The sequence below is a fragment of the Hymenobacter lutimineralis genome, from assembly GCF_008271285.1.
Taxonomy (GTDB): domain Bacteria; phylum Bacteroidota; class Bacteroidia; order Cytophagales; family Hymenobacteraceae; genus Hymenobacter; species Hymenobacter lutimineralis.
This window is the reverse complement of record NZ_VTHL01000011.1, coordinates 1-115343: the sequence shown is the minus strand read 5'-3', so window position 1 is coordinate 115343 and position 115343 is coordinate 1. Positions and strand designations below refer to the sequence as shown.

Annotated in this window: 96 protein-coding genes, 1 tRNA gene and 1 pseudogene (1 of these 98 running past the window's edge); 54 read left to right on the top strand and 44 right to left on the bottom strand. The window is 60.1% G+C overall.

Annotated features, from left to right (window positions below):
• Positions 1-299 carry the start of a hypothetical protein gene (locus FY528_RS11925; RefSeq protein WP_149071241.1) on the bottom strand. It extends 514 nt beyond the left edge of the window, so 299 of the gene's 813 nt are visible here — the first part of the coding sequence; it begins with the start codon at positions 297-299; the stop codon falls past the left edge of the window.
• A 92-nt stretch (positions 300-391) separates the two neighbouring features.
• On the opposite strand from FY528_RS11925, the gene FY528_RS11920 reads away from it, so the two are divergent.
• The gene (locus tag FY528_RS11920) at positions 392-799 is read left to right on the top strand and encodes an OsmC family protein (protein ID WP_149071240.1); all 408 of its coding nucleotides are present in this window, start codon (positions 392-394) and stop codon (positions 797-799) included.
• 103 nt (positions 800-902) lie between these two features.
• Here the strand turns inward: FY528_RS11920 and ytxJ are convergent, their stop codons facing one another.
• From ytxJ to FY528_RS11900, 4 genes are all read right to left on the bottom strand, one after another.
• The gene (gene ytxJ, locus FY528_RS11915; protein ID WP_149071239.1) at positions 903-1247 is read right to left on the bottom strand and encodes a bacillithiol system redox-active protein YtxJ; all 345 of its coding nucleotides are present in this window, start codon (positions 1245-1247) and stop codon (positions 903-905) included.
• Positions 1244-1594: a hypothetical protein gene (locus FY528_RS11910; RefSeq protein WP_149071238.1), complete on the bottom strand. Its 351-nt coding sequence runs from the start codon at positions 1592-1594 to the stop codon at positions 1244-1246. Before FY528_RS11910 ends, ytxJ begins: the two co-directional genes overlap by 4 nt.
• Positions 1595-1684: 90 nt before the next feature.
• Positions 1685-1996, bottom strand: a complete 312-nt coding sequence (locus FY528_RS11905; protein WP_149071237.1) for a hypothetical protein — start codon at positions 1994-1996, stop codon at positions 1685-1687.
• Between the two features lie 141 nt (positions 1997-2137).
• A complete protein-coding gene (locus FY528_RS11900) occupies positions 2138-4126 on the bottom strand; it encodes an alpha-ketoacid dehydrogenase subunit alpha/beta (protein WP_149071236.1) in 1989 nt (662 codons plus the stop codon).
• Positions 4127-4270: 144 nt separating this feature from the next.
• Between FY528_RS11900 and FY528_RS11895 the strand changes: the two genes are divergently transcribed.
• From FY528_RS11895 to FY528_RS11880, 4 genes are all read left to right on the top strand, one after another.
• A complete protein-coding gene (locus tag FY528_RS11895) occupies positions 4271-4693 on the top strand; it encodes a hypothetical protein (protein WP_149071235.1) in 423 nt (140 codons plus the stop codon).
• Positions 4694-4854: 161 nt separating this feature from the next.
• A complete protein-coding gene (locus FY528_RS11890) occupies positions 4855-6132 on the top strand; it encodes a M16 family metallopeptidase (protein ID WP_149071234.1) in 1278 nt (425 codons plus the stop codon).
• Positions 6133-6345: 213 nt separating this feature from the next.
• The gene (locus FY528_RS11885) at positions 6346-6612 is read left to right on the top strand and encodes a hypothetical protein (protein WP_149071233.1); all 267 of its coding nucleotides are present in this window, start codon (positions 6346-6348) and stop codon (positions 6610-6612) included.
• A 348-nt stretch (positions 6613-6960) separates the two neighbouring features.
• On the top strand, positions 6961-7185 hold the full coding sequence (locus tag FY528_RS11880; protein WP_149071232.1) for a hypothetical protein: 225 nt from the start codon (positions 6961-6963) through the stop codon (positions 7183-7185).
• Between the two features lie 179 nt (positions 7186-7364).
• On the opposite strand, the gene FY528_RS11875 is transcribed toward FY528_RS11880, so the two are convergent.
• Both FY528_RS11875 and FY528_RS11870 read right to left on the bottom strand, forming a co-directional pair.
• A complete protein-coding gene (locus FY528_RS11875; RefSeq protein WP_149071231.1) occupies positions 7365-8801 on the bottom strand; it encodes a CehA/McbA family metallohydrolase in 1437 nt (478 codons plus the stop codon).
• 364 nt (positions 8802-9165) lie between these two features.
• Entirely contained in the window at positions 9166-9585 is a 420-nt protein-coding gene (locus FY528_RS11870) for a carboxypeptidase regulatory-like domain-containing protein (RefSeq protein WP_149071230.1), read from the bottom strand.
• 701 nt (positions 9586-10286) lie between these two features.
• Between FY528_RS11870 and FY528_RS11865 the strand changes: the two genes are divergently transcribed.
• The 4 genes from FY528_RS11865 to FY528_RS11850 all read left to right on the top strand — a co-directional run bounded on the left by FY528_RS11865 (position 10287) and on the right by FY528_RS11850 (position 13125).
• On the top strand, positions 10287-11018 hold the full coding sequence (locus FY528_RS11865) for a hypothetical protein (RefSeq protein WP_149071229.1): 732 nt from the start codon (positions 10287-10289) through the stop codon (positions 11016-11018).
• A gap of 210 nt (positions 11019-11228) precedes the next feature.
• A complete protein-coding gene (locus FY528_RS11860) occupies positions 11229-11711 on the top strand; it encodes a hypothetical protein (RefSeq protein ID WP_149071228.1) in 483 nt (160 codons plus the stop codon).
• Between the two features lie 99 nt (positions 11712-11810).
• Entirely contained in the window at positions 11811-12860 is a 1050-nt protein-coding gene (locus tag FY528_RS11855) for a hypothetical protein (protein WP_222931812.1), read from the top strand.
• 13 nt (positions 12861-12873) lie between these two features.
• Positions 12874-13125, top strand: a complete 252-nt coding sequence (locus FY528_RS11850) for a hypothetical protein (protein ID WP_149071226.1) — start codon at positions 12874-12876, stop codon at positions 13123-13125.
• Positions 13126-13238: 113 nt separating this feature from the next.
• Here the strand turns inward: FY528_RS11850 and asnS are convergent, their stop codons facing one another.
• Positions 13239-14642 (bottom strand): asparagine--tRNA ligase, encoded by a 1404-nt coding sequence (gene asnS, locus FY528_RS11845; protein WP_149071225.1) that lies wholly within the window; start codon positions 14640-14642, stop codon positions 13239-13241.
• Positions 14643-14928: 286 nt separating this feature from the next.
• Between asnS and rpoN the strand changes: the two genes are divergently transcribed.
• The 3 genes from rpoN to FY528_RS11830 all read left to right on the top strand — a co-directional run bounded on the left by rpoN (position 14929) and on the right by FY528_RS11830 (position 17762).
• A complete protein-coding gene (gene rpoN / locus FY528_RS11840) occupies positions 14929-16503 on the top strand; it encodes an RNA polymerase factor sigma-54 (RefSeq protein ID WP_149071224.1) in 1575 nt (524 codons plus the stop codon).
• Between the two features lie 80 nt (positions 16504-16583).
• On the top strand, positions 16584-17207 hold the full coding sequence (locus FY528_RS11835; protein ID WP_149071223.1) for a hypothetical protein: 624 nt from the start codon (positions 16584-16586) through the stop codon (positions 17205-17207).
• Positions 17208-17402: 195 nt separating this feature from the next.
• Complete coding sequence (locus tag FY528_RS11830; RefSeq protein WP_149071222.1) at positions 17403-17762, top strand: hypothetical protein; 360 nt, start codon at positions 17403-17405, stop codon at positions 17760-17762.
• A gap of 65 nt (positions 17763-17827) precedes the next feature.
• Here the strand turns inward: FY528_RS11830 and FY528_RS11825 are convergent, their stop codons facing one another.
• The gene (locus tag FY528_RS11825; protein ID WP_149071221.1) at positions 17828-19201 is read right to left on the bottom strand and encodes an FAD-dependent oxidoreductase; all 1374 of its coding nucleotides are present in this window, start codon (positions 19199-19201) and stop codon (positions 17828-17830) included.
• A gap of 385 nt (positions 19202-19586) precedes the next feature.
• Here FY528_RS11825 and FY528_RS11820 point away from each other — a divergent pair, with 385 nt between their 5' ends.
• Positions 19587-22271, top strand: a complete 2685-nt coding sequence (locus FY528_RS11820; RefSeq protein WP_149071220.1) for a TonB-dependent receptor — start codon at positions 19587-19589, stop codon at positions 22269-22271.
• A 78-nt stretch (positions 22272-22349) separates the two neighbouring features.
• Here FY528_RS11820 and FY528_RS11815 read toward each other — a convergent pair whose 3' ends face one another.
• From FY528_RS11815 to FY528_RS11770, 10 genes are all read right to left on the bottom strand, one after another.
• Positions 22350-22955 (bottom strand): alpha-ketoglutarate-dependent dioxygenase AlkB family protein, encoded by a 606-nt coding sequence (locus FY528_RS11815; RefSeq protein ID WP_149071219.1) that lies wholly within the window; start codon positions 22953-22955, stop codon positions 22350-22352.
• A 3-nt stretch (positions 22956-22958) separates the two neighbouring features.
• Entirely contained in the window at positions 22959-23597 is a 639-nt protein-coding gene (locus FY528_RS11810; RefSeq protein WP_149071218.1) for a hypothetical protein, read from the bottom strand.
• 113 nt (positions 23598-23710) lie between these two features.
• Complete coding sequence (gene kynU, locus FY528_RS11805; RefSeq protein ID WP_149071217.1) at positions 23711-24988, bottom strand: kynureninase; 1278 nt, start codon at positions 24986-24988, stop codon at positions 23711-23713.
• 39 nt (positions 24989-25027) lie between these two features.
• Positions 25028-26359: a hypothetical protein gene (locus FY528_RS11800; RefSeq protein ID WP_149071216.1), complete on the bottom strand. Its 1332-nt coding sequence runs from the start codon at positions 26357-26359 to the stop codon at positions 25028-25030.
• Positions 26359-26895, bottom strand: coding sequence for a hypothetical protein (locus tag FY528_RS11795; RefSeq protein ID WP_149071215.1), 537 nt, complete (start codon positions 26893-26895; stop codon positions 26359-26361). Before FY528_RS11795 ends, FY528_RS11800 begins: the two co-directional genes overlap by 1 nt.
• Before the next feature lie 50 nt (positions 26896-26945).
• Positions 26946-28250 (bottom strand): hypothetical protein, encoded by a 1305-nt coding sequence (locus tag FY528_RS11790; RefSeq protein ID WP_149071214.1) that lies wholly within the window; start codon positions 28248-28250, stop codon positions 26946-26948.
• Positions 28251-28302: 52 nt separating this feature from the next.
• Complete coding sequence (locus FY528_RS11785) at positions 28303-28875, bottom strand: hypothetical protein (protein ID WP_149071213.1); 573 nt, start codon at positions 28873-28875, stop codon at positions 28303-28305.
• A gap of 91 nt (positions 28876-28966) precedes the next feature.
• Complete coding sequence (locus FY528_RS11780) at positions 28967-30001, bottom strand: amidohydrolase family protein (protein WP_149071212.1); 1035 nt, start codon at positions 29999-30001, stop codon at positions 28967-28969.
• 129 nt (positions 30002-30130) lie between these two features.
• On the bottom strand, positions 30131-30520 hold the full coding sequence (locus tag FY528_RS11775) for a GxxExxY protein (RefSeq protein ID WP_149071211.1): 390 nt from the start codon (positions 30518-30520) through the stop codon (positions 30131-30133).
• Between the two features lie 74 nt (positions 30521-30594).
• Positions 30595-31152: a 3-hydroxyanthranilate 3,4-dioxygenase gene (locus tag FY528_RS11770; protein ID WP_149071210.1), complete on the bottom strand. Its 558-nt coding sequence runs from the start codon at positions 31150-31152 to the stop codon at positions 30595-30597.
• Between the two features lie 154 nt (positions 31153-31306).
• Here FY528_RS11770 and FY528_RS11765 point away from each other — a divergent pair, with 154 nt between their 5' ends.
• From FY528_RS11765 to FY528_RS11740, 6 genes are all read left to right on the top strand, one after another.
• Entirely contained in the window at positions 31307-32098 is a 792-nt protein-coding gene (locus FY528_RS11765) for an SDR family oxidoreductase (protein ID WP_149071209.1), read from the top strand.
• A gap of 152 nt (positions 32099-32250) precedes the next feature.
• Positions 32251-32976 carry a glycosyltransferase family 2 protein gene (locus FY528_RS11760; RefSeq protein ID WP_262383978.1) on the top strand — a complete coding sequence of 242 codons (726 nt, stop codon included), beginning with the start codon at positions 32251-32253 and terminating at the stop codon, positions 32974-32976.
• Positions 32977-33004: 28 nt separating this feature from the next.
• On the top strand, positions 33005-35347 hold the full coding sequence (locus FY528_RS11755) for a DUF6311 domain-containing protein (RefSeq protein ID WP_149071207.1): 2343 nt from the start codon (positions 33005-33007) through the stop codon (positions 35345-35347).
• A gap of 37 nt (positions 35348-35384) precedes the next feature.
• The gene (locus FY528_RS11750; RefSeq protein WP_149071206.1) at positions 35385-36134 is read left to right on the top strand and encodes a class I SAM-dependent methyltransferase; all 750 of its coding nucleotides are present in this window, start codon (positions 35385-35387) and stop codon (positions 36132-36134) included.
• 26 nt (positions 36135-36160) lie between these two features.
• Positions 36161-37108 (top strand): glycosyltransferase family 2 protein, encoded by a 948-nt coding sequence (locus tag FY528_RS11745; RefSeq protein ID WP_149071205.1) that lies wholly within the window; start codon positions 36161-36163, stop codon positions 37106-37108.
• Positions 37109-37141: 33 nt separating this feature from the next.
• Complete coding sequence (locus FY528_RS11740; RefSeq protein WP_149071204.1) at positions 37142-38584, top strand: aldehyde dehydrogenase; 1443 nt, start codon at positions 37142-37144, stop codon at positions 38582-38584.
• Positions 38585-38821: 237 nt separating this feature from the next.
• On the opposite strand, the gene FY528_RS11735 is transcribed toward FY528_RS11740, so the two are convergent.
• Entirely contained in the window at positions 38822-41113 is a 2292-nt protein-coding gene (locus FY528_RS11735) for a S9 family peptidase (RefSeq protein ID WP_149071203.1), read from the bottom strand.
• Between the two features lie 143 nt (positions 41114-41256).
• Here FY528_RS11735 and FY528_RS11730 point away from each other — a divergent pair, with 143 nt between their 5' ends.
• Positions 41257-42192 (top strand): hypothetical protein, encoded by a 936-nt coding sequence (locus FY528_RS11730; RefSeq protein ID WP_149071202.1) that lies wholly within the window; start codon positions 41257-41259, stop codon positions 42190-42192.
• 82 nt (positions 42193-42274) lie between these two features.
• Here FY528_RS11730 and FY528_RS11725 read toward each other — a convergent pair whose 3' ends face one another.
• Both FY528_RS11725 and FY528_RS11720 read right to left on the bottom strand, forming a co-directional pair.
• Positions 42275-43798 (bottom strand): OmpP1/FadL family transporter, encoded by a 1524-nt coding sequence (locus FY528_RS11725; protein WP_149071201.1) that lies wholly within the window; start codon positions 43796-43798, stop codon positions 42275-42277.
• A gap of 51 nt (positions 43799-43849) precedes the next feature.
• A complete protein-coding gene (locus FY528_RS11720) occupies positions 43850-45094 on the bottom strand; it encodes a hypothetical protein (protein ID WP_149071200.1) in 1245 nt (414 codons plus the stop codon).
• Positions 45095-45290: 196 nt separating this feature from the next.
• Here FY528_RS11720 and proS point away from each other — a divergent pair, with 196 nt between their 5' ends.
• Positions 45291-46766 (top strand): proline--tRNA ligase, encoded by a 1476-nt coding sequence (proS, locus tag FY528_RS11715; protein WP_149071199.1) that lies wholly within the window; start codon positions 45291-45293, stop codon positions 46764-46766.
• Positions 46767-46870: 104 nt separating this feature from the next.
• Here proS and FY528_RS11710 read toward each other — a convergent pair whose 3' ends face one another.
• Together FY528_RS11710 and FY528_RS11705 are read right to left on the bottom strand one after the other, a co-directional pair.
• Positions 46871-47455, bottom strand: a complete 585-nt coding sequence (locus FY528_RS11710; protein WP_149071198.1) for a DinB family protein — start codon at positions 47453-47455, stop codon at positions 46871-46873.
• A gap of 90 nt (positions 47456-47545) precedes the next feature.
• Positions 47546-48142: a Crp/Fnr family transcriptional regulator gene (locus FY528_RS11705; protein ID WP_149071197.1), complete on the bottom strand. Its 597-nt coding sequence runs from the start codon at positions 48140-48142 to the stop codon at positions 47546-47548.
• A gap of 113 nt (positions 48143-48255) precedes the next feature.
• Between FY528_RS11705 and FY528_RS11700 the strand changes: the two genes are divergently transcribed.
• Positions 48256-48720 (top strand): NfeD family protein, encoded by a 465-nt coding sequence (locus FY528_RS11700; protein ID WP_149071196.1) that lies wholly within the window; start codon positions 48256-48258, stop codon positions 48718-48720.
• Positions 48721-48930: 210 nt separating this feature from the next.
• Complete coding sequence (floA, locus tag FY528_RS11695; protein WP_187632098.1) at positions 48931-49932, top strand: flotillin-like protein FloA; 1002 nt, start codon at positions 48931-48933, stop codon at positions 49930-49932.
• Between the two features lie 266 nt (positions 49933-50198).
• Here the strand turns inward: floA and FY528_RS11690 are convergent, their stop codons facing one another.
• Positions 50199-52250 carry an OmpA family protein gene (locus FY528_RS11690; protein ID WP_149071195.1) on the bottom strand — a complete coding sequence of 684 codons (2052 nt, stop codon included), beginning with the start codon at positions 52248-52250 and terminating at the stop codon, positions 50199-50201.
• 288 nt (positions 52251-52538) lie between these two features.
• The gene (locus tag FY528_RS11685) at positions 52539-53363 is read right to left on the bottom strand and encodes a hypothetical protein (RefSeq protein ID WP_149071194.1); all 825 of its coding nucleotides are present in this window, start codon (positions 53361-53363) and stop codon (positions 52539-52541) included.
• A 142-nt stretch (positions 53364-53505) separates the two neighbouring features.
• On the opposite strand from FY528_RS11685, the gene FY528_RS11680 reads away from it, so the two are divergent.
• Together FY528_RS11680 and chrA are read left to right on the top strand one after the other, a co-directional pair.
• Positions 53506-54483 (top strand): isopenicillin N synthase family dioxygenase, encoded by a 978-nt coding sequence (locus FY528_RS11680; protein WP_149071193.1) that lies wholly within the window; start codon positions 53506-53508, stop codon positions 54481-54483.
• Between the two features lie 137 nt (positions 54484-54620).
• On the top strand, positions 54621-55838 hold the full coding sequence (gene chrA, locus FY528_RS11675; RefSeq protein ID WP_149071192.1) for a chromate efflux transporter: 1218 nt from the start codon (positions 54621-54623) through the stop codon (positions 55836-55838).
• 167 nt (positions 55839-56005) lie between these two features.
• Here chrA and rfbA read toward each other — a convergent pair whose 3' ends face one another.
• The 7 genes from rfbA to prmC form a co-directional block, all read right to left on the bottom strand.
• Positions 56006-56893 (bottom strand): glucose-1-phosphate thymidylyltransferase RfbA, encoded by an 888-nt coding sequence (rfbA, locus tag FY528_RS11670; RefSeq protein WP_149071191.1) that lies wholly within the window; start codon positions 56891-56893, stop codon positions 56006-56008.
• Positions 56894-56986: 93 nt separating this feature from the next.
• The gene (locus tag FY528_RS11665) at positions 56987-57994 is read right to left on the bottom strand and encodes an SDR family oxidoreductase (protein WP_149071190.1); all 1008 of its coding nucleotides are present in this window, start codon (positions 57992-57994) and stop codon (positions 56987-56989) included.
• A 101-nt stretch (positions 57995-58095) separates the two neighbouring features.
• Entirely contained in the window at positions 58096-59151 is a 1056-nt protein-coding gene (gene rfbB, locus FY528_RS11660; protein ID WP_149071189.1) for a dTDP-glucose 4,6-dehydratase, read from the bottom strand.
• Positions 59152-59237: 86 nt separating this feature from the next.
• Complete coding sequence (gene galE / locus FY528_RS11655) at positions 59238-60263, bottom strand: UDP-glucose 4-epimerase GalE (protein ID WP_149071188.1); 1026 nt, start codon at positions 60261-60263, stop codon at positions 59238-59240.
• Positions 60264-60351: 88 nt separating this feature from the next.
• Complete coding sequence (locus FY528_RS11650; protein WP_149071187.1) at positions 60352-61647, bottom strand: nucleotide sugar dehydrogenase; 1296 nt, start codon at positions 61645-61647, stop codon at positions 60352-60354.
• Positions 61648-61658: 11 nt separating this feature from the next.
• Positions 61659-62300: an acyltransferase gene (locus FY528_RS11645; protein ID WP_149071186.1), complete on the bottom strand. Its 642-nt coding sequence runs from the start codon at positions 62298-62300 to the stop codon at positions 61659-61661.
• Between the two features lie 166 nt (positions 62301-62466).
• Positions 62467-63327 (bottom strand): peptide chain release factor N(5)-glutamine methyltransferase, encoded by an 861-nt coding sequence (gene prmC, locus FY528_RS11640; RefSeq protein WP_149071185.1) that lies wholly within the window; start codon positions 63325-63327, stop codon positions 62467-62469.
• 68 nt (positions 63328-63395) lie between these two features.
• On the opposite strand from prmC, the gene ribD reads away from it, so the two are divergent.
• From ribD to FY528_RS11615, 5 genes are all read left to right on the top strand, one after another.
• Positions 63396-64436 (top strand): bifunctional diaminohydroxyphosphoribosylaminopyrimidine deaminase/5-amino-6-(5-phosphoribosylamino)uracil reductase RibD, encoded by a 1041-nt coding sequence (gene ribD / locus FY528_RS11635; RefSeq protein ID WP_149071184.1) that lies wholly within the window; start codon positions 63396-63398, stop codon positions 64434-64436.
• Between the two features lie 79 nt (positions 64437-64515).
• The gene (msrC, locus tag FY528_RS11630) at positions 64516-64998 is read left to right on the top strand and encodes a free L-methionine (R)-S-oxide reductase MsrC (RefSeq protein WP_149071183.1); all 483 of its coding nucleotides are present in this window, start codon (positions 64516-64518) and stop codon (positions 64996-64998) included.
• An 80-nt stretch (positions 64999-65078) separates the two neighbouring features.
• On the top strand, positions 65079-65765 hold the full coding sequence (locus tag FY528_RS11625; RefSeq protein ID WP_149071182.1) for a Cj0371 family chemotaxis-regulating polar lipoprotein: 687 nt from the start codon (positions 65079-65081) through the stop codon (positions 65763-65765).
• A gap of 121 nt (positions 65766-65886) precedes the next feature.
• Complete coding sequence (locus tag FY528_RS11620; protein ID WP_149071181.1) at positions 65887-67062, top strand: glutathionylspermidine synthase family protein; 1176 nt, start codon at positions 65887-65889, stop codon at positions 67060-67062.
• A gap of 25 nt (positions 67063-67087) precedes the next feature.
• The gene (locus FY528_RS11615; RefSeq protein ID WP_149071180.1) at positions 67088-67606 is read left to right on the top strand and encodes a dihydrofolate reductase family protein; all 519 of its coding nucleotides are present in this window, start codon (positions 67088-67090) and stop codon (positions 67604-67606) included.
• A 74-nt stretch (positions 67607-67680) separates the two neighbouring features.
• On the opposite strand, the gene FY528_RS11610 is transcribed toward FY528_RS11615, so the two are convergent.
• The 4 genes from FY528_RS11610 to FY528_RS11595 all read right to left on the bottom strand — a co-directional run bounded on the left by FY528_RS11610 (position 67681) and on the right by FY528_RS11595 (position 72087).
• Positions 67681-68361 carry a phosphatidylserine decarboxylase family protein gene (locus tag FY528_RS11610; protein WP_149071179.1) on the bottom strand — a complete coding sequence of 227 codons (681 nt, stop codon included), beginning with the start codon at positions 68359-68361 and terminating at the stop codon, positions 67681-67683.
• Positions 68362-68547: 186 nt separating this feature from the next.
• Positions 68548-69837, bottom strand: coding sequence for a Glu/Leu/Phe/Val family dehydrogenase (locus FY528_RS11605; RefSeq protein WP_149071178.1), 1290 nt, complete (start codon positions 69835-69837; stop codon positions 68548-68550).
• Between the two features lie 208 nt (positions 69838-70045).
• A complete protein-coding gene (locus tag FY528_RS11600) occupies positions 70046-70999 on the bottom strand; it encodes a phosphatidate cytidylyltransferase (RefSeq protein WP_149071177.1) in 954 nt (317 codons plus the stop codon).
• A 41-nt stretch (positions 71000-71040) separates the two neighbouring features.
• Entirely contained in the window at positions 71041-72087 is a 1047-nt protein-coding gene (locus tag FY528_RS11595; RefSeq protein ID WP_149071176.1) for a CPBP family intramembrane glutamic endopeptidase, read from the bottom strand.
• A gap of 135 nt (positions 72088-72222) precedes the next feature.
• On the opposite strand from FY528_RS11595, the gene dusB reads away from it, so the two are divergent.
• Positions 72223-73212 (top strand): tRNA dihydrouridine synthase DusB, encoded by a 990-nt coding sequence (gene dusB, locus FY528_RS11590; protein ID WP_149071175.1) that lies wholly within the window; start codon positions 72223-72225, stop codon positions 73210-73212.
• Between the two features lie 144 nt (positions 73213-73356).
• Positions 73357-74319 carry a DMT family transporter gene (locus FY528_RS11585; RefSeq protein WP_149071174.1) on the top strand — a complete coding sequence of 321 codons (963 nt, stop codon included), beginning with the start codon at positions 73357-73359 and terminating at the stop codon, positions 74317-74319.
• Positions 74320-74394: 75 nt separating this feature from the next.
• On the opposite strand, the gene FY528_RS11580 is transcribed toward FY528_RS11585, so the two are convergent.
• The 4 genes from FY528_RS11580 to FY528_RS11565 all read right to left on the bottom strand — a co-directional run bounded on the left by FY528_RS11580 (position 74395) and on the right by FY528_RS11565 (position 82663).
• A complete protein-coding gene (locus FY528_RS11580; protein ID WP_149071173.1) occupies positions 74395-75396 on the bottom strand; it encodes a lipid A deacylase LpxR family protein in 1002 nt (333 codons plus the stop codon).
• Positions 75397-75461: 65 nt separating this feature from the next.
• Positions 75462-76058 carry a hypothetical protein gene (locus FY528_RS11575; protein ID WP_149071172.1) on the bottom strand — a complete coding sequence of 199 codons (597 nt, stop codon included), beginning with the start codon at positions 76056-76058 and terminating at the stop codon, positions 75462-75464.
• A gap of 101 nt (positions 76059-76159) precedes the next feature.
• Complete coding sequence (locus FY528_RS11570; RefSeq protein WP_149071171.1) at positions 76160-80812, bottom strand: PDDEXK-like endonuclease domain-containing protein; 4653 nt, start codon at positions 80810-80812, stop codon at positions 76160-76162.
• Between the two features lie 72 nt (positions 80813-80884).
• Positions 80885-82663, bottom strand: coding sequence for an amino acid permease (locus tag FY528_RS11565; RefSeq protein ID WP_373281616.1), 1779 nt, complete (start codon positions 82661-82663; stop codon positions 80885-80887).
• 248 nt (positions 82664-82911) lie between these two features.
• Here FY528_RS11565 and FY528_RS11560 point away from each other — a divergent pair, with 248 nt between their 5' ends.
• The 4 genes from FY528_RS11560 to FY528_RS11545 all read left to right on the top strand — a co-directional run bounded on the left by FY528_RS11560 (position 82912) and on the right by FY528_RS11545 (position 86274).
• Positions 82912-83577, top strand: coding sequence for a carboxypeptidase-like regulatory domain-containing protein (locus FY528_RS11560; protein ID WP_187632097.1), 666 nt, complete (start codon positions 82912-82914; stop codon positions 83575-83577).
• Between the two features lie 72 nt (positions 83578-83649).
• The gene (locus FY528_RS11555) at positions 83650-84369 is read left to right on the top strand and encodes a carboxypeptidase-like regulatory domain-containing protein (RefSeq protein WP_149071169.1); all 720 of its coding nucleotides are present in this window, start codon (positions 83650-83652) and stop codon (positions 84367-84369) included.
• A 67-nt stretch (positions 84370-84436) separates the two neighbouring features.
• On the top strand, positions 84437-85159 hold the full coding sequence (locus FY528_RS11550) for a peptidase associated/transthyretin-like domain-containing protein (RefSeq protein ID WP_187632096.1): 723 nt from the start codon (positions 84437-84439) through the stop codon (positions 85157-85159).
• Positions 85160-85206: 47 nt separating this feature from the next.
• A complete protein-coding gene (locus FY528_RS11545) occupies positions 85207-86274 on the top strand; it encodes a lipocalin-like domain-containing protein (protein WP_149071167.1) in 1068 nt (355 codons plus the stop codon).
• Between the two features lie 123 nt (positions 86275-86397).
• Here the strand turns inward: FY528_RS11545 and FY528_RS11540 are convergent, their stop codons facing one another.
• Positions 86398-87588, bottom strand: coding sequence for a sensor histidine kinase (locus tag FY528_RS11540; RefSeq protein ID WP_187632095.1), 1191 nt, complete (start codon positions 87586-87588; stop codon positions 86398-86400).
• A gap of 308 nt (positions 87589-87896) precedes the next feature.
• On the opposite strand from FY528_RS11540, the gene hemA reads away from it, so the two are divergent.
• Positions 87897-89174, top strand: a complete 1278-nt coding sequence (gene hemA, locus FY528_RS11535; protein ID WP_149071166.1) for a glutamyl-tRNA reductase — start codon at positions 87897-87899, stop codon at positions 89172-89174.
• Between the two features lie 129 nt (positions 89175-89303).
• Here hemA and FY528_RS11530 read toward each other — a convergent pair whose 3' ends face one another.
• Positions 89304-89612, bottom strand: coding sequence for an ArsR/SmtB family transcription factor (locus FY528_RS11530; protein ID WP_149071165.1), 309 nt, complete (start codon positions 89610-89612; stop codon positions 89304-89306).
• Positions 89613-89863: 251 nt separating this feature from the next.
• On the opposite strand from FY528_RS11530, the gene FY528_RS11525 reads away from it, so the two are divergent.
• Both FY528_RS11525 and FY528_RS11520 read left to right on the top strand, forming a co-directional pair.
• Entirely contained in the window at positions 89864-91090 is a 1227-nt protein-coding gene (locus tag FY528_RS11525; protein ID WP_149071164.1) for a Glu/Leu/Phe/Val dehydrogenase dimerization domain-containing protein, read from the top strand.
• Positions 91091-91192: 102 nt separating this feature from the next.
• A complete protein-coding gene (locus FY528_RS11520) occupies positions 91193-92338 on the top strand; it encodes a mechanosensitive ion channel family protein (protein ID WP_149071163.1) in 1146 nt (381 codons plus the stop codon).
• 82 nt (positions 92339-92420) lie between these two features.
• On the opposite strand, the gene FY528_RS11515 is transcribed toward FY528_RS11520, so the two are convergent.
• Complete coding sequence (locus FY528_RS11515; RefSeq protein WP_149071162.1) at positions 92421-93329, bottom strand: TerB family tellurite resistance protein; 909 nt, start codon at positions 93327-93329, stop codon at positions 92421-92423.
• A 423-nt stretch (positions 93330-93752) separates the two neighbouring features.
• Here FY528_RS11515 and FY528_RS11510 point away from each other — a divergent pair.
• The 15 genes and pseudogenes from FY528_RS11510 to FY528_RS11440 form a co-directional block, all read left to right on the top strand.
• Positions 93753-93830, top strand: a tRNA-Val gene (locus tag FY528_RS11510).
• Positions 93831-94267: 437 nt separating this feature from the next.
• The gene (locus FY528_RS11505) at positions 94268-94495 is read left to right on the top strand and encodes a hypothetical protein (protein WP_149071161.1); all 228 of its coding nucleotides are present in this window, start codon (positions 94268-94270) and stop codon (positions 94493-94495) included.
• A gap of 65 nt (positions 94496-94560) precedes the next feature.
• Positions 94561-95862 carry a PAS domain-containing protein gene (locus FY528_RS11500; protein WP_149071160.1) on the top strand — a complete coding sequence of 434 codons (1302 nt, stop codon included), beginning with the start codon at positions 94561-94563 and terminating at the stop codon, positions 95860-95862.
• Between the two features lie 41 nt (positions 95863-95903).
• Positions 95904-96260 carry a hypothetical protein gene (locus FY528_RS11495; RefSeq protein ID WP_149071159.1) on the top strand — a complete coding sequence of 119 codons (357 nt, stop codon included), beginning with the start codon at positions 95904-95906 and terminating at the stop codon, positions 96258-96260.
• 362 nt (positions 96261-96622) lie between these two features.
• Entirely contained in the window at positions 96623-99427 is a 2805-nt protein-coding gene (locus FY528_RS11490) for a substrate-binding domain-containing protein (protein ID WP_262383977.1), read from the top strand.
• Positions 99428-99610: 183 nt separating this feature from the next.
• Positions 99611-100522, top strand: coding sequence for a PfkB family carbohydrate kinase (locus FY528_RS11485; RefSeq protein ID WP_262383976.1), 912 nt, complete (start codon positions 99611-99613; stop codon positions 100520-100522).
• Positions 100523-100588: 66 nt separating this feature from the next.
• Entirely contained in the window at positions 100589-103795 is a 3207-nt protein-coding gene (locus FY528_RS11480) for a SusC/RagA family TonB-linked outer membrane protein (RefSeq protein ID WP_149071157.1), read from the top strand.
• Between the two features lie 12 nt (positions 103796-103807).
• Complete coding sequence (locus FY528_RS11475) at positions 103808-105256, top strand: RagB/SusD family nutrient uptake outer membrane protein (RefSeq protein WP_149071156.1); 1449 nt, start codon at positions 103808-103810, stop codon at positions 105254-105256.
• Positions 105257-105485: 229 nt separating this feature from the next.
• The gene (locus FY528_RS11470) at positions 105486-106901 is read left to right on the top strand and encodes a glycoside hydrolase family 30 protein (protein WP_149071155.1); all 1416 of its coding nucleotides are present in this window, start codon (positions 105486-105488) and stop codon (positions 106899-106901) included.
• A gap of 52 nt (positions 106902-106953) precedes the next feature.
• On the top strand, positions 106954-108054 hold the full coding sequence (locus FY528_RS11465) for a T9SS type A sorting domain-containing protein (protein WP_149071154.1): 1101 nt from the start codon (positions 106954-106956) through the stop codon (positions 108052-108054).
• A gap of 68 nt (positions 108055-108122) precedes the next feature.
• The gene (locus FY528_RS11460; protein ID WP_262383975.1) at positions 108123-109580 is read left to right on the top strand and encodes a glycoside hydrolase family 30 protein; all 1458 of its coding nucleotides are present in this window, start codon (positions 108123-108125) and stop codon (positions 109578-109580) included.
• Between the two features lie 82 nt (positions 109581-109662).
• Complete coding sequence (locus FY528_RS11455; RefSeq protein ID WP_149071153.1) at positions 109663-111213, top strand: carboxylesterase/lipase family protein; 1551 nt, start codon at positions 109663-109665, stop codon at positions 111211-111213.
• A gap of 114 nt (positions 111214-111327) precedes the next feature.
• Positions 111328-113460 (top strand): RICIN domain-containing protein, encoded by a 2133-nt coding sequence (locus FY528_RS11450; RefSeq protein ID WP_149071152.1) that lies wholly within the window; start codon positions 111328-111330, stop codon positions 113458-113460.
• Between the two features lie 101 nt (positions 113461-113561).
• Positions 113562-115037, top strand: a complete 1476-nt coding sequence (locus FY528_RS11445) for a glycoside hydrolase family 30 protein (RefSeq protein WP_149071151.1) — start codon at positions 113562-113564, stop codon at positions 115035-115037.
• A gap of 33 nt (positions 115038-115070) precedes the next feature.
• Positions 115071-115343 (top strand): annotated as a pseudogene (locus tag FY528_RS11440) (sugar MFS transporter); the annotation flags it as partial.

Sequence of the window (115343 nt, the reverse complement as noted above, 5' to 3'; positions counted from 1 at the left end):
ATGCCGCCGGAATAGTAGTTCTGCACCCGCTGTTCCTTGGGGTGTTTTACTTCCACGACCTCCAGCATCCAGAACCGCGACCAATCGGCCGACAGCGACCGGGTGGAGCGGAACATGGCGCCGCCAATCATGCCCCCGTTGGTGTTGAAGTTGATGCCGTACGTCAGCTCCCGCTGGTAGGTGGGGGCGTCAGCGGCCGCGCCGCTACCCGAGCGACGCGCCTGACCTAGTGCCGTTTGGCTCCCCAGAGCCGCCAGCCCGGTTAGACCCAGTAAGATTCGGAAACGCAAAGCGCCCATAGTACAGCGAAAATCACTCATCGGATGACGGCTGCCGGGCAGCCCTTGTCGAAAGTACGTAAATTTACCACCTTTCAGCTAGCCTTTTTCCTATGCCCACTGCTTCCGTCCGGTACGCCGGCCATCTGCGCACCGAAGCTACCCACGTAGCCTCCGGTACCACCATTCTGACCGATGCCCCCCTCGATAACCACGGCCGCGGGGAGGCCTTCTCCCCTACCGACCTGGTAAGTGCCGCCCTGGGCTCCTGCATGATGACCATTATGGGCATCGTAGCCGAGCGGCACGGGCTGGAACTGGCCGGCACCACGTTTGAGGTGGCCAAGCACATGGTGGCCGAACCCCGCCGTATTGCCCAGATTGACGTGCAGTTTCACCTGCCTGCCGCCCTGGGTGCCAAAGAACGCGTGATGCTGGAAAACGCGGCCCGAACTTGTCCGGTAGCGCTAAGTCTCAACCCGGAAGTACGGCAGGAGGTTCAGTTTATTTACGACCTATAAGACCTTAGCTACCCAGCGGGTTCAGGTACCACACACCGCCGCCGCGCCGCCGACCTTTGTCAGCAACGCGGCGGCGGTGGATTGTGTGCGAAAATGGGACGCGCTAGCCGATGGCCTGCTGCACGTCGCTGAGGCGGATGCCCATGTGGGAGGCGTGGTAGCGGCACTCCCCCTGCTGAATGAGCAGCAGCTGGGGTGACTCGTGCTGGACGCGAAACTTCTGCGCGATTTCGGCGGAAATAGGCCGAAAGCGTAGTAAATCGAGGTAGTAGAACTTGGCGTTGGCCGGAGCAGCATCAGCCCACTGCCGCTCCAGGCGGCTCTTGGCCGTGGCGCTGATGGAGCAGGTAGTGCTGTGCTTGAAAATCAGTACCGGCTGCTCTTCCGATTCGCGGACGATGTCGGTGAGCTGTTCGGGTGTGGTAAGCGGAATCCAGGAAGCAATCATAAAGCAGGAGTAGCAGGTTGTTTTTTGGGGGCGCGTCGGATGGGCCGCAGCTTCGGAATCATGTTTTGCGCCGTAGGCAGTACGCGCGGAACGCCTTCGTGGTCGTACTTGTACTTGTTACGGCCGTCCTTTTTGCGGGGCTGGTTGGTGCTGTTGCCTGCTCGCAGCGACTGGCGCGTGACGCCCAGGTGGGAATCCTGGTACTGGTTTTTCTGCTTTTCCGCGTCCTTCAGGGCCTTACGGTTGGCGGCCCGCTGCTGGGCTGGGCTGGAGTATTCCGTTTGGGCCCGCAGGGGGCCGGCCAGCCACAGCACGGCAAGCAGTGCGAAAATAACCCGAAACATCATCTCCTTATTTGTAGAAAACCCAGCCAAGTGCGTGCAGAAAAAACGGTTGGTTCCCTGGGGCACCTCAACCGTAACCATAACGCCCGTGGCTTAAAAAACAATTCCAAATATTTTCCGCTGCCCCACTTTGCGCGTCAGCTTGCGGCGTTCGTATTTCTTTTGCTTGAGCAAGCCCTGCTTGTCGTAGCTTTTCTTGTCGGTTTTCAGCGACGACACGGCTTCCGACATCCCGGAACCGTTGCTATCGGCTTTGCCCAGCTTCACTTTGGGCTGGGGCGGCCCTTTGGGGTCGGGAATGCGGTAGCGGTGGCAACCCGTGCTCAAGGCCAGACACCCAACCAACGCCAGGGTGCTCACCGAAGAAAAAAACGTACGCGGGAATCCCAGCATCAGACTACGCATTGCGCCGCGGGGCGGCATTCAGACAGGGAAGATAAGTATTAGTTGTCAGTTGCCCGTTTTCAGTTACCAGTTGCGGAGGTAGACTACACGTGCTTTATAGTCTTGCGCTAGTAACTGAAAACGGGCAGCTGACGACTGAAGTTAATAGGCCAGCAGCTTTTCTACGGCCGTGCGCAGGCGCTGCTGGGGCAGGAACTGCTTTTCCAGGGAAGGCGCGAAGGGAATGGCCGTATCCAGGGAAGCCACGCGCTGAATGGGCGCATCGAGGGCAGTAAAGCAGTTTTCGGCAATCCAGGCGGCAATTTCTCCCCCGATGCCGCCCGTGAGCGTGTCTTCGTGGAGGATGAGCACGCGGCCGTTCTTCTCCACAGTCCGACGCACGGCTTCCTCGTCCCAAGGCAGCAAGGTGCGTAAGTCCAGGATGTCGGCGTCGAGGCTCAACTCTTCGGCTAGTTGAGTAGCCCAGTGCACGCCCATGCCGTAGGTGATGATGCTGAGCGTGTCGCCTTCCCGCGCCAGGGCTGCCTTGCCAATGGGCGTGGTGTAGTAGCCATCCGGCACGGGCCCGCTGATGCTGCGGTAGAGCATCTTGTGCTCGAAGTAGATAACCGGGTTGGGGTCTTCAAAGGCGGCGCAGAGCAGGCCCTTGGCATCGACAGGGTTACTGGGGTACACCACTTTCAGGCCGGGCGTGTGGGTAAACCAGGCCTCGTTGCTCTGCGAGTGGAAGGGGCCGGCCGCCGAGCCCGCCCCGGTGGGCATGCGCACCACCACGTCGGCATTCTGCCCCCAGCGGTAGTGGCTTTTGGCCAGGTTATTCACAATCTGGTTGAAGCCGCAGGTCACGAAATCGGCGAACTGCATTTCCACCATAGCCTTTTTGCCTTTGATGCTGAGGCCCAGGCCCGCGCCTACAATGGCCGACTCGCACAGGGGCGTGTTGCGCACCCGCTCCTTGCCAAACTGCGCCACGAAGCCTTCCGTCACCTTAAATACCCCGCCGTAGTCGGCAATGTCCTGGCCCATAAGCACCAGCTCGGGGTAGCGCTCCATGCTCTGCCGCAACCCGTCGGAAATGGCATCGACGAAACGCTTATCAGTGGCCGGTTGCGAGTTGCCGGTTTCCAGTTGCAGGGCAGTATCCGGCTCGAAGGGCCGGTACATGTCGGCTACTTCCTCTTCGAGGCTGGGCGTGGGCATGGGCACGGCGTCGGCCACGCGCAGGCCTTCTTCGATTTCGGCCTTGATTTGCTCCCGGAACTGGTGGCGCAGGGTTTCGCTGAGCACGCCCTCGTCCAGCAGCCACTTTTCGTAGTTGACTACCGGGTCTTTCTGGGCCCACTCCTCAAATAGCTCCTGGGGCACGTACTTGGTGCCGCTGGCTTCCTCGTGCCCGCGCATGCGGAAAGTGAGGGCCTCGAGCAGCACGGGGCGCGGGTTCTGGCGCAAGTCCTCGGCCAGGCGCTTTACCGTGTCGTACACTTCCAGTACGTTGTTGCCATCCACCTGCACGGCTTCCATGCCGTAGGCAGGGCCTTTGTCGATGAAGTAGCGGAAGCGGAACTGCTCCCGCGAGGGCGTGCTCAGGCCGTAGCCGTTATTCTCGATGATGAAGATGACGGGCAGCTGCCACACGGCCGCCACGTTCAGGGCCTCGTGAAAGTCGCCCTCGGAGGCGCCGCCGTCGCCGCTGTAGGTCACGGTTACCTTGTGGCGCTTTTCCAGCACGTCGGCTAGGGCAATGCCGCCAGCCACGGCCAGCTGCGGGCCCAGGTGCGAAATCATGCCCACGATGTGGTGCTCGTTGGTGCCGAAGTGGAAGCTCCGGTCGCGGCCTTTGGTGTAGCCGGTGGTTTTGCCCTGCCACTGCGCGAAGAGGCGGTCCAGCGGAATGTGGCGGCCCGTGAATACACCCAGGTTGCGGTGCAGGGGCAGGATGTACTCGTCCTCGTGCAGCGCCAGCGTGGAGCCCACCGAAATGGCCTCCTGCCCAATGCCCGAAAACCACTTGCTGACCTTGCCCTGGCGGAGCAGAATCAGCATTTTCTCTTCAATCAGGCGGGGTTTCAGCAGCCCTTTGTACAGGTGCAGCAGCTCGTCGTTGGCGTAGTCCTTGCGGTCGAAATTCATGGGATTCAGGCGGGTGGGAAGGTGTTGGGGGCCAAAAGTACGGGTTTGGGCTGGAAGGAAAATTATGCGCTTTCCTTTATGCAATTGGGGCAGCACCGGCATCTATCTTCGCAGCCAATCAGCCCAGTACTATCCTATTCCTGTATGACCCGATTGTTACTCCTGGGCTTTTTGGCCTGCCCCGCGTTGGCGCTGGCTCAGCAGACTAATCTACTGGAAAGCCGCCGCGCAACGCCGCAGCTAGCTTCGTCAGTTAACTTTCAGGCTCTTGCTGATACAGCAGCGCCACAACATCATACGTTCGGCTGCCCAGCTATTGCAGAAGCTATTATAACAATACCCCGCCCGATTAAGCCTTATCTCTCCCTGCAGGAAAACCTGCGCCAGGTAGCCGGGATTCAGGTAACGCCCTATTCCGGTGCACACAACCTGCTGGTGCTGTCCAAATACCGCGGCTACGACCCCAACATCAGCAGTGCCGGCGCCGACGCCAAGCAAGCCGGCCTCGACCACGCCACCTACCCCACCGCCCGCACCATCCTGCTGGGCGTGCAAGCCACTTTATAAGCGGACAGCAATTTTGGTTGGCCGCTACTCTTAAGCGTTTCGCGGCTGTCGCGCCACCTGATATAGCCAGCCTGTTCGACGGCGCGAAACTTCCCCTTCGCTTCCGAAGTTTTATCTTCACCCCGACGGGCCCGGTTTACTGCCGGCCACTTCATTTCTTTATGATTCAATTCGAAGAATTCACCCTCGCCAACGGCCTGCGCTGCATCGTCCACGAAGACCACAGCACGCCGATGGCCGTGCTCAACTTGCTCTACAACGTGGGCTCCCGCGACGAAGACCCGGCGCACACGGGCTTCGCGCACCTGTTCGAGCACCTGATGTTTTCGGGCTCCGTCAACATCCCCAGCTACGACGAGCCCCTGCAACGCGTGGGCGGCGAAAACAATGCCTTCACCTCTCCCGACATCACCAACTACTACCTTACCCTGCCGGCGGCTAATATTGAGACCGGCTTCTGGCTGGAATCGGACCGGATGCTGAGTTTGGCTTTCTCCGAAAACGGGCTGGAAGTGCAGCGCAAGGTGGTGGTGGAAGAGTTTAAGCAGAACTACCTCAACCAACCCTACGGCGACGTGTGGCTGAAGCTGCGCCCCCTCGCCTACCAGACGCACCCCTATAGCTGGGCCACCATCGGCAAGGAAATCAGCCACATCGAAAATGCGGTAATGGACGATGTGCGCGCTTTCTTCCAAAAGCACTATGCGCCCGCCAACGCTATCCTGGTCGTAGCTGGCGCCGTAACCCGGGCTGAGGCCCAGCGCCTGGCTGAAAAATGGTTTGGCCCCATTCCCGGTGGCACCCGCTACGAGCGCAGCCTTCCCCAGGAGCCCCGCCAAACGGCCCCCCGCTTCCTCGACGTTACGGCCGACGTGCCGGTATCGGCTTTCTACCAGGTATACCACATGCCCGCCCGCGCCGATGCCACTTACCACACCGTAGATTTGCTGAGCGATGTGCTGGGCCGGGGCAAGTCGAGCCGCCTTTACCAACGGCTGGTGAAAGAGCAGCCGCTCTTTAATTCTATTTCTGCCTCAGTATCCGGCTCCCTGGAGCCTGGCCTGCTGGTAGTGAGCGGCAAGCTCAACGCGGGCGTAACGCCGGAAGCCGCCGATGCAGCTGTTCGGCAGGTTATAGAAGAGCTGCGTACTACCCTTGTGCCGGCTGAGGAGCTGGAAAAGGTTAAAAACCAGGCCGAAGCCAGCATTGTGTTCAGCGAAATAGAGCTGCTGAACCGGGCCATGAACCTGGCTTACTGCAAGCTGCTGGGCAACGCCAATCTGGTAAACGAGGAAAGCGCCCGGGTGCAGGAAGTATCGGCCGAAGCCCTGCTTACAGCCGCGCAGGAAGTGCTGCGCCCCGAAAACAGCAGCACGCTGTATTACCGCGCCCGCGCTACGGTAGCGGTGCCGGAGCAGTTAGCGCCATCGGAAGTATAGGCAGCCTGCTTCTGCCGCACTCAGCGCTGGGCACAAGCAGCGAAGCCGTCTGCCGGATACCACCTCTCTGTCCTGGCTTGGACAAGGAGTTGGGGCAGGCGGCCCGCTTTTCTTGCGCGGGCAGGCAGGCAAGGTGGGCTTTCGTGCCAGGCCACTGCAACCCGTACCCGCGCGCTCCGTATTTCCTGAACGTCTTTCTTACTCACCTACACTATGAGCACTGAACTAACCCAGGATCTGGAAAAAATAATGCCCGAGGATATTGCCCGCACTTTTGAAAGTGCCTACCACGTCTTCCAGGGCAATACCGAACACGTAGAAGAGCTTCTCAAGCACGGGGGTGTGCTGTTGCGCAAGGCTACGCAGCGTTTCACACCTACCCAGGTAATTTTGGGTATTGCCGTGCTGGCAGCCGGTGCCGTGCTGTTAGCCAACCGGGCCGCCGCTCATCAGGACGATGAGCAGGACCAGCCAGCTTAACTAGCTTGTTGTTTTTGCCAGGGCCGCCCAGCTGAACTCAGCTGGGCGGCCTTATGCTGTACTGCCCACCCTTTGCATCGTTGGTCTTGTCCAGCAACGTATCTGTAGAGCACCAGCCAGCGTTGGCCGACAAACTGCGAAAAACCTACCCGCAAAGTACCGTAACAGATTTAGGATGGAGCTCAATAGTAGAAATCTACTATTGATCAAAATAACGAATTGATAAACAATTAATTATGATTTATTTAGCTCTTATCACACAATTATGTGAGGTCATTTTTTAGCACTTATGCAACAACGACCGTACAATTGCATCAGCAAAGTATCAACTAAAATTACTTAAGTACCATGAAAAATTTATCCGCATTTCTGCTCATCGGTGCTTTTGCTTTCGCCCTGCCCTTCGAAGCGGCCTGTGAAACCGTAGGGGCTCCCGAATCAAGCAAACCCCTAACCCGACTCAGCACTGATCTACACCCCGGGAAGCTGTTTTCCTCCCTCAACAAGCGGAAGAAGCAAAATAAGCGGCACAAAGCGGCAAAGCGCCGGACCCGCTGGGCCGTCAATGGCTAGCGGCACGGCCAGCATAGATGGAGCGTAGTTGACTCAGGCCTTGGATAGGGCCCTGGAATGCGCTTCTCCGCCACAGGAGTAGGTTATTTCCCGCTATGGAAGTTGGCCAGCAGCAAAAGACCTCCGGGCTGTATACTGTGGAGTATACGGCCCCGGAGGTCTTTTGCTGCTGACGGAGGCTATTGCAGCACGACTAAGCGCCGGTACGTAGCAACCCCATTCTGAACCAGCCGAACCGTATAGATGCCCGCAGGCAGGCGGGCAACCTGTGGACTGATTTGCACCGTATGCGGGCCAGCCGCCTGCCGGCTGTCGGCGGCCAGCTGGTGCACGGGGCGTCCTACTCCGTCCAGCACGTCCAGCGTTACCTGGGCCGGTACCGGGAGAAAGTACGACACCGAGAGCGGGCCGTTGGCCGGGTTAGGGTAGACATCGAGCTGAGCGGAAGCCAACCGGGCCGTTTGGCCAGCAGTAACTACGGCGCGGGTGTACCAAATGGGCGACGTTACCATCCGGTCGCCGTCGGCTTGCACGATTACTGCGTAGTAGTACGCCGTCTCACCGGGAGCAAGGGCGGTTTCGGTATAGCTGAGGGCATTGCCCAAGTTGGGAGCGGTAGCCACTACCGTGGCCAGAGTGCCACTGCCTGGCGTGCCACGCAGCAACGTCAGGCTCTTTATAGCTTCCCCGTCACTATCCGTCACTGCTACGCTAACTGCGGGGGCCTGCTCTCCCTCGGCTACACTGCCCATCGGGTGTTCATTGACTTGGAAGTGCACCTCGGCATTCCAGTCGTCGGAGGCGTAAAAATGTCGGGCACGCAGGGCTTCGAGCAGGTGCTGGCGGGTCAGTTCCGGCGCCAGCACCACGAGGCGACCCGCCGTACTCCGGCCAAAGGTGGTGTAGTGGTTGTCGTGGTCGAGGGATATGCCTACGTGGTAGCCCTTGGCCAGCAGCCGCTGATAAGTGCCCTCGTAGTTGCTGCGGGAAGGGTCGAGGTAGCTTATGTTGGTAGACATAGCCGGACCAGAGCGCATCACCGTCCCCACAACCGCGCTATCGGCCCGGGCGCTAAAGGGCGCCGTGCCGGCCAGGTTGCCATAGTCGCCGGAGCTGGGGTGCGCCAGCGTAGCAAAGGCCCCGGGGCGCTTGTTGATTTGTCGGAACAGGGCCTGATAGTCGTTTTTGGGCACGTACACATCGTAGTTCCCCGACTCCCAGTTCAGCAACTGATCCACCCCATATACCAGCACGTGGCCGCCGCCCGAAATGGTGCCCCACTCCATGCCGTAGAGTGCGACGAAGCTGCCAGCCACCGTCACACTATCGGCCTGGCGCAGGCCGCGGGCATAGTTGGCCCGCTGCATCCCAGCCGTGGCGTGGTTGTGCTCCGAAATACCCAGGAAGTCGAAATGCTCGGAGGCGGAAGCAAAGCCAAAATTTTGCCCGGGTGTACTGTACTTGGTGGTTCCGGCGTCCTTGTTGCCATCGGAATAGGCCGAGTGAGCGTGCAGGTTTCCGTAGTAGTGATGCACGGCCTGCGTTTGGGGCTGCTGGGCCCATGCAAGACCCGACCAGCAGCAGGCTGCCAGGAAAAGAGTACAAGTTTTTTTCACAAAGAAGCAATAGGAATGAGGCAACAGAAGCGCTGAGCAAAGCTACGCAATAGGCTGCATTCGTGGTTGATTCGTCTGCCCCCACCGGCCCAATTATTTACAGAGCCAGCGGTATTATCCAAAAACCAGTCCGAATACCTGTTTTTACTTCCTGTGCGTCCAGCCAGCCGTGAGGCGGGCAACGCGGCTGTGCTATCCGGGGCCCCGACAACGCGCCCAGTCATGGGGCAACCGAAGTCTCCTCCCAGAAACTGTACGCATAAAAGTCAGTTCCGGGAAACAGTAAAAAAGCCGGCGGCAGAAGTAATGCTTCTGCCGCCGGCTTACCCCAAACAAATGACGTTATCGTATCGAACCTGACTGCCTACCAGATCTTACCGGTAGAGGACGTTTTCTTGATGCGTCCATCCCGCTTAAAGCGGGTACCGGGCAGGGTATGAAGCGCTACGCTGGTAGCTTCACAGTTTACGAGGACCAGTTCCTGGGCCTCGTAGCCGCCCGCACTCACTTGCAAGCGGGCATTGCGCGGCAGCGGCGTTTTGGTCATGATGATATACCGCCCTTCGGAGTTGGTGATAAAGGCATCTTTGATACCTGGCACCTCCACCGTGGCTCCGGTCAACGGGTTGTTCGACTCATCGGTAACGGTGCCCGTCACGATGGCGCATCCCAACGCTTGCGCCGGAGCCGCCGTCGGCTCGGCGACGGTAGTCTGGGCAAACAGGGATGCCGGCGTCAGCAGAAACAGGCCAAGCCCAAAAAAGAAAGTAAAAGCGCGGTGCATAGGGCAAACAGAGAAAGGCAAGCTACAATATTTCCGGCAACTCCGGAGGGAATACCAAGGGCTGGGTGCCCAGCGTTGGCAAACACTGTACCAATACTGTGCATGCGGTTGCCCACGGCGGTGGTACAGGCCCGCCACTCAGGTCTCAAGGAACGACTACATCCACGCGGCCGGAAATGTTCGCCCTACGTTAAAAAGATACCGCTCCCAGCCTCGCTCCATTTTGCAGCCTGACGTAATGGGGCTGGACTACCCCACGATCTGCGAGCTACCGTCCCATGGTAGCCAGGGAGATGGGGCAGCTTAGCCAACCAGTTGCTTGGCGTCTGGCCGGGCCAAGAAGATAACGGGTTTATTTTCAATGGGATGACCGGCATCTGCTTCACTTTTTCACCTCAGCAAAGGCTGCTTTCGTTTTTGCGGGGTGCTATCTTGCCTGGCAACGCTATCCTGGGCGCTGGCACTGTGCACGGCGTGTGATAGTTCAGAGTTGGCAATGCTTGCTGAGCACCAGCACCAGCACCTCGCTGGTGCTGGTGCTCAGCAGGTCATTTACCCTAACCCACTATCAACCAGAACCCAGCCTCCGTTTTCGTGGCAGCTCGACTTCTTTTAAACCTTCCTGCCTATTTTGGTCTAAGGGCCAAATTATGGTGCGGCTTTTGCCTTAGCTTCAGCCTACCTCCTTTTCCCCTTATTCCATGAAAACGCTGCTGAAATCGGGCTTGTTATTGGCACTGGCGCTACTGCTGCACGGCACCCGCGCGCAGGCCCAGGTACACATTGATATGAGTGCCCCGTATTGGGGTCCTAGCGTAGGCCCGGATGTGCAGTACTACTACATCCCGGAAATAGATGGCTACTATGATCTGTATAACGAGCTGTACCTGGTTTTTGACCCGGTTTACGGGGCGTGGGTGAGTTCTCCGTACCTGCCCCGTGCCTACGCCGCCTACGACCCGCGCTTTTTTCACCCGGTCGTGATTCAGTACGTGGGCCGGCGGCCCTGGGGCTACCACCGGGAGCACCGCGCCTACTGCGACCGGTGGGGCGTACGGCCCGGCCGCTATTATGGAGCCCGCTGGCCCGGTCGCAACTACGTGGCCTACCCCCAGGACCGCTATGAACCAGGTTATTACGCCAGCCGCCCCCAAAACCAAGGCGGCTATACCCGCAATGACAACCGATACTCCCAGGAAAACCGTGGCACCTATGGTTCCCGCAGTGATAATCGTCGCGAAGAGCGTGCTGATGAGGGCCGCAACGGCAGCCGGAGCGAAAACCGCGGCGGCTACGCACAGCCCAATCCTTACGAGCGGGGTACCAGCCGGGGCAGCTACTCGGCTCCGGAAAGGCCGCAGAACTCAGGTGGCCCGGGCCGGCCTACTTCCCCCAACTCACATGGGGAAGGTCGGGGCCGGGGCCGCATGTAATATGCTGAACGTCGCTTCAGGAAAAGCCTCCGGCCTGCCGGGGGCTTTTCAGTATCTGCTCCGGACCTTTTCACGTACCCCAGTAACAGCCTAGCCGCACAGCGGCCTACGACTCATAAGATCATGTCTTCGGCTTGAGCCAGATAGCACTTGGCCTTATTCTTGTGAACTGCCGCGCATCCCCTTCCTTCTTTTAACCCACCTCTCCGTATGAAACTGCTTTCGAAACTGGCCCTTACGGGCGCATTCGCTTTATTGCTGGCAGGCGCTGCTAACACGGCCCAGGCCCAGATCAACATCAACATCAACACACCCTCGTGGGGCCCGGCGGCACCCAGGGGTACGCAGTACTATTATATTCCCGAAATAGGGGGCTATTATGATCTGCCAGCCCAGCGGTACATTGTTTACCGCAACAACTCCTGGACGCGGGTAGCCTCCGTCCGGGGCTATAACCCCGTAAATTTTCACCCGGTTATTCTTGATTACCGGGGAGGCCAGCCCTGGGTTCTGATTCGGGAGCACCGCGTGAAGTACCCCAAGGGGGGGCATCCGCACGGCATGCCTCCCGGGCAGGCCAAGAAAATGCGGGCCGTAGCGCCAGCCGGCCGCCCAGTGTATGTAGTGCAAGGCCAGGGCCGGGGCAACAATGGCAACGGCCATGGCAAGGGTCACGGCAAAGGCAAGCACTAATTCCTGATCTACATTCTCAAGAAACCTTTCCGGCTACCTGGAAAGGTTTTTTGCGTTATTGCGGGGCATGCTTACTTCGTTGGCAGCGTACCTTTCGATATGGTCTTTTCCTCTGCTGCCCAGCTTGGCCGTGCGCGCCACGAGGCGCCAGTAATCTTCCTGCTTGCTTTAGCCATGCTTACCAGCACCGGGTATGTGCTGCTGGTCAACCACGACGCCCATTTCGCGCCCGATGAGCTCAGCTACCTCCAACTGGCGCAGGGTGAGTTTACCAACATCCCCGCCATTCACCGCTACCGCGTTGTAATGCCTTGCCTGGCCCGGCTGGCGGCCGAGGCTGCTGTAGCCCTCCCCCGGCTCCTAGGCTCCGCCAGGCCCCTGCCGCTTGGCGCCAGCTTCTACCTGGTGAATAGTGCGGCGCTGGCCGGCGCGGCTACGCTGAGCTACCTGGCATCCCGGGCGCTGGGGGCCCGCCCGCTCCCTTCTGTGCTGGGCCTGGCTGCCGTGCTTACCAGTGGCATGGCCAGCTACCTTACAGGTCTGGCCCTGGTCGACAGCGGATTTATTGCCATAATTAGTTTGCTCTGGTTTGCGTGCTCTACCCGCACGCGCTGGCCCTTGCTGCTGGCCCTGGCACTAGGGCCGGTGCTCAAGGAAACCTTCGTTTTCTTTCTGCCAATGGCCCTGCTCTACGGGCGCTTTGCTCCTTTCTGGCAACGCCTCGCGGCGGCCAGCGGCGGTCTGGCGCTTTGCTGGGCTGTTCGTGTACTGGTAGAGTACCTGACACCTGGCGCCAGCGCCACTGTGCCCCTGGCCACGCTAGCCGTCGAGCACCTGGCGGCCAGCCAGGCAAACGTGTCGGCTTTATTCTCGGGGGCCGGGCTAGTGGCGCTGGCAAGCGTGTTCGGGCTCTGGAACGGCGTGGTGCTGCTGGGTTTTCGTAGCCGGGCTGTGGTGCAGAGCTGGGGGCCACTCCTGCCTTCGGGCACCGGCCTTTTCTTACTGGCGGTTTGCCTGCACCTTATCCTTTCGGGCGACGCGGCACGTATGCTCTACCTCACCTTCCCGGTGTTTGCCAGCACGGTTTCCCTGGTGTTGAACAGCCAGCCCTGGGTTGCCCGCTTGTTTAATCCTCCTACTGTTGCATAACTACTTGCTTCCTATGGCCACTCCCTCCTACACGCCCATCAGCTGCTCATTCTACGATGAGCTGGAAGCCCGCGCCACCACTGGCCAGCCCTGCACCCTCACCTACCGCACCGAGCCCGATACGCCGCCCACCACCTACCAGGGCATCATCCAGAACCTGTTCATCCAGGACAAGGTGGAATATCTGCGGCTGCAGGATGGCTTCGAGCTGCGCCTCGATGCGCTGGTAGCCGTGGATGACAAGGAATTGCGGAATTACTGCTGAAACCCTCGATTAATTCATTCGCACACAACAAAGGCCGCCCTTGGGCGGCCTTTGTTGTGTGCGAATGAATTGTCCTCAAAATCCGGGCGAATCCGTGGGTCAGAACCCGCGGGCTAAAACTCTGCGCTCTTGGGGAAGCGGGGGAAGGGAATAACGTCGCGGATGTTGGCCATGCCGGTGATGAACAGGATGAGCCGCTCGAAGCCCAGGCCGAAGCCGGCGTGCGGGGCCGAGCCAAAGCGGCGGGTATCAAGGTACCACCAGAGGTCCTCCTCCGGCACGTGCATTTCCTGCATGCGCTGCTGCAGCTTCTGCAAATCATCCTCACGCTGGGAGCCGCCGATGATTTCGCCGATGCCGGGGAACAGTACGTCCATGGCGCGCACGGTGCGGCCGTCCTCGTCCAGCTTCATGTAGAAGGCCTTAATGTCCTTGGGGTAGTTGGTGAGGATAACCGGCTTCTTGAAGTGTTTCTCCACCAAATACCGCTCGTGCTCCGACTGCAGGTCGGTGCCCCAGTCCACGGGGAATTCGAACTTTTGCTTCGCGCCTTTCAGGATTTCTACGGCCTCGGTGTAGGTAAGACGCTGGAAGTCGTTGTCCACCACAAAGCGCAAACGGCTGAGCAGCTCCTTGTCGTACTGGTCGTTGAGGAACTGCAGGTCGTCGGGGCAGTGCTCCAGGGCGTACCGCACCAGGCTCTTGAGAAAGTCCTCGGCCAGGTCCATGTTGTCCTGCAAGTCGAAGAAGGCCACTTCCGGCTCAATCATCCAGAACTCGGCCAGGTGACGGGCCGTGTTGGAGTTTTCAGCCCGGAAGGTAGGCCCGAAGGTGTAGACCTTGCCCAGGGCCATAGCTGCCACTTCGCCTTCGAGCTGCCCCGATACGGTGAGGTTGGTGGCCTTGCCGAAGAAATCCTGGCTATAGTCCACCGCGCCCGCCTCGTTCAGGGGCGGCTTGGTGTCGGAGAGCGTGGTGACGCGGAACATCTGGCCGGCCCCCTCAGCATCGGAGCCGGTGATGATGGGCGTGTGGATGTAGAAGTAGCCGTGGCTGTTGAAGTACTGGTGCACCGCAAACGACATGGCGTGCCGAATGCGCAGCACGGCCCCGAACGTGTTGGTGCGGGGGCGCAGGTGGGCAATTTCCCGCAGGAACTCCAGGGAGTGGCCTTTCTTCTGCAATGGGTATACGGCCGGGTCGGCCGAGCCGTACACCGTGATTTCCTCGGCCTGAATTTCAACCGTCTGGCCTTTGCCCTGGCTGGCTACCAGCTTACCGCGTACGGCAATTGCCGCTCCATTTTCCACGCCGTCGGCCTTCAGCTTTTCCTCCGGGAACAACTCGGCATTGGCAACTACCTGAATAGAATTAAAGCCGGAGCCGTCGTTCACGGCAATAAACTGCACGTATTTGTTGCCGCGGCGGGTGCGTACCCAGCCTTTTACCAGCACTTCGCGGTCCAGCTCGGTGCTGCGGAGCAAATCCTGCACGCTGGTTCTTCGGAGGTCGGACATGGGAAAATATGGTCTGCTAAAGAATGGAATGGCCGCAAAGGTAGGAGATTTGCGAGGCGGATTTTGCACCTCCTATCATCCTGGGCGAAGCGAGGCACCTTCTCGCATTAGCACGGCCAGCACATCAAAGGCTCCTGCTGACGTGAGAAGCTCATTCGCTCCTCGGGCGACAGATGGGGGATGATGGGCAAATCCCAACATTTTCCCCCGAACCGCAGTACAGAAAGGGCTATATTTGGCCTAACCACCCCGTTTTATCACCGGCGGGGCGTACGCACTTTGGAGTATGCAACGACTGGACATGAAGCAGCTTCTCCAGCAGAAGCTCTCCCCCCAACAAATACAATTCATTAAGCTGCTGCAGATTCCGACGGCAGAGCTGGAAGCGCGCATCAAAGAAGAGCTGGAAGTAAACCCAGCCCTGGAGGAAGGCGACGACCAGGACGAGGAGTTTGAGGAGCAGGACCGCGACGACGAAGACTTCGACAACGACCCCGATGCCGAGTTCGACAGCGACAACAGCACCCTGGACGAAGACTTTGACGAGCCCCGCGATGAGCAGCCCGAGGTAGAGCTGCCCGTGGCCGAAGTGCCGGAACCCGAGGAGCGCCAGCAGGACAACGACGACCTGGACCTGAGCGACTACCTCAACGACGACGAAATAGCCGGCTACAAGATGCAGGGCGACGGCCCCGGCGAGGACGAAGACGACCGGGAAATGCCCCTGGCCGATACCAGCGGCTCCCTGATTGACTCCCTGCTCGACCAGCTGGGCTTTGCCAGCCTCGATGAAAAGCAGGAAGCCATTGGCCGCCAGTTGATCGGCTCCATTGATGGCGACGGGTACATCCGCCGCGACTTGTCGGCCATTGCCAATGACTTGGCTTTCTCGCAGAACCTGGAAACCTCGGTGCCGGAGATTGAGGCCGTGCTGCGCGTGATTCAGAGCTTCGACCCGGCCGGTATTGGCGCGCGTGACCTGCAGGAGTGCCTGCTGCTCCAGTTGGAGCGCCGCCACCAAGACGACCCCGACGTGGAGCATGCTGAGCGCATCATCACCGATACGTTCGAAGAATTTACCAAGAAGCACTACTCCCGCATCCAGCAGCGCCTGGACCTGGAAGACGATGAGCTGAAAGACGCCATTGCCCTGATTCTGAAGCTGAACCCCAAGCCCGGCGGCACCGGTCCCGTGGGCATGGGCAAGGTGCAGTACATCATCCCCGACTTTATCCTGACCAACGACAACGGCCAGCTGAACCTGACCCTGAACGCCCGCAACGCCCCGGAGCTGCGCGTGAGCCCCGCGTACACGGAAATGTTTCAGGCCTACGACAAGGCGTCGAAGAAAGACGCCAAGATGAAGGAGGCTGTGACCTTCGTGAAGCAGAAGCTGGACTCGGCCAAGTGGTTTATCGACGCCATTCGGCAGCGCCAGAATACGCTCCTGCGCACCATGGACTCCATTGTGAGGTACCAGCACGACTTCTTCCTGGAAGGTGATGAAAGCAAGCTGCGCCCCATGATCCTGAAGGACATTGCCCAGGAAATCGGGATGGATATTTCAACGGTGAGCCGGGTGGCCAACTCCAAAGCCGTGCAGACGGAGTTTGGCATTTACCCGCTTAAGTACTTCTTTTCCGAAGGCATTGCCACCGACTCGGGCGAGGATGCGTCGAGCCGGGAAGTCAAGCATATTCTCAAGGAAATCATTGAGGGCGAAAGCAAGTCCCGCCCCCTCTCCGACGACAAGCTGGAGAAAATGCTGAACGCCCGTGGCTACAACATTGCCCGCCGCACGGTAGCCAAGTATCGGGAGCAACTCAACATTCCGGTAGCGCGTCTTCGCAAAGAGCTCTAAGAAAAAAGCCGGCAGCTGCCGGCTTTTTTCTGGCCTCCCGCCGGGGGTGTATCTTGCGCAGTCTGCTTACTCTGCCTTCTTTGAAGCACGCTGCTGCTACCTTCTTTTCCGTTGTATTTCACCCGCTGCTGGTACCCACCTACTTGGCGGCTCTGGTCGTTATTGGCTCAACGCCAACCCAGTCTTCGGGGAGCCTGACCCTAGGGGTAGTAGCCGGATGCACGTTTGGGCTGCCGGCTCTAGGCACCGGGCTGCTTTACTACCGGGGGCGGCTGGAGTCATTCATGTTGCAGGAGCGGCGCCAGCGGTACGGGCCACTGCTGCTCACAGCCTGCTGCTTTGGGCTGGCAACCTACTTGGTTACGAATTCCCCCGGCGTGCCTCGCCTGCTACCGCTGCTGCTCGGGGGCATGACGGTAGCCGTGCTGCTTACTTTTCTGATTACGTTCTGGTGGAAGATCAGTGCCCACGGCGTGGGGATGGGCGGTGCTTTGGCAACCTTGCTAATGCTGGGGTGGCCCTCGTGGGGGTGGGCGGCCCTGTTTGGCTTGGCGTTAGGGCTTACTGCCGCCGCCGCCGTGGCCTGGGCTAGGCTTGCTCTACAGGCGCACACGCGTGCCCAAGTATGGGCAGGACTACTGCTGGGGCTAACTACCGGGCTTGCGGTAATACTATTCGGCGGTGCTTTTTCGTTTGGCTCCTAGACTGGTCCTTGCGCTACTCAGCAAAGACACACAGAGAGAATTACGGAAGAATAGCCTAAAAACCCGGGCTGATCCAAACAAAACATTAACTTTGTAAAGTGCAAGGGAAGTTCTCTTGTTGCTCCTTCAACTGCTGCTATGCCTTTGCTTCGCTCATTTTCCTTGCTTTTGCTGGTTTTGGGGAGCCTGTTACCCATGGCAAGCCGGGCCCAGACTGTTGGGCCGCCCACATTCGTCAATCAGCCAGATGCCGCGCCCCAACCGGGTATTTCGCGGCAGCGGGCTCATCAGCTGGCCGCCTACTTGGCCGATGCGCTTGATTTAAGCGCTGAGCAGCGCCGACAAGTGGAACGCTGCACCTACGTGCACCTGCGCCAGCAGCAGCGCACCGCCCACCACTTACTAGACCGGCTACCGGGTGCCCAGCGCCGCGCCGAGCGCCGCTATCTGGCTTCGCTGGGTCGGGTACTGCGCCCCAGCCAACTGGCTACCTACTTCTGGCTGGCCGATCAGCAGCCAATGGCCGTGGTGCGGCTTAGCTCCCCCCGATTCTAAGCATTTTCGCTACAAAGCAGCTTTTGCGGCCCGGTTGGCAATGCGCCAGCCGGGCCGTACCTCTTTTACTGCATAGCAGCCATCTCCCGGGCAATGAGTTGCTGCACCTCCGGGCGGTCATAATCTTCCTCCGCCTGAATGTGCGGCATCAGGCGGGCCATGATGCGGTCCTGACGCTGGCCACTGGTCCAGGCTTCGGCGTAGGGTGTGTGCGAGAACGTGACCTGCGGATACAAGGGCACCCATTGGTCGGGGTACTGCGCCGATAGTTTACTTTCGATTTTCTTCTGCAGCAGAAACCGGGGGTCGGCCACCCGGTCGCGCATCTCCTCAAAGTTGTAGATGGCCATTTCGGCCATGGCGTCGGTGTTGGGCTTGCGCTGCTGCTCAAAGGCCTTGAATACGGCCGCCCAGTCGGGGCCCAGCTGGCCGAGCAGCTCGTTGAGTACAGTGCAGTCCTCGAAGCCGGCATTCATGCCCTGGCCATAGAACGGCACAATGGCGTGAGCAGCATCGCCCAGCAGCAGCACGGAGTCCTGGTACGACCAGGGAAAGCAGCGCACCGTTACCAGGGAACCCGTGGGGTTCTGAAAAAAGTCTTCCACCAGCTCCGGCATCAGGGGTGTGGCATCGGGGAATACTTCTTCGAAGAAAGCCCGCACCTGCTCTTCGGTTTGCAGAGCGGCAAACGAGTGGGGCCCTTCATAGGGAAAGAACAGCGTGCAGGTGAAGGTCCCGTCGAGGTTGGGCAGCGCAATCATCATGTACTGCCCCCGGGGCCAGATGTGCAGGGCGTGCTTTTCCAACTGCCAGGTGCCCCCGGGGCCAGCCGCAATGTTCAGCTCCTTGTAGCCATACTCCAGGTAGCTCTGGGAGTAATCGAACCGGTCGGTTTTCTGCAGGGCACCACGCACGGCGGAGTAGGCCCCATCCACCCCAAACAGGCGGGCATACGGCTGTTCCGCAACGGTGCCGGTAGCACCGTCGCGCACTTCCAGCAGTTGGTTGCGCACGTCTACGCTCAGGCACTGCTGCTCGAAGCGCACCTGCACGCCCGCCTCCTGCTCTACCAGGTCCAGCAGCGTCCGGTTGAGTCCGGCCCGGGAAACGGAGTAGATAGCCTGATCCTGCTTGCCGTAGGCCTGGGACGTGAGGCGGCCCTGCTGGTCGTGCATCACGCGGCCGTACATGGGAATGCCCACCTGCCGGATCTGCTCAGCAATGCCCACGCCCTCCAGGGCCCGCCACCCCCGGTCCGACAAAGCCAGGTTGATGGAGCGTCCTTCCTGGGCCCCGGCCAGCCGCGGGTCGGGGCGCCGCTCCAGCATGTTTACAGTGTGCCCGTGCCGGGCCAGGTATAAGGAAAGCAACGAGCCAACGAGGCCGCCACCAAGAATGGTAACGGCCGCGGGAGCAGCAGGGTGGGCAATAGCAGGCATAGCGCGAGGCAAAAGTCGGAAACGCAATCTAAGACGAACCACAGGAACTTACGAGGTCCGAGCTACAACGGCCAGCCTGAGTGCCGAAAAGCATTCAAGTGCCGGAAGTATAATATTCGTTTCTAGCAGTTTTTTAATATATTTCTAGGCAGACCGACCGCAGCAGCTTTCCATAAGAGAAAGCAAACTTTTTCCTAGAAAGGTCCATATCAAGGAAATACCGGCATGCTCCCGGGGGGGTGCTAAGCGAAAAACACCGACGGCAACTCCAGGTAGAAATATAACGAAAGCAACAAGTCAAAACTCCTCAAGCCTTCCGTGCTGCGGTATGTTCCCTTATCTTTGACCTCCCATTCCGGACGCACACCCACTTAACATCGTTGATATGAGGAAAATTTATTCCATCTGGCTGTTTTTACTTCTTCTGGGCGTGGCCCAAACAGCCCTGGCGCAGCAGGATGCCATTGTAAGCGGTTTGGTACAAACCGAAGTTGGTGAGCCACTGCCCGGGGCCACTGTGTTCCTAAAGGGTACCTTTGTAGGTACCAGCACCGACCGGGACGGCCGCTTTGAGCTTCGCGCCGATTTCGGGGGCGGGCCGGTGGTTCTGTCCGTTTCGTTTATCGGCTACGAAACCAAGGAAGTTTCCCTCACCAGCCCCGATGCTAACCTCGCCGTAGGCCTGACGCCCACCGTGGCCTTCACCAATGAAGTAGTAGTTGCCGCTTCCCGCGTGGAGGAAGGCATTCTGCAGGCGCCGGTGACCATTGAAAAGCTGAACAGCCAGCAGATCGAGCGGATTCCGACGGCCGACATCCAGGCCGGGCTCAACCACTACAAAGGCATTGATGTAAACAGCGCCAGCTTGTTGATGACCAGCGTGAGTACGCGCGGCTTCAACTCGGCTAAGTCGGAGCGCATCATTCAGCTCACCGACTACTTCGATACGCAGAGCCCCAGCCTGAACGTGAATGCCGGCAACCTGACGGGCGTGCCCGAGCTGGACATTGAAAGCATCGAAATCATCCACGGGCCGGCTTCGGCGCTATACGGGGCCAACGCCTTCAACGGCGTGCTGCTGCTCAACACCAAAGACCCTTTTGCCTCCGAAGGCCTGAGCGTACGTTTGCGGGGCGGCCAGCGCAGCTATTTCGACGGCCAGCTGCGCTTTGCCAAGAAGCTCGGCGAGAAGTTTGCCTTTAAAGTAGTCGGCTCCTACCTGACAGCCGATGACTGGCTGGCCGAGAATTTCGCTGCTACCAGCACCAAAGTGGAGAGCCGAAACAACCCTGTTGGCTCGCCGCAGGGTTATGACGCCGTAAACCGCTATGGAGACGTGGGCCTCACGTTTTCACCGGCACAGAACCGCCCTGGCTACACTGTGGCCCCGGAACTGTATGGACGGACGGTCTTTATTCCAGGTTTTGACGAGAAAACCTTGGTTGGTGACGACAACAAAGCCAAGTCGCGGAAGCTACAGCCTACTATTTCCTACCTTCTGAACAGCAACACAAAAATGACCGTGGGGGCCAGCTTCGCCCGCGGTACTGCCAGCTACCAGAGTAGCAGTCGTTACCGCCTGCGGGACTTCGGCACCAATCAGTACCACGGCGAAATTAAAGGCAAAAACTGGTTTCTGCGCGGTCAGTCGGTACAGGACTATGGCGCCAACTCCTACGACCTGAACTTTCTGGGCAGCTATCTGCAGGCCGCTCCTTCATCCTTGCTACCTGGCACCAGCAATGGCCAAGCCTATTTTGGCACATACAACGAAGTATTTAAACAAGCTCGGGCTTTGAATGTGCCCATAGAGCAGGCCTTGGCGGCCGCTAAACAAAAGGCCGATGCCACCCAGCCTGACCCCGCTAGTGAGCAGTTTCAAACGCTGCGAAGCCAAATCATAGCCAATGCTACGCCCGGTAAAGGTGCCCAGCTTAATCCCAGTTCTTTGCTGAACGAAGGTAACGCCCAGTACAACTTTAAGTTTGGCGATGCGACGGATTTGATTGTAGGTGGGGCTTACCGCAAGTTTCGCTTGGGCTCGAACGGCAATCTATTTTCGGATAACGACGGCCGCATTCAGAACCATGAGTTAGGGGGATATACTCAACTCACACACAAATTGCTGGATGAGCGTCTGAAGTTGGCCGCTGCCGTGCGCATAGATGCTTTCAAGAACTTTGATCCTGCAGTGTCGCCGCGGGCCTCGGTGGTATATTCGGCTGGGGACCGAAAGCAGCACAACTTCCGTGCCTCCTACGGCCGGGCTTTCCGCTCGCCTACCCAGCTCGACCAATATATCCTACTTGATCTGGGTCAAGTACGTTTACAAGGCAATATTGGGGCGGGCTACCAAGGCTACAGCCTCAACTCCAGCTTCAGCCCCGTGGACCTAGCCGCCCTCAAACTGGAACGCCTGAACACGGTAGAAGTTGGCTATAAAGGCATTCTGCTGGAAAAACTCTATCTGGATGTAAATTACTACCGTAGCCAATACAACGACTTTATTGGCGCGCAACGCTTTATTGGTAACACCAACGGTAGCCGTCCAGCCCAGCAGCCTACGCAAGCCGACCTCCTGGCAGGCGTGTATCAGAATTCCGCTTCTAGCACCCGCATTCTGCAGGTGTGGACCAACGCAAGCCAGCAGGTGAACACGCAGGGCACCTCGCTGGGCCTCACGTATTACTTTAACCGCGCCCTGAACCTGACCACCAACTACTCGCTCAACATCCTGGAAGACGAGGACCTTCCCGAGAACTTCCAGACGTTCTTCAACACGCCTAAGCACAAATACAACGTGGGTGTGAACGGCATTGTAGTGAACAACCTGAACTACGCCGTAAACTACCGCTGGGCTCAGGGCCACCTCTACGAAATGCCCTTCGCCGTAGGCCAGCTTGAGGACTACAGCAGCCTCGACGCTTCGGTGGGCTACACATTGTCTAAGCTGGGTACGACGCTGCAGCTAGGCGGCTCCAACCTCCTGGATCAGAATAACACCCAGGTGTACGGCGGTCCGAATATCGGCCGTCTGGCTTACGTAGGCTTGCTGGTGAACATAAAGTAGCCTTACGCCTTTCGCACAAAAAAGCCCGGTTGCCTACAGAGGCAACCGGGCTTTTTTGTGCTTCACCTATAGTTGGTGTTAGAGCCTACCCTGCACGCTACGGAAGGTAAGGTTGAGGCGCGGGCCCACGGCGCGGGCAGTTTTGGGAATGGCGTGCTGCCAGGTGTGCTGAGTGGCACCCTGCATGAGCAGCAGGCTACCGGCGGGCAGGTCCAAACCAAACGGCGCTGCATCTGGCAGCAAGCTCAAGCGAGGCCGGAACCGCATGCGCCGGGTGGCTCCCAGGCTCACGGAGGCAATGACGGGGTTCGGGCCCAGCTCGGGCTCATCGTCGGCGTGCCAGCCCATACTGTCCTGGCCCGTGCGGTAGAGGTTGAGCAGAACGCTGTTGAAGGGCTGCCCGGTGGCTTCTGCTACTTGGCGGCGCAGACGCTGCAGGGGCTCCGTCCAGGGTTGGGGCCTGAGGTACAGACCCGAGTAGCTGTAGGCCGCGTGTTCGTCGCCGTACCAGGCCGTGAGGCGGGGCTGCGGCACTTGTTTCCCAAATAGCTGAATGGAGTCCTGCCGCCACGCTACCGTAGCCGTCAACTCACTAAACAGCGCCGTCGCTTCAGGAATGGGTAGAAAGGCCGGCTGGAAATACACCTCGGCCTGCGCCAAGGGCAGCAACGTCAGAGCAGCCATGCACTACTTTGCCATGTCGACCATGTAAGGAGCGGCCAGCTTCACCAAACCGTATATCACGACCAGGCAAATTAGCAGGGCTGGCAGCCACTGCCGGCTCACGTAGGGCCGGGCGCCCACGTAGCGGGGCCAGAAGTACAACAGATAAACCAATACCGCCACAAAGTTCACCCCCACGGTGCTAAAGAGCTGCATCTCCGGGCCATACATACCCGTCAGCCACCGAAGGCCAAAGTACTGGCCAGCCAGCACTGCCACCAAGAACAGGATTAGGCGAACTGCCTTACCCGATTCCTTGAGCCGGAACATGTTGATCACAAACAGAATGCCTCCCACAAAAAAGGAGAACAGCATGGAGAACAGCACAATAGTACCGGGCGAGTACAGGGCGGGCCCTTCGGCATCGGCCGGGGCATAGGGCGTAGGCACTGCCGGCTCGGCGGTGGTGCGGGCGGCCGCCTGCCGCTTTTCTTCGTGCTGCTGCGCTACAATGGGTAACAGCTCTGTACGAATGGCGGCAGCTTCGGCCGGTTCTTCCCCACGCCGGGCCAGCTCGTCGAGGGCAGCCAGCACGGCATCTTCACGGTATTCCTGACGCTTGTGCACGTACAGGTACAGCTCGGGCAGGGATTTGCGGCTCATTTTGTCCGCATACTCTTCATACATGGCGCGTTAGCTCAGATGGAGGTTGCCCTCCCGGGTTTCAATTCTATCAACGTAAAACCACGGGCAAGCGGTGAAAGTTGCCCGGAATGTTACACGCCTGCCCAGTCGGCCAGCACTTGTCCCACGCGCTGCACATCCTGAAAGGAGTTGTACAAGGGCACCGGCGCCAGGCGGATGACGTTCGGCTCGCGCCAGTCGCCGATGATGCCGGCGGCCACCAGATGGTCGAATAACGCGCGCCCGCCCTCGTGCACCAGAATGGACAGCTGGCAGCCGCGCTGGGCTGGGTCGGTGGGGGTAATGATTTCGAGGCGGGAGGCGGGCAAATTCAGGCGCTTGATCAGGAACTCCAGGTAGGCCGTGAGCAACTCACTTTTCTGCCGCAGCGCCGGAATGCCCCCGGCTTCATCCACCACGGCCAGAGCCGCCCGGTGCAGGGCCATCGGAAAAACCTGGGAGTTGGACAGCTGCCAACCCGCTGCCCCCGGCATGGGCCGGAAGCCTTTTTTCATTTGAAACCGCTCGGAGGCATCGTGGCCCCACCAGCCGGCCAGCCGGGGCAGCTCGGGGCTATGGGCAAACCGCTCGTGCACAAACACCCCACTGGTACCGCCGGGCCCGGAGTTCAGGTACTTATAAGAGCACCAGCAGGCAAAATCCACGTCCCAGTCGTGCAGGTGCAGCTCAATGTTGCCGGCGGCGTGGGCCAGGTCGAAGCCCACAGTAGCTCCCACGGCGTGGCCCGCGCGGGTAATGGCCGCCATATCGAACACCTGCCCAGTGTAGTAATTGATACCGCCGAGGATGATGGTAGCCAGGGAATCACCCAGCTCCCGAATGGTGGCTTCAATATCCTCGGTGCGCAGGGTATGCTCGCCGGGGCGGGGCACCAGTTCCACAATTGCGTCGTTCGGGTCGAGGCCATGCAGCGTTACCTGGCTTTCCAGCGCGTACTGATCGGAAGGAAAAGCGCCCCCTTCCATGAGCACCTTGTAGCGGGTGGCCGTGGGCCGGTAAAACGTGAGCAGCAGCAGGTGCAGATTCACCGTGAGGTTGTTCATTACCACTACTTCTAGGGGCTTGGCGCCCACTACCCGGCCAGTAGCTTCGGCCAGAGTTTCGTGGTAGTGCATCCACGGGTCGTTGCCGAGGAAGTGACCTTCCACCGCCCGTTTTTCCCAGGAGGCAAACTGCTCTTCGGCGGCGGCCCGGGCCGTGCGGGGCTGCAAACCCAGGGAGTTGCCGCAGAAGTACACAGCTTCCTGGCCTTCCGGGGTAAGGGGAATATGAAAGCGGGAACGGAATAAACGGAGCGGGTCCTGCGCGTCGAGGTGGGCCGCAAACTCGAGGGTGGGTTCGAAGGTCATTGGGCAAATATAGCCAGCCCAGCCGAGGGAAAAGCTGATCTAGCCAATCCAGCTGAATTCCAGAAACAAATCCAGTAAATGAGCCAGCATGACCAAGTTGAGTATGTACAGTCCGGTGGCTATTTCGCGGTACCAGGGGCTGGTTTCTTTGACTACGAAAAGAAAGGCCAGCACATAAGCCGCATATAGACCAAAGTACCAGGTGGCCTCGTAAGGCAGGAAGTTTTCGAAGCGAAACGGAAACCCCAGCGCCAGGGCAACAGCCAAGCTCCCCACGGCGCCAACAAACACCGCCCGCCAACGCGCAGTGGGCACCAGTTGCCACAGCTGCCACAGCAGCACTCCCGCAAATGGAGTGGCCAGTATGTACCGGTTGCTGTTGGCAAGGTCGCCGCCCTGGTACAGTAGCAGGTAGGCACCCGTGCCGGCCGCGTAGCCCAGGGAAAACAGCACCGCCTTCGACAGCGCGGGCGGCGCGGTCCGGACTATGCCCAGCAGCCGCACCAGCCACCAACTGCCCAGCAGCAGGCAGGCCACCGTGGAAAGCCAGGCTATCAGCAACGCCACGGCATCAAGCCACAGCACATCGATACCTGCGGTACTATGCAGGGGGAAAACGGGCAGGCGCATAATATGCTCCCACTGCGCCTGCACATGATAAAAAGCCAGGGCGTCGCCTGTTTGGGTGTGCAGGACCAGCATTACGAGGGCCATGGCGGCAGCCATGGTAAGCAAGCCCCCCCATAGGCTCAGCCACTTCCGCGTGCCACCCTGGTTCCAGGTCAGTAGCTCAGCAAACAGGTAGGCCGGCACAAACAGCGTGGCGGCAGCACGCGTAAGGCAGCACAGCAGTAGAGCCACCAGGGTAAGGGACAGGTTGCGACGGTGCATGCCGCAGAGCAGCAGCGCCGCCCACAGGTAAAACAGCCCTTCACTGTACGGCACCAGGGTAAATACCATAGCCGGTGCCGAAACCAGCAGCATGGTCTGGCGGCCCGTTAGCCGAAACGTGCGGGCCAGCACGGCTGCCCCCAACAGCGCACAGCCCGCCAGAAAAAGGCTCATGCCAACCGGCCCCAGGTGGAGAACACGCCACAAATAGGGATATAGGGGAAAGAAGGCACTTTTCCCCTGCGTGGGGTCATCGTACCCGGCGGCCGCTACCCGCTGGTAAATGCCCGCGTCCCAGCTGAGCAGCCGATCGGGAGTGGGCAGGTGATGAACAAACCCAAAGCAGTAGAGCCCGGCATACACGCCTACCAGCAACAGCACGTGAACTATCAGCGGGAAAAGCTGGGCTTGCTGTGCCCGGGCGTACCAGGCTGAGTTGGGGCCGGCAGCCAAGGCAAGCCGAATCTGGGAAAGTGCCATCAAGGAGCTACTTTTTCAATGGTCCAGTCGTCGACATACAGGATTTGTCGCTCCCCCGCCTGCCACAGGTATACTTTGATTGTATCGTCGGGGCCCATGTCGCGCGGGAGCACAAAGGTCTTCCAAACCAGCTCCCACTGGTGAAAGCGTTTCACTACCTCGTTGACGCTGAGCGTGCGCCAGTACCGGGTAGCGCCGTTGCGCGACACTTCCACGACAACGGCCGTTTTCTGTCGGTTGCCGGGCAGGTTCAGCCAGGCTTTCACGCGCAACTTCTTTGGCTGCCCGGCCGCGTCCCAGGTAGCCTGCCAGCTGGGGCCATAGGCGGAGGCCAGCGCCACTTTGTAGGAGAAGGAGCCGGAATGCGCGCTTTCCGAGCTGATTTCCGGGGGCCGGGGTACGGCCGCTCCCGCCTGCTCAAAATCATCCTGCAGGATGACCGTGCCTGGCACCGGCTCGCACGCTACCAGTCCCAGCAGCACGGAAACCAACACGTTACGGCACAGCCCGAAATAAGACCAAGGTTTCAGGAGCATTTCAACGGAGCGCCTCAACTGTATCAAACTGTATATCAACAGAAAAAGAGCTACTGCACTACGTAGTACTGCAGCCAGCCTTCCAGCATGTGTAAAAGCATTACCAGGTTGAAAACGTACAGCAGCATGGTGATTTCGCGCTGCCACCGCAGCTGCCGCCACGCCAGGTACGCTACCAAATAAGCCGTGACGAGGCCAAAGTACCAGATGGCTTGCCCCGTGCTAAAGGTGTCGAAGTTAAGGGAATAGATACCGAATACCTGCCAGAAGAGCATGGTGCCCAGGGCAATAAGCAGGTAGCGGCGCCAGGGCCAAGCCGGCAGGGACGCCTGGTACGCCACCAGCACCACAAAGAAGGGCGTGGCAAATATGTAGCGGCCGATGTTCCAAAGGCTGCCGCCCTGGTAAGACAAAATGAACAGTGTAACGCCCACGCAGTAGCCCAGCGCGAAGATTACCTCGGGAGCCAGTATCGGGAAGGCTCGTTGTTGCCGCCACTGCAGCAGCCAGCGCCAGGCCAGCCAGGTGCAGAGCCCCGCGGCGGCTACCCCCAGCCACAGGGCCTGGGCATCCAGCCAGAGCACGTCAATGCCGGATGGGTCGCTGAAGGGGAAGTTGAGCGCGCGCAGGGTGTGGCCCCAGTGTTTCTGGGCCCGGATAAACCCGAGTGGCTCCCCCGTCTGGTACCACTGCGTGGTGGCTACCAGGCCTATCGAAAGCAGCAAAGCTCCCAATCCCGAAGCGCCCCAGACTATGGCTGTTTTGCGCTGACCGGGCTGCATGGCCCACATGAGGACCATAAACACCAATGCCGGGGTAAACATGGTGCTGGCCGAGCGTGTGAGTCCGCACCCCAGCAGCCCGAGCAGCCACCACCAGAGTCGCCGCCGCCGTAGGCCCAGCACCAGCAGCGTACTGAACACAAAGAAGAGGGCCTCCGTGTACGGCACCACCATGAACAGCAACGAGGGCGTGGAAAGCAACAGCAGCTGCAGGCGGGGCGGCAAGCGCAGCTGGTGCGCCAGCCAGGCCGAGGCGGCCAGAAACAAGCTGGCATTCAGGAGGCTCATGCCCAGCAGCCACAGCCCCGAAAGCCGCCACACGTAGGGCAGCATTGGGAAGAAGGCCGCGTTGCTCATCTGCGTCTCGGAATAGACGTAGCCCCCCTCCCGGATCTGGTTGTACCAGATGACGTCCCAGCGAAACAGGGTGTCGTTGGAAGGCAGGTAGCGGATAATGCCGAAAGCGTACAGCGCCGAGGTAAGGCAAGCCAGCAGCAGCACGTGCAGCCCTACTACCCACACATTGCGGTAGCGGGCAATAAAACCAGGAAGCGGCGCTACAGAATCGGGCACAGGACTATACATAAGCGGCAGCCAGGCTGCGTTTTACTCCTCATATAATGGGCTACCGCCACCCTTCCACTTTCAGGTCGTCGAACAGGATAATTTCCCCGTTGGGGTCGGCGTGCCACACGTACACTTTCAGCTCGTCGGAGGCGTTCAGGTCTTCGGGCAGGCGAATGTATTTCTCCACCGATTCCCAGGTTTGGTAGCGCTTCACTTTCTCGGAAAGCTCCAGGCCCTCCCACACATCGGGGCGGCGGCCGTGGCACAGCACCTGCACCACCAGCACGGTAGACCGGATACGCCCGTTGGGCAGGTATACCCAACCACTCAGGCGCAGCCGGCGCGGCACGGTGGCGCATTTCCCGAGCGTAGTCACGTAGTTCCCGCCATACTCAGCACCCTGCGGCAGCCGAAAGGAATAGTGGCCGGAATGTGCCTGCTCCTTCGTGAGGAAAGGCGGAATGGGGGCACCCCAGGCCTCAAACTGCTCAAAATCAGCATCGAGCAGTACACAACGCTCCTGCTCCAGGGGCTGGCAGGCACTCAACAGCACGAGCAGGCTACCCACGTAAGCTAGTTGACGCAGCAGGTACCGATAGAAAGCAGGGGCGTCGTTCACGTAAGGATTCAATATAGCAGGTAAGGGTATCGGCGTGGTACTACGCGGGTGCAAGCTACTTCCCCCTTTCCTTCCTTCCTAGCCTACGCCACCACCTCCTGCATTACCGACATAGATGGCCGTGAGCGGGTGAAGCAAAGTGCGTGCTTGGCAAACCCAGCCAGTCCAGGGCGTTCTGGCCCAGCATCCGGGCCTTTACCTCGTCGGAGAAAGGCATGGAGTTAATCAGCTGCCCGGGCACCTGTTCGCCCAGGGGAAAGGGGTAATCGGTGCCCAGCGTAATTTTATCGGCGCCCAGGGTTTTCACCAGGTAGTCCAGCATCAGCGGGTCGTGCACCAAGGAATCTACCCAGAACCGGCCCAGGTACTCACGCGGGTTCACTGGGTTATCGACGGCGCAGAGGTCGGGGCGTACCTGCCAGCCGTGCTCGATGCGGCCAATGGTGCTGGCGAAGGTTCCGCCGCCGTGGGCCACTGCCACGCGCAGGCGCGGCAGCCGCTCCAGCACCCCGCCAAACACTAACGAGCAGAGTGCCAGGGTGCTTTCGGCAGGCATGCCTACCAGCCAGGGCAACCAATACTTAGGCATTTTCTGCTGGCCCATCATGTCCCAGGGGTGGATGAACACGCAGGCGCCCAGCTCCTCGGCCGCCGCAAACACCTCGAATAGCTGGGGCGCATCCAGGTTCCAGTCGTTGATGTGGGAGCCGATCTGCACACCGGCCAGGCCCAGCTCCTTCACACAGCGCTCCAACTCCCGCACCGCCAGATCAGGGGCCTGCATAGGTAAAGTGCCCAACCCCACAAAGCGCGTGGGGTAGCGCCGCACCACGTCGGCAATGTGGTCGTTGAGCAGGCAGCTCAGGTCCAGGGTATCGAGCGGCTTAGCCCAGTAGCTGAACATAACAGGCACGGTGCTGAGCACCTGTACCTGCACGCCCAACTGGTCGTACTCGCGCATCCGCACCTGAGGGTCCCAGCAGTTGTCCTGAATTTCGCGGAAGAACTTGTCGTCCTGCATCATGCGGGCGCAGCAGGGCTTGTGATGCTCGAGCCGCACGAAGCCGCCATAGCCGTACCGCTCCCGCAAGTTGGGCCAGGTTTCGGGCAGAATGTGGGTATGAATATCGATGACCACAGATGTTGACGGATGGGGAGACGGATGAAACAGACCGCGGATCAAACGGATGAAAGGATGGATGAAACGGACCGTGGATGGAACAGATATGAGACGGATCAAACGGATGGGGTCGGCGGCAGCTGGAAGCTAGGGGATTGGCGTATTTTTGAGCAGGCGCTTGTATTCCAGGCGGATAGCTCCAAAGTTCAGGAGCAGCCCTACCTGAATCCGGAAGGCTTCAAGGTAGCCTAATAGCTGTGCTTGGTGGGCACTGGTAAGAGCCGCAACAGCTTTCAGCTCAACCAACACCCGACTATCTACCAGAAAATCGGCGCGGCGTGCCCCTACTTTCTCGCCCTGATAATAGACAGACAATTCCACCTCCCGCTCACTAGCAATGCCCTGTTTCTGCAGTTCAATCTGTAATGCCCGCTGATAGATAACCTCCGGAAAACCACTACTCATTGTCCGCTGCACGCGCATAGCACACCCGATAATCTGATGCGTAAGCGCATCATAATCCGCCAGATTGATCATGCTAGTGACAAGGTTGTTGCTCCAACTCTAAAGCGCCTCTTGCTTATCCGTCTCCATCCGTCCTTTCATCCGTTTCATCCACGGTCCGTTCCATCCGTCCTTTCATCCGTCACAATCTGTGGTCTTTCCATGACGGTACCACAGTTCTGGCAGGTGCGCTTTTGCTCATCCTGCCAGAAGCGGTTCATAATAGGCGGCAGCTGGGCCACGATGTCCGTGATTTCGGCGTACTCCTCGTAGAGCTTGTGTCCGCAGTTTTCGCAGTACCACTGGAAGCCATCCAGCTCACCCGCGGAGCGGTACCGCTCCAGCACGAGGCCTACCGTGCCGGCCGGGCGGCGCGGGGAGTGGGGCACGCCGGGCGGCAGCAGAAACATGCTCCCCGCTTTTATCTCGATATCAACCGGCTTGCCGTCTTCGATGATCTTCACCACTATGTCACCTTCCAGCTGCAGGAACAACTCTTCGCCTTCGTCTACGTGGTAGTCCTTGCGGGCATTGGGGCCACCCACCACCATCACAATGAAGTCTTTGTTGTCTTTAAATACCTGCTGATTGCCCACCGGGGGCTTCAGTAAGTGACGGTGCTCTTCAATCCACTGCTGAAAGTTGAACGGGCGGGCGACGGGCATAGCGGCAACGGTAGAGGGTACAATGGGGGCGGCTACCGGCAGCTACCCCAGCCTGCGGTACGTCCGCTGGCCGGTCTAAGTACGGAATTGCCCCGGCAATTTTCTGCCTACGGCCTTAAGTTTCTACCTTTCGGTTCGCTTAGCTCTTGTTTCCGTGAATCTTTCTCTCACTTCGCAGTATGCCCTGGTGGGCGGTAGTACCCAAGGCATTGGGCAGGCCGTGGCCGAAGAGCTGGCCCGCCTGGGGGCCACCGTAGTGCTGCTGGCCCGCAACGAAGCCCGGCTGCAGGAGGTAGCGGCGGCGCTGCCCACGCCCGTCGGCCAGACCCACACCTACCTCGTGGCCGACTACACCCAGCCGGTGCAGGTGCAGCAGCGCGTGGCCGCTTACCTGGCCGCCAACCCCGCTGGCATCGATGTTCTGGTAAATAACACCGGCGGGCCGGCGGGTGGCCCTTTGCTGGAGGCTTCGGCAGATGCGCTGCGGGCGGCATTTGAGCAACACGTGGTGTGCAACCAGCTGTTGGCGCAAGCCGTGGTACCCGGGATGCAACAGCGCGGGCGGGGCCGCATCATCAATATTATCAGCACCTCCGTGAAGCAGCCTTTGCCGGGGCTGGGCGTGAGCAACACCATTCGGGGGGCCGTGGGCAACTGGGCTAAAACGCTGGCCAATGAGCTGGGCCCGGCCGGCATTACGGTAAACAACGTGCTGCCCGGCGCTACGCTTACTCAGCGGCATACCTCCCTCATCGAGAAAAAGACTGCCCAAACTGGCCAAACCACCGAGCAGGTGGAAGCTGGCATGCTGCGACTGATACCGGCCGGGCGGTTCGGGCTGGCTGCTGAAGTAGGCGCTGCCGTGGCGTTTCTGGCTTCCCCGGCCGCCGCCTACATCAATGGCATCAACGTGCCGGTAGACGGCGGGCGCACCAGTAGTCTGTAACTGCCTTTCCGGTAGGCACACCGGTTAGAAAAGTGCTGGGATCAGCAGGTGCAAGCGGGCTTTGCCGGATGCCCGACTGCCGGATCATACAACCGTTCCGCCTCCCAGCGGCTCTAGCCTTACAGCCATTTACTCATTTACTCGCTCATTCATTGGTTAAGTTCGATACCCTTTCCATAGTCGTCCCCGTGTACAACGAGGCGCGCACCATTCACCAGATTCTGGACCGGCTGCGCGTGCTGGAGTTGATTCAGGGCATTCGGAAGGAAATTATTCTCGTCAACGACTGCTCCACGGATGCTTCGGCGGAAGCTCTGGCCAACTACGTGGCCCAGTACCCCGAGCTCAACCTGCGCATCCTGCACCACGCCGTGAACCAGGGCAAGGGTGCGGCCCTGCACACCGGCATCCGGGAAGCTACCGGCGACTACGTCATCATCCAAGATGCCGACCTGGAATACGACCCCGAGGAATACAACATCATGTTCAAGCCCATTTTGAAAGGCTTTGCCGATGTAGTGTTCGGGTCGCGCTTCATGGGCGGCAACCCCCACCGCATCCTGTTTTTCTGGCACAGCATCGGCAACAAGGTCCTCACCTTCCTTTCCAACATGTTCACCGACCTGAACCTGACGGACATGGAAACATGCTACAAGCTTTTCCGGCGCGACATTATTCAGGGCCTGGCCCTGGAGGAAAAGCGCTTTGGCTTTGAGCCGGAGGTGACGGCCAAAGTAGCCCGGATTCCCGGCATCCGCATCTACGAGGTGGGCATCAGCTACTACGGCCGCACCTACGCCGAGGGCAAGAAAATAGGCTGGCGCGACGGGTTCCGGGCCATCTACTGCATTCTGCGCTACGGACTGCTGGGCAAATAATCTGCATCGTATTTTAAGCATTACCCGCGTGAAGTCCCCCCTGTTTTCGACGGATAAAGGCGTCCGCGTCCTGCTGTTGGCGGCCAGTGCCCTGGTGCTGGCCCTGAGCTTCGGCCGCGTGGTCTGGCACCCAAACGAGTATTTCTTCGGCAATGCCGGCGACGCTATCCGGGCCTATTACATCATCCTGTACTACGTCAAGTACAACGTAGGGCTGCGCTTTACGGGCATGAACTACCCCTACGGGGAGCATATCAACTTCCCTGATATGCAGCCTCTGCTGGCGTACCCGCTCAGTTGGCTCCAGCACCATGGCGTGCCCGTGGAAGGCCACGTCATTGGCATTCTGAACTGCTTTACGCTGCTGCTGCTCTGGCTTACGCCCCTGATGCTGTTTGCCATTGCGCGCCGCCTGGGGCTGCCCCGGCTCTACGCGGCGGCGGTGGCCTTGTGCATTGCCTACATGGCTCCCCAGCTGGAGCGCCTGGACTCGCACGGCTCTATGGGCTACACGGTGCTGGTGCCCTTGCTGTGGTACTTGCTGCTGCGGATGCAGGCGGCCCCGCGCCGCTGGCTGTGGCCGGTGCTCTACGGCGTAGTGAGCTTGCTAGGCGGGCTGCTGCACACCTACTTCCTGCTGGTGGGCGCACTGTTTCTGCTGGCCTACGCCCTGGTGTGGGCCCTGCAGGAACGGCAGCGGCAGCCCGTTTGGCCCACCGCTATTCGTTGGGCCGTTACGGCCCTGCTCCCGCTGCTGCTGTTTCGGGGGTGGCTCTGGCTGACGGACGCCCTCACCGACCGGCCCGAAAATCCCTATGGCTTTTTTGTGTACACAGCTAGCCCCTTCACGGTCTTCCTGCCCACGGTCAGCCCTCTGCGGGAAGCCATTCGGGCTGTGCTGCACACCCCGGAGCCTACCTGGGAAGGATTTGCCTACGTAGGGCTGGTGGCTACCGTCGTAGCCCTGCTGCTCCTGATTCGCACGGGGCGCCTGCTCGGTAAAGGGAGGTGGCGGCAAGTGCTGCGGCCTATTGCCCCCGTAGCGTTTCGCACCAGTCTGTGGGCAGCCATTCTGCTGCTGCTGCTGTCTATGGCGCTGCCTTTTCGTCTGCCGGGTGGCGAATGGCTGTTGGAGCGCCTCGGGCCGCTCAAGCAGTTCCGCTCCTTGGGTCGGTTTGCATGGGTATTCTACTACGTTTTCTCGCTTTACACCGCGTATTTCGGGTACCAGCTGTACCGCTATCTAGCCCAGCGTGGGGCCGCGGGCGTGGGGCGCACCATCCTCGGGGTGATGCTTTTGTTCTGGGGCCTGGAAGCCGGCATTCAGATTTCCACGAAAGGGCAGCAGATCCAGCAGATGCGCGGGGTGTCGGACTTTGTATCAGAAACTGGTAGCTACCGGGACAAGCTGTTGAGTGTGGGCCGCCGCGCCGAGGAGTTCCAGGCCATTCTGCCCCTGCCCTACTTCAACATCGGCACCGACAAGCTCTCCTTCGCCAACAGCGCCAACGCCCAGTACGAAAGCGAAAAGGCCTCCTTCAATACCCAACTTCCCCTGCTCGCCAGCCATATGGCCCGGGCTTCCGTGGGGCATACGCTACAGCTGGTGCAGCTGGTCAGCACCAACTTTGTCGATAAGCCGCTAGTCCGCCTGCTGCCCTCCCGCAAGCCGGTGCTGCTCGTCACCAGCCACGACGCCCTGCAATACAACGAGCAGCAGCTCGTAAACCGGGCCCGCAAGCTCTACGAAGACACCTACGCCGTGCTCTATGAGCTGCCCCTCGACTCCTTGGCCGCGACGGTGCATGCGCGGCAGCTGCGTTTGTTTGCCCAGCGGCGACCCACGCTGCTGCCCGGTCCGGCGGGCACCCTGCGCACGACTCGCAAACCAGTCATTCGCGCTTCCTTTGCGGGCCGCGCAGCTACGCGGGCGTTCCTCTCCCCCGGCGCCTTCATCTCCCCCGATGGGTTTGCCCAGCTGTACCGGGGGCCGCTTACAGCCTCGCCGGCTGATACGGGGCGCTACGAGGTATCGGTGTGGATAAACGCCCGAACGGAGTATGGGCTGGGCAACCTGCAGGTGAAGCAGTACAACGCTAAAGGTGAGCAGATTGACCACCAGGTGACGGACACCAGCCACAGCACGGAGATTGTGGGCGACTGGGTGCGCGCTACCGTGCACCTGCAGGTGCGTGACCCACAGGCCGAGGTAGAGGTGCTCTACGAAAACCGCGACCTGGTCGCCGACGACCTACTCATCCGCCCGCTCGACACCGACGTGTATTTCTACCGGGCTACGGCTCCCACCCGGCAGGTGGTGCTCAACAACTACCCCTTGGGCCCGGAGGCAGCTTCTGGCATTCGGCCTTAGGTAGGCACCGCCCCATTCTTGTATCTTTAGGCCGCTTATGGATATTACTTACGAAGCCCGGTATCATCAGCTGGAAGAGCAGCACTGGTGGTTTGCCGGCCGGCGACACATCGTATTTGAGCAGATTCAGCAGCTGCAGCTTCCGCCCACGGCCGACATCCTGGAAATCGGGTGCTCGGGCGGCCCCTTGCTGCTTGCGCTGAAGGCCGCCGGCTACCAGCACCTCACGGGCATTGACGTAAGCGACAAAGCCATTGCCGTAGCCCAGGCCCGTGGCTTTGAGCAGGTGATGGTGATGGACGGGGCCCGCCTGGATTTCGCCGATAACTCCTTTGACCTGGTGGTGGCCTCCGATGTGCTGGAGCACATTGAAGACGAAGAAGCCGCGCTGCGCGAATGGTGCCGCGTGCTACGGCCCGGCGGCCGCATTATTGTGTTTGTGCCGGCTTACCAGTTTCTGTGGAGCCGCCACGACGAAGTAAACCACCATTTCCGCCGCTACACCCTGGCGGGCCTACGCCAGGTGATGCAGCGCACCGGCTGGCAGATAGAGCGGGCCTCTTACTGGAACTTTCTCCTGTTCTTTCCTACCGCCGTGCTGCGCCGCTTGCAGCGCACCCTGCACGCCGCCGGCCTGGCCAGTGCGGGGGCCGGCGACCTGCGGCAGCTGTCTGCCCCGGCTAACAAAGCCCTGTTTAACCTGCTGAAAGCTGAGAACCGCTGGCTGCGGAAGCTCAGCTTTCCGCTGGGCGTCAGCACGTTTGCCGTAGCCCGCAAACCCGCCTAATCTTCTCCGACTCTATCTTTCGCGCCGTGGATCTGTCCGTCATTATTCCCATCTACAACGAGGAAGTCAACATTCCTACCCTCTACGCGCGCCTGCGCTCGGTGCTGGATGCCATGCACCTGCGCTGCGAGTACATTTTCATTAATGACGGCTCGCGGGACCGGTCGCTGGAGCTCATTCAGGACCTGGCGGCCCGCGAAACCGATGTGCGCTACATCAACTTCAGCCGCAACTTTGGGCATCAGATTGCCGTCACGGCGGGCCTCGACTTGTCGACGGGGGAGGCCGTGGTTATCATTGATGCTGACTTGCAGGACCCGCCGGAGCTCATTCCGCAGCTCTACCACAAGTTGCAGCAGGGCTTTGAGGTAGTGTACGCCAAGCGCCGTTCCCGGCAGGGAGAAAGCGCGGCGAAGAAGTTTACCGCCAAGCTGTTCTACCGTATCTTGGCCAGCATCACGCACATTTCCATTCCCGTCGACACCGGCGACTTCCGCATCGTGTCGCGCAAGGTGGTAGATGCCCTCAAGCAGATGCCGGAGCAGAACAAGTTCATCCGCGGCCAGATTTCGTGGATTGGCTACCGGCAAACCTACGTGGAGTACGACCGCGCCGAACGGGCCGGCGGCGAAACTGGTTATACCTACCGCAAAATGATTCGGCTGGCGCTGGATGGCATCACGGGCTTTTCCGACGTGCCCCTGAAAGTAGCTACCGTCAGCGGGTTTGTGGTCTCGGGGTTGGCCTTTCTGGTCATGCTCTACACGCTGTATGCCCGGTTCGTTGCGGGCGACTACCAACCTGGCTGGGCTTCGCTGATGGTGAGCATCCTGTTTCTGGGCGGCGTGCAGCTGATTGCCATTGGCATTATTGGGGAATACCTCGCCCGCCTGAGTGCCAACGTGCGCCGCCGTCCGCTCTACATCATTTCCGACACGAACATTCCCGTGCCGGAACTGACGCGGGTACCGTAACTTCCGGCTCTTTCAGCCGCCATTTCGCACCGTATGCTACAGCTCCAGAACTACATCCAGGGTCAGCTGGTGCCGCCGACGGCTGGCCGTTACCTGCCCAACATAGAGCCGGCTACCGGGCAGGTGTTCAGCCAGATTCCCGACTCGGATGCTCAGGATGTGGCCCTGGCCGTGCAGGCTGCGGAAACAGCCTTGCCCGCGTGGCGGCAACTACCAGCCGAAGAGCGGGGGCAGCTGCTGGTGCGCATTTCGGAGCTTATTACCCGCGACCTAGAGCCATTGGCCCAGGCCGAAAGCCAGGACAACGGCAAGCCCGTAAGCCTGGCCCGCACCGTGGACATTCCGCGCGCGGCCAGCAACTTCGCCTTTTTCGGTACGGCGGCCCAACATTTCGCCTCCGAAACCCACTTCCAGGAAGGGGTAGCCCTCAATTACACCGTGCGGCACCCAGTGGGTGTAGTGGGCTGCATTTCGCCCTGGAACCTGCCGCTGTATTTGTTTACCTGGAAAATTGCCCCGGCCCTGGCGGCGGGCTGCTGCGTGGTGGCTAAGCCATCGGAAATTACTCCGTACACGGCTTTTCTGCTCAGCAAACTGTGTATCGAGGCCGGGCTGCCGGCGGGGGTACTCAACATCGTGCACGGAACGGGGCCCGCAGCCGGGCAGGCCATCATCGAGCACCCGACCATCAAAGCCATCAGCTTTACGGGCGGCACCAAAACCGGGGAGCATATTGCCCGCACGGCCGCGCCCCTATTCAAGAAGCTTTCCCTGGAGCTGGGCGGCAAAAACCCCAATATCATCTTCGCCGACTGCGACCTGGCCGAGGCCGTGCGCACCAGCTTGCGTAGCTCCTTTGCCAACCAGGGCCAGATTTGCCTGTGCGGGTCGCGCATTTTTGTGGAGCGGCCCATCTATGAGCAGTTCAAGCAAGAGTTTCTGGCGGGCGTAGCCAGCCTCACCGTCGGCGACCCGCAGGAGGAAGCCAGCCGCCAGGGGGCTTTGGTAAGCGAAGCGCACCTACAGAAAGTCCTGAGCTATATCGAGCTGGCCCACCAGGAAGGCGGCAGGCTGCTGGCAGGTGGGCAGCGCGTGCAGGTGCCGGGCCGCTGCGCCGGGGGCTACTTCCTGCAGCCCACCGTGTTTGAGGGCCTCGCCCCCGACTGCCGCGTCAACCGGGAGGAAATCTTCGGCCCCGTGGTCACGCTCACCCCATTCGACAGCGAGGAAGAAATGCTAACCTGGGCCAATGGCACCGAGTACGGCCTGGCTGCCACCATCTGGACGCGCGACCTGAACCGGGCCCACCGCGTGGCCCACGCCCTGCACAGCGGCATTGTGTGGGTAAACACCTGGCTGCACCGCGACCTGCGCACGCCCTTCGGGGGCATGAAAAACTCCGGCGTAGGCCGCGAAGGCGGCCTGGAAGCCCTGCGCTTCTTCACCGAGCCGCAGAGCATTACGGTGAAGCTGTAGGACCACGCGTTTACCTGTTCCACCGCTGGCCTAGTCCTTGCGCAAACTTCGCCGGCAAAAAACCGGCGTTGGTGAGGCCTACGTGGTTTTAAGAGAGTAGCCAAACCGGCCCGGAATCAGGCAGCCCAGCAGAACCAGGTATGACGCAGGTGGAAGCCCGGGGCCAAAACGAAACGCCCGGCGGCAGCCAAAGGTAGCTACCACCGGGCGTTCAGCCGGCCAGTCAGGCCGGGGCGCTTACAGGTTCTGCAGCACGAAGTTGGTCATCTGGCGGTAGAGGTGCAGGCGCGTATTGCCGCCCCCAATGCCGTGGTTACGATTGGGGTAGTAGAGCGTCTGGAAGTCCTTGTTGGCTTTCACCAGCGCATCCACAAAGGCAGTGGAGTTTTGAAAGTGCACGTTATCGTCGCCGGTGCCGTGCACCAGCAGCAGCTTGCCGCGCAGCTTGTCGGCGTGCTGCACGGGGGAGTTGTCGTCGTAGCCCTGGGGGTTTTCCTGCGGCGTTTTCAGGAACCGCTCGGTGTACACCGTGTCGTAGTAGCGCCAGTTGGTGACGGGGGCCACCGAAATGCCCATCTTAAACACGTCGGCGTTTTTGGTGAGGGCCAGGGCCGTCATGTACCCCCCGAAGCTCCAGCCCCAGATGCCGATGCGGCTCTTATCCACGAAGGGAAACTGTCCCAGAAAGCGGGCCGCGGCGGCCTGGTCCTCGGTTTCTAGCTTGCCCAGGTTGGCGTAGGTGCTTTTCTTAAAAGCCGCGCCCCGGGCCCCAGTGCCCCGGTTATCCACCGACACAATGATGTAGCCCTGCTGAGCCAGCAACTGATGCCAGAGGTAGTTGGTGAAGGCTATGCCCCCGCCCGCGTCGTCCTTCACCGTTTGGGAGCCGGGGCCGCCGTATACGTACATCAGCACCGGGTACTTCTTGCTCGGGTCGAAGTTGGCGGGCTTGAGGATGGAAGCCACCAGCAGCTGGTCGCCACCTACGGCGCCGTTCAGGCCTATTTTCATGAACTCCAGCTTGCTGAGGGTATACTCGCTGAGCTTCTGGCGGAGCTTGGCGTTGTCTTCCAGCACCTTCACCAGCTTGCCATCCTGGCCGTTGCGCAAGCTCACCACCTGTGGGTCGCCGGCCTCGGAATGGTAGTTGAGATAGTAGCGGCAGTCGGGGCTCATGTTCACTACGTCGGTGCCCCGCGTAGCGTCGCTCAGCCGGGTTTTCTCTTTGCCTTTTAGGTTTATACGATATAGATGGCGCTCCAAAGGCCGGTTTTGGACCAGTCCCATATGGACATCTGAGTAGGTGCCGTGAAGCAGCAAGGCATTTTCGGTACTGGTGTAGTACACGAAACCCTGCTTCTCGTCAACCCCCTCGATGCTGGTAATTTCCCAGCCACCTTTGGTGAGCTGGCGCACCAGCTTGCCGTTCATATCGTAGAGATACAGATGGCGGTAGCCGTCTTTTTCACTCGTAAACAGGAACTGCTTGCCCCCTGCCAGGTAGCGCAAATCGTCGGTCAGCTCCACGTAAGCCTTGTCGGTATCGGTGAGCACCACGCGGGCTTTGCCAGTGGCTGCGTCGGCGTGCAGTATTTCCAGCTTGTTTTGGAGGCGGTTGAGGCGGCGGATGCTGAGCAGGTTAGGCGTCTGCGTCCAGCTTACCCGCGGCAGGTACTGGTCAGTTTCGGTGCCCACGTCCAGCTTTGTGGTGCGGGCCGCCGCTACGTCGTACACGGCCGCCGTCACCACCGAATTTTTTTCGCCGGCTTTGGGGTACTTATAGCGGTAGTCGGCGGGGTAGAGCGGGCCCCACTTCTGCATGTTGTACTCCGGCACCTGGCTTTCGTCAAAGCGCAGGTAGGCCAGCTGGCGGGAGTCGGGCGACCAGCTAAATGCCTGCGACATGTCAAATTCTTCCTCGTACACCCAGTCGGCCCCGCCGTTGAGGATGCGGTTTTCGACCCCGTCGGTCGTCACAGCCGTTTCCTGCATGGTCGCCAGGTCGGTTACAAACAGGTTGTTGGCCCGCACAAAGGCCACGCGCTTACCATCGGGCGAAAACGTGGCGTACAGCTGCTTGCCCGGCGCCTGGCTCAACGGGGTCAGCTTTTTGGTGGCGCGGTCGTACACGAAGAAGTACGACTGGCTGCTACGCCGGTAAATTGGCTCGGTATCGGTGCTGAACAGAATTTTCTGCTCGTCGGCGTTGAAGCTGTAGCCATCCACCGGCAAGGGCTGGCTTTGGCCGGGTAGCTTCAGGTCCTGGGCCGCCACTAAAGTTTGCACGGGCTGGCCGGTGGTCACGTCGTTCTGCACCAGGTTGCCTTGGCTGAGCGAGGAGTAGTAGCGGCCGTCCCGCATCCAGTTGAAGCCCGGCACCGATTTGGCCGCGAAGGTGCCTTTCTGCCAGATGTCTTCGAGGGTAATGGTTTGTTTTTGCTGGGCTACGGCCGCAGGGGCCAGAGCAGGCACCAGCGCTGGGCTAGCCGTGGTGAGGAGCACGGCTAAGCCGAGAAGGCGAAAATTCATGCGGTGGGAGGTAAAATGTCGGCGGGAGTGGGCGCGTTAAAGGTAGCGGGGCGCGTGCCAAAGTCGCACAGGACAACGGGGCGTTGCGCCGACGCGTAAGTTTTCACGGCAGTTTCTCTTCTTCCTGCCACCTTTGCAGCACTATGCTTAGTCGTTTTTGTTTTTATGGGCTCCTGCTGAGTGGGTTGCTGGCTTCCTGCGCACCCGAGCCGGAATCTGGTCCGCGCATTGAGTTTATCGGGGCCACGGGCCTTACTTCCAACGACCGGGTGTTGAATACCCCCGGCGACTCCCTGGTGACACGCTTGGTGGCCGATACCCGCGACGGGAAAAGTGCCTCACTCAGCCGCTTCACCATCACCGTTGACTATACGCCCTTCGACGCTGATACGGCCCGCAGCAACACCCCAGAAATTCTCTACTTCGACCAATCCCTGAATGGTAGTGACGCTTTCTACTACCAGCACCGCTTCAGTGCCCGCACGCTTTCGGGGCGGGAGCGGTGGACGTTCAAGATAGTAGACACAGAAGGTAAAACTTCCAGCCGCGGGTACCTACTCACGGTAAATAATCCAGACTCCCTCCGCACCTACCACCCGTACCAAGTCCCCCTTTTTGCGGCCCGTAATGCCACCAGCCGCAGCTCCCTGGCTGCCCGCGACGGATTGGTGTTCCCAGCGTTTCCGCTTAAAGCCAACCCGGGCTTGCAGGCTTCTGTTGATTTAGTCTTGCTACCAGCCGCGGGCGGCGCCGTGACCCTGGCCTCACCCACGGATGCCAGCGTACTAGCCGCCGCCGACGCCGTGGGTGCCGGCAGCTGGGTTACACGCAACGCCACTGCCCTGAAAACGACTAGCCTCAGCCCCACCCAGTTCGACCAGCTTACCACCAGCGCCCGCATCACCGCTGTATTCGACACAGTTTCTGCTCCCGCAGTAACGGCTACGGAGGCGCTTAGCAAAGATCAGGTGCTGGCTTTCCGCACGGCTAACAACCGCACTGGGCTGCTGCACGTGAAAACCCTGTTCGGCACCACCGCCACGCCGGCGGCTATCGTGCGGGTGAAAGTCAATGAATAAAGTAGTACACCGACACGAACAGGGCCCACCGGAAATCCGGTGGGCCCTGTTCGTGTCGGTGTACTGTACTAAAACGCTTAGATCAGAATAGGAAACCGGCCGTAATCGACGTGGTAAAGCGGCTGCTTTCCAGGTTCACGATGGGCGTGCGGTCGGTATCAAGATTGCCGGCGGCATCGGAGAAGCTGTAGGGGCTGTAGTACTGGCGGGTGGTGTTGTATACGCCGGCGGCATCCAGGAAAAAGTTCTTCTGGCGCAGGCCTACCCCACCCGTAATATAATCCTGGGTACGAGACCCGTTGTCTACCTTGTATGGGTCACCATACCGGGCGAAGCCAGCCCGCAGCCGGAAAATGTCCACCCGCGCTTCCCCGCCAATGCGCAGGTTCACGGCCTGCTGGTAGCCGGTCCGCACGGCATCGTTGGCGTAGCTGAAGTCTGTCCCCGCCGTGGTTCCTTCGTTTTCACTGGTGTTGCTCAGCCGGGCCTGCCCGTAGTTCACGTACTCTACGTCACCGGTCAGGAAGCCAAACTTCCCGATAATCACGGCCAGCCCACCCGAAGCCCGAAAGGGCGACACCAGCGCGTAGTCGTATTCGCCTTCATTGCCAGCACTGGCCTCGCTGTACGTCTTCCCGTCCACGGTAATGGGCCGGTCAAACGTCGTGTTCATGGTGGAGCTGTAGCTCTCCGACAGCTGCATGTACGTAGGCGTCTGAATGGAGGCGCCCAGGCGCACGGCATCGGTGGGCTGGTATATAGCTCCTACCCGCAGGTTTACCCCCGTGCCTCGCACCTTCAAGGTTTCGCGGTATTCCAGCGTGCTAAAGGAAGTGCCTTCAGTGCTCGGGTCAGCTGGCGAGGGGTCGGTAGCCCCCAGCGTTTTGGTGGAGTTGAAACGCGTACTCAGAATGCCTATCGAGCCACCCAGATATAGCTTGTCCCGGTAGCTGGCCCCGTAGCCAAAGTCAAACTGAGTTTGCGAACCAGTGTTTAGTACCGTCTCCGTCTGCGTGAGCGGACCGGTTTTGTCGTAATCAGCCGGCACGTAGATGCCCGCCGCGTCCTTCTCCGTCAGGAAAGCCTCATAGGCCAGATCGTCAAAATCGGTCTGCTGATCTATGCCAGGGTTCCGGTTTAGATAGGAAAGCAGATCCTGACTTTCCGCGGGCGTATGCCGGTAATGGAACCGGGAATTCAGGTCGTTTACCCGCGTAATGCTAAACGCCGCAGCGCCTCCGCGCCACGCATTCTGGTCAGTATCCGGTTTACGGTTGGCAAATACCAGCCCCAGGTTGGCAATGTGCAGACTATTGCGACTATCGGTTGCCGTAACCCCTTCAATCCGACTATCCGTGTTGCCGATGCCTAACCCCGGCGTGAACGTAAATTCGGAGCTACGGAAAAGACCCAGGCCAGCCGGGTTGGTGGCAATACTGCCGGCATCGGCCCCCAGAGCTACGCTGGCACCGCCTATACCGAGCGTGCGAGCAGTGCCGACCGGCTGGGTGCGGGAGTAACGTAAGGCATCAACTTCATTTTGGGCAAAGCTGTGGCTGGCAAGGCCCAAAAGAGCCATGCCCAGCCAATATTTTCGTTGTTTCATAGTGAGGGAGGAAGAGAGGGGAACGGTTTGGGAGTGGGGGCGCACACAGGGTTAGTTGCGGCCCCGGCCCCGGCCGCCACCAGAGTTGCTGGGAGCAGGTGCTGACGAGCGGGAAGGCGTGCTGCTGGGCTCGTAGGAGCGTGAGGGCCGCTCGTAGGAACGGGCTGGTTGCTCGGTACTAGCCGGTGCTGCTTCCCGGGTACGCGGGCGCCGTGGCTGGTCATCGCCGCTAGCTTCACCCAGGTCAAGCATCCGGCGACGGGGCCGGGCCTCGGGTTGCTGACTGGGAACATTTTCTGCGGGGCGTGCGCCAGTTGCGTCGGTCGTAGAGGCGGGCACTGCTTCGGTGGCGCGCTCGGTGCGGGTGGTAGCCGGCGTGCCTTCGTTGAAGCGGGTAGTGGCCTCGGTGCTTCGGCCGCGGGGATTGGCAGCATCCGGACGGCCCCGTCCGGAGGAAGGCTGCGCGGGTGCTGTGCTACCGCCCACCAGGCCGCCGTTGCCGGGAGGCGTAGTGGGCTGGGAGCCCCGCCCACCCGACGTACTCGTGCGGGTGCCATCCAGCCGGTCGCGCCCGATACCGGAGCCCGCCGTCACATTGGAGCTACGGTCGCGGCGCGGGCCGTAATTTATGCGGCGGCCCGAGCCACCATTGGCCCACCCGCCATTGCCCCAGTTGCCGCCACCGTAGTAGGGGTTGTCGTAGTAGCCATTGTAGTAGCCGTTGTAATACCCGGTGCGGTAGCCCCAGCCGTAGCCACCCCAGCCACCCCACGGGCGGTAGCCCCAACCCGTACCAATGTTGATGCTCACGTAAGGCCCACCATATCCAAAGCCGTACGGGTCGTAGCCGTAACGGTAGGCCCAGGGAGAGTAAGCATAGGGGTTATAGCCCCAGGGGTCCCAGGAGTTGGTGTAGGCGTAAGAGTAATAGCTGGGTGCGAAGCTCCAGTAGCTGGGCTGATGAAAACGCCGGATACGCGCCGCGTAGTCATAATCGTACGCGTCATAGTAGGCATCATCCGTGTACACTGTCGTACCGCTGGATGAATACGTACCGCCCTGGTCGTACTGCGTTTCCGGGGAAGAGGCCGGCGCGGTGGTAGACGACTGTTGATCCGCCACATCCGGCTGCCGGTTCTGCACCACAGCGGTGTAAGCCGGGTTTTCCGTCGTTCGGTCCTTGGAGGAATAGTATACGCCGTCGGTTTCCGTGGAAGTGACGGCCGGAATGCTTGCACAGCCGCCCAACGCCAGTAGCGCTACCGCTGATAAGCAGGAAGTAAGATACGTTTTCATAGTCTGCCTACGCAAAAAGTGAGTGGGTCAAAGAGTAGATGCCCGCCGAATGGTAACCGTTGCATGCCCAGGCTAGCCAACCGCACATTGCTCCGGTTTAATAACGTAATTTCGCCCCGAAACGGTGCCCTTTTTGGTAGTCAAATCTTGTACCAGATTCGGGAACTTTTCCTCCTTATTCAAATATACGCCCAACATGAGCAAAAGCCTACCGAAGCGGAGCGAAGATTACTCGCTGTGGTACAATGAATTGGTAAAGCGCGCCGGCCTGGCTGAAAACTCGGCTGTGCGCGGCTGCATGGTGATAAAACCCTATGGCTATGCTATTTGGGAGAAAATGCAGCGTACGCTCGACGACATGTTCAAGCGCACCGGTCACCAGAATGCCTACTTCCCGCTGTTCGTGCCCAAGAGCCTGTTTGAGGCCGAGGAGAAAAACGCCGAAGGCTTTGCCAAGGAATGCGCCGTAGTCACGCACTACCGCCTCCAAACCGACCCCGACAAGCCCGGCAAGCTGCGCGTGGACCCCAACGCCAAGCTGGAAGAAGAACTGGTAGTGCGGCCCACCTCGGAAGCCATTATCTGGAGCACCTACAAGGGCTGGATCCAGAGCTACCGCGACTTGCCTTTGCTCATCAACCAGTGGGCCAACGTTGTGCGCTGGGAAATGCGCACCCGTCTGTTTCTGCGCACGGCCGAGTTCCTGTGGCAGGAAGGCCACACGGCGCACGCCACGGCCGAAGAAGCCCTGGCCGAAACCCGCCAGATGCTGGACGTGTACGCTGAATTCGCCGAAGAGCACTTGGCCCTGCCTGTAGTGAAAGGCGTGAAAACCGAGAACGAGCGGTTTGCAGGTGCCGTGGAAACCTACTGCATCGAAGGCATGATGCAGGATGGCAAGGCCCTGCAGGCCGGCACCTCCCACTTCCTGGGGCAGAACTTCGCCAAGGCATTTGACGTGCAGTTTCAAACCAAGGAAGGCAGTCTGGAACACGTATGGGGCACGAGCTGGGGCGTGAGCACCCGCCTGATGGGCGCGTTGGTCATGGCCCACTCCGACGACGAAGGCCTGGTGCTGCCGCCTAAGCTGGCGCCCATTCAGGTAGTCATCGTGCCCATCTACAAAACCGGCCAGCTCGACGAGCTGCTGGAGCGCATCCGCCCCATTCAGCTGGGCCTGATTGCGCGGGGAATTTCCGTCAAGATTGATGACCGCGACACGGAGCGCCCCGGCTACAAGTTTGCCGAATGGGAGCTGAAAGGCGTGCCCGTACGCCTGGCCGTGGGCATGCGCGACCTGGATGCCGGTACTGTGGAAGTAGCCCGCCGCGACACCAAGGAGAAAATGAACCTGCCCCTGACCGATATCGTGGCCAGCATCGACCAACTGCTGCAGGATATCCAGGCCAACATCTACCGTAAAGCCCTGGAGTTCCGCAACACGCACACCACCCGCGTGGAGAGCTACGAGGAGTTTAAGCAGGTGCTCGATGGCAAAGGCGGCTTCGTGGTAGCCCACTACGATGGCACCTCTGAAACCGAGGAGCGCATCAAGGAAGAAACCAAGGCCACCATCCGCTGCCTCGCCCTAAACGAGCCCGATGAAGACGGCGTCTGCATCCTGACGGGCAAGCCCAGCGTACGGCGCGCCTACTTCGCCCGGGCATACTAACCAACGAATTCACGCGAATTTCGCGGATTTTGTGGTCAGCTTTCAGAAAAAAAACGGCGCTGCTTTCCTTGGAAAGCAGCGCCGTTTGCGTTATCAAGCTAGCTTCAAATCACCAAACGTGGGGCCGTTTCGCGCTGGGCAACGTACTGCTGCAAAGCGCGTTGAGCCTGCTGCACGTGGCGTTCCTGGTGCGCTACCACGAAGAGTAAGGCTTCCCCGACCCGTAGCTTCAGCAACCGAAAGAATTCTACCGGTACGCCTTTGCGGTTCAGATCGGCGTTTTCCGCCTGACGCAGAAGCTCCAGCAACGTTTCCTGGTGCTGCCGGAACTCCGTTAGAACTGCCTTCGGGTTTAGCGCGCTCTGGCTTGGGTTCATGTGCTTCAGGGTTTTCTGCAGCTTGCGGTTCTCGGGCCGCACCATTTCGTACGACTTGCGCCCAAGCCAGCTGAAGCCTACCTCTGCGTGAGTGGCTGAGCTAGGTTTCACGGCCAGAGCTTTGCGCAACGCGGGGTTGTAGAATCGGCTGTAGCGGTTCAGGTGTTCCAGGCACTCCAGCACGCTCCAGCTGGCCGGGGTAGCCTTAAACTGCAGCGCAGCCGCTGCCCGGGGCTCAATTTCGGTGGATAATACCTGCAGTAAGTCACTAACCTGGGTGCAAAGCTGCTGTAGAAGCTCGGAAGAAGTCATGGTTTAGAAGAGCTGGAATTGAGGAGAAATAACAGCTCAAAAGTCTGTCCCCTGAAAGTGAGAAATCTTGATTTCACGCAAGATTTTCCCTTAGCGCAGGCGGCTCAGCGTCTCGGGCGTCATGCGCAGGTAGGAGGCAATGTACTTACGCGGCACCAGCTGAAACAAGTGCGGGCTCCGGGCCCGTAGCCGGTCGAGGCGGCGCTGGGGCTCGGGTAGCAGCAGGTCTATTTCCCGCTCGATGCGGCCCACCACCGCCCGCTCCATCTCTGTGCGCCAGAAGCGCCCGATGTTGGGGTGTCGCTCCACCAAATCCAGCAAGTCGGCGCGGGTAATGGCCAGCAGCTGACTGGCTTTCAGAGTTTGGATACTGTAGGAGGAAGGTCGCCCTTCCACAAACGAGGGAAAAGAGCAGATCAGGGTGCTGGCGTAGCCAAAGCCCACGCAGATTTCCTCCTGCTGCGTGGGTAGAAAGATGCGCAGCACGCCTTCGTCGATGAAATACAGGTAATGGTCGGTTTGCCCGGCCTGAATCAGAAAGTCGCCGCGGCGCAGCTGCACCGGGCGCTGCCAGCAGCTAACCAACGCATCAACATCGGCAGCCAGCAAGCCTGGTACGCGGCCTAACAGCTCACGAAGGCGCTGCGCCGAAGCGCCGGCAGAAGGACGAAGGGTAGAGGCTGTCATAAATCAGGCAATAGCGCGGCGGAAGGGTTGCTGCGGTAAAATACGACCGGCAGCGCATTAGCCGGTGCTTTCTGCGTATCTTCCCCTTCCCTACCGCATTTCCCTTCTCTATCATGGACTGGCTCACGATTGCCCTGCTGTTGTTATTCGGTCTGCTGTTCGTAGCGGCGGAAGTCATTTTTATTCCCGGCACCACCATCGTAGGTATAGTGGGCCTCGGCCTGCTGATTGCGGGCATCTGGCTGGGCTACCGCGACTTGGGCACGCCCTGGGGGCATTATATGCTGGCAGGCTCGGCCGTGGTCATCGGCATTCTGGTGTACGTGGGCCTGCGGCCCAGCAACCTTTCCCGCGTGGCCCTCACCAGCGTCAACAGCGCTACCGTGCAGGACATCCGGCGGCCCGATGTGGCTCCCGGCACCGTAGGGCGTACCCTATCGGCGCTACGCCCGGCCGGTACGGCCCTGTTCCAGGAAGTGCGCCGCGAGGTTGTTACCCGGGGTGAGTTTGTGCCCGCCGGCGCCGAAATCCGCGTGCTGCGCATCGAACAAAACCGCATTCTGGTAGAAGCAGCGTAGGCACGCCTGTCTTTATTGCCGTGCGGTTCTGTCCTGTTTCTTTGCTCTATAAAGTAGCAGAGCTGAACGGCAAGAATAGCCTTCCCCCGTTTTCGCGGCTGAGTATGCACGCCCAGGCTTTCGCCCAGGGCACAGGTGCTTCATATCTCGTTTTTTAGTTGTTAGTTGCCGCCTCCAATCGGCAACTCCTCCACTTCCAACATCTACTCAATGGACCTTCCCTTTTTGCCCCTGATTGTGGGGGCCGTGGCCCTGCTGGTGCTGCTGTATTTCTTTCCCATCAGCCTCTGGATTACTGCCCTGTTCTCCGGGGTACGGGTCAGCCTGTTTCAGCTGGCGTTCATGCGGGTGCGCAAGGTGCCGCCGTCCCTGATTGTGAATTCGCTGATTACCTCTACCAAAGCCGGACTGGAACTGACCGCCAACGACCTGGAAACCCACTACCTGGCCGGCGGCAACATACCCAGTGTTATCAAGGCGTTGATTTCGGCCGATAAAGCCAACATTCCGCTCACCTTCAAGCAGGCTACGGCCATTGACCTGGCGGGCCGCGACGTATTCGAGGCCGTAACCACCAGTGTAAACCCCAAGGTGATTAATACCCCCAACGTGGCCGCCGTGGCGCAGGACGGTATTCAGCTGATTGCCAAAGCCCGCATTACGGTACGCGCCAACATCACGCAGCTGGTGGGCGGGGCCGGCGAAGAAACCATTCTGGCCCGCGTGGGCGAGGGTATTGTCACCAGCATCGGCTCTTCCAAATCGCACAAAGAAGTACTCGAAAACCCCGATAAAATCTCGAAGCTGGTGCTCAGCAAAGGCCTTGATGCGGGCACGGCGTTCGAAATCCTCTCCATCGACATTGCCGACATCGACATCGGAGAAAACATCGGGGCCAAGCTGCAGATCGACCAGGCTACTGCCGACCTGAAAGTGGCCGAAGCCAAAGCCGAGGAGCGCCGCGCCATGGCCGTGGCCATCGAGCAGGAAAACCGCGCCAAAACCCAGGAAGCCAAAGCCCGCGTGGTAGAGGCCGAAGCCGAAATCCCCAAAGCCATAGCCGAAGCCTTCCGCAATGGCAACCTGGGCGTGATGGACTACTACAAGATGCGCAACGTGCAGGCCGACACCGACATGCGCGACTCCATTGCCAACCCCGGCGGCCAGAGCGGCAGCACCCGGCCCGGCCGCGACGAGCAGCGGCTAAGCTAATGTGGTTGAATGTGCTTCGCTAAGGTGGAGGATGTGCTGATGTGCTGATGGTGGGAATGTGCCATTGCGAGGAGGCACGACGGAGCAATCCGTCCTGAGCAACGCGCGAGGCATCAAACCCGAAATGCGAAAAGCCCTTTTCCGTGTGCACGGAAAAGGGCTTTTCGCATTTCGGGTTTGATGCCTCGCGCAATAACGCTGGCCGATCAGCGCATTCTCCCATCAGCACATCCTCCACCTTAGCGAAGCGGAGCACATTAAATCCCTTATTTCTTTGTCACGGTAAATTCTACGCGGCGGTTGAGCTTGCGGGTCTCCTCTTGCTCGTTGCTGGCAATGGGCTGGGTGCCACCGTAGCCCTGCACGGCAATACGGAAACCGTTGATACCCTTAGAAATCAAGTATTTACGCACTTCGTTTACCCGATCAAGGCTGAGTTTCAGGTTCAGGGCCGGGTCGCCCTGGTTGTCGGTGTGGCCCTCCAGCTTGATTTCTACCGTGGGGTAGGCCTTCAGGATCTTGATCAGGCGCTGCAGCTCGGGATAAGAGTTTTCGCGCAGGTAGTACTTGCTTTGGGCAAAGAAGATGTTGTTGAGCTTGATTTTCTGGCCGACCGCAAACGGCACCAGAAACAAGTCCTGCGTTATTTCCGAGTAATTTTCCCGGTCCGTCACGTCCAGGTTGGCGCTTTCGGAAAGGTAGTCGCGCGCCTCAGCGCGGTAGCCGTACTGTACGCCCGAGGGCAGCACAATGGTGTAGGAGCCATCCACCGGGTTGGTTTCGGTGACGCCCAGTTCTTCGCCCGTGAGCAGGTTTTCGTAGTGAATCACCGACTGAATGGGCTTCTGATTGGAGGCATCCAGCACCTTGCCCCGCACCAGCGTTACGGCCTCGGGCTTGAACTGGGGCGTGAGGCCGATGCGGAAGATGTCGCGCGAGTTATCGATGCCATTGCGTGATGACACCAGAAAGGCCTCGTCGCCCGCTGCCGACAGCGTGAAGTAGCCGTCGAAGTCGGGTGAGTTGATGCTGGGCCCCATGTTGCGCGGCGTGGTCCAGTTCGTCCAGGAGTTATCGAGGCGCTTGCTGTAGAAAATGTCGCTCTTACCATAGCCACCCAGGCCGTATGAGGCAAAGTACAGGGTCTTGCCATCGGCCGCCAGGAAGGGAGCAAACTCCGCTTTTTTGGTGTTGATGGTTGGCCCCAGATTCAGCGGGCGAGTCCAGGATTTGCTGTTCGCCTTCATAAAGCTCACGTAGATATCCTGTTCGCCCTGGCCATCCTTGCGGTCCACGGCCATCAGCAGGAATTTGCCGGAAGTAGCCAGGTAATAGTCTACGTGCTCAGCGTCGTCGTTGTAGAAGTCCTCGATGTCAATTTTCTCGGGTTTGGTCCAGCCCGTTTTCGTGCGCTTGGTAATGCTGGCACCTTTGGGATTCAGGGTGCCATCGGGGTTGTACACGTTGATGAGCAGGGCCATATTGCCATCGGAGGAAACTGAGGCCAGTCCGTTGGGGCCCGTGGTATTGATGGGGCTGCTGATGTTCTTGGCTTCGTTCCAGATTTTGGCTCCGGTGGTGGAGCGCGCCAGGGTGCTGTACCATACGTCCTGGGGGTCGTTGGCCCCCCCCGTATTCCGCGGATCTTCCTGCCGGGCAAAAAACAGGGTACGGCCATCCGGGGATATCACCGGGTGCGTATCCATGTACTTGGAATTCACCTTGGGACCCAGGCTCACCATGCTTGAGTCGACCGTCACGGCCTTGGTATCCTGCTTAAACTCCTGCTTTACCATCAGTTCGGCTACGTCGGCAATGCCAATGGCGTCGATCTGGTTTACTCCGTTCACCGCCTTGGTGTTCATGGTCACCCCCACTCCAATGGTGCGGTAGTTGCTGGGTGAAAACGTGATAGTCAGCGTCCGGAAAGCTTCTGGGATAGGGCCCGGGTTGCGGTTCTCGTACACTTGGTGCCGGCCCCCGCGGGTATCGATAAGTTCAATTTTCGTGACGGAGCCCGGGTTGAAGTTTTCAATCACCGTTACCTGCTTGGCCACCAGGGAGCGGCCAAATTTTACTTCAATGTACTCGGCCGGCCCTTCCTTTTTCGGAATCCAGGCTTCGTTGCTGATCTGCCCGAGTGGCAGGGCATCCGGCTCACCCAGCACCTTTTCGGGGGAAAAGGCTTCCTTGCCTTCTGCCTTCTGCGACGATACATCCACAAGCTTGCTGGCCCACACGGCGTGCTGAGCCTGCACGGAGGCCACGCCAGCGCCCCAAACAGCAAAAAAGGTCAGGTAGTATTTAAGATGCCGCATACACGGAGCAGATAAAGTGAGGCGTAAGCAAAGACATAGTCTGTTGCGGAACAAGAAAGAAGCTACGGACAGATAATACCCCTCAGACGTAGAGCCCCGGTTGGATGTTGCACGGTGGTGGTTTCAGCCCAACGCCCGGCAAGGCCAGCCAATGCTTTCATCCAATCATTGAATAGTTCTATACCAGCCGGGCCTTTTTTCAAAGGTAGGCTAGATACAGAAAAAAAAGTGCCAGAACCAACTTCAAGTTCGAAGTTGGTTCTGGCACCTGCTCTCCCGCGCCAGCCGTTATTGCTGAAGCGTGAACGTACGGGTAACTGAGTTGAACGGACCGGGAATGAGCGTACCGCTGGCATCCACGAGTTCCAGCTTAATCGTATTCTGCCCGTTGGGCAGGCCTTCCATCATGTAAGGCGCCCACTGCTCCAGCATAAACTCCGTGCCATTGATGGTAGCCCGCACCCGGTTGCCCTCGGGCGACAAGGTGGTGTTCACCAGGTAGAAATCCAGCATTACCTTTTGCGCATCCTTGCCGGTGTAGGTATCCTTGGGCCGGCTGTAGAACAGGTGCGGCGCTTTCAGATCTACATTCAGGGACTTGGCCGTGGTGCTACCTACATTGATAATGCGCAGGTCGTGCGCGCCGGGGTGCTTCAAACTTTCGTGGTAGGAGCGCGACAGGAACGAAAGCACCACGTGCTGACCATCGGCCAGGGGCTTGGTGAACTCCGTGGTATAGTGGGCCGTGTAGGGCTCATTGTCCACGATGTTGTGGATGTGCTGGCCTTTTTCCGAGTTAGCCATTTCACCGGCGTGCATGCCACCGGTCATTTTGGTCAGCTGAAAGTTGCTCAGGTCGTAGTCGAAGGCTACCGAACCCGAAGGCACGGTCGAGCCGCTTACGGGGGACTTCAATTGTAGCAGAGCCTCCGGGTTTTTCGGCGAGTCGGTGAAGGGCGTCAGGCGGATGCCATTCTTTTCCATGTTCTCGGCCACGGGCGTGTTCACCTGTTCGGCCGTCGCAGCGCTGTTATCATTCTGCCGACGAGCCGAGTCGCAGGCGCCCAGGCCCAGCAATAGGGTGCCACCAAGTAGTAAAGCAGGTACTTTCATAGTAGAGAGGTCGAAGTAATGTGGCAAAAAGGGAGTGTGTAGCAGCGTTTTTTTACGGGAACGGGCCCGGTAAGTATGCGCTATTTTTTGAGTACCTTGCGCAATACGTAAGGTTTGCCCAAAAGTATATTGATTTTTCACTATGGAGGAAAAATTGCTGGAAGAAATTCCATCCCTCGACCTCGCCGACTTCCGTTCCGGCGACCCGGAGCGCAAAGCCCGCTTTGTACAGCAGCTCGGCGAAGCCTACCAGAACATTGGTTTTGTTGCCCTGAAAAACCACGGCTTGTCTGATGAGCAGACAACGAAGCTGTATTCCGACGTGAAGGCGTTCTTTAGCTTGCCCGACGATGTAAAGCAGCAGTATGAGAAGCCCGAACTGGCCGGTCAGCGCGGCTACGTAAGCAAGGGTAAGGAGCACGCCAAGGGCCGCAACACCGGCGACCTGAAGGAGTTCTACCACGTGGGCCAGGAGGTAGACGATGCCAACGACCCCATCAAAGCCGAATACCCCGACAACATCTGGCCTTCGGAAGTAAACAGCTTCCAGGACACCTCGTTGGTGACGTACAAAACCCTGGAAGCGGCCGGCAAAGACGTACTGCGCGCTATTGCTCTTTACCTGCATTTGCCGGAAAACTACTTCGACGATAAGGTGCGCAACGGCAACAGCATTCTGCGGCCCATCCACTACTACCCCATCGAAAGCCCCGACAGCGTACCGGCCGATGCCGTACGCGCGGCCGAGCACGGCGACATTAACCTGATTACGCTGCTAATGGGGGCTTCGGCCGACGGTTTGCAAGTGAAGCGCCGCGACGGGAAATGGATTCCTATCACGGCCCTCCCCGACCAGATTGTGGTGAACGTGGGCGACATGCTACAGCGCCTCACGAATGGGGTGCTTAAGAGCACTATTCACCGCGTGGTAAACCCGCCCCGGGAGAAAATGAACACTTCCCGCTACAGCATTCCTTTCTTTATGCACCCACGCTCCGAAATGAGCCTGGCCGCCCTGGAAAGCTGCGTAACGCCCGACAACCCCAAGAAGGAAGCCGACATTACGGCGGGTGAATTCCTCAATGAGCGCCTGATTGAGCTGGGCCTGAAAAAGAAATAAAGCGCGGCTTTCGTTAGACAGGCCCACCGGTTGTTGTCAGTACCGCCCACAAGTACGGGGGAAGCTGCCAACAACCGGTTTTATTTTGTTAGGTTGCCGGCCCTTCCCTGCCTGACCGGCCACCTCTACCTGTGGTAATGGAAAGCCCACTGCTTACATCTGTGCCTCGTGGCCGCCGTACCCGCCGGGTGCGCGGCATTATCTTTCTGAAAGATGTAGCCATCCTGGGACTTACCGCCTTTGGGGGCCCGCAGGCACACACCGCCATGATGCTGCGCTTACTCGTGGACAAGCGCCGCTACCTGACCTCGGCGGAGCTGCTGGAGCTGATGGCCCTGTGCCAGGTACTGCCCGGACCAACGTCCACGCAAACCATTACCGCCATCGGGTTTCGGCTGGGTGGGCCCAACCTCGCCTACCTCACCCTGCTGGTCTGGATGCTGCCTGCCGTGATACTCATGACAGTGGCGGGCCTGTCCATGAGCTACCTCGACAAAGACACCGTGGCGCGCCTCGTGCGCTTCGTGCAGCCGGTAGCGGTGGGCTTCGTGGCCTATTCCGCGTATAAAATTGCGGAGAAGGTAATTCACACCAAAACGTCGGTGGCACTGCTGGTGACGTCGGCGCTGGTGGCGTATTTCTTCCAGCTACCGTGGGTGTTGCCGCTGCTGCTGCTGGGCGGCGGCCTGGTTACCACTTTCCGCTATAGCAAGCTACCCCGCATCGAGCACAAGGTGCCCTTGCAGATTGAGTGGTCCAACTTCGTGCTCTGGCTGGGGGTGTTTCTCACGGCGGCGCTGGTGGGCCAATACACTCGCTTACTGCCGGTGCGGCTATTCGAAAACTTCTACCGCAACGGCTCCTTGGTATTTGGGGGTGGCCAGGTGCTGGCCCCGCTGTTCTACGCTGAGTTCGTAGAGTTTAAGCATTACTTATCGGGGCCAGAGTTTCTCTCGGGCTATGGGCTTACCCAGGCGCTGCCGGGTCCTAACTTCTCCTTTGCCTCGTACGTGGGGACGCTGGCCATGCGCGAGCATGGCCTGGGCGGGCAGCTGCTGGGGGCCCTGGTAGGAGCCGTGGGAATTTTCATGCCGGGCACCCTGCTCATCTTCTTTCTGATTCGTTTCTGGGACCAGCTCAAGCAATACCGCATTGTGAAAGCCTCCCTGGAAGGCATCAACGCGGTATCGGCCGGGCTGGTGGTGGCGGCCACGTTTCTGCTCTACCACCCCCTACCCGACACGCCGATAAACCTGGCGCTGGTGGCCGCTACGTTTCTGCTTCTCCTGTGGGAAAAGGTGCCATCCTATGTAATGGTGCTGGCGGCGCTGCTGGCCGGAGCGGTGCTGGCGTAACCCGAAGTACCCACCCCGGATTTCGGTTTAAGCTGTTGGGGAAATCAGGTTAATAACATTCACCGGTCATCCTGAGCACAGCGAAGGACCTGCTCATGTGAGAACAAGTCGTTCAGACGTGAGCAGGTCCTTCGCTGTGCTCAGGATGACGCTTTCAAACAGCTTTATTAGCTCTTCGCGCTTCTGGAGCCTTGCTGTTCGGGCAGGCGTAGCAGGTAGTCGCCGTAGCCGCTTTTGCGGAGAGGCTCGGCAATCTGGCGCAACTGCTCTCCAGTAATAAAACCCTGGCGGTAAGCCATTTCCTCAATAGAGCCGATCTTCAGTCCCTGCCGCTGCTCAATCACGCGCACAAACTCGCCGGCCTGCATCAGGCTTTCAAACGTGCCGGTATCCAGCCAGGCCGTGCCCCGGCCCAGAATACCCACTTTCAGCTTGCCGCGCCGCAGGTACTCCTGGTTGATATCGGTTATTTCGTACTCGCCGCGGGCTGAGGGCTTCAGGTTGCGGGCAATGGTTACGACCTCGTTGTCGTAGAAGTAGAGGCCCGGCACGGCGTAATTGCTTTTGGGCTGGGCGGGTTTTTCCTCAATGCTTAGGGCGTTGTAGTGCGCATCAAATTCCACTACGCCGTACCGCTCGGGGTCATGCACGTGGTAGGCAAATACCACCCCGCCATCTGGGTCGCTGTTTTGCTTGAGCAGCGGCTCCAAGTAAGAGCCATAGAAGATATTATCGCCCAGGACCAAGGCCACTTTATCGTCGCCAATGAAGTCGGCACCCAGCACAAAGGCCTGCGCCAGCCCATTGGGCACTTCCTGAATGGTGTACTGGAAGTTACAGCCCAGGCTACGCCCATCGCCCAGCAGCTTCTTGAACTGGGCCTGGTCGTGGGGCGTGGTGATGATGAGGATATCCTTGATGCCGGCCATCATCAGAATAGACAGCGGATAATAAATCATCGGCTTGTCGTAGACGGGCATGAGCTGCTTGGACACTGCTAACGTGAGCGGGTGCAGGCGCGTGCCGGAGCCGCCGGCCAGGATAATTCCTTTCATCGGTTGAATGGTTAACTTGTTAAAAGGTTAAGTGGCTGATGATTCAGAAGTAAGTGAACCACCAGCCATTCGACTATTCAGCCATTTGGCAAATTAATTTCTTTCGGCAATAAATGCTTGGTGGGTTTTAAACCACTCCAGGGTTTTCTGCAGCCCTTCCCGAATACGGATTTGGGGGTTATAGCCCAGCAGCGTCTGCGCCTTGCTGATATCCGCGAGGGAGTCGCGAATGTCGCCGGCACGGTCGGGGCCATACTCGGGGGTGATATCGGAGCCCGCCTCTTCTTTGAGGATGTTAAACAGGTCGTTGAGCGACGTGCGGTCGGCCACGGCCACGTTGTACACCTGGTTTACCGCCTCCGGATTTTGCGTCAGCGCGGCTTTGATGTTGGCCTGCACGCAGTTTTCCACGAAGGTGAAGTCGCGCGTCTGGCCCCCGTCGCCGTTCATGCGGGGACGCTTGCCCTCCAGCACCGCATCGATAAAGAGCGGAATCACGGCTGCGTAGGCACCATTGGGGTCCTGGCGCGGACCGAAGATGTTGAAGTAGCGCAGCCCGATGATTTCCATGCCGTAGGTTTTGCCGAATACGTCGGCGTACAGCTCATTGGCGTACTTGGTCACGGCGTAGGGCGAGAGGGGCTTGCCAATCCGGTCCTCTACTTTAGGCAGGGCCTTATGGTCGCCGTAGGTAGAGCTGGATGCCGCGTACACGAAGCGCTTCACGCCGGCTTCCTTGGCGCCTACCAGCATGTTCACGAAGCCCCCCACGTTCACGTCGTTGCTGGTGATGGGGTCGTTGATGGAGCGCGGTACGGAGCCCAGCGCCGCCTGATGTAATACCACATCAATGCCCTGGCACGCATCGATGCAGGTTTGCCGGTCGCGGATGTCGCCCTCAATCACGCGCAAAGCCGGATTATCGGCAAACAGCTGCACGTTTTTGCGGAAGCCGTTTGAGTAGTTATCCAGCACGCGCACTTCTTTGGCGCCGTACTTAAGCAGGTATTCTACCAAGTTGGAGCCGATGAAGCCCGCGCCGCCGGTTACCAGAAAAGCGAGATTATCGAGTGGCTGGTCGTGAAAAGGGGTTTCGTACATCTGTTAATGTGCTAGTGTGCTAATGTGTTTGAATGTGCTAATGCGCTGATGCTGCCTGGTTAGTAGAACTTAGCACATCAGCACATTTCCGTATTAGCACATTAACGTGCAGCGTACTGCTTCTGGTAGTAATCCTGGTAGGCGCCGCTGGTCACGTGGTCGAGCCACTCCTGGTTTTCCAGGTACCAGTCGACGGTTTGCGACAAGCCTTCCTCGAAGGTGACGGACGGCTTCCAGCCCAGCTCGTTCATGATTTTGCTGGAGTCGATGGCGTAGCGCAGGTCGTGGCCGGCCCGGTCCGTTACAAACTTGATCAGCTGGCGCGAGGTGCCCTGGGGCTTGCCGGTTTTTTGGTCCAGCGTGTCGCAGAGCAAATGAATCAGCTCGATGTTGGCCCATTCGTTTACGCCCCCGATGTTGTAGGTGTCGCCTAGCTTGCCGCGGTGGAATACGGCATCAATAGCCGTAGCGTGGTCCTTCACAAACAACCAGTCGCGCACGTTTTCGCCCTTGCCATACACCGGAATGGGCTGCCCGTGCTGAATGCGGTGAATAGCCAGCGGAATCAGCTTCTCAGGGAAGTGGTTGGGGCCGTAGTTGTTGGAGCAGTTGCTCAGCTTCACCGGCAGGCCATAGGTGTGGTGCCAGGCCCGCACAAAGTGGTCCGACGAAGCCTTCGAGGCGGAGTAGGGTGAGCGAGGGTCGTAGGCAGTGTCTTCCGTGAACATTTCCGGGCCGAAGTCCAGGGAGCCGTACACTTCATCGGTGCTCACGTGGTAGAAGGTTTTGCCTTCGTAGCCCAGGGGCTTCCACAGGTTCTTGGCCGCGTTCAGCAGGTGTACTGTGCCCAGCACGTTCGTTTTCACGAAAGCCAGCGGATCGGTAATGCTCCGGTCAACGTGGCTTTCGGCCGCCAGGTGAATAACGGCGTCCGGCTCCTCCGTGGCGAAGAGCTGATCAACGAAAGCCTGGTCGGTAATATCCCCTTTCACCAGCCGGTAGTTCGGGGCGTTTTCGATATCCCGGAGGTTTTCGAGGTTACCGGCGTACGTCAGCGCGTCCAGGTTCAGAATCTGGTACTCCGGGTATTTCGTCACGAACAGGCGCACCACATGCGACCCAATGAACCCAGCCCCGCCGGTAATGATGATTTTCATCTGATGAATTGTTGAATGATGTACTAGTTAAATGATGGCTGCTCACTCAAAGCCTCAAGCCGAGCAGGCAGCCAGGTAACAGTTCGTTACTTTTTCAAAGTCCGCTGCCACTTCCAGGCGCTGGCCAGTGCCTCTTCCAGGGTCGAAGTGGTCTGGAAGCCCAGCTCTTCGCGGGCTTTGGTGACGTCGGCGTAGATGGCGGGCACGTCGCCAGCACGGGCGGCTCCAATCACGTAGTTGAGCTTCTGGCCGGTAGCCTGCTCAAAGGCGTGCACTACTTCCAGCACGGAGTCGCCGCGGCCGGTGCCCACATTGAAGGTTTCCACGACTGCGCCCGTACCATCGAGCAAACGCTGCACGGCTATGACGTGCGCTTTGGCCAGGTCCACCACGTGTATGTAGTCGCGGATGTTGGTGCCATCGGGCGTGTCGTAGGTGTTGCCGTAGATAGTGAGCTTTTCGCGGATGCCAGCGGCCGTTTGCGTTACAAAGGGAATCAGGTTCTGGGGCACGCCCAGGGGCAGCTCCCCAATCTTCGCCGAAGGATGCGCGCCGATGGGGTTGAAGTAGCGCAGCAGAATGCCCCGCACGGTGCTACCCGGGGCGTGCACCACGTCGGTGATGATGTCCTCGCAAATCTTCTTGGTGTTGCCGTAGGGCGAGTTAGCCGGCTTAGTCGGCGTCTGCTCCGTTACGGGCAGGGCATCGGGAATGCCATACACGGTGCACGAGGACGAAAACACCAGGTTCGGCACGCCAAACTCCTGCATCACGGTCAGCAGGGTAAGCAGGGAGCCCACGTTGTTCTGGTAATAGGCCAAGGGCTTCTGCACCGATTCGCCCACGGCTTTGAAGGCAGCAAAGTGAATGACGCCCCGCAGACTGCCTTCCTCCGCAAATACGGCGCGTAAGGCTTCCACGTCGCCGCAGTCGATGCGGTGGCAGGCAATGCGCGTATTCAGAATGGCCTCGATGCCCTGGATAGACGACTCCTGGGAGTTGCTAAAGTCGTCGACAATCACGGGCTGAAAACCTGCCTCATACAGCTCTACTACCGCGTGGGAGCCGATGTAGCCCGCGCCGCCGGTTACCAGAATTTTCGTTCGTTCCATTTCTGACAATGAGTAAATGAGTAAATGGGTGAATGAGTGAATGACGTTCCGATTCGCTCATTCACCCATTCACTCATTCACTCATTGATTAAAGGCTCCAGTAAGCCAGCTCCTGAATTTTGTTGCGGAACAGGCCTTTGATGTCAACTACCACGGCCGGCTGGTTGGTGATGGACTTGAAGTAGGCCTCATCCAGCTGGGTGTAGGGTGTATGGCTCACAGCCACGACAATACCGTCATAGTCGTTCCGGATTTCACTTTCGGGCGTGAGCCGGAAACCGTACTCGTGGTGCAGCTCGTCACTATCAGCGTGGGGGTCGATGATGTCCACGTTCACGGAGAAGTTCTTGAGCTCCTGAATCACGTCGGCCACCTTGGAGTTGCGGATGTCTTCCACGTTCTCCTTGAAGGTAGCGCCCATCACCAGCACCCGGCTTTTGGCCACGTCCTTGCCCTGCTTGATCATCGTCTGCACCGTTTTGCGCGCGATGTAAGCACCCATGTTGTCGTTGGTGGTGCGGCCGCTTAAAATCACCTTGGCATCGTAGCCCAACTCCTTGGCCTTGTAGGTAAGGTAATAGGGGTCCACGCCGATGCAGTGGCCGCCCACCAGGCCCGGGGAGAACTTCAGGAAGTTCCACTTGGTACCAGCGGCTTCCAGTACTTCGTAGGTGTTGATGTTCATGCGGTCGAAAATCATCGACAGCTCATTCATCAATGCAATGTTCACGTCGCGCTGGGTGTTTTCGATAATCTTGGCGGCCTCGGCCACTTTGATGGACGAAGCGCGGTGCACACCGGCCTTCACCACCAGCTCGTAGGTTTTGGCAATTTCCTCCAGCGACTCAGCATCGCAGCCCGACACTACCTTTACGATGCTGCTGAGCGTGTGCTCTTTGTCACCGGGATTGATGCGCTCGGGCGAGTAGCCTACTTTGAAATCCTCGGGGAACTTCAGGCCCGACAACTCTTCCATCACCGGAATGCAGTCTTCTTCGGTGCAGCCCGGGTACACGGTGCTTTCGAACACCACGTAGTCACCTTTCTTCAGCACTTTGCCTACCGAGCGCGAGGCACCTAGCAGGGGCTTCAGGTCGGGCATGGCGTGCTCGTCGATGGGGGTAGGCACGGCCACCACGAAGAAAGTGGCTTCGCGCAACACGTCCAGCGAGTCGGTGAAGGTGATATCGCAGCCTTCGAAGTCTTTGGCTTCCAGCTCCCCGCTTGGGTCGATGTTGTTGCGCATCAGCTCCACTCGCTTGGCATTGATGTCGAACCCAATGACGCTGATTTTGCGCGCAAACTCGAGGGCAATAGGCAGGCCTACATACCCGAGGCCGATGACGGCCAGCTTGGCCTGTTTTTGAAGAAGTTGCTCGTACACGATATCGGAACTTAGAAACTTGAAAACTTGGTAGAACCCGAGTGGTCGGCAGCGCTTTGCCCGGGGCTGATACGGCAAACCCGGCCGTCGGTTAACTCATACTGTTCCTGGCTTTCGGGGCAGGTGGCCCGGCCCGTGGCGTCAAAGGTAAGCCGGTGACCGTAGGCACTCAACCATCCCCGCTGCCGGGCCGGATTACCGTACACCAGGGCGTAGGGCAGCACGTCTTTCGTGACCACGGAGCCCGCGCCCACAAAGGCGTACTCGCCCAGGCTGATACCGCACACCAGCGTGCTGTTGGCCCCGATGCTGACGCCTTTTCCCAGCCGCGTAGGCAGGTAGTGGCCTTCGCCCCGGCGGGGCACGGCGGAACGCGGGTTCAGCACATTGGTAAACACCACGGAAGGCCCCAGAAATACGTCGTCTTGGCACTCAACCCCGCTGTAGAGGCTCACGTTATTTTGCACCTTCACGTTGCGGCCCAGCTTCACGCCATCGGCCACAAACACGTTCTGGCCCAGGCTGCAGCCTTCTCCCAACTCGGCCCCCGCGCTAACGTGGGTGAAATGCCAGATCCGGCAACCGTCGCCAATGCGGCAGCCCTCATCGAGGACGGCGGTGGCGTGGGCGTAGTAACCGGAAACATCGGGCATATAGGAGAAACGGCGAATAGAATTTGAGCCCGCAAAGGTAAGAACTTTGACGCTTTAAGACTTTAGATAAGTATGCGTTTCCTACCAAGCCCGACAGCTACAGATTTCCGGGCCTGGTTTCAAGCAGATGAAAAGTGCATGAGAAGCCCGCTCGGCGGCTCATTTATTAGCCCGGCCAGGTAGCCTTCACCATGCGTTCCTTATCGAATATATCGACCTGGGCTGCCGCATCAGCATACCCTAACTGCTGCAGGAGGGCTACCGTGTCGCGGGCAAACTGCTCGTTGATTTCAAAGTAGATGCGGCCACCCGCGCGAAGCAAGGCGGTTCCCAGCTGAGCAATACGTCGGTAGAAAAGCAGTGGGTCGTGGTCGGGCACAAATAAGGCAGTGGCGGGCTCATAGGCCAGCACGTTGGGCCGCATCAGGGGCCGCTCGTTTTCCAGCACGTAAGGCGGGTTGCTGACCAGCACGTCCAGCGGCCCGGCCAATGTCGGCTCGGCGGTCAGGATATCCAGCTGCTGAAAGTCCACGGCCGCCCCATGCGTGCAGGCGTTGCGCCGGGCCACGTCCAGGGCCTCAGCGGAAATATCAACGGCCGTGAGGTAGCTTTCCGGCAGGGCCTGCGCCAGGGCCAGCGGAATGCACCCCGAGCCCGTGCCTACATCCAGGATGTGCAGGCCAGCGCGGCCGCGCTGTTCCTGGGCAATAAGCGCAACCAGCTCCTCCGTTTCGGGGCGGGGAATGAGCGTGGCCGGGGTAACTTCCAGCTCCAGACCCGCAAAGTGCGCCACGCCCAGCACGTACTGCAGGGGCTCGTGGCGGAGCAGGCGCTCCTGCAGGGCCGGCAGGGCCGCCAGCAGCGCCTCGGGGGCTGCGTCCTGGCTGCGCATGTGCCGTTGCAGCGGGGTGAGGCCCAGTTGGTGCTCAGCTAGCTGGCTGGCTATGGCGCTGGCCTCGTCGGGGGGGTATACGGCCTGCAGCGCGGTGGCGAGGTCAGTAGTGAGCTGGCGGAGCGTGGTAGGCATGGGGCAAAGGTAGCAGCCGAAACCGCCGCGCCGCGTATCTTCACCGTCCCAACCCACGCCGCCCTGCTATGCCCTTTTCTGATTTCGATGAGCTGATGATGCGCCGGGCGCTGGACCTGGCCCGACTGGGCGCCGGCTACACGCGCCCCAACCCCCTGGTGGGGTGCGTCATTACCCATGCCGGACGCATTATCGGGGAAGGCTGGCACCGGCAGTACGGGGGCGCCCACGCCGAAGTCAACGCGGTGGCCTCCGTCACGGAGAAGCATTTGCTACCCCAAAGCCGGGTGTACGTCACGCTGGAGCCGTGCGCCCATTTCGGCAAAACCCCACCCTGCGCCGACCTGCTGGTGGAAAAGCGCGTGACCGAGGTGGTCGTCTGCAACCTCGACCCTAATCCGCTGGTGGCCGGCCAGGGCCTGCAAAAGCTGCGCGACGCCGGCATACCGGTAGAAACCGGATTGCTGGAAATCGAAGGTCGCCGCCTGAACCGGCGCTTCTTCACCTTTCAGGAGCAGCACCGGCCCTACGTAGTGCTGAAGTGGGCCGAAACCGCCGACGGCTACCTGGCCGGTCCTTATTACCAGCCCGTGCCCATCAGTGGCGAGCTGGCCCGGCTGGCCGTACACCAGTGGCGGGCGGAGGAACACGCCATCCTGGTGGGCACGCGCACGGCCCTGCACGACAACCCACGCCTGAACGTGCGGGAGTGGCCGGGGCAAGACCCCATTCGCCTGGTTATTGATAAAAACCTGAGCTTACCCCCCACGCATAACCTGTTCGACGGCAGCCAGCCCACAGTCGTGTACACCTACCGCCACCGGGCCACCACCGACAATGTAGGTTACGTTACGCTTTCAGAGGCCGAGGATTTGTTTCCCCAGATTCTGGCTAACCTCCACCAGCGGCAGGTACAGTCGGTGTTGGTGGAAGGCGGGCCTACGGTGCTCAACTCCCTGCTTAAAGATGGGCTTTGGGACGAAATCCGCATCATCCGCAGTCCCAAGCACCTGGGGGGCGGGGTCGCAGCTCCCCATCTAGGCCTCACGGGCTTGCAGGAGCAGTTCGCGCTGGGCGACGACCAGGTGTTTATTTACCGGAAAGGGTAATGACGTTGCGGAACGCTCTGGTCGCACTGCCACGCTTCATCACAGCTACCATTTCATTTTAACCTTCATTTTACTCCTCATGGCAGAAGAACTGCACCTCGATACCACGCTCACCAAAACCGAGCAATACCGGCAGCTCCTGCCCCAGATAGAGGCCCTGACAACCGGCGAGCCGGACCTAGTAGCGAACCTGGCCAATACCGTGGCCGCCCTGCGGCAGGCCTTCAACTTTTTCTGGGTGGGCTTTTACCTGGTGAAAGGCGACGAACTGGTGCTGGGGCCGTTTCAAGGGCCTATAGCTTGTACCCGCATCCGGCACGGCAAGGGCGTGTGCGGTAGCAGTTGGGCCCAGGCCGCTACCCTGCTGGTGCCCGACGTAGAGCAGTTTCCCGGGCACATTGCCTGCAGCTCCGAGTCGAAGTCTGAAATAGTGGTGCCGGTGCTGAAAGACGGGCAGGTGGTAGCCGTGCTGGACGTCGACAGCGACCAACTCGACGACTTCGACCAGGATGACCAGCAGGCGCTGGAACAGCTTATGCAGCTGGCCGCCCGCTGGTTTTAGCGCCGACGGGCACCAGCTTCTTTCGGCACACGCAGACCTTCTCTTTTTCTCAAGTCTCTTTTTGCAAGGAAACTACTGCTATGAACAAGCCTTTTTACTGCTTGGGCGACTGGCGCCGCAACGTGGTGCTGATGGCCGCGGCGGCCAGCCTGGGCCTGGGCGTGCTGCCCGCCTGCTCCTCCGACAACCGCGCCGACACCGAAACTGCCACCGGCGACTGGAGCGGCGAAACCTACAGCCAGGGTGTCATCACGGAAATGACCGAAGTAAAGCCCGGAGAGTGGAAAATCACGGCCGAGCAGCCCGCTGGCAAAGAGGAAGTAGCCGCTATTCTCCACCACTTCGACGGCAAAGTAGATACCCTGCAGGGTGCGGCCCTACAAAAGCAGATGCAGGACTACAGCCGCCAGTACCCCGAAAACCGGGTAGCTGGCACCGGCATGATGGACGTGCTCATGTGGAGCGGTATCGGGTACATGGCCGGGCGCTTTCTCACCCCCAACCCCGGCTACTACGCCAACCCCGGCCTGTTCCAGCGCAACACGGGGTGGCGCCAGGGTATTACCCGGGAACGGGAAAACGAGGGTCGGGGCTTTTTCGGCCGGGGCTTTACGGGGGCCCGCAGTTCCCGTTCAGCCGGCGTGCAGGAAAGTCCTACGTTCCGACGCTCAGCCTACCGCACCGGCACCTTCCGCAGCTCGGCCCCACGCATGAGCCGGAGCAGTGGCTTCGGCAGCCGCAGCAGTGGCCGGGGCTGGGGCGGGTAGTTTTTTGAATGTGCTGAGGTGAGGAATGTGCTGAGGTGCTGATAAGAAAACAGCCATTAGCACCTCAGCACATTCCTCACCTCAGCACATTAAGCACATCACCTTAGCACATTCAACTATAATGATATCCTTGCTGCCACTTTCCGGCGACGTGACGCCGGCCGTGCGGGCCCTGGGCTGGGACTGGGCCGTGGAAGACGCCTGCGCGGCCTACGTGGCCCGCGAAGCCGTGCAGGTGCCCGAAGATGAGGCCGAAGCCCTGCTGGAGGCCGCCGACACGCTCTACGAAATGCTGGTCCAGGCTATTCCCGACCCTATCCCCGACGACCTGCTGCAACTACTGGCCATTCCCACCAATTTGTGGGCCGCCGTGCGCCACTCCTGGAACGACGAGCGGCACTGGCACCTCTACGGGCGCTTCGACCTGGCCCACACGCCCGACGGCATCAAGCTCCTGGAGTTCAACGCCGATACAGCTACCAGCCTGCCCGAAACAGCCGTGGTGCAGTGGGCCAGCCTCGTTGCTGCCGGCCAGGCCGACGAAGAGCGCCAGGCCAACGGCTTATTTGAGGGCCTGCAAAGCCAGCTGGAAGAGTGGCGCCACCTCAACCCCGACCTCGACCCTACCCTGCTGCTGGTGCATTTGCCCGACAGTGCCGAGGACGAAACCAATTGCGCCATCCTGGCCGAAGCGGCGCGGGCGGCGGGCTTCACCACGGCGCACGTGTGCTCCGTCGATGCCATGCAGGTGTCGGTAGCCGGGGAAGAGCGGGGCGTGTGGGGCCAGGTGGGGCCGGAGCAGTGGCAGCGGTTTGGCTTTTTATTCAAGCTGGTGCCTTGGGAAATCCTAGCCGAGGAAGAACCCGAGCTAACCGCCGACCTGGCGCAGCTGCTGCTCACCCGCGACGTTATCATTGCCAACCCCGCCTATTCATTGCTGTTCCAAAGCAAGGGTCTGCTGGCTTGGCTGTGGAAGGTGTTTCCGCACCACCCGCTGCTACTGGAAGCTTCGCTGCAGCCCTTGGCTGGCCACTACGTGAGCAAGCCCCTGCTGGGCCGCGAAGGCCAGAATGTGGTGGAAGTACAGTCTAATGGCCAGCCCGGCGCCGCTAGCGAAGGCGAGTTCGGCGAGCAGCCCCAGGTGTACCAGCGGTGGGCCGAGCTACCCCAGGACGCACAGCAGCGCCGTTACCAGGCCGGTGTATTCTGGGCCGGTGAGGCCTGTGCCCTCGGCTTCCGCCGCGACGCGGGCTTTATCACTAACCTCTCGGAGTTTGTGCCGCACCTGCTGACGTAACCATCTTACTTATGTCTTTTCTGCTATGCGCAAGGTCGTATTCTACATTGCTGCCAGCCTCGATGGGTACATTGCTTCGCCCGATGGGTCGGTTGACTGGCTGCCCGCGCCCCCGCCCGGCGAAGACTATGGCTACGCTGATTTTCTGGCTACCGTAGATGCCACGCTGCAAGGCCGCACCACCTATGAGCAGGTGCTTACCTTCGGCGAGTGGCCCTACCCCACGCTCACCAACTACGTATTCAGTCGGCAGCTCGCGCAAAGCCCGGTTCCTTCGGTTCAGCTTGTAGCCGACGATCCTGTGCAGTACGTAACGGCGCTCAAGCAGCACCCGGGCGGTACCATCTGGCTTATTGGCGGCAGTTCCCTGGCTGCCCCGCTGCTGGCAGCCGGGCTGGTAGATGAGCTCATGCTGTTTGTGGTGCCCCAGGTGTTGGGCGCGGGCATTCCGCTCTGGCAGCCGGGCCTCCGCCTGCAGCCAACCAGGCTGCTACACACGCGCACCTGGCCCGATGGCATGGCCTTGCTGCACTACCAACTCTAGCGGGCCCTGCTTTAAAACAACCCGGCCACTCCTTAGTAGGAGTGGCCGGGTTGTTTTAAAGCCTATCTGAAAGCTTAGAACAAGCTGGGGGCGTTGGTTTTCAGTTGGGCAATGATGGTTTGCCCGCCTTTTACCTTTTCGCCGATCTGTACTTTCACCTCGGTATCCAGAGGAACGAAAATATCCACGCGGGAGCCAAACTTGATAAAGCCGAACTCTTCGCCCTGGCTTACTTCATCGCCCTCATTCACGTACCACACAATACGGCGGGCCATAGCGCCGGCAATCTGCCGGAACAGCACAAACGGACCGGCTTCCGATTCTACCACCACCGTGGTCCGCTCATTCTTGGTACTGCTTTTGGGGTGCCAGGCTACGAGGTAATTGCCGGGGTGGTACTTGAAATAGCGCACGATGCCCGAAATAGGATTGCGGGTGATGTGCACGTTGATGGGCGACATGAAGATGCTGATCTGCTTGCGCACATCGTCGAAATACTCGGGCTCGTGTACGTCCTCAATCACCACCACTTTCCCATCCGCCGGCGCTATTACCAGATCTTCGTGGGTAAACAGCCGCCGGGCCGGACTGCGGAAAAACTGCAGCAGGATCAAAAACACCAGCACGGAGATGACGGCGAATACCTTGTTGAATCCGTCGTTTTGCGCATTGTAGCGGAATAGCAGCAGATTCACGGCCAGCAAAGCCAGCAGGGTAAAGAACAGAATACGTCGTCCTTCTTTATGGATCTTCATAGAGCGTTGATTTGCGCCGGGCCCGCTTCGTGCGGCGCGTCGGTCGTCAATTCAGGAAACGGGGCAAGTCCTGCCGAGGTTGGGTGTACGGGGTAATTCCGGGTTTAGCTTACCGCAGCGTACAAATATAGCCCGAGCCATGGGGCCCGGGCTATACACAAAGAAATTTATCGGTACCGGAGCTGCTTAGAAGCCGCCGCGGTACTTGTAGGTCTGGGCTACTTTGTCAATGGCTACTACGTAGGCAGCAATGCGCATCGGAATCTTATACTTCTGGCTGGTCTGGTACACCTTCTCGAAGGCGTCAGACATGATCCGGTCGGCCCGCTCGGTTACCATTTCTTCCGTCCACTTGAAGCCCTGGCGGTTTTGCACCCATTCGAAATAGGATACCGTTACCCCACCCGAGTTAGCCAGAATATCAGGCACCACCATGATACCCTTCTCATTGATGATAGGGTCGGCCGAAGCTGAGGTAGGCCCGTTGGCGCCTTCTACAATCAGGCGGGCCTTGATGTCGTGGGCATTGTGCTCCGTAATTACGTCTTCCACGGCGGCGGGCACCAGCACGTCTACGTCGGCCAGCAGCAGGTCGTCGGCGTTTTCCATCAGCGTGGCGCCGGTGTAGCCATCAAGCCGGCCTTTGTGGGCATTCTTGTAGGCAATGGCCTCGTCGATGTTGATGCCTTTATCGTTCCAGTAGGCCCCGCTCACGTCGGATACCGCCTTTATTTTCACGCCCTGCTCGCAGAGCAGCTTAGCCGCCCAGGAGCCTACGTTACCGAAGCCCTGCACAGCGGCCGAAGCCGTTTTAGGGTCCATGCCCAGCTTCTTCATGGCGGCCAGCGCCGATACCATCACGCCGCGGCCGGTAGCCTCGGTGCGGCCCAAAGAGCCCCCCATTACCAGGGGTTTGCCCGTCACCACGGCGGGCGAGGTAGCGCCTACCGTTTTGGAGAATTCGTCCATCAGCCACGCCATTTCACGCGGACCGGTGCCCATGTCGGGAGCCGGAATGTCGCGGTCGGGGCCAAAGACGTCTTTCATCGCCAGGGTATAGCCCCGCGTCATTCGTTCAATTTCCCCCGCACTCATGGTGGTTGGGTCGCAGATGATGCCGCCCTTCGCACCACCGTAGGGAATGTCTACCACGGCGCACTTCCACGTCATCCAGGCCGCCAGGGCCTTCACCTCGTCGAGGTGTACGTTTTTATCGTAGCGGATACCGCCTTTCGAGGGGCCCAGAATGGTGTTGTGCACCACACGGTAGCCTTCAAATACGCGCACCTTGCCGTTGTCCATCGTCACAGGAATGTGCACGATTACCTGCTTGTCGGGTGCTTTCAGGACGTTGTAGGTTTCTTCGTCGAGGCCCAGGATTTCCGTGGCCACGTTGAAGCGCGACATCATGGATTCCAGCGGGTTTTCGGCATCGACGCGGGGGGCGGGTTCTTTGTACACCGTGGTGGCAGCCATACGGGTAAGAAATAAGGGTGAGGGTGGGTAGAAATGGCGCTGCAGCGGCAAGGGTGGAAGTTTGCCCGGCAACGCCAACGGAATTTAAGACGCCAAAGGTAGCAGTTTATGCCATACGCGGACCGCTACCGCTTGGATGTGACGCCCGCCGCTTTTGCCCGGTATCCAGCTATGCCGAAGCCGCCTCAGTAACTACGGCCGCGCCTTGCTACCCCAGCAGCAACTGCAGCAAAGCCAGTACCGGCAGAATAAACAGGAAGGCGTCGAACCGGTCGAGCAGGCCGCCGTGGCCGGGCAGGATGCGGCCCGAGTCTTTTACGCCCACGCTACGCTTAAGCATGGACTCTGCCAGATCACCAATGGGCCCAAACACGGCCACCACGCCGGCAACGACCAGCCGGTAGGTAAGTGGCAACTCGGGCAATAGGTAGCCCAATGCCCAGCCCGTAGCTAGGGTAATGAGGAAGCCGCCCACGGCCCCTTCCCAGGTTTTGCCGGGCGAAATCTTAGGCGCCAGCTTGTGCCGCCCGAAGGTTTTGCCCGCCGCGTACGCCCCAATGTCCGACGACCAGACCAGGAACAGCAGCGCGAAAATGCGGCGGTAGTCGTAGCCGTGCGCATCGAAGGCCAGCACGCTCAGCAGGCTCATGGGTAGGCTCACGTACAGCAGCCCCAGCAAGGCCACGCCCACGTTGGCAAACGGGGCCAGCTGCTGATTTTCCCGTGGCCAGGCCAGCATTTCCCGCAGGATGAGGATGGTGGGCAGCAGCAACCCTATTCCATACAAAACCCCTTTTGCAATGGGCAACGCATCAAACCAGACCTCAGCGGCACCCATCGGGTAGATGGTTCCAGCCCGCTCAACCCCAGCATAGTGGTAAACACTGTTTACGTAATGAATGGCCCCAAAAAGCCCCAGACTTAAGGCTCCTCCCAGCAGCGCGGCTGGCTTGTAGCCGACTTCCCGCATCATGCGGTAGAACTCCCAGAGCATCCGCATCTGCACTAGGCCGAAAAACAAGGCAAACGTCCAGGCGCTGTACCAGATGCAGAACAGCAGCACAATGGCACCCAGCACCCCATAGAGCAGGCGCTGCGCCAGGTTGGACATGGGCTTTTTCTCGGAAGCAGCAGAAGGGGCGGGAGCGGGAGAGTCGGGCAAGCGGGAGCGAGGTGTAGAGGCGGAAACAGAAAAAGCAGGCGCTAAAGCGGTGCCTGGGGCCGGGGCGCTGGCTCCACCCCGTGGCTGGTGAGGGTGTGGCCCAGGGGGGGCGTACTGCCGCCCACCAGCAAGCCTTCACCCGTGAGCGTATGGCTCACCACGGGCGCCCCGGTATAGCCAAACTTCTGGTAGGCCAGCCGCAGCAAGCCCAGCGTGAGTACGGCGGAGAGCAGCATCCAGGGCCAGGGCAAAGCCTCCGTCGAGTCGGGGTCCAGCGTGGCGCTCAGGGTGCCGCGCTGCTGGGCGTAGAGGAGCAGAATCTGCACGGCGTTCTGGGCAAAGTGCGCGGCCATGGGCACCAGAATGTTGCCGCTCCAGGCGAAGAGGTAGCCCAGCACCACGCCCAGCACCAGGCGCGGCACAAAGCCAAAGAACTGCATGTGAATGGCACTGAACAGAAAGGCCGACAGCCACACGCCCGCGTGGTAGGAGCCAAACAAGCGAATAATTTGCTTTTGCACCACGCCCCGAAATACCAACTCCTCACTGATGGCCGGCACCACCGCAATAACCAGCAGGCCCACCAGCAGCCGGCCCGTAGAGGTAAACTGGGTGAGGTACTGCGTCAGGTCCTGGGCCTGGGTTTCCTTGTCGCGGGCCCACACCTCAAACTCGTGCATGAACGCGGGGAACTGCGCATTGGCGTTCCAGGCAATCAGCCCCGACATGGCCGGCAAACTCAGCACAATGATGGCGGCTGCCAATAGCAGCCACCACGCGGGCACCGGGCGGCGCGGCGCAAAGTAGCTGGCCCAGCTACGCCCCTGAATAGACGCCAGTGCCAGCGCTGCCCCGGCAAAGCCCACAAACAGCAGCAGGCCTTGCGACAACATCAGCACGCTCCAGCCGTGGGGGTTATTACCGGGGTTTTGCGTTACGGCACCCAGTTCAAACACACTGATGTGAAAGAAAATACTGGCCACCACGGCAATCAGAAACGTGGCCAGGCACACGGCCGCCAGCATCAGCCCCACCAGCAGCAGCAGGGCGAGCAAGGGGTGTAGCCGGCTGGAAACGAAACCTTTCATATGTGTTCGGGGTCTTGGAGGCTTAGGATTCTGGGGGCCGGGATGCCGTGCAACGTCTTTACGCAAGAACGTCAGCCAAGACCCTAAGACCCTGATATAGTCGTAAATTTGCGCAAAATACTAGAATAGCCTGCCGTGGTACACATCCGCAACATTGCCCTGCCCGATTTCCCGCTTTTGCTCGCCCCCATGGAGGACGTGTCCGACCCCCCATTCCGGGCCGTGTGCAAGCAGGGCGGTGCCGATTTGATGTACACCGAATTCATTTCTTCGGAAGGCTTGATTCGGGCCGCGGCCAAAAGCCGACAGAAGCTCGACGTGTTCGACTACGAACGGCCCATCGGCATTCAACTGTTTGGCTCCGACGTGGACACCATGGGCGAGTGTGCCCGTATCAGCACTGAAGCTGGCCCCGACCTCATCGACATCAACTATGGCTGCCCGGTGAAGCAGGTAGCCTGCCGCGGCGCTGGCGCGGCCCTGCTGCGCGACATTCCCAAGATGGTGCAGATGACGGAGGCCGTGGTGAAAGCCACCCACCTGCCCGTGACGGTAAAAACCCGCCTGGGCTGGGATGAGGCGACCAAAAACGTGGAGGAAGTAGCCGAACGCCTGCAGGATATCGGCATTGAGGCCCTCACGGTGCACGGCCGCACCCGCGTGCAGATGTACAAGGGCGAGGCCGACTGGCGCCTGATTGCGGCCATCAAGAACAACCCCCGCATCCGGATTCCCATCTTCGGCAACGGCGACATCGACTCGCCCCAGAAAGCCGTGGAGTATAAGAACCGCTACGGCGTGGATGGCGTCATGATTGGGCGCGCCGCCATTGGCTACCCTTGGATTTTCCGGGAAGTAAAGCACTACGTGGCCACCGGCGAGCTGCTGCCCCCGCCCACCGTGGAAGAGCGGGTGCAGGCCTGCCGCTTTCACTTCGACAAGAGCCTGGAATGGAAGGGCCCGCGGGCCGGTGTGTTTGAGATGCGCCGCCATTACGCTCAGTATTTCCGTGGCCTGGAAGGTGCCCGCCAGTGGCGCACCCGCCTGGTAGACAGCAACGACCCCACGGAAATCCACGCCATCATGGACGAAATCATTGCTGCCGAGCCGATGCTGGTGGGGTAACCTTAAAGTCTCTTTATCCATTTGTCATCCTGAGCAAAGCGAAGGACCTTATCGCGTTAGAACAATTTGTGTTCAGGCGTAATGAGGTCCTTCGCTCTGCTCAGGATGACAGGCGTTTTGCCTCTCCTGCTTTCTACTGCCGCTATGCCTATTGATACCCCCGCGCCGGCCGTTTCCGTTGCGCCCGAAAATACGCCCGTAGCCTCTCCCCCACCCCACCGCGTGCCGGCCTCGGCCTGGGGGCTGCTTATCTTATTGGCCGGTATCTGGAGCACGTCCTTTATCCTCATGAAAAAAGGCTTGGTAGTGTTTTCGGCCCTGGAGCTGGGCGCCACCCGCGTGACGGTAGCTGCCCTTATTCTGCTGCCGTTTGCCCTGCGCCACGTGCGGCAAGTGGAGCGCAGTCGGTTCAAGTGGCTGCTGCTGAGCGGCGTAATTGGCACGCTATTACCGGCCTTCCTGTTTGCCTACGCCGAAACCAAAATGGCCTCGGGCCTAGCTGGCGTGCTCAACGCCCTCACCGTGGCTTTCACTTTGCTAATGGGCGCCCTGTTTTTCGGGCAGCGCATAACAGGGCTGCGGCTGGCGGGTATTGGGGTGGGCTTGCTGGGCACCGTCGTGCTTATTGCGCTGGGCGGCAGTGGCGGCACGGCCACGCCCACTGGCGAGGGCAATGCCTGGTACGGCCTCTATATTGTGCTGGCCACCGTGGGCTACGGGGTGAGTATCAACATGATCAAGCACCACTTCCACGGCATTCCGGCGGTGGCTGTCACGGCGCTACTGCTCATGCTCATCGGGGGCCCGGCGGTGCTGTATCTACTGCTGGGCACCCAGTTCCTGTACAAGCTCCAGCACGTGCCCGGCGCCTGGACGGCCTTCGGCTACATCGCCTTGCTGGCTACCATGAGTACCGCCGTGGCTATGATCTTATTCAACAAGCTCATTCAGCAGTCTACGGCCCTGTTTGCTTCGTCCAACACCTACCTGGTGCCCGTGATGGCGCTGGCCTGGGGCGTACTTGATGGCGAAACCATCAACGGCTGGCACCTGCTGGGCATGGCCATTATCCTGCTCAGCGTATTCATCATCAACCGAGCGAAGTGAGAATCGGAGAGTAATGAAGAATGAGTACGCGGCTTGGCTTGGCGCGGGCTGTACCAATTTCTCTTTCTTCATTCCCTAAAACCCCACCAACAAGCTGAACTGCGTCCATTTATGGGAGCGGGCTCCTGCAAACTCCGGGGAAATCCAGAAGGCGGAGGTTTCCAGCCGCACACCGGCGTAGCCCAAGCCTAGGGTACCGGTGCCAATGGCCACCGTGCGGCTGATGGCTTGGGCAGGCAGCTCGTAGGGGTTATCACGGCGGAGCAGGCCACCTTGCAGGGTAGCATCATAGCCTACGACGCGGCCTTCAAGACGCGCTTCAGTGTATAGCTGAACGCGGCGCAGCTGCTGACGATTTGCGCGGCTGCTCACGCCCAGGTTCGCGAAATAAGGATTGAGCAAGCCTACACGAAGGCGGGCATCGGCGCCAGCATAGGTACGCAGGGTACCAAGGCTGGCGGTGGCACCACCGATGAGCTCCACAGCCCGGCCTACATGAGCCAGCCGTCCTTCGAGGCGACCCATATAGCCCAGCACCAGGTCGTTTTGAATCTGGTAGTCCCAGCCGCGCGGCGTGGGAGCACCTAGCCATTTGTGCAGCTTGGTTTGAAATCCTTTGGCTCCGGCAGCTGGCCCAATCACGCCCAATTGCAGCCCGGTAGTCAGGCGCAGGTGGCGGGTGGGCCGGTTGAGAGTTCGAAAGAAATCGGCGTAGAGGTAAGAAGCGTAGGGCCGGTCGCCCACCCGAATAAAGGCATCCTGAATGCGCAGGGGCGTAAATCCATCGTAATGCACCCGCACACCGAAATACTCAGTGCCCTTGGCCCGCCCCAGACGCAGCAGGTGGTGGGTGGGCAACCGGGCCAGGGCGGGGTGTATCGAGGTGCCCGTCATGCCCTGGGTGAAGTAGTAGTCCGTGCGGAAATAGGCGTCGTTGGCGAAGGTGTAGCCGATGAGCCGGTCGGAGCCGAGGCGCAGGGAATCGGGAGGAACCGGAGCAGCCCGGGTCACAGCGTTTACCGGGCCCAAACCCAGCAGGCTGACTGCCGCTGCCCCCAGTAATTGAACGTTTAGCATCAGCCGTACATACGCGGTGCCTGGGGGTAGCGGGTTGGCGGGTGCCTTCTACTAGCTGCCTGTGCTTACAGCGCGGCATCATACATGTAGGGCCAGTTGTGGCAGCGGGCCGGCAAGTGGAGGCGCGTGGGGTGAGCCAGCAAGTACTGCCGAATGCGGGCCAGCTCAAGGCCGTTCAGCACGGGCAGCACGTGGAAGCCCGTTTGCCAGAAATCGGCTTCGGGCGGAAGCTGGCCGCGCAGCAGGCGGCGGGCCTGGGCAGTGGTGCGCTGGTGCAGCAGTTCCAGGGCTTTGTAGAGGGACAGGTTCGAGCTGGCCGGCAGATGCAGCACCGCATGGACGTGGTTGGTGGTTTGCACCAGGCACGGCACCCGCAGGCCCTGCTCCTCCAGCATCAGCAGCTCCCCGGCCACGGCTTCGGCAATTTTCTCCTTTTCCAGGTAGATGCCGCCCACTGTGGCTGCATCCAGAAGCGCGTCGAAGTCGGCGAAGAAGCGTTTGTCGGCGCGGCGGGTGGTAGCCTGAGCGGCTTCGGGGGTGGCAGCCGTGCGGGCGGCTTCCTGGGCGGCTATGCGCTGCTGCTGCAACTCACGGCCGGCGCGGGCCGGAATGGAGCCAGCCAGGCGCAGGGTAAGCAGGATGGTTTCGCCGGGTGGAAGCATAATTTTGTCGGCTATGGAGGGCGCAGCAGATTTTAAATAGGAGGCTCGTGTGTAGCCCCGTTCAGGGGCAGAATTCACCTGCAGATTTAGGGCAATGAAAGTCAGTTTTCGAAGAGCGGTGGAAAGGTCAAGGGCAACTGGCGGGGCGGGGTCTCGGCTGCCAGCGAAACCGCGGGTGGTGCCTGCAGTAAATCTGGGAATGCCACGTAACGACGAGCCAGAACGTGGCTGCTAGGGGCACTCCCTTTCGTTGTGGGCCTTATTCCCAGCTCAGCCAAGTGCAGCAGCAGGCTCTGTTCCGTTTCTGACCGCCAACGCACCCAGGCAGAGGCAAAACAGCGCCAAAAGCGCCAGCCGGCCCGCTCTAACACCCGCTGCCGCCGTAAGTCATCGAACCACCGGTCAGGACCATGGTATTGGTCTCCGTCGCACTCCACGGCCAGCCGCTGGTCGTTTTCACCTTCTACTACCAAGTCGATACGGTATTGTCCTACCCTCACCTGAGGCTGTACCCGGTAGCCCCGCTCCGTCAGGAAATCATACACCTCCCGCTCAAACTCCGATTCACACTGCGTGCGCAAACTGCCTACCTGATGCTCGTCCTGGGTATAGGGACTCACAAAATGAGCCAGCAGCTTACGCCGCAGCTGGTCAGCGGGGCTCAGGTCCTCAACGTCTACGCTCCGTACCAGGTACATTCGGTCCCGGGCCCGTGATGCGGCCACGTTGAAGCGCCGCTCGTCGTCTTTATGCCCCAGCGCCTTCGGCTTCCCCGACACCACCAACGACAGAAATATAATATCGCGCTCCTTGCCCTGAAAGGTGTGTGCGTCGCCGCAGGCCACTTGGTGATGCAACATGGCTTCCAAACCAATTTCTCGTTCCAGCTCCACCCAGATCAGTTGCGCCTGCTTGTCGGCCAGCAGCGAAATCACCCCGATGGAGCGCCCGGCAAACAACGGGTCTGCTACCAGCGCTTTAATTTCGGCCACGATAAAGCGCGCCTCAGCCGGGTTGGTGTCGCCCGTTCGTATTCCATCCTCCACCAACACGTCTACCAGAGGCGGATCCAGTCGCTCGGAAGCCTTTGGCAGCCGCAAGGGATTCAGCCTGTGCTCATAAAACTCGCGTTTGGAATACTCGATAATTGGGCCAACGCACCGGAAATGCTCCCGCAACGGCAGCTGCGAGTCGGAGAAAACCACCTGAAACAGCTGGTAAATAGAATGACTGGGCGAAAGCTGCGGCCGGTACAAGCTCGGCTGCGTGTTCAGGAACCGGTTCATGAGCTCGTTTTCCTTTTCCTGGGTAAGCCCGCTGAAGCCGGGCCCCACCTGCTTATCGTCGCCCACGATGAGTACTTTGCGCGCCCGTAGCAGTGCGGGCAGTGCCAGGAGGTTCGACTGCGAGGCCTCATCGATAATTACCAGGTCGAAGGCCCCCAATTCGGCTGGCAGGGACTCAGACACCCGGTAGTGCGGCATAATCCAACAGGGAATTGCGGCGTTGGCAACCAGAGCGGCGGCCCGTGCGTCGTGCCGATAGCGGCCTACGCTCTTGCCGGTTCCCTTCCCTATTTTCACAACGGCATTACGGTAGGCTTGTAAGGCACTGCGTACCTCGGGGGTGGCATTCAGCGCCAGTTGCAGCCAGGTTTTCTGCTCTATGATTTCATGGTAAGCACGTGCTAGCTTCGCTTCCGTTCGCTCACGGTCGGCAGCCAGCTGTTGAAGCTCCGCGCGGGCATCCAGGGCGCAAAGGTGGTTATTGAGCCGGCGCAGCCGCCAACGTCGCTGCCAGTCAGCGGGCAGGAGGGCATCGGTAGGGCCGGTGGCGGGCTGTTCGCGTAGCTGGGTGGCCCACCGGGGCGCCCCGGAGCAGGCAATACGCTCGGTAACTACTGTAACCGTGTCCAGCCACTCGCGCAACTCGTGTACGCGCCGCAGCTCCTGCGCAAGCGCGGCCCATTGCTCCCTTAGCTCAGCATCGGTAATAGCGGGCTGGCCCAGAATCGTATTAAAAAAATGCCGTAATGCTTCACTAATGGGACCAGAGGCACCCTGCAAGGCCTGGGTATACTGCTCGCGTTCAGTCCAAGCTGCTTCGGAATGCAGCCGCAGCTGGTGTTGCTGGAGTAGCTCAGCCGCCGCAGCCAGCGTGGCCGGCAGTAGCTTTGCAGCCCGCGCTGGCGCCCATGTGGGCAGCAGTTGCTGCAGGGTGTCCCGCAGGCTAGCTTCAGCCGCCTGAATGGCGCCTAGTTCCTCGTATCTTTCGTAGTATCGAAGTGCCTCTTGCAAGGCAGGCACGGGCTCGGCCGTGGTCAGTGGTGGCAGCGCCAGCTCAGCGGCCAGCGTATTCCAGCGGATAACCAACTCATGTAAGTGTCGCAACAGCAGCAGAAATTGCTCCACATGCTCCCAATCGGCCGACGTGGCAGGAGCGCCCGTAAGTATTTTTATTTCTGCCAGACGCTGTTTTTGCGTGGTTTTACCAAACCAGCCAGTCAGCCCGAAGGGTCGAAAGCCCTGCGCCAGGTTGCCTACGGCGGCTAGCAATTCTTCGTCAAGTTCGGCCTGATAGGGCAGGCGCACCGGGCGGGCTACAAAAGCCTGCCGCTTGGCCACCGCGGTCCGCAGGTCCTGACCTAACTCCTCCAATAATTCATAGAAGTCACCGTGCTGCGCGTCATCAAGCCGTTGCCATTGAACGGCAAGCCACGGCAGCGCAGCCGTAACCTGTAGCTGGTGCTGCACCTGCGTTATCTGGGCCAGGGCCTCCGTTACCTGCTCCAGCGGGTTGGAGCCCACCGACAGCGGAGGCAGGGCACCGGAGGCCACCGCCGCTTGTAGGGCCAGGGAGCGGCAAAGCTCGTGGTGAGTACGCAATAGCTCAGGAATTTCTGGTAGCTCCGCCAGCTCAGGCAGCTGCACCATGCGGTACGGCAAATCGGCTCCTACCTTACACCGTGCGGCGCGCAGAGCCGTTATGTGTGTGTCATCAAATTGTGGACGGAAGGCGGGCGTGCACTGCAGATCATCCGGCAGCCACTCAGCCACATCCAGCGCTGCCACCACTTCCCGGGCCGCTTCCCGGGCCTCCACCGGTTCGCCATCCAGTTCCAACGCCTGCAAATTCTGCTGTCCCCAGTACCCAATACGCCGATCAATGTAAGCCAACTGACTGTGGCAGGCATCCAGCTGCGTAACGAGGTCCTCAACGCGGCGGTTTGTAGCGGCAGGGTCCAGACGCTGAACCTCCTCGGCGATGCGCTGCACCGCGTGTTCAAATTGCTTCAGGCCCTCCCGCTCACTGGTTAGCAGGCTGATGGCCAGGGGCTGTACGGTGACCGGCAGCTTGTCACGTAGCACGGCCAGCGCAGGGTCCTTCATGGAGGTGACGAGTACCCGCCGGCCCAGTGCCAGGTAGTGGCAGATGACGTTGGCTATAGTATGTGTCTTGCCTGTACCCGGCGGTCCTTGTACCACCACACCCGGAGCATGCTCCAAGAGCTGCACGATGCGTACCTGCTCATCGTTGAATGGCAACGGAAAGTACAGCTCCTGGACACTGCTGCCCGGGGCCGGCTCACCCACCAGGGATAAACCGCGGAAAGAGGGCAGCACGTTATGGGTGTGGTAAGTGGCTGGGTTCCGCACTAGTGCAGCTACTGCAGCGGGCAGCTCAGCCGCCGGCCGCTCCACCTGGGCATGTAAGGCATCAAGGTCCTGCAACAAGACGTTATTGCTACGGGGACGGGCATACAGTACCCAGGTATCAGTAACCTGAAGTTGGGGTGTAGCCCGGGGCAGCAACCGGGCGGCATTAGGCGCATCATCGGGCAGGTAACGCCCTTGGGCGTCAAGGACTGCCGCCGCCAGTCGGAGCACGGCTTCGTAGCTGGAGGGCTCCGCAGGCGACAGATAAGGCTCGTTTTCCAACAGTGGGCGGCTACCTTGCTCCAACTGGGCAAGTCCCGCCACATCCAGCGCCACGTACGCATCCAGCTCCAGCCGGCTTGGCAGCTGCCGCGGGCGAACTTCCAGCGCCATATCGTCGGGATTTAGCGTCAGTTCTACCAGACGTGTCAGAAGAGGGTAGCGCACTTCTGACATGCCTGTTTGCCAGACGGTTACACCCATCCCCCATACTAGTTCCAGAGCGGTTTCACTCAGGCCACCTTCGAGCTGCTGCTTGAGCGCATAAAGGCGCGAGTACCAGTTTATGGTACGGCGACGTTGGGTTTCGGATAGCGCCCAGGGCTGCCACTGCTGCTTTGTGTACTGACTCAGCGCCGACTCAAGAAGAGGTGCTGCCGCCAAACGCCTGATGGACACCGGCACCAAGGGGTCGTAGCCGACGGCGGTGGCGGCTTCGGGGGGCAGTAAACCAAGCCGCAGAGCTGTTTGAGCGGATAGTTCGTTTTTTAGCTGAGGTGGCCGGCTTGGGTCGTTGTGCAGTTCCGTGAGGGTTGCCAGCTGAAGATCGGCAATCGGGGGCGGGGCCTGTTCTTTCAGCCGTTCCACCCGTAACCAAACCTCCGCGTTCGGGCTGATTCCGGAAGCTAAGCCCGGGCCCTTCGTATTGAGCCATACCCCGGGAAGTCCGTCGAGCTGTGCCTCCAACACGTGAAAAGGATGGTGCGTTACATCGGCTACCGGAACCGTCCGTAATCGTACGCTTTCTTTGGTATAGGCCAATAGAGCCAGGAGCCGCTCCCGCTCAACAGACCGGCCGGAAGATGAAGAGGATAGCATAAAAAAACCGTCCGGCTCTTACGCAAGTGTAGAAGCCGGACGGGTTCAAGATAATCTAAAATCTGTTTCGGCTTAGCTAGCCACCGGGCGGTTTTTCAAACCCAGCTTGGAGTGTTTGTAGCCGTAGTTGAAGTACAAGGCCAGCCCGATAATCAACCAGCCGAAGAACAGCAGCCAGTTGTTGATGCCCAGCTGCGTCATCAGGTAGAGGTTGGTGAGCAAGCCCAGCGTGGGCAGCAAGCTCAGCTTCTTGCGGAACGACAGCCAAGCCAGCGCCAGGCAGAACACGATGAACACCAGCATAGGAATATAGTGACGGAACTCCTCGTAGCCCCCGTCGCCGCGCACGGCGCTGCCAAACTCGCGCAGGCCGGCTTGGTTGTAGGCAAACAGCAGGCCCAGCCCGATGAGCATGATGAGCGGCGTCAGGAATTGCCCGTTGATGTAGGGTACCTTGAAGCGAGCATCGGAGCGGCCGTAGGGGTCGATGATGAGGATGCCGCCGCACACCAGCGCAAAGGCAAACAAGGTGCCGATGCTGGTCAGGTCAATTACCAGGTCCATGTTCAACAGCATGGCCGGCACGCCCACGAAAAAGCCCGTGACGATGGTGCTGAACGAGGGTGTGTGGAAGCGCGGGTGCACCTTGGCAAACACCGGGGGCAGCAGCCCGTCCCGGCTCATGGTCATCCAGATGCGGGGCTGCCCGATCTGGAACACCAGCAGCACCGAGGCCATGGCGAAGATGGCACTCACTGCTACTACGCCGGCCAGCCAGTTGAGGCCCACTTTCTGGAACACGAAGGCCAGCGGGTCGCCCACGCCCAGCTCCGTGTAGCTCACCATGCCGGTGAGTACCAGCGTGATGATGACGTAGAGCACGGTGCAGATGATGAGGGCGTAAATCATGGCCCGGGGCAGGTCGCGCTGCGGGTTCTTGCATTCCTCGGCCGTAGTGCTGATGGCATCGAAACCGATGTAGGCGAAGAACACCGCCGACACGCCCTTAAGCACGCCGCCGATGCCGTTGGGGGCAAACGGGCTCCAGTTGGCCGGGTTCACGTAGAACACGCCCACCCCGATAACGGTGGCCACCACAATCAGCTTGAGCAGCACCAGCAGGTTGGAGGCGTTTTTGGATTCCTTGATGCCGATGTACACCACCGCCGTAATGAGCAGGGTGATGAGGCCAGCAGGCAGGTCGATAACCAAGCGAAGGCCGCCGAACAGCTCCGGGGCGGTGCTCCAGGCGTGGTAGCCCACCATCTGCGCCGACTCGGCCGCGGGCAGGGGCTGGCCGGCCTGCATCAGCGCCAGCACTTCGTTGTAGTACTTGTGGGCGCTCTGCATGCCCATCGTAAGCCAAACAGGCACATTCACGCCTATCCCCGAGAGTAGCCCGGTAAAGTAATCAGACCAGGATATGGCCACCACGATGTTGCCAACGGCGTACTCCATGATCAGCGCCCAGCCGATAATCCAGGCAGCCAGCTCCCCGAAGGAGGCGTAGGCGTAGGTATAGGCCGAGCCCGAAACCGGAATGGTGGCCGCAAACTGCGCGTAGCACAAAGCCGAAAATGCGCAGGCTATGGCCGTGAACACAAACAGCAGCGACACGGCCGGGCCGCCGTCGTGGGAGGCATTGCCAATGGTGCTGAAGATGCCCGCCCCGATAACGGCGGCAATGCCCAGGGAGGTCAGGTCGCGCACGGTGAGGTGGCGGGCCAGGCCATGCTCGCCGGGGTGGGAGCCGTGCAGGTCCTCATCAGCCGGCGGGTTGGACAGCAGATCCGTGAGGGATTTGCGGCGGAACAGGCCGCTGGTACGCGTGGGAAGAAGCGGAGTAGACAATGTGGGTGTAGGGGCTGGTAGATGGGGTGAGGGAATTTCAGGCCCAAAAGATAGAGAATAATGCGGCGGGGCGCGGTATCCGGCGCATAGCCGATAGGTAAGTTCAGTTGGCTGTTGCAGGAAATAGGGCGGCCTGCTTATGGAATCGAGCTGGGTTGGGCATCTGCTTATAGTCCATCTGCCCTCTTGCTATGCCGGCCCGCCCTACCCTCACCGTCCCTCAGCCCTGCCATGAAAGCTGGGCCGCCATGACACCCGACAATCAAGGACGCCATTGTGCCGCTTGCAACAAAGTGGTGGTCGACTTTACCCGCATGAGCGACGCGGAACTACTGGCTTTTCTACACCGGCAGCCAAGCACCAGCTGTGGCCGGTTCACGTCCCAGCAACTTAACCGCCCGTTGCTAGTACCAGTAGAATCTTCGTTGTGGCGGCGGTGGCTGGCGGCCGTTGCGCTGGCGCTTGGGTTAAGTGAGGTGGTAGCCAGCAGCGCCCGGGCCCAGGCGCCGGTTTCGCAATTGGGGCAGCAGCCGGAAGAAACATATGCTGATCATTCTCCGGTAAAATCCTCTTCTAATAGGAAGGTAACAGCTTCAGCAGCTTCACTAGTGCTAGTTCATGGGCGGGTGTTAGCCTCCGACACGCGCGAAGGTCTTCCTGGTGTCACAGTTTTGATAGTGGGCTCTAACATGAGCACATCAACTGCGGCTGATGGCTCCTTTAAGCTCCTCATTCCAGCCGATCAGCTAACAGCAAAACGCAAAATCACGCTCAGCTACTCTACGGTTGGTTTTATAAAACGAGTGCAGCGCGTAAGAATCATGGGCTTACCGATAGAAATTCCCTCAGTGCAGCTGAAAACTGAAGACACAGTATTAGGAGGCATTGCTTTTCTACCGGCTTCAACCAACTGATATCCCCCTACCAAGTTGATTCGCCAAGTTCGTATTGCGTGGCCTACTCATATCATTTAGTTAGTGTCTTTTATGCCTACTATCACCGTCCCGACGCCTTGCCCCGAAAGCTGGGCAGCCATGACGCCCGCTACCCAAGGGCGCCACTGCGCCGCTTGTGATAAAGTGGTCGTCGATTTCACCCGCATGACGGATGCGGAGCTGTTGGCGTTTCTGCAGGGGCAACCCAGTGGTTGCGGGCGGTTTCGGGCAGATCAGGTGCGACCAACGCTTCGCCAGCACCGGCGAGCCTGGCACCTTTGGGCGGCAGCGGTGGCTTGGGTGGGCAGCGTGCTGGTTGTTCCGCGTCCGGCGTTTAGCCAGCAAGCTGTTCAGGTTTCACCGTCGTGGCAGCCGGTAGCGTCGGTTCAGCCGAAACGCTTAATACACTCGGAACATGACGCACGTATTCTGCGGGGGACGGTGGTCGACTCGCTACGTAACCCGTTGCCGGGCGTAACCGTGCTACTGAAAGGTACGGTGCTGGGAACCTTGACCGATGATACCGGACAGTTTGAACTGGCTCTGCCTGAGGGTTCATCAGCGGTAGAATATATAACTGTCACCTATATCGGCTACCAACCGCAGAGCTTACCTGCTACGCAATTTCTGCAGGCCGATGCCGTTGTCATACTCTATGCGGATTGGGTAATCATGAAGGATTCGACGGTAACCGGCGGCTACTGCGCCTTCCCTCATTGGTATACACCACGCGGGGTGTGGTGGCGGGTTACCCAACTATTCCGCCGCTAATACTCTTCTAGCTCTTTCCTAACTTATGCTTACTATCAATATCCCCTGCGCCCAGCCCTGGGCAGGTATGACCCCAACTGCTGGTGGCCGCCATTGCGCCGCCTGCGAGAAGACGGTGGTTGATTTCACCTCGTTGACGAGTGAGCAACTACTGGCAGCCCTGCACCAGCCGGAAAAGGTATGCGGCCGGTTTCGGCCAGATCAGTTGCATGCCCCGGCCTTGCCTGCTAGCCGCGCAGCCCGGAACTGGACACAATGGGTGGCTGCGGCAGCTATAACACTCAGCAGTTGCGGTACGCCCGACGCATTGCCCCTACAGCTCCGGACTTCGCCCGTTACGGTTGACGGCAACTACGTGCTAGTGAGGGGCAAGGTGGTAGACAAAACAGACGGCCGCCCGCTACCCGATGCGCTGATCATCAGCTTAGCCGATACCTCCTTTCGCACCACATCCGATTCCACGGGGCACTTCACGCTGAAGCTACCGCAGCAGCTGCGCGACTCCCTGTTATATGCGGTTGGCCACACTTCACCACAGGGGTATACTCAAGGCTACATCGGCCGGCGGCTGCGCCCGGAGCAAACGGCCGAGATACGGTTGCGGCCAGATCCTAACGCCGGGGTATTGGGCGAGCCAGCCCCAGTGACGCTGGAAGCCGGCGAAATGCGCTACCCCCTGCGCCTGCTGGCTCCCCCGCCCCCACCACCCCGCTTGTCTACCGTTCAATTCCCGGCGGCTGAAAGCGCCGGACCTACCGAAGACTCTGTCGAAGTATTTGAGGCTCCCTAGCTGCTTATCCCAAACCTTTCCCGCCCCAAAACCCTTATTCCGGCAGTATGAGACAACTGCTGCTGGCTACCCTGCTATTTATAGGCACCCTCTCGGGCTGCGTCCTCAAGCCCACTAACAAGTACGACGTGTTCACGGAGCGGGCCCAGCTGCCCCATGAGGAAGCCGTACACGCCCGCAATTCCCTGGAGTGGTGGTATTTCACCGGCCACCTGCGCGACAAGGTTACCGGCGAAACCTTCGGGGTGGAGTACGTCTTCTTCCACTTCAACCTCACCGGCAAGCAGGACTGGCAGATGGTGAACTTCGCCCTCACCGACCCCAAAACCCAGCAGTTCCGCTACGACTACAAAGTAGAGAAGCTTCCCGCCCTCCTGGCCCCTACCCTGCCCCTGGCTTTGCACATGACCAAGCAAGACCAGCAATGGACGCTTTCCGGGCAGGAAGGCCGCTACCAGCTGCAGGCCCGCATGGCCCAGCACCCCGGTCAGGCCATCAACCTCAGCACCGTGCCCAGCAAGCCCATTCTACTACACGGCGGCACCGGCTACGAAAACTACGGCGACGTGGCCCGCGCCGGCTACTACAGCTACCCCCGCCTCCAGGCCACCGGCACCATCGAGGTCGATGGCAAAACCCACGAGGTGGAGGGCGAACTGTGGTACGACCGGCAGTGGAACTGCAACTCCGTCACCAACAAGGGCATTGGCTGGGACTGGTTCAGCATCCAGCTCGACGAGCCCCGGGAAGAGCTGATGGCCTACCACCTGTTCGACAAGAAAACCGGCAAAGCCGTGGATGGCGGCTCCCACTTCGGCCCCCAGGGCCAGAACACTCATCTGGCCGGCACCGACTTCCAGCTCGAAACCCTGGAGTACTGGACCAGCCCTACCACCCGACGGCGCTACCCCAGCAAGTGGCGCCTGCGCGTGCCCAGCCAGGGCTACGACCTCACCATCACCCCCGTCATGGCCGATCAGGAGCTGACGCTCCGGCTGTTTGCGGGCATCGGCATGAGCTACTGGGAGGGCATGTGCCGCGTGGAAGGCACCCACCACGGCCGTCCCGTCACCGGCAACAGCTATGTTGAAATTACCAACCGGGGGAAGGAGTGAAGTTTTATAGAACTGTCATCCTGAGCAAAGCGAAGGACCATATCCCGGTAGAACAAGTCGTTTACACGGGATAAGGTCCTTCGCTTTGCTCAGGATGACAGTTCCTTTTGTCTACTCTCTCATTTACTCATTGAGTATCAGCCGGAAAGTAGTGCCGCGGCCTACTTCGCTCCACTTCACGAAGAGCTTGCCCTCGTGGTAGTTCTCGATAATGCGCTTAGCCAAGGCCAGTCCCAGCCCCCAGCCGCGCTTTTTGGTAGTATAGCCCGGCAGGAATACCCGGTCTACTTTGCTTTTGGGAATGCCTTTGCCGGTGTCGGTAATATCAATGGCAATCTGGTGCTTGCTGCGCACGGGACGGCGCAGGTGCAGCGTGATGCTGCCCTTGCCATTCATGGCATCCACGGCATTCTTGCAGATGTTCTCAATCACCCAGTCAAATAGCGGCACATTGACCTGGGCTGTGGTGCCCGGCAGCAGGTCGTCCTGAATGGTAAACACCACTTTCCGCGACAACCGGCTTTGCAGGTACTCGATGGCGTTGCGGGTGGTGGTGGCAATGTCTTCGGACTTCAGAATGGGGACCGAGCCGATGTTACTGAACCGCTCCGTAATAATCTGCAGCCGCCGGATATCCTTGCTGAGTTCCTCCACAATGGGCTCATCCTTGAACCGCTCACTCTCAGCCAGGTAGCTCTGCCAGGCCATCAATGACGACAGCGGCGTACCCAGCTGGTGGGCCGTTTCCTTGGCCAAGCCCACCCACACGCGGTTTTGCTCGGCCCGCCGCGAGTAGCTGAAGGCGAAGTAGGCAATGACACTCAAGCAGGTAATCACGGCCAGTTGCACCAGCGGGTAGGTGCGCAGTTGCCCCAGCAGCACCGAGTCGCGGTAGTAGATATAGTTGCGCAGGCCGGCGCCCAGCTCCACCACAATGGGCGGGTGCAGCTGCTTCATCTCCTCCACTTCCTCCCGCAGAAAGGCAATGCGCTTTTCTTCCGACAGCCGCGCCGGAATCGTCAGGTTGCGGGCATCCAAGGGGTTGCCGTCCCCATCGGTCAGGATAACGGGAATGGTTTTGTTGGCGTCGATGATTTCATTGGAGACGAAGTTGGTGTTGGCATCGTCTACCTCCGAGCTGATCATGAAGCGCAGGGTGCGGGCGTAGAGGTCAATTTGCTGCTGCTCCCGCTCCGAAAGGCGCTGCACCAGCAGGTTGGTATAAATCACCGTAATGGCCCCGATAAACAGCGCCACGCCCACAATGACGAGCTTAATGCGGGACTTCTGGTCGTAGATGGGCAGAGAGGGCACGGGCAGAGACGAGAGGTGTGGCCGCCAGCCCAAGGCACGGCGGCGTGAGGTAGGGGTACGAAAGTACGGGCTTCGTGGGCACAGCCCGGTGGTTTTTTGACTTTTTACGAACGCCCAGGCATCCCATAATGATGGGATGCCGAGTAGGGAAATGCATGATTTTTATCATCCTTTTCCAGCGCAGAGGCCTTTTTCAACGAATTAGGCTTCATCAGTGCTTCCCCCGAACCCCTTAGGTGGATTGGCTGTTAGCATACTACTTAATTGTACCGTAATTTTGCCGCCTACCATACGCACTAATCCGCGCTATGCTCCACCCGTTCAAGGCCATTAGTCTTTCCTTCAAAAAAACGCCGCTCGCCATCCGCGAGCTGATTGCGTTGGACGAGACGGCCTGCCGCCATTTTCTGCACACCCTGCACCACGACCTGGGTCTTTCCGACCTGCTCGTGCTGAGTACCTGCAACCGCACGGAGGTCTACTACGCGTCTGAGCGCGACCATAGCCCCGCCATCATTGAGGCGCTGGCCCAGCTCAAGGGCCTCACCGATACCGACATCACGGAGTACTACCCCTACTTCGACCTGCTGAACACCTACGAAGAGGCCGTACAGCACCTATTTGAGGTAGCCATGGGCCTCGATGCCCAGGTAGTCGGCGACCTGCAGATCAGCAACCAAGTGAAGATGGCCTACCAGTGGTCAGCTGATGCCGATGCAGCCGGGCCGTTCCTACACCGCTTGCTGCACACGGTATTCTTCACCAACAAGCGCGTGCAGCAGGAAACCTCCTTCCGCGACGGCGCCGCTTCTACCGCCTATGCGGCCCTGGAGCTGGTAGAAGAACTGACCGCCGACGTAGCCAACCCGCGCGTACTGGTAGTAGGCCTCGGCGAAATCGGGGCCGATGTGTGCCGCCACCTCGGCGACAGCAAGGTGTTCCAGAACGTGACCATCTGCAACCGCACGCGCAGCAAGGCCGATGCTCTGGCCCAGGAGTGCGGCCTGCAGGTGCTTGACTTCGAGCGGCTGGTAGAAGGCCTGAAGGATGCCGACGTCATCATCAGCAGCATAGCCCGCGACGAGCCGTTCTTTACCCGGGAACTGGTAGAGCGCCTGGAAGTGCTGAGCTACAAGTTTTTCATTGATCTTTCCGTCCCGCGCAGCATTGCCTCCGAGGTAGAGCAGGTGCCTGGCGTGCTGGTGTACAACATCGACGCTATCCAGAGCAAGGCCTCGGCCGCCCTGGAGCAGCGCCTGGCCGCCGTGCCGCACGTGCGGGCCATCATTGCCGAAAGCATTGCCGGCCTCGCCGACTGGGCTAAGGACATGCTCGTCTCCCCGCTGATTCAGCGGATGAAAGCCGGGCTGGAGCAGCTGCGCCAGGAAGAGCTGGACCGCCACCAGAAGAAGCTCTCCGCGGAGGAAGCCAAGCGCCTCGACGACATCACCCGCAACCTCATGCAGAAGGTACTGAAGCAGCGGGTATTGCAGCTCAAAGCCGTTTGCCGCCGCGAAGATGCCGAGCAGCTTATCGATGTGCTGTCGGAGCTGTTCGATCTGGAAAAGCAGCCCACTTCCGCCTAAGCTTCCCCGACTATAACTTGAGGGTGCCCCGTTTCTGCAGCTGGCAGAAGCGGGGCACCCTCGTTTTTGGGCACAAAAAAGCCGCTTTCTCAGCGGCTTCTCTGCGTTAGGTAGCGGGGCTACCCGGGCTTACATCGTATCGCAGCACTCTTCGAGCGAGTCGATAACGTCCAGCAGTTTAGGAATTGAGAGGGAGTAGTAGATCTTGGTGCCGACCTTGAAGGAGGACAGAATCCCCCGGTCTTTCAACGTGATAAGATGCTGGGAGGCAATAGCCTGCGGCAAATCCAGGTTGCGGTATATCTCCGTAACGGTGAGCTTGTCTTCTTTACCCAGCAGATCGACGATGGCGAGACGCTTGGGGTGCGCCAGCACCTTCAGCATCGCGGCAGCTTTATCTACTTTCTTCGATTCGACGCGAGAAAGCAATGGTTTCATATAAAATGACGGTGTGAAAAGGCGGGGGGAGTTGAGTATGGTTAATACGCTATACACTACCCCCAAAGTTCCGATTATCCAATGTTATGCCTGAAAGATTTCCTCTGACCTGCTCAAAAAGCAGCTTTACGAATGACAAATAGCGACTAGGGGCGTTAAAATATCCAAAAATATTCAGAATCGGCGGCCTTTGCGGGGCGTGCTTACCTTTGCGCGCAATTCTACTCCACCCACCCTACCCCCTGCTGCTCATGCGCGACCTGTTAGCCAAGTTCGAAAACAAGCGCCCGGAAATCGTTTTTGAATGGAAAGATGCCGAAACCGAAGCCGAAGGCTGGGTCGTCATCAACTCCCTGCGGGGCGGGGCGGCCGGCGGCGGCACACGCATGCGTAAAGGGCTGGACAAGCGCGAGGTAGAGAGCCTGGCCAAAACGATGGAAGTGAAGTTTACCGTTTCGGGACCGGCCATTGGCGGGGCCAAGTCGGGCATCAACTTCGACCCGCAGGACCCGCGCAAGCGCGGCGTGCTGGAGCGTTGGTACCGCGCCGTGATTCCGCTGCTGAAAAGCTACTACGGCACCGGCGGCGACCTGAACGTGGACGAAATTCACGACGTGATTCCGATTACGGAGGACTATGGCCTCTGGCATCCGCAGGAAGGCGTAGTAAACGGCCACTACCGCGCCACCGAGCCCCAGAAGATTCAGAAGGTAGGCCAGCTGCGCCAGGGCGTCATCAAGGTGGTGGAGAACGAGGAGTTCACCCCCGACCGCCGCCGCCGCTACACCGTGGCCGACCTGATTACGGGCTACGGCGTGGCCGAGGCTGTGCGCCACTACTACGAGCTGTGGGGCGGAGAGCTGGCCGGCAAGCGCGCCATCATCCAGGGCTGGGGCAACGTAGGGGCCGCCGCGGCCTACTACCTAGCGCAGCAGGGCGTGCGCATCACCGGCATCATCGACCGGGCCGGCGGGCTGCTCAAGCCCGAGGGCTTCTCGTTCGAAGAAATCCGGGCGCTGTTTCTGCGCCGCGAAGGCAACGCCCTCACGGCCGACAACCTGCTCTCTTTCGAGGAAATCAACCAGCAGATCTGGACCAGCGGGGCCGAAATCTTTATTCCGGCGGCGTCCTCGCGCCTCGTGGCTCAGGGTCAGGTAGAGCAGCTGATTGCGGCCGGGCTGGAGGTGATTAGCTGCGGGGCCAACGTCCCGTTCCAGGACCCGGAAATCTTCTTCGGCCCCACCGGCGAGTACGCCGACCAGCACGTGTCGGTCATCCCCGATTTTATTGCCAACTGTGGTATGGCTCGGGTGTTTGCCTACCTGATGGAAACCAACGCCGAAATCACCGACGAGGCTATTTTCAGCGACACCTCACACATCATCCGCACGGCCCTGGCCCGCACCCGCCAGCAGGGTGAGCAGCGTACCGGTCTGGCCATGAAATCCTTCGAGCTGGCTTTGCGGCAATTAGTATAACAGGGAGTTAGGATTTTAAAGGCTTGGGTGGCGTTTAACTAACCGTTGTTCAGTAGAACGCCAACCAAATCCCTAAAATCCTGAGTTCCCAATACCCTAACCATGACTTTCCAGGAAATTCTGCGGATTCGGTTTCTCGGCAACGACGTAGCGGCGTATTTGTGGTGCGCGGGCATTCTGCTGTTTGGCTACATCTTCAAAACGCTGCTTTCCCGCCTGCTCTCCAAGCTGGTATTCCGGGCCATTCGCAAGCGTACCGAGGGCGTATCGGAACAGCAGTTTCAGGCTTTGCTCATTCAGCCGCTGTCCATCGTTATCTTCCTGATTACGGCTTACTTCGCCTTTCAGGTACTCGATTACCCGGTGCGCAGCTCCGAACTGACGCGCAACGAGCCGTGGCCGCAGGTGGCGCTGTTTCGGCTGTTTCAGCTGGCCGTGTTCATGGGCATTGGCTGGATTGGACTACGCCTGATTGATTTTCTGGTGCTGGTATTTCAGCGCCGCGCCGAAGCCACCCCGTCGCGCCTCAACAACCAGCTGATTCCCTTCGCCAAAGACCTACTGAAGGTGCTGGTGCTCACGCTCACGTTTCTGGTGATGCTGAGCCGGGTGTTTGGCGTCAACGTCACGGCGCTTATCGGGGGTTTGGGCATAGGCGGCCTGGCGGTGGCCTTTGCCGCCAAGGAAAGCCTCGAAAACCTGATTGCCTCCTTCACCATCTTCCTCGACCGGCCCTTTGCCGTGGGCGACCTGGTGATGGTGGGCGGCATTACGGGCACGGTGGAGAAGGTAGGCTTCCGGAGTACCCGCCTGCGCACGGCCGAGAAAAGCTACGTGACGGTGCCCAACAAAAGCATGATTGACAAGCCCCTGGACAACCTGTCCTTGCGCACGGCCCGGCGCGTGGGCTTTACCCTTTCCTTGAGTCAGCATACGACCAGTGAGCAGCTGCGCGCCATCGTGGAAGACGCCCGCGCCGTGATCAAGGCACACCCCTTGGTGACCGACGAGCCCGAAGTAAAGTTTGCAGCCCTCACGCCCACGGCCAAGGAAGTAACCGTGCAGTATTTCGTGAACACCACCAATTACGACGAGTACCTCAACGCCAAGGAAGCCCTGAACTACGAGCTGATCCATGCGGTAGAGCAGCACGGTGGCTCCTTTGCCAATGCGGGCACCACCGTGGTGCAGCTTGCTGGCCCCCTTGGGGGCATAGGGGGCAACCCTAGCCCCGCCGGGGCGGAATAGCCCAAAGCCCCCGAAGACAAGCCCATGAAAAAGCCCCGACCAGTTATGTGGCCGGGGCTTTTCTATATGATTTCCGGGTACTCTAACGGCCGCCGAGCAAACCGCCGAGCAAGCCACCCATGCCGCTGCCACCGAGCAGGCCGCCGAGGCCGCCCCCACCGGCACTGCGCGGCGCCGAGTTGGGCTGGCCGCCCAGGCCACCCAGGATAGAAACCAAAGAACCCAGGCCGCCGCTGCCCATGTGCGTACCCTGTTGCGGGTAGTCGCCGTAGCTGCCGGTGTTGGCCGAAGAGCCACCACCCAGCACGCCGCTCAGCAAACCGCCACCTAGCAGGCCGCCGAGCAAGCCACCCATCGAGCTGCCGCCCATCGCGCCGCCTAGCAGGCCGCCCATGCTGCCGCCACCAAGTGGGCCGCCCATGCCGCCCATCTGGCCGCCCCGGCCGCCCATTACTTTGGAAATAACCATGGGGGCCACTACGCCGAGCAAGCCAGCCATCAGCGCCCCTTTTGGAATGCCTACGCTGTCGAGCTTGTCGCCGATGCCACCCAGGAAGCTTTGCTTGGCTGGGTCGCTGGCCGAGTGCGGCACCTGGGCCGCCTGGTCTACTACCTGCTCCAAAGCATGAGTCTGCTGGGGCGTGATGCCCAGGTAAGTTGAAATCTTATTGACCATTTCCTCCTCCGTGTTGGAGTAGGCCCCGTCGGCGCGGGCAAAGCTGATCAGGTCCGTCACCAGCGAAAAGCGCAGGTCGCTTTGGCGCAGGGCGTCTAGGTTGGCTTTCACGCTTTCGTTGGTGGAGTCGCGGGCGGCGGCAATGATTTGCTGGGTGGCGCCGCCGCCTAATCCGGCGGTATGGGCGAGTTGCTGTAAGAATTCTACTTCGGCGGCCGAGGCCTCGCGGTCGGCGGAGGCCAGACTGGCAATAACACTTAGATAGGCCGTTTTTTCAGCTTCGGAGTATTGCTGAAGCAGTTGCGTTTCGTTCATGGTGCGGGAGTTTTAGGAGAAAAAACAATTCCGCGTTTCTTAACGGTGGTGCGCCAGGAATGTTGACCTGCTCCACCGCCACCTTGCTGGCCGGTAGTGAGTCGCGTTTACTCGTCGGGAGTCTGGCCGAGCCGAATGTCTTTTCCTTTCCGGCGCCTTACCGCCAGCTTTCTGCATCTACTTTATTATGGGTGGCTGCTCGCTCCAGCCTACTTCGCTGGGCAAAACCAGGGCTTCAGCAAAAATTTTCGTAATTTTTTTTACTTCCTGCACTTTTCTGATTCAGAATGATTTATGCCTTTTACAGCTACCAGAAGCCTGTTTTTCAAGAAAAAAAAGACGTTTTATCCAGCTCGGGTTTGGTGTAGCCAAAAACACCTGCCATATTTGTACCACCAAACGGGACATACCCGGTAAGGAAAAGGGAGATTAGCTCAGCTGGTTCAGAGCATCTGCCTTACAAGCAGAGGGTCACTGGTTCGAACCCAGTATCTCCCACCATTAAGAAGCCTCTCAGATGCACATCTGAGAGGCTTCTTCGTTTTTGATGCCTAGGCTGGAACATTGTATTGCTTTGACAGTGTCCTAGAGCTCTATCGCTCCGTTCCGCCGTCGTCGCTGAGATGGGCATCGGGTGTGAGAAGAAACGTTCTGGCTTCGCGGTGTTTCACAGCAAAAGTCTGCAACCACCATCCTATTATCCTGGTTGAACATTGCTGCGTAGATTTGGCATCTGAACTCTTCCTCAACACTACCCCACCTTGCGACTCTACTTTGAGAACCCTGTCGGCCGAATTCTCGAGCACCCTGCCGGCTACGTGGTCATTCAATACCATCCTGGAACGCGAGAAATATCCCATCTGCAGTCCTTTCTTACCCACACCGGTCGGCTACTTCAGTTACGGAGCTGGAATAAGTTATTCGGCGACCAGCGCCAGATGACTCCTTTCACGGAAGAAGAAAGCCAGTGGATTGTAGAATATTGGCTCAGCGAAGAAAGCCGAGGGCAACGGATTTACGCGGCCGTACTGCTGGACCCAGCCGCCTTTGCCAGCATTCCGGCGCAGGTAGCTTCCCAGGAGGCCACTGCCGCGGCCCTTACTTATCGGCTGTTCGACCAGACAGACGATGCGGAAGCCTGGTTACTCCAACGCTTCCGTAGCTAATACGCTGGTATTCCGGTGCCCGCGCAGTCTGCCCCATCCTGCCTTCTTCCCGTCCCATCCCGACCATGGCCTCTGTTTCTCCTGACTACCAATACCTGTTTCGCCTTTTGCCGCACAACTACTTGTTGCTGCTGCCTGATGGTACAATCGTTGACAACTCTGACAAGCATGTGGGTGTGTCGATGCTAAACCGGGAGCAGGCGGTTGGCCGAAACATCTTTGAGGCCTACCCTTCTGCGCCCAAAAGCCAGCAGGAGCTGAACGACTCCCACGACTATGTGCGCCAGCATAAGCAGCCGCACACGATGCCGGTGATGCGCTACGACTTGCTGCGGCCAGAGGCCGAAGGCGGGGGCTACGAGCAGCGCTACTGGCGCATCACGCATTATCCCGTATTGGATGAACAAGGCGAGCTGCTTTACATTCTGCAGCACCCGGAAGACATTACGACGCAGCATCTGGCTGACCAGCAACGCCTAGCGGCCGAGCAAGCCCTAAGCCAGGCCCAGAAGCAGGCTCTCTTCACCTTAGAGGCTCTGCCGGTGATGGTTTGGACGGCTCAGCCGGATGGCACCATTGACTATTTTAACCAGCGCTGGCTACAGTTCACCGGCCGTACTGGGCAGGAAGACCCTGCTGGCTCCTGGCAGGCAGTGATTCACCCCGAGGATTTACCCCACCTGAGCGAGTCCTGGGGCCAGGCCATTGCGGAGCGCCAGCCCTACGAAGCCGAGTTTCGCATGCGCCGTCACGATGGGCAGTATCGGTGGGTGCTGGCCCGCACCGTGCCCCAGCGCGAAGCCGATGGCAGTGTGCTGATGTGGGTTGGCTCCGGTATTGACATTCAGGAACAGAAGCAGCTGGTGCTGGAACTCACGGAGGCAAATGAGCAGCAGCTACTGCTATCGGAGCAGTCTTATCAGGCCGCGCAACTGGCGCAGCGGCAGCGCGAAACGTTCTACAACCTATTCATGGAAGCCCCCGCGCTGATTTCTATCGTGCGCGGATCGGAGTACCGGATTGAGTTTGCCAACCCGCCTTATCACGAGCTGTTCGCTACCAGCGAACTGGTTGGCCGTACCGTTCTGGAGGTGGTGCCGGAAGCCGCGGAGCAAGGCTTCATTGCGCTGCTCGATCATGTTTACCAAACCGGGGAGGCCTTCCAAGGCAGCGAAATGAAACTACAGCTGCATCGCCGGGCAACTGGCCAGATCGAAGAGCGGTATTTCGACTTTTCGTACCAGGCTTTCCGGGAGAACGGGCAGATTGTCGGCATTTTCAGCTTCGCCTTCGACGTTACGGAACGGGTGCACATGCGCCAGCAGCTCAATCAACTGCAAAACGCCCGTGGGACATCGCATAACTAAGCTGCTCCCGATGCCATTTTTCATGCCTACCCGCCCGCCTTATGAACATCGATAGTCTGGATTTCCAGCAGGCCCGCATCAAGCAGGTCGTGTTCAAGTCCCGGCTGCGCTCGGTACTCTACGGCGTGCGCGAACCTGACCCGGCCCTGTTTTCGTTGGTCGACAATCCTTTTGGCCAGTGGCTGACCACGACGTTGGTGCCGCGCTACGGCAAGGTGAGCGAAGTGCGGGCCATGGAGCGCGTACTACAGCAAATGCTGCGATACGGCCAGGAGCTTGTGACCTTGTACCGGCAGGGCCGCATTGAGAATGCCCGGAGCGGACTGGAACAGATTGAAACCTATGCGGCGGAAATTGACGGCCTGTTGCGGCAGCTTGAGCAGCGCAATGCCGCCTAACCAGCCCGGCACTTCGCTGGGCGAAACGCGGGGGTGCCGACTGCTCGCCTTTCGCACCTCCGGCAGACTTCCCGGCATGAATTAGAACAAATTGCGGCAAGAGCCTTTAAATAAACGCCCCTGCTATTCTGCCCTACAAGGGAGAGTCCCTGCAAGGAGCCCAATACGACCCACCTCTGGGAAGCCGCTTAGTCGAATGATTAAGCGGCTTTTGTTTGCGGCCCGAAGGTCTCCATTGGCTGAAGCCGGGCGCCAACTTTCTGCCACCCGGCATTTTAGTGGCGCGCAACTACGGTAGGTTGTGTATATTTGATTAGGCTGCCCTTATTCCGGGGACACACAACTCCTAGCTCACCAGAAGGTTGCTTTCCTACCTGCGTTTCTACTCACTGCTCGCCGTTGGCCTGGCTCTTTTTACCGGCTGCACGCATCAGCCGACGCCAGCCTACCGCATTGGTTTCTCCCAGTGCAGTATGAGCGGACCGTGGCGGCAGGCCATGCTGGCCGGCATGGAGCGGGAGCTGAGCTTTCATCCTGAGGTCCAGCTCCACATGCTGGATGCCCACGACAACAGCCGCGTGCAGCAGCAGCAGATTCGGGAATTGCTCCACGATGGAGTTGACCTGCTGATTGTGTCACCCTACGAAGCTGAGCCCGTCACGCCCGCGGTGGAGGAGGCCATTGCCCAGGGCGTGCCCGTGGTGTTACTTGACCGTCGCACGGCCTCGCCCCAGTACTCGGCTTACGTGGGCGGCGACAACCTTGAAGTAGGGGAAACAGCGGCCCGCTATGCCGCACGCCTGCTGCAGCAGCGCGGTTACGTAGCAGAGGTAATGGGTACCCCCGGCTCGTCGGCCACGGCCGAGCGGCACCAGGGCTTTGCGCAGGGCCTACGCCGTTACCCGGGTATCCGCTCGGTGGGGCAGGTGACGGGCGACTGGAAGGAAAAGACGCTGAAACCGGCCCTTACGAAGCTGCTGCAGGCTCACCCCGAAGTAACCGTCATCTTTGCCCACAACGATGCCATGGGCCGCGGCGCCCACGAAGTATGCCAGCAGCTGGGCCGCGCCCGGCAGGTGAAGGTTATTGGCGTAGATGGCTTGTCGGGCGCCGGCGAAGGCATCGACCTGGTGCAGCGCGGGGTACTGGAGGCCTCGGTGCTTTACTCACCCGGCGGGGAGGAAGCCATGCGCACGGCCCTGAGCATTATGCGCAAGCAGCCCTACAAGCGCGAAAACACGCTGGGCACCATCGTCATCGACTCGACCAACGTGCGCACCCTACAACAGCAGACCGACAAGATGGTGAGCCAGCAGGCAGATATTCTGCGGCAGCAGGGTCTGCTGCAGTCCCTGCGCGCCACGTATGCCAGCCAGCGCACGGTACTCTACGGGCTGATGGTGTCCTTGCTGGGCGCCATTGTGCTGGGTGGCGTGGCCTGGCAGTCGGCGCGAAAAAACCGCCTGATTAATCAGAAGCTGGCTATTCAGAATGCGGAAATTGATGCCATCAACCACCAGCTGGTCAGCCAGAATGAGGAAATAAGCCAGCAGCGCAACCAGCTGGAGGCCATGGCGTCCCAGGCCCGCGCCGATACCGAAGCCAAGCTGCGCTTCTTCACCAACTTCTCCCACGAGCTGCGCACCCCCCTCACCCTCATTCTGGGCCCGGTGGAGGAGCTGCTCACCAGCTCGCCCGACCTAACCACGGCCCAGCGCCACGACTTGGGCCTGGTGCGCCGCAATACCCAGCGCCTGCTCCAGCTCGTCAACCAGCTGCTGGACTTCCGTAAGATTGAAGTCGGGAAGATGACGGTGCGCGCGACGGAAGGCGACTTGGTGGCCTTTGTGCGCGAAATCGTGGATGCCTTTGAAAAGCCGGCCCGGCTACGCGGCGTGCAGCTGCGCTTTCTGGCCGCCGAGCCGGTGCTCCGGGGGTGGTTTGATGGCAATATTCTGGATAAGGTGTTTTTCAACCTGCTATCGAACGCCCTGAAGTTTACTCCCGACCAGGGCCAGATTACCATCAGCCTGCAAGCCAGCCCCGATGGGCAAAACCTGCGGGTGAGCGTGGCCGACACGGGCCGGGGCATCAGCGACCAGGACCGCGCCCACATCTTCGAGTGGTTTTACCAGGGCGACCAGGGCGCCGTGGCCAAGGGCTCGGGCATGGGCCTGGCCCTGGCCCAGGGGCTTACCCGCCTGCATCAGGGGCAGCTCACCTTCAGCAGCCGCCCCGGGCAGGGCAGCACCTTCGTGGTGACAATCCCGCGCGAGCTGCCCCCCGACTTACGCTCCGCCGAGCCGGCCACAACCACCGTGTTTGCCCTGGATGAGCCCGAGCCGCTGCCGGACCTGGCCGAGCCGGAACGCGAACCTGCAGGCCTCGAAACGGGCAGTGAAACGCTGGTGCTGGTAATTGAGGACAACGCGGAGGTAAATAACTTTTTGGCCCGGAAGCTGCGCACCGACTTTCGGGTGCAAACCGCCACCGACGGGCACACCGGCTTCCGCATGGCCACCGACCTGATTCCCGACCTGGTGGTGTGCGACGTGATGATGCCAGGCCTCAGCGGACTGGAAGTGGTGGCCAAGCTCAAGGAAGACTGGCGCACCTCCCACATCCCGGTGGTGCTGCTCACGGCCCGCAACGCGCCCGAGCAGCAGGTGGAGGGCGTGCAGGCCGGCGCCGACCTCTACCTGACCAAGCCGTTCAACCCAGCCTTCCTGCTGGAAAGCGTGCGGACGCTACTGGCCAACCGCAGCCGCCAGCGGGAGCATTTCCGCCGGGAGCTGAGCGTAGACGTAGCCACGGTCCCAGCCTCCAACCCCGAACAAAAGTTCCTGGCCGACCTCACGGCCATTGTGGAAGCCAACCTTACGAAAACCAACCTGAGCGTAGAGGATATTGCCCGGAGCCTGGGCATCTCGCGCATGCAGCTCTACCGCAAAGTCAAAGCGGTGCTGGGCACGGGCGTCACCGACTTTATCCAGGGCCTGCGCCTGACCAAAGCCCGCGAACTGCTGCTCGATGATACGCTCACCATCACCGATGTGGCCTACGAGCTGGGCTTCTCCTCCCCTTCTTATTTTTCTACTTCCTTCAAGACGCGCTACCAGATTTCTCCCACTGAGTTTCGTGCGCTACATATCACTCCGCACGCCTGAAACATTCTCTAAAGCGCGGTAATAAAATCAAAACCGAGTCTGAAAACAGGCTCGGTTTTTTCGTTTTTAACTATACTGTATATCAATGCATTAGTAAAATATTGCCCCTTGAACGCATTTTGAAATAAATGAGCAAGCCGTCGGTAGGCCAGCCGGTGACATTTGTGCAAAACACTGACTGTCATGCACACCGCTGCGCCCATTGTCTGCTTTGGAGAAATGCTCTGGGACGTGCTGCCTACCGGCAAGCAGCCCGGCGGTACGCCCTTCAAGGTGGCCGTGCACCTGCAGCAGCTGGGCCAGGAGGTGCGGCTAATCAGCCGCGTAGGAGATGATGAGTTGGGTCAGGAACTGCTGGCGTATAGTGCCGCCCAGGGCCTCGACTGCAGCCTCGTGCAGCAAAGCGAAACCCACCTCACCGGCGTGGTGAAAGCCACCATCCGAGCCGGCCAGGCAGTGACGCACACGATCCTGAATCCGGTAGCCTGGGACTACATCCGGCACACCGACGCGCTGCGCGCAATCGTTTCCGGAGCGGCCATGCTCGTGTATGGCTCGCTGGCTACCCGTAGCGCCCTCAGCCGCGAAACGCTGTACCGCCTGTTGCAGGTGGCTCCCTTTAAGGTGTTTGACGTGAACCTGCGCGCCCCGCACTATAGCCGGGCGGGCGTGAAGTACCTGCTTCGCCAGGCCGATCTGGTGAAGCTAACCCAGCCCGAGCTGACGGAGATGATGCGCTGGCTTGGTCAGCCCGCCGACGAAGAAACAGCCCTGCCGTGGTTAGCTCAGCAATTTAGCCTGCAGGCCGTGTGCCTTACCAAAAATCGGCATGGCGCCGCGCTCTGGACCGGTAATCAGCTGTTTACGCACCCAGGCTTTGCCGTGGCAGGGCCGGGGACCAGCGAAAGCGCCGCTGCTTTTCTGGCGGTCCTGCTGGCCGGCTGGCAAGCGCGCCAGCCCCCGGCCGATTTCTTGCGGCGTGCCTGTGCGGCCGGCGCGCTGGCAGCCACGCCACAGCCGGCCCAACCCGACCTAAGTGCCCTGCTCACTTACCGCGCCCCCTTTGTCTGCTACACACCTAGTCCCGGCCGGTAGCACGCCTGCAGCCAGTGCTCCCGGCCTCTTTCCCTCACCAATTCTTTCCCTTTCATCTCGTTTCCCATGCCGTCTCCTTTACAATTTCCACACGGCCGGTGGCCTCGCCCCAGAAGGCTGTTTACGCCTACGCTAGCGCTGAGCGGCGTGCTGCTGTCGGGCCTGGCCTTTGCGCACCCGGTCAGCCATGCTATTGCCGCTCCTGCTGTTTCGCTGGCCGACTTTTCGCGGAGCCGCACCGTAGCCAGTGGCTCTATCTCGGGCCGCATAGTTGATGCCAAGGGCGAAGCCCTGCCCGGCGTAACGGTCGTAATAGCGGGTACTACGCTTGGTAGCGCCACCAACAGCGACGGTACTTTCACGATTCAGAACGTGCCGGCCGGCCCGCAAACGTTGGTTATTTCATCGGTAGGCTTCACCACGCAGCGCATTCCGGTAACGGTAACCGATGGGCAGGTGACCCAGGTAGCCAGCACCACCCTCGAAGAGAACCTGCAGGCACTGAGTGAAGTAGTGGTAGTAGGCTACGGCACCCAAACCCGCCAGGAGCTGACGACCTCCGTGGCCTCGGTGGGCGCCAAGCAGATTGAGCGTCAGCCCGTAGCCGGCTTCGACCAGGCGCTGCAGGGCCAGGCCCCCGGCGTGCAGGTGACCTCCCCTACCGGTGCTCCCGGCTCGGGTATCAACGTGCAGATTCGGGGCAACAACTCCATTCAGCTGTCGAACTCCCCGCTCTACGTAATTGACGGGGTGCCTGTGCTGCCTACCTACGATCGGGAACTCAGCATTGGCAATCAGAAGCCCAATCCGCTTAACACCCTTAATCCCAACGACATCGAAAGCATCGATGTATTGAAGGACGGGGCCGCGGCCGCTATTTACGGCCTGCGGGCGTCCAACGGCGTAGTGGTAATTACCACTAAGCGCGGCAAAGTGGGCAAGCCCCAGGTAGGTTTTAGCGCCTACTACGGCAAGCAGCAGCTGCGCAAAAAGCTGGACTTGCTGAACTCCCAGCAGTTTGCCACCCTCTACAACGAGATGCTGGTGAACAACGGCGAAGCGCCTTACTTCAACGCTCAGAATACCCCCGACTTCACCACCGACTGGCAGGATGAGGTGTACCGCTCGGCCGCTATCCAGAATTATCAGCTGAACGTGAGCGGCGGCACCGATAAGACGCGCTACTACGTTTCGGGCGGCTACTTCAAGCAGGATGGCATCATTCTGAACTCTGGATTTGACCGCTACAACTTCAAGCTGAATCTTGATCAGCAAGCCAGCAATCGTTTCCGGTTGGGCACCAACCTCAACCTGAGCCGCACGCACAACAACGGCAGCGTGCGCAGTGAAATGGCCTTGGGCAACTCCGGCACCGTACTCGGTACGCTGGCCCAGATTCCGACCATTCCGGTACGCGACGCCAACGGCGTGTACGCTACGAACCCCTTGTCCTTCTCCGACAACCCGGTTGGGAACCTGCTCGAAACCCGCAACAACGCCATTACCTACCAGGCTGTGGGCAACGTGTACGGGGAACTGGACATTCTGCAGAACCTGAAGTTCCGCTCCTCGCTGGGCATTGACTTCCGCTCCCAGCTCGAAAACGAGTTCATCACCCGCGAGTATCCCGGTACCTCCCGCTCCGACCCGTCCCAGCGCGGCAGCGCCCGCACCGGCACCACCCAGCAAAGCATCTGGCTGCTGGAAAACACACTGACGTACAACCCCGACCTCGGCGAGCGAAACAACCTGACGCTGCTGGCCGGCCAGTCAGTGCAGGAGTCGAACCGCTTTGCTTCCAACGCTTCTACCCGCTACTTCGCCTCCAACGCCGCGCCTTACCTGCCCGGCGGCTCGGAGCGCACCGGGGCCAGCAGCTACGAGGAAGAGTGGGGCTTGGTGAGCTACTTTGCCCGCGCCATTTACAACTACGATGAGCGGTACCTGGCCACGCTGAGCTTCCGGGCCGACGGCACCAGCCGCTTCGAAGACCACTTCGGCTACTTCCCCGCCGTGGGCCTGGGCTGGCGTATTTCCAAGGAGTCGTTCTTCCCGCAGGGCGGAAAAGTCTCGGACCTGAAGCTGCGCGGCAGCTTTGGCGCCGTTGGCAACCAGGAGTACCCGCCCTACGACCGGTTCAGCACCTACAGCACCGGCTACAACTACCAGGGCGCGGGGTCTACCATTGTGGGCGGCATCGGGCCGAACCGCATCGGCAACCTGGCGCTAAAATGGGAAACCACTTACCAGTACAACGCCGGCCTCGACTTGGGCTTGTTTGCTGACCGCGTGGTGCTGAACGTGGATGCCTACCAGAAGCGCACGCATGATTTGCTCACCAGAGTCCCATTGGCCTTAAGTACAGGAGCCCAGGTACTGGATATTATTCAGAACGTAGGTGAAGTAGAAAACAAAGGCTTGGAGTTTGGCCTGAACACGACGAACGTGAATGGCAGTGACGGCGCCTTCAGCTGGAACACCAACTTCAACATATCAATGAACCGCAACAAGGTGCTTGACCTGGGCACGCAAATCAATGCCGATGGCGTAGAAGTTGCGCGCGAAATCATCAACGGTTCCAGCATCACGCAGGTGGGCGCGCCCTTGGGCTCGTTCTACGGGCACCGGGTGCAGGGCATCTTCCAGTCGGATGCGGAAGTGGCTGAAGCGCCTACGCAAAACAACGCCAAGGCCGGGGACATACGCTTTGTGGACACCAACGGCGACGGCAAAATCACCGATGATGACCGCGTCATCATCGGCAACCCTAACCCCAAGGCTATTGCGGGCATCACCAACAACTTCGCCTTCAAAGGTCTGGAGCTAAGCGTATTCTTCCAGGGCTCCTTCGGCAACGACATCTACAACCAGAACCGCCAGACCCTGGAGGGCATGGCCGGCCCGGTCAACCAGACCACAGCGGTACTGAACCACTGGACGGAAACCAACCGCGACGCCGACCTTCCCCGCGCCGTTTTCAGCGACCCGAACCAGAACAACCGCTTCTCCACCCGCTTCGTGGAAGATGGCACCTATGTGCGCCTCAAGAACCTGACGCTGGCCTACAACCTGCCGACCAGCCTGATTGAGAAGGCCAAGTTCAGCGGCCTGCGCCTGTACGTGACGGGCCAGAACCTGCTTACCTGGACCGACTACTCGGGCTACGACCCGGAGGTTAGCGCCGACCCGTTCTCGTCCACCGGCTTTGGCCGTGACTTTGGGGTGTATCCGCAGGCCCGCACCTACACCGTAGGCCTCAACGCCACTTTCTAAGCTTCCCCTTTCATGAAAAAGATACTGCTTCCCATCTGTGCGGCGCTGGTTTTGCTCGGCAGCTGCAACGTGCTCGACAAAGAGCCCCTGCCCAGCGTAGCGCCCACCACGTTCTTCCAAACCGCCGACGACGCGGAATCGGCGCTGACGGCTGCCTACGACGGCCTGCAGAGCACGGGCCTCTACAGCCAGGACCTGATTGTGTTCGGCGAGATGCCCTCCGACAACTGCACCAGCACCAACGGCGACGTAACGCCCCTGGAAAACTTCACCTGGTCGCCGAACACCAGCCAGGTGTACAACATCTACCGCGACTCCTACCTGGGCATCAACCGCGCCAACGCCGTGATTAAGTATGTGCCCGGGGTATCGATGCCGGCCGAGCGGCAGGCCCAGATCCTGGGCGAGGCCTACTTCCTGCGGGCGTTGCACTACTTCAACCTGGTGCGGGTGTACGGCGGGGTGCCGCTGCGCCTGGAGCCCACCGAAACCGGCGACCCGGCCGTTATTGCCCTGCCCCGGGCTTCGGTCGAGCAAGTGTACGCGCAGATTGTAGCCGACCTCACGCAGGCTGCCAGCCTGACGACTACGGCCAACAACCCGCGCCGCGTTACCAGGGGCGCGGTTAATGCCCTGCTGGCCCAGGTGCACCTGACCCAGCGCCAGTGGAGCCAGGCGGCTACCGCGGCGAATGCCGCCATCAGCAGCGGCTACACGCTCGTGACGCCCTTCAAGAACCTGTTCCCGGCCGACAACAAGCCCGAGTCTATTCTGGAAGTGCAGAACTCCGGCACGGCCGATGGCAACAACATCCTGCCCGACCTGCTGCTGCCCGCCCCACCCGCCACGTACTCCTTCCCCAAGTTCAACATTCCCACCGCAGAGCTGATTACCCTGGCCACGTCGAATGCCAATGACAAGCGCTGGGCCACCATTGGGCCGGTTACGGGTGGCACTGACCACGCCAGCTACATTGAAGGCAGCGGCAGCGGCAACGACGCCGGCCCCTTCGTGTACAAGTGGCCCGGCAACCCCGGCGGTTTCAACTCCCCCGACAACACTTACATCCTGCGCCTGGGCGAAACCCTGCTCACCTACGCCGAAGCGGCCAACGAGCAGAACGGCCCGTCAGAAGATGTGCTCGGCAAGCTCAACCAGGTGCGCACCCGCGCCGGTCTGAGCGCCCTCACCATGGCCTCGCCGGAAGCCGCCAGCAAGCAGGCCCTGCGCAACGAAATAGACCTGCAGCGCCGCCTGGAGCTGGCCTTCGAAGGCTACCGCTGGTTTGACCTGGTGCGCTACGCCCGCCACAACCAGGCCGAAGCCGGCGCCCACGCTACTACGGCCCTCACCGTGATGCAGGCCAAGCTGGGCAAGAGCGACCCGAACCTGCTGCTGCTGCCCCTGCCCCAGGCAGAAATCAACAACAACCGGCAGGCGCAACAAAACCCGGGGTACTAAGCCCCACTTTCTGCGCCGGCGGTGCTGCAACACCGCCGGCCTGATTTTCCGCACCAGCCAGGCTGCTCTCAGCCTGCTTGCGGGGAGCCAGGGCCGGTTAGCTAGGTAAGGGGAGCATAACCGGCCCTCGTGCTGCCCGATTTTAATTGCCGCTCTTGGTTAGGCCCGCCCCGGGCGGGGCCGTATCTACGAGCTGCTCATCTGCTTTTCCCCTTCGCAATCTGTGTTTATGCTGCGTTTCCTCACCTTTTCCTGCACTCTTCTCTTCAGCCTCGGGCTGGGTGCCGGCTGTCAGCGCCCCGCTGCCAGCGGCAACGGGGCGGCCGCCGATTTCTGGCTGACCAACCCCGACAAAACGGCCTTGTTTCAGCGGCAGGCAGCACCTTTGACTTTCACAACGGACGCACCGGCTGCTTCCGTGATTGAGGTAGACGACAAGCAGGCTTTTCAACCCATCGACGGGTTTGGCTACTGCCTCACGGGCGGCAGCGCCGAGTTGCTGCACGCCATGTCGCCCAAGGCGCGGCAGGCTCTGCTTCAGGAGCTCTTCGGCACCGACGGCACCAACATCGGCGTCAGCTACCTACGCCTGAGCATCGGGGCGTCTGACCTCGATGCCCGGGTGTTCAGCTACGACGACCTGCCCGCCGGCCAGACCGACCCGACGTTGAGCAAGTTCAGCCTGGAACCTGACCGCCCGCACCTGATTCCGGTGCTCAAGGAAATTCTGCGCATCAACCCCAGCATCAAGCTCATGGGCTCTCCCTGGTCGCCGCCCCCGTGGATGAAAACCAACGAAAGCTCCAAGGGCGGCTCCCTGAAGCCGGAGTTCTACCCGGCCTACGCCCAGTACTTCGTGAAGTACATCCAGGGCATGCAGGCCGAGGGCATCCGCATCGACGCCATTACCATTCAGAACGAGCCCCTGCACCCCGGCAACAACCCCAGCCTGCTGATGCTGGCCGAGCAACAGGCCGAGTTCATCAAGAAACACCTGGGCCCGGCCTTCAAGGCCGCGAAGCTGGACACGAAAGTTATTGTGTACGACCACAATGCCGACCGGCCCGATTACCCGATCAGCATCCTGAACGACCCCGAAGCCCGGCAGTACGTGGATGGCTCGGCCTTTCACCTCTACGGCGGCCCCATTGAGGCCCTCAGCCAGGTGCACGACGCCCACCCCGACAAAAACCTCTACTTCACGGAGCAGTGGGTGGGCTCGAAAAGCAAGTTTGAGGAAAACGTGCCCTGGCACGTGCGCACCCTCATCATTGGGGCTACCCGCAACTGGGCCCGCACCGTGCTGGAATGGAACCTGGCCGCCGACCCTCAGCAAAACCCGCACACGCCCGGGGGCTGCACCGAGTGCCGCGGCGCCCTCACCCTGGACGGGGATAAGGTGACCCGCGAGGATGCCTACTACATCATTGCCCACGCCAGCAAGTTTGCCCGCCCCGGCTCGGTGCGCATTGCCACTACCGTGCCCGACAAGCTCCCCAACGTGGCCTTCCGCGCCCCCAATGGTCAGAAGGTGCTGGTGGTGCAAAACGACAACTCCGCCGCGCAGACTTTCTCGGTGCGCCACAACGGCCGCGTATTTTCCTCTACACTGGGGGCCGGCGCGGTCGGCACCTACGTCTGGTAGTCAACTCCCTCACTTTTTGCCTTTTCCACCTTTCACCTCTTAGCTAATTCCCATGAAAAAACTCTTTACTCTTTCTGCCGTTGCCGCCCTTATGGCCGCTTCGTTGGGCGCCCAGGCTCAGTTTACCGTGAATGGCACACTCGATGCCACTGAAGTAGGCACCGGGGAAGGCAAGTACCAGCTGGTAGGCACCTACACCGGGGCCCACTCCATTGCCGACCGGGGCCTGAAAGCCCTGTACGTGGGCACCACGGCTACCACCCTGAACATCATGGTGGTGGCGTCTTCCGAAATTGACGGCTACAACTCCCTGGTGTTTTACCTGGATGCGCCTAACAAGACGGGCATTGCGGCCAACACCCAGCTGCCGGGCAGCACCAACTCCGGCAATGATGGCCGGGAGTCGCTGCGGCAGCGCCCTACCCTGGATATGCCCGTGGATTTCGCGTTCCGCTGCACGACCTCGCCCTTCGGCAAACCCAATGAGAATGCCATTTACCTGAGCCGGGTAAATTACACCGAAACGCCCTACAACGAAGTGGGCATGGGCGCCGGCAAGAAAGATGGCTCCCTCACCACCGATGCCAACGACCCGGCCGGCGCGAAAACGGCTTTCCAGACCAGCGCCACGGGCAGCGTAGCCGCCAATACCACCACGGGCTGGGAATTCGAAATTCCACTGTCGGCCATCGGCGGGGCGCCCGCGGGCAGCAACCTCCACCTGATGGTGGCTTACATTGACGACTTCAAAAGCTTCAACTCCGACGTGTTGCCGACGATTCAGGGCCAGACCACGGCCCTGGGCATCAACCCCGACTTTACCGCCATTCCCGGCAAGCAGTTCTACACCTACCAGGTAGGCTCGGGCGTGCTGGCCAGCCGCTCGGCCAGTGCCGCCCTGAAGGCCGCCGTGTACCCCAACCCACTGGCCACCAGCAGCCGCCTCACGTACAGCGTGCCCAGCCAGGCTCCGGTGAACGTGGCGGTGTATAATACGCTGGGCCAGAAGGTGCTGAACCTGCTATCGGACACGCAGCCGGCCGGTGCCCGCACGTTGTCTCTTGCGCCGCTCCGGCAGCTGCGCAGCGGCTCCTACGTTGTTACGGTACAGGTGGGCAATCAGCTCAGCTCCCAGCGGGTGCTGGTAAACTAACTCGTTACCGGTCAGGCCACCCGCCCAGCGCGTGGCCTGACCGATTTTTTTCCTTACCCCTTACGCTCATGCAAAAGATTCTGGCAGGTATTATGGGCAGCGCGCTCCTGGGGGCGCTAACGCTGACCGGCTGCGGCGGCGACAACAAACCCGACCCCAAGCCCACCCCACCGCCCCCGCCCCCGGCAGAAACCGGCCCCTCTCAGGTGGCTTTGTGGCTGACGACGTCCAGCCAGTCTACCTTGTTTCAGAAAAGCGCCCTGGTGCTCAACTTCAAGGAAACCACGGGCGCGGGTCCCATTATTTCGGTGGATACCACCACTACCTACCAAAGCATCGACGGGTTTGGCTACACCCTGACCGGGGGCAGTGCCATGCTCATCAACCAGCTGCCGGCCAGCAACCGCACGGCCCTGCTGAAGGAACTGTTTGCCACCGACGGCAACAACATCGGGACCAGCTACCTGCGCATCAGCATTGGCGCCTCCGACCTCAGTGACCGGGTGTTCACCTACGACGATGTGCCGGCCGGCCAGACCGACCCGACCCTGGAGAAGTTCAGCCTGGAACCCGAGAAGAAGGACTTGCTGCCCGTGCTCAAGGAAATCCTGGCCATCTACCCCGACCTCAAGATTCTCGGCTCGCCCTGGACGGCGCCGCCCTGGATGAAAGATAACGGCAGCTACAAAGGCGGCTCCCTGAAACCGGAGTACTACAGCGTATATGCCAACTACTTCGTGAAGTACCTGCAGGCTATGCAGGCTGAGGGCATCCGCCTGGATGCCATTACCATTCAGAACGAGCCCCTGCACGACGGCAACAACCCCAGCATGTATATGTCGGCCACGCAGCAGGGCACATTCATCAAAAACAACCTGGGCCCCGCCCTGAAAGCCGCGGGGCTGACCACCAAAATCATTCTTTACGACCACAACACAGACCGCATCGACTACCCGCTGGCTATCCTCAACGACCCCGAAGCCCGGCAGTACGTGGATGGCTCGGCCTTTCACCTGTACGCCGGCACTATTGAAGCCCTGTCTACGGTGCACAATGCCTTCCCCGACAAGCACGTGTACTTCACGGAGCAGTGGGTGGGTGGCCCCGGCAACTTTGCCGCCGACTTTAGCTGGCACGTGGGCACGCTCATCATTGGCGCCACGCGGAACTGGAGCCGGAACGTGCTGGAGTGGAATCTGGCGTCGGACCAGAACTACGGTCCGCGCACCGACGGGGGCTGCACTACCTGCCTGGGTGCCCTCACCATCAACGGCACTACCGTGACGCGCAACCCGGCTTACTATACCATTGCGCACGCCAGCAAGTTTGCCCGCCCCGGCTCGGTGCGCATCGATACGAACGTGCCCAACGGCTTGTCGAACGTGGCCTTCAAAAATCCCAGCGGGCAAAAGGTACTCATCGTGCAGAACAGCACCAGCAGCTCGCAGTCCTTCAACATCGCCTACCGGGGCAAGATGGTCAGCACCACGCTCCCGGGCGGGGCCGTGGGCACCTACGTCTGGTAAGACCACCCTTCTGCAACCCAGAACCCACCGCCGATTTTTCCGGGCAGCTGCTGCCTTATCTTCTGCCCTTTTTCGCGCCTCCATGCTGCGTCTCTCCCGGTTAGCCTTCCTTATGCTGTTGCTCGGCAGCAGCGCCATTGCGCGCGGCTGGGCGCAGAACATGGGCGGCCCGGTGGAAGTAAAAACGCGGCAAGGCCGGCTGCACGGCAGCCGGGAAGCCAATCTGTGCGTGTTTCGCGGTATTCCGTACGCCCAGCCGCCCGTGGGGCCTTTGCGCTTTCGGCCCCCGCAGCCGCTACCCCGGCAGCACGGCCCGCGCCCAGCCACGCAATTCGGCCATCGGGCCGTGCAGGCGGGTGGCCCCACGGGGGTGCAGGGCAGTGAGGATTGTTTGTACCTGAACGTGTGGGCACCCGCCTGGCCCACCCGCTCCCGCCCGGCTGGGGTACGCCCCGTGGTGGTGTGGGTACACGGCGGCGCTTTTACGGGCGGCTCGGGCCAGGACAATGACACCTGGACCTTCGCGGCCCAGGACAGCGTGGTGGCCGTGAGCCTAAACTACCGCCTGGGCAGCCTGGGCTTTCTGCACCTTGGCGAGGCCCTGGGTCCCGCTTACCGGCAGGCGGGCAACGTCGGCCTGCTCGATGCCGTGGCCGCCCTGCGCTGGGTGCACGACAACATCCGCGCTTTCGGCGGCGACCCTACGCGCGTGACGCTGATGGGCGAGTCGGCGGGGGCCAAGCTGGTGGGGGCTCTGCTCGTGACGCCGGCAGCCGAGGGCCTGTTTCAGCAGGTGATTCTGGAAAGCGGGGCCGTGCAGGCCATCCGCGACACGGCTACGGCGGCGGCGGTTACCCGTCAGCTGCTGGGCGAGCTGCACCTTGCCCAGCCCCAGGCCCTGCTCACGCTCCCCGCCGATACGCTCATTCGGGCGCAGGCGCGGTTTGCGAGTGGGGCGGGCGGCCTGCAGGTGTTTGGCCCCGTGCAGGATGGCCTGGCGCTGCCTCAACCGCCTTTCGCTTATTTGCGCCGCCTGAAGCGGCGCCCGCCGGCCGTACTGCTCGGCACCAATCTGGAAGAAGCCGGTTTGTTTACCGGCCCAGGCTCAGTGCTGGCTCAGCCCAATGAAAAGGCGCTGCAGCAGGTATTTGGCCGCAACGCGGCGGCGGTGTGGGCCGCTTATCGGCGCCTCAGCCAGACCCAGCCTGCCCAGCAGGCCTGGAACACCACGCTCACCGACTACCTCTACCGGCTGGCAACCTACCGCCTGGCCGATACCCTGGCCGCGCAAAACCGGCCCGTCTGGCTTTACCGCTTCGACTGGCACAATGCCACCCAGCGCCCCCTGCATGCCCAGGAGCTGGCGTTTGTGTGGAATGCCCCACTGGGCAGCTCCGGCGCGGCTCCAACCTTACCAGCCAGCCTGCCCGGCAAAGCTGCCGACGCGGCGCTGGCCGCCCGTATGCACGCCTATTGGGCCCGCTTTATCAAAACAGGCCGCCCGGGTCCCGACTGGCCCGCTTACTCAGCGCCGGGCCGCATGGTCATGGTGTTTGACTCGGCCAGTGGGCCCCGGCCCGCGCCCGATGCTTACCGGGACCCTGGCTTTCCAACCCAGGCCTACCGCCGCTAATACCCTACTCACCTCATCATGCCCAGCTAATTCCTCTGTCCTACCCGCTTGCGCCCACCTGTTCTTCGCTCTGCTCCCCGCTTTTTTCCACCATACCCCAAAAACCCACAGAACATGAACACCATTACCTCTTTCAGCCTCCGGCGTATGGCCCGCCGGATGCGGCAAGCGCTGCTACTCGTAGCGGGCCTCGGCATGGCGCAGCACGCCGACGCCCAAAGCTTTCTACGCGCCGACGGCCAGCGCATCGTGAATGCCAGCAACCAGGAAGTTATTCTCAACGGCATGAATCTGGGCAACTGGGCCGTGCAGGAAGGCTACATGATGAAAGTGGGCTGGCCTGGGGCCACAATAAACGGCGCCACGAAGCAGACGCAGGGCGCGGTAAAAAAGAGCCTCTACAACGCCGGCATGACTGATGCGGCCGTGGAGACATTCTACCAGAACTACCGCGCCAACTTTATCACCAAGCCCGACATCGACTACATTGCCTCCAAGGGCTTTAACTGCGTGCGCCTGCCCCTGCACTACGAGCTGTTCCTGACGCCTGCCCAACGGGCGGTGCGCAGCAGCGTGATGCGCGGTACCGTGAGCTACGACTCGTACGTGAGCCAGCTCACAGGCTGGTACAACAACAACCAGCTCTTTACTGACCCCGCCAACATGGCGGCGCTGGCCATGATTGACAACACCCTGGCCTGGGCCCAGGCCAACAACATGTACGTGGTGCTGGACATGCACGCCGTGCCCGGCTCCCAGGGCACCGACGCCAACATTGCCGACCAGATTGTAGCCAACGACCTGTGGAACCGCCAGATCAACCAGGATGTGCTGAACCGGCTGTGGTCGTTTGTATCGAACTGCTACAAGAACGACGCCCGCGTGGCCATGTACGACCTCATCAATGAGCCGAACAATGCGCCTAGCAACCCGCAGATCAAGACCGTGACGGAGCGCCTGATTAACACCATCCGGAACCAAGGCGACAATCACCTGATTCTGGTGGAAGGCAACGGCTGGGGCAACGACTTTAACTACCTGGAGCCCTTCAACTTCTCCAATCGCTCCAACCTGGTGTACAACTCGCACCGCTACAGCGGCACGGGTTATCTGATGGATAACGGCGTGAACTCCACGGGCGGCGGCCCCAACGACCTGCGCTTCATTGGCAACCTGCGCAACTTCCGCACTACCCACAACGTGCCGATCTGGGTGGGCGAAACCGGCGAAAATACCGACACCTGGATGCGCGACGCGGCCAAGAACCTCAACTCGGTGGGCATTGGCTGGTGCCACTGGACCTACAAGCGTTTTGAGGACCGCAGCAACCCGGCTTTCATGCACATCAACCCGCCCTACGTGGTGGACGGGCCCGCCGGCCTGAATCAAGTACTGACCAACATTCGGTTTGCCAACTGCGTGCCCAACACCACCGTGGCGGCCGTGTCGCCGAACCAGAACGGCATTGTGAACTACCCCGGCGGCGGCAACTACAATGGAACGAGTACTGTGCCCAGCGGCCCAACTATTGGACGCATTTACCAAATCAGCTGCAAGAATGGCGGCAAAACCATGGAAGTTTCGGCCAACTCTACCGTCAACGGTGGCCGCGTGCAGCAGTGGGGCTGGGCCCAAGCGGCCAGCCAGAAGTGGAAGCTGGTGGATGCCGGCGGCGGCTACGTACGTATCGTGAACCTGAACAGCAACAAGTCCTTGGATATTGCCGGCCCTTCCACCGCCGATGGTGCCAAAGCGCATCAGTGGGACTGGCTCAGCCAGGACAGCCAGTACTGGAAGATTGAAAGCAATGGCGACGGCACCTACCGCATCGTAAACAAGTTCAGCGGCAAGGTGCTGGACGTGGAAAATGGCTCCACTGCTGACGGCGCTGCTATTCACCAGTGGACCTGGGGTGGCTACAACAGCCAGCGCTGGTGGTTTTCCGACCAGGGTGCCGCCCGCACGGCCCTGTCCACAGTAAGCCCCGAAATGGAAGCCCGCCTGCAGCTCTACCCCACCACCGTGCAGTCGGAAATGACGTTTGACTACACTGCCGACCGGGCCCAACAGCTGCAGGTGCAGCTGGTAGATGTACTGGGCCGCTCGGTGCTACGTTCTGAGAAGAGCGTACAAGCCGGGGCCAACCATCTTTCCTGCAGCGTAGCAGCTCTGCCAGCCGGCGTGTACACGCTGCGCGTACTTACTCCCGAGGGCCAGTTGCAACGCCGCTTGCTGGTGCGCCGCTAGCCGCGGCCAGCGGGAGCCTGCTTCGTTTTTCACCTCCTGCCGGCCCGGGCACGTTGTCCGGGCCGGCAGGATAAGCGGAATCACCCGCATTTTTTCATTTTATGCGTACACCCTTTCTTCCTATGCTGATGCTGGCGACCCTGCCCTTTACGGGCGCCCTGGCGCAGAAATCAACCAAGCCGGCGACCAAAGCCCCGGCCTACTCGGCCGTCGGCAAAAAAGTACAGGTCTTTACCACGGCGGCCAACACAACCCACCGGTTGGCCGCTACCGGGGAGCTGCGCTTTCAGGAGCTCCGGCAGCCGCTGGAAACCCAGCCCACCGTATTTGTAGACCCCACGCATACCTTCCAGACCCTGGTAGGCATTGGCGGCGCCCTCACTGATGCGGCGGCCGAAACCTTTGCCAAACTGCCCAAGGCCGCCCAGCAGGAGTTCATGCAGGCGTACTACAGCCCCACCGCCGGCATTGGCTACACGCTGGCCCGCACCCACATCAACAGTTGCGACTTCAGCAGCGGCATGTATACGTATGTGGCCGACAACGACCAGGAGCTGAAGACCTTCAGCGTGAAGCACGACGAGCAGTACCGCATTCCCTTCATCAAGCAGGCCATAGCGGCAGCCGGTGGCAAGCTTCCGCTGTACGTGAGCCCCTGGACCCCACCCGCCTGGATGAAGGACAACAACGACCTGCAGCACGGCGGCAAGCTGCGCCCGGAGTTTCGCCAGGCCTGGGCCAACTACTACGTGAAGTTTATTAAGGAGTACGAGCGGCAGGGTATGCCTATTTGGGGCCTGAGCGTGCAGAATGAGGCCATGGCCAACCAGCGCTGGGAATCCTGCCTGTACACGGCTGAGGAAGAGCGCGACTTCATCAAGGAATACCTGGGCCCCACGCTCAAGAAAGGTGGCCTGGGCGACCGGAAACTCATTGCCTGGGACCACAACCGCGACCAAGTGTACCAGCGCGCCAGCACCATCCTCGACGACCCCGAAGCCGCCAAGTACGTGTGGGGCATCGGCTACCACTGGTACGAAAACTGGACCGGCAGCGACATGCTCTTCGGCAACGTGAAGCGCGTGCACGACACCTACCCCGACAAGCAGCTCATTTTCACCGAAGGCTGTATCGAGAAATTCAGCCTCGACCGGGTGAGCGACTGGAAGCTGGGCGAAGTCTACGGCCGCTCCATGATTGAGGACTTCAACGCCGGCACCGCCGCTTGGACCGACTGGAACATTCTGCTGGATGAAACCGGCGGCCCCAACCATGCCCAAAACTTCTGCTTTGCCCCCATCATTGGGGATACCCGGAGCGGCAAGCTGCTCTACACCAACATTTACTACTACATCGGGCACTTCTCGAAGTTTATCCGTCCGGGTGCCAAGCGCATCATCAGCTCCTCCACCCGGGACGTACTGCAAACCACCGCCTTCCGCAATACCGACGGTTCCGTGGCCGTGGTGGTGATGAATACCTCTGATAAGCCCATGGACTTTCTGCTGTGGCTGAAGGGCCAGGCAGCTTCCACTACGAGCCTGCCCCACTCCATAAGCACGTTTGTTGTAAACTAGCAGCCGATTTCTCCTCTATTCCTGAACCGTACTATGGCCCTGGCTGCTCCTTCCTCTCTTCCAACCGCTACCCCCACCGGCCCGGGGGGCGCTTCGCCGCGCTACACCTCGGCCCTGGCTTCGCTGACGGTGCTGTTCTTCATGATGGGCTTCATCACCTGCCTGAACGACATCCTGATTCCTTACCTGAAGGCCATCTTCCAGCTTTCCTACACCCAGGCCAACCTGATCAACCTCTGCTTTTTCGGGGCCTACTTCGTCATGGGCATTCCCGCCGGCAAGGTGGTGCAGCGCCTGGGCTACAAA

Bases quoted from the DNA above. Each gene is read 5' to 3' on its own strand.
- FY528_RS11920 (WP_149071240.1), top strand. From the start codon at position 392: ATGCCCACTGCTTCCGTCCGGTACGCCGGCCATCTGCGCACCGAAGCT.
- ytxJ (WP_149071239.1), bottom strand. From the start codon at position 1,247: ATGATTGCTTCCTGGATTCCGCTTACCACACCCGAACAGCTCACCGAC.
- FY528_RS11910 (WP_149071238.1), bottom strand. From the start codon at position 1,594: ATGATGTTTCGGGTTATTTTCGCACTGCTTGCCGTGCTGTGGCTGGCC.
- FY528_RS11905 (WP_149071237.1), bottom strand. From the start codon at position 1,996: ATGCGTAGTCTGATGCTGGGATTCCCGCGTACGTTTTTTTCTTCGGTG.
- FY528_RS11900 (WP_149071236.1), bottom strand. From the start codon at position 4,126: ATGAATTTCGACCGCAAGGACTACGCCAACGACGAGCTGCTGCACCTG.
- FY528_RS11895 (WP_149071235.1), top strand. From the start codon at position 4,271: ATGACCCGATTGTTACTCCTGGGCTTTTTGGCCTGCCCCGCGTTGGCG.
- FY528_RS11890 (WP_149071234.1), top strand. From the start codon at position 4,855: ATGATTCAATTCGAAGAATTCACCCTCGCCAACGGCCTGCGCTGCATC.
- FY528_RS11885 (WP_149071233.1), top strand. From the start codon at position 6,346: ATGAGCACTGAACTAACCCAGGATCTGGAAAAAATAATGCCCGAGGAT.
- FY528_RS11880 (WP_149071232.1), top strand. From the start codon at position 6,961: ATGAAAAATTTATCCGCATTTCTGCTCATCGGTGCTTTTGCTTTCGCC.
- FY528_RS11870 (WP_149071230.1), bottom strand. From the start codon at position 9,585: ATGCACCGCGCTTTTACTTTCTTTTTTGGGCTTGGCCTGTTTCTGCTG.
- FY528_RS11865 (WP_149071229.1), top strand. From the start codon at position 10,287: ATGAAAACGCTGCTGAAATCGGGCTTGTTATTGGCACTGGCGCTACTG.
- FY528_RS11860 (WP_149071228.1), top strand. From the start codon at position 11,229: ATGAAACTGCTTTCGAAACTGGCCCTTACGGGCGCATTCGCTTTATTG.
- FY528_RS11855 (WP_222931812.1), top strand. From the start codon at position 11,811: ATGGTCTTTTCCTCTGCTGCCCAGCTTGGCCGTGCGCGCCACGAGGCG.
- FY528_RS11850 (WP_149071226.1), top strand. From the start codon at position 12,874: ATGGCCACTCCCTCCTACACGCCCATCAGCTGCTCATTCTACGATGAG.
- asnS (WP_149071225.1), bottom strand. From the start codon at position 14,642: ATGTCCGACCTCCGAAGAACCAGCGTGCAGGATTTGCTCCGCAGCACC.
- rpoN (WP_149071224.1), top strand. From the start codon at position 14,929: ATGCAACGACTGGACATGAAGCAGCTTCTCCAGCAGAAGCTCTCCCCC.
- FY528_RS11830 (WP_149071222.1), top strand. From the start codon at position 17,403: ATGGCAAGCCGGGCCCAGACTGTTGGGCCGCCCACATTCGTCAATCAG.
- FY528_RS11825 (WP_149071221.1), bottom strand. From the start codon at position 19,201: ATGCCTGCTATTGCCCACCCTGCTGCTCCCGCGGCCGTTACCATTCTT.
- FY528_RS11820 (WP_149071220.1), top strand. From the start codon at position 19,587: ATGAGGAAAATTTATTCCATCTGGCTGTTTTTACTTCTTCTGGGCGTG.
- FY528_RS11815 (WP_149071219.1), bottom strand. From the start codon at position 22,955: ATGGCTGCTCTGACGTTGCTGCCCTTGGCGCAGGCCGAGGTGTATTTC.
- FY528_RS11810 (WP_149071218.1), bottom strand. From the start codon at position 23,597: ATGAGCCGCAAATCCCTGCCCGAGCTGTACCTGTACGTGCACAAGCGT.
- kynU (WP_149071217.1), bottom strand. From the start codon at position 24,988: ATGACCTTCGAACCCACCCTCGAGTTTGCGGCCCACCTCGACGCGCAG.
- FY528_RS11800 (WP_149071216.1), bottom strand. From the start codon at position 26,359: ATGGCACTTTCCCAGATTCGGCTTGCCTTGGCTGCCGGCCCCAACTCA.
- FY528_RS11795 (WP_149071215.1), bottom strand. From the start codon at position 26,895: ATGCTCCTGAAACCTTGGTCTTATTTCGGGCTGTGCCGTAACGTGTTG.
- FY528_RS11775 (WP_149071211.1), bottom strand. From the start codon at position 30,520: ATGATCAATCTGGCGGATTATGATGCGCTTACGCATCAGATTATCGGG.
- FY528_RS11770 (WP_149071210.1), bottom strand. From the start codon at position 31,152: ATGCCCGTCGCCCGCCCGTTCAACTTTCAGCAGTGGATTGAAGAGCAC.
- FY528_RS11750 (WP_149071206.1), top strand. From the start codon at position 35,385: ATGGATATTACTTACGAAGCCCGGTATCATCAGCTGGAAGAGCAGCAC.
- FY528_RS11740 (WP_149071204.1), top strand. From the start codon at position 37,142: ATGCTACAGCTCCAGAACTACATCCAGGGTCAGCTGGTGCCGCCGACG.
- FY528_RS11735 (WP_149071203.1), bottom strand. From the start codon at position 41,113: ATGAATTTTCGCCTTCTCGGCTTAGCCGTGCTCCTCACCACGGCTAGC.
- FY528_RS11730 (WP_149071202.1), top strand. From the start codon at position 41,257: ATGCTTAGTCGTTTTTGTTTTTATGGGCTCCTGCTGAGTGGGTTGCTG.
- FY528_RS11725 (WP_149071201.1), bottom strand. From the start codon at position 43,798: ATGAAACAACGAAAATATTGGCTGGGCATGGCTCTTTTGGGCCTTGCC.
- FY528_RS11720 (WP_149071200.1), bottom strand. From the start codon at position 45,094: ATGAAAACGTATCTTACTTCCTGCTTATCAGCGGTAGCGCTACTGGCG.
- proS (WP_149071199.1), top strand. From the start codon at position 45,291: ATGAGCAAAAGCCTACCGAAGCGGAGCGAAGATTACTCGCTGTGGTAC.
- FY528_RS11710 (WP_149071198.1), bottom strand. From the start codon at position 47,455: ATGACTTCTTCCGAGCTTCTACAGCAGCTTTGCACCCAGGTTAGTGAC.
- FY528_RS11705 (WP_149071197.1), bottom strand. From the start codon at position 48,142: ATGACAGCCTCTACCCTTCGTCCTTCTGCCGGCGCTTCGGCGCAGCGC.
- FY528_RS11700 (WP_149071196.1), top strand. From the start codon at position 48,256: ATGGACTGGCTCACGATTGCCCTGCTGTTGTTATTCGGTCTGCTGTTC.
- floA (WP_187632098.1), top strand. From the start codon at position 48,931: ATGGACCTTCCCTTTTTGCCCCTGATTGTGGGGGCCGTGGCCCTGCTG.
- FY528_RS11690 (WP_149071195.1), bottom strand. From the start codon at position 52,250: ATGCGGCATCTTAAATACTACCTGACCTTTTTTGCTGTTTGGGGCGCT.
- FY528_RS11685 (WP_149071194.1), bottom strand. From the start codon at position 53,363: ATGAAAGTACCTGCTTTACTACTTGGTGGCACCCTATTGCTGGGCCTG.
- FY528_RS11680 (WP_149071193.1), top strand. From the start codon at position 53,506: ATGGAGGAAAAATTGCTGGAAGAAATTCCATCCCTCGACCTCGCCGAC.
- chrA (WP_149071192.1), top strand. From the start codon at position 54,621: ATGGAAAGCCCACTGCTTACATCTGTGCCTCGTGGCCGCCGTACCCGC.
- rfbA (WP_149071191.1), bottom strand. From the start codon at position 56,893: ATGAAAGGAATTATCCTGGCCGGCGGCTCCGGCACGCGCCTGCACCCG.
- FY528_RS11665 (WP_149071190.1), bottom strand. From the start codon at position 57,994: ATGTACGAAACCCCTTTTCACGACCAGCCACTCGATAATCTCGCTTTT.
- rfbB (WP_149071189.1), bottom strand. From the start codon at position 59,151: ATGAAAATCATCATTACCGGCGGGGCTGGGTTCATTGGGTCGCATGTG.
- galE (WP_149071188.1), bottom strand. From the start codon at position 60,263: ATGGAACGAACGAAAATTCTGGTAACCGGCGGCGCGGGCTACATCGGC.
- FY528_RS11645 (WP_149071186.1), bottom strand. From the start codon at position 62,300: ATGCCCGATGTTTCCGGTTACTACGCCCACGCCACCGCCGTCCTCGAT.
- prmC (WP_149071185.1), bottom strand. From the start codon at position 63,327: ATGCCTACCACGCTCCGCCAGCTCACTACTGACCTCGCCACCGCGCTG.
- ribD (WP_149071184.1), top strand. From the start codon at position 63,396: ATGCCCTTTTCTGATTTCGATGAGCTGATGATGCGCCGGGCGCTGGAC.
- msrC (WP_149071183.1), top strand. From the start codon at position 64,516: ATGGCAGAAGAACTGCACCTCGATACCACGCTCACCAAAACCGAGCAA.
- FY528_RS11625 (WP_149071182.1), top strand. From the start codon at position 65,079: ATGAACAAGCCTTTTTACTGCTTGGGCGACTGGCGCCGCAACGTGGTG.
- FY528_RS11620 (WP_149071181.1), top strand. From the start codon at position 65,887: ATGATATCCTTGCTGCCACTTTCCGGCGACGTGACGCCGGCCGTGCGG.
- FY528_RS11615 (WP_149071180.1), top strand. From the start codon at position 67,088: ATGCGCAAGGTCGTATTCTACATTGCTGCCAGCCTCGATGGGTACATT.
- FY528_RS11610 (WP_149071179.1), bottom strand. From the start codon at position 68,361: ATGAAGATCCATAAAGAAGGACGACGTATTCTGTTCTTTACCCTGCTG.
- FY528_RS11605 (WP_149071178.1), bottom strand. From the start codon at position 69,837: ATGGCTGCCACCACGGTGTACAAAGAACCCGCCCCCCGCGTCGATGCC.
- FY528_RS11595 (WP_149071176.1), bottom strand. From the start codon at position 72,087: ATGAAAGGTTTCGTTTCCAGCCGGCTACACCCCTTGCTCGCCCTGCTG.
- FY528_RS11585 (WP_149071174.1), top strand. From the start codon at position 73,357: ATGCCTATTGATACCCCCGCGCCGGCCGTTTCCGTTGCGCCCGAAAAT.
- FY528_RS11580 (WP_149071173.1), bottom strand. From the start codon at position 75,396: ATGCTAAACGTTCAATTACTGGGGGCAGCGGCAGTCAGCCTGCTGGGT.
- FY528_RS11575 (WP_149071172.1), bottom strand. From the start codon at position 76,058: ATGCTTCCACCCGGCGAAACCATCCTGCTTACCCTGCGCCTGGCTGGC.
- FY528_RS11570 (WP_149071171.1), bottom strand. From the start codon at position 80,812: ATGCTATCCTCTTCATCTTCCGGCCGGTCTGTTGAGCGGGAGCGGCTC.
- FY528_RS11560 (WP_187632097.1), top strand. From the start codon at position 82,912: ATGACACCCGACAATCAAGGACGCCATTGTGCCGCTTGCAACAAAGTG.
- FY528_RS11555 (WP_149071169.1), top strand. From the start codon at position 83,650: ATGCCTACTATCACCGTCCCGACGCCTTGCCCCGAAAGCTGGGCAGCC.
- FY528_RS11550 (WP_187632096.1), top strand. From the start codon at position 84,437: ATGACCCCAACTGCTGGTGGCCGCCATTGCGCCGCCTGCGAGAAGACG.
- FY528_RS11545 (WP_149071167.1), top strand. From the start codon at position 85,207: ATGAGACAACTGCTGCTGGCTACCCTGCTATTTATAGGCACCCTCTCG.
- hemA (WP_149071166.1), top strand. From the start codon at position 87,897: ATGCTCCACCCGTTCAAGGCCATTAGTCTTTCCTTCAAAAAAACGCCG.
- FY528_RS11530 (WP_149071165.1), bottom strand. From the start codon at position 89,612: ATGAAACCATTGCTTTCTCGCGTCGAATCGAAGAAAGTAGATAAAGCT.
- FY528_RS11525 (WP_149071164.1), top strand. From the start codon at position 89,864: ATGCGCGACCTGTTAGCCAAGTTCGAAAACAAGCGCCCGGAAATCGTT.
- FY528_RS11520 (WP_149071163.1), top strand. From the start codon at position 91,193: ATGACTTTCCAGGAAATTCTGCGGATTCGGTTTCTCGGCAACGACGTA.
- FY528_RS11515 (WP_149071162.1), bottom strand. From the start codon at position 93,329: ATGAACGAAACGCAACTGCTTCAGCAATACTCCGAAGCTGAAAAAACG.
- FY528_RS11505 (WP_149071161.1), top strand. From the start codon at position 94,268: ATGACTCCTTTCACGGAAGAAGAAAGCCAGTGGATTGTAGAATATTGG.
- FY528_RS11500 (WP_149071160.1), top strand. From the start codon at position 94,561: ATGGCCTCTGTTTCTCCTGACTACCAATACCTGTTTCGCCTTTTGCCG.
- FY528_RS11495 (WP_149071159.1), top strand. From the start codon at position 95,904: ATGAACATCGATAGTCTGGATTTCCAGCAGGCCCGCATCAAGCAGGTC.
- FY528_RS11485 (WP_262383976.1), top strand. From the start codon at position 99,611: ATGCACACCGCTGCGCCCATTGTCTGCTTTGGAGAAATGCTCTGGGAC.
- FY528_RS11480 (WP_149071157.1), top strand. From the start codon at position 100,589: ATGCCGTCTCCTTTACAATTTCCACACGGCCGGTGGCCTCGCCCCAGA.
- FY528_RS11475 (WP_149071156.1), top strand. From the start codon at position 103,808: ATGAAAAAGATACTGCTTCCCATCTGTGCGGCGCTGGTTTTGCTCGGC.
- FY528_RS11470 (WP_149071155.1), top strand. From the start codon at position 105,486: ATGCTGCGTTTCCTCACCTTTTCCTGCACTCTTCTCTTCAGCCTCGGG.
- FY528_RS11465 (WP_149071154.1), top strand. From the start codon at position 106,954: ATGAAAAAACTCTTTACTCTTTCTGCCGTTGCCGCCCTTATGGCCGCT.
- FY528_RS11460 (WP_262383975.1), top strand. From the start codon at position 108,123: ATGCAAAAGATTCTGGCAGGTATTATGGGCAGCGCGCTCCTGGGGGCG.
- FY528_RS11455 (WP_149071153.1), top strand. From the start codon at position 109,663: ATGCTGCGTCTCTCCCGGTTAGCCTTCCTTATGCTGTTGCTCGGCAGC.
- FY528_RS11450 (WP_149071152.1), top strand. From the start codon at position 111,328: ATGAACACCATTACCTCTTTCAGCCTCCGGCGTATGGCCCGCCGGATG.
- FY528_RS11445 (WP_149071151.1), top strand. From the start codon at position 113,562: ATGCGTACACCCTTTCTTCCTATGCTGATGCTGGCGACCCTGCCCTTT.